96 protein-coding genes, 1 tRNA gene and 1 pseudogene (2 of these 98 running past the window's edge) are annotated in these 115,343 nt (G+C 40.1%); 55 read left to right on the forward strand and 43 right to left on the reverse strand.

All coding sequences use genetic code 11. The annotated features are described in order from the left end of the window. Positions 1-49, forward strand: partial view of a hypothetical protein gene (locus tag BVC88_RS12825; RefSeq protein ID WP_075351097.1) — the end only. Its footprint begins 341 nt before the window's first position; only the last 49 of its 390 coding nucleotides appear in the window; its start codon lies beyond the left edge, outside the window; it ends in the stop codon at positions 47-49. Here the strand turns inward: BVC88_RS12825 and BVC88_RS12830 are convergent. Genes BVC88_RS12830 through BVC88_RS12840 form a run of 3 tightly spaced genes read right to left on the reverse strand, consistent with a single transcriptional unit; the run spans position 30 to position 2,340 of the window. Next, entirely contained in the window at positions 30-962 is a 933-nt protein-coding gene (locus BVC88_RS12830) for an ROK family protein (RefSeq protein WP_075351221.1), read from the reverse strand. The genes BVC88_RS12825 and BVC88_RS12830 overlap by 20 nt on opposite strands. A 45-nt stretch (positions 963-1,007) precedes the next feature. Further along, positions 1,008-1,502 carry a YkgJ family cysteine cluster protein gene (locus BVC88_RS12835; protein WP_075351222.1) on the reverse strand — a complete coding sequence of 165 codons (495 nt, stop codon included), beginning with the start codon at positions 1,500-1,502 and terminating at the stop codon, positions 1,008-1,010. Between the two features lies 1 nt (position 1,503). Then, positions 1,504-2,340, reverse strand: coding sequence for a CvfB family protein (locus tag BVC88_RS12840; protein WP_075351098.1), 837 nt, complete (start codon positions 2,338-2,340; stop codon positions 1,504-1,506). Between the two features lie 169 nt (positions 2,341-2,509). Here BVC88_RS12840 and BVC88_RS12845 point away from each other — a divergent pair, with 169 nt between their 5' ends. Then, positions 2,510-3,400, forward strand: a complete 891-nt coding sequence (locus BVC88_RS12845; RefSeq protein ID WP_075351099.1) for a 3-hydroxyacyl-CoA dehydrogenase family protein — start codon at positions 2,510-2,512, stop codon at positions 3,398-3,400. Between the two features lie 10 nt (positions 3,401-3,410). Continuing rightward, positions 3,411-4,028 (forward strand): deoxynucleoside kinase, encoded by a 618-nt coding sequence (locus BVC88_RS12850; RefSeq protein ID WP_075351100.1) that lies wholly within the window; start codon positions 3,411-3,413, stop codon positions 4,026-4,028. An 8-nt stretch (positions 4,029-4,036) separates the two neighbouring features. Here the strand turns inward: BVC88_RS12850 and BVC88_RS12855 are convergent, their stop codons facing one another. Further along, positions 4,037-4,684, reverse strand: coding sequence for a DUF7255 family protein (locus BVC88_RS12855; protein WP_075351101.1), 648 nt, complete (start codon positions 4,682-4,684; stop codon positions 4,037-4,039). Positions 4,685-4,687: 3 nt separating this feature from the next. Continuing rightward, positions 4,688-5,146 (reverse strand): DUF2452 domain-containing protein, encoded by a 459-nt coding sequence (locus BVC88_RS12860; protein WP_075351102.1) that lies wholly within the window; start codon positions 5,144-5,146, stop codon positions 4,688-4,690. 321 nt (positions 5,147-5,467) lie between these two features. Between BVC88_RS12860 and BVC88_RS12865 the strand changes: the two genes are divergently transcribed. Genes BVC88_RS12865 through ggt form a run of 3 tightly spaced genes read left to right on the forward strand, consistent with a single transcriptional unit; the run spans position 5,468 to position 9,917 of the window. After that, positions 5,468-5,800: an Hpt domain-containing protein gene (locus tag BVC88_RS12865; RefSeq protein ID WP_075351103.1), complete on the forward strand. Its 333-nt coding sequence runs from the start codon at positions 5,468-5,470 to the stop codon at positions 5,798-5,800. Between the two features lie 27 nt (positions 5,801-5,827). Continuing rightward, entirely contained in the window at positions 5,828-8,200 is a 2,373-nt protein-coding gene (locus tag BVC88_RS12870) for a S9 family peptidase (protein WP_075351104.1), read from the forward strand. 1 nt (position 8,201) lies between these two features. Beyond that, positions 8,202-9,917 carry a gamma-glutamyltransferase gene (gene ggt / locus BVC88_RS12875; RefSeq protein ID WP_075351105.1) on the forward strand — a complete coding sequence of 572 codons (1,716 nt, stop codon included), beginning with the start codon at positions 8,202-8,204 and terminating at the stop codon, positions 9,915-9,917. A gap of 318 nt (positions 9,918-10,235) precedes the next feature. On the opposite strand, the gene BVC88_RS12880 is transcribed toward ggt, so the two are convergent. After that, positions 10,236-10,775, reverse strand: coding sequence for a fasciclin domain-containing protein (locus BVC88_RS12880; RefSeq protein WP_075351223.1), 540 nt, complete (start codon positions 10,773-10,775; stop codon positions 10,236-10,238). A gap of 228 nt (positions 10,776-11,003) precedes the next feature. Here BVC88_RS12880 and BVC88_RS12885 point away from each other — a divergent pair, with 228 nt between their 5' ends. The 12 genes from BVC88_RS12885 (at position 11,004) to BVC88_RS12940 (ending at position 26,690) form a co-directional block, all read left to right on the forward strand. Further along, entirely contained in the window at positions 11,004-12,482 is a 1,479-nt protein-coding gene (locus BVC88_RS12885; protein WP_075351106.1) for an acyl-CoA synthetase, read from the forward strand. 1 nt (position 12,483) lies between these two features. Further along, entirely contained in the window at positions 12,484-12,840 is a 357-nt protein-coding gene (gene madL, locus BVC88_RS12890) for a malonate transporter subunit MadL (RefSeq protein WP_075351107.1), read from the forward strand. A 1-nt stretch (position 12,841) separates the two neighbouring features. After that, complete coding sequence (gene madM / locus BVC88_RS12895) at positions 12,842-13,600, forward strand: malonate transporter subunit MadM (protein ID WP_075351108.1); 759 nt, start codon at positions 12,842-12,844, stop codon at positions 13,598-13,600. 123 nt (positions 13,601-13,723) lie between these two features. Further along, positions 13,724-15,112, forward strand: a complete 1,389-nt coding sequence (locus BVC88_RS12900; protein ID WP_075351109.1) for a Gfo/Idh/MocA family protein — start codon at positions 13,724-13,726, stop codon at positions 15,110-15,112. 189 nt (positions 15,113-15,301) lie between these two features. Continuing rightward, positions 15,302-17,530, forward strand: a complete 2,229-nt coding sequence (locus BVC88_RS12905; protein ID WP_083639098.1) for a heavy metal translocating P-type ATPase — start codon at positions 15,302-15,304, stop codon at positions 17,528-17,530. Positions 17,531-17,692: 162 nt separating this feature from the next. Beyond that, positions 17,693-17,902 carry a heavy-metal-associated domain-containing protein gene (locus BVC88_RS12910; protein ID WP_075351111.1) on the forward strand — a complete coding sequence of 70 codons (210 nt, stop codon included), beginning with the start codon at positions 17,693-17,695 and terminating at the stop codon, positions 17,900-17,902. A gap of 19 nt (positions 17,903-17,921) precedes the next feature. Then, a complete protein-coding gene (locus tag BVC88_RS12915) occupies positions 17,922-18,419 on the forward strand; it encodes a CHY zinc finger protein (protein ID WP_083639093.1) in 498 nt (165 codons plus the stop codon). A gap of 157 nt (positions 18,420-18,576) precedes the next feature. Next, entirely contained in the window at positions 18,577-18,993 is a 417-nt protein-coding gene (locus tag BVC88_RS12920) for an HYC_CC_PP family protein (protein ID WP_139316568.1), read from the forward strand. A gap of 93 nt (positions 18,994-19,086) precedes the next feature. Next, positions 19,087-22,893: an efflux RND transporter permease subunit gene (locus tag BVC88_RS12925; RefSeq protein WP_075351113.1), complete on the forward strand. Its 3,807-nt coding sequence runs from the start codon at positions 19,087-19,089 to the stop codon at positions 22,891-22,893. Then, positions 22,893-24,308, forward strand: coding sequence for a TolC family protein (locus tag BVC88_RS12930; RefSeq protein ID WP_075351224.1), 1,416 nt, complete (start codon positions 22,893-22,895; stop codon positions 24,306-24,308). Before BVC88_RS12925 ends, BVC88_RS12930 begins: the two co-directional genes overlap by 1 nt. 4 nt (positions 24,309-24,312) lie before the next feature. Next, positions 24,313-26,094 carry an efflux RND transporter periplasmic adaptor subunit gene (locus tag BVC88_RS12935; RefSeq protein WP_075351114.1) on the forward strand — a complete coding sequence of 594 codons (1,782 nt, stop codon included), beginning with the start codon at positions 24,313-24,315 and terminating at the stop codon, positions 26,092-26,094. A 143-nt stretch (positions 26,095-26,237) separates the two neighbouring features. Next, positions 26,238-26,690: a DUF305 domain-containing protein gene (locus BVC88_RS12940; protein ID WP_075351115.1), complete on the forward strand. Its 453-nt coding sequence runs from the start codon at positions 26,238-26,240 to the stop codon at positions 26,688-26,690. Positions 26,691-26,796: 106 nt separating this feature from the next. On the opposite strand, the gene BVC88_RS12945 is transcribed toward BVC88_RS12940, so the two are convergent. Further along, positions 26,797-27,525 carry an FkbM family methyltransferase gene (locus BVC88_RS12945; RefSeq protein ID WP_075351116.1) on the reverse strand — a complete coding sequence of 243 codons (729 nt, stop codon included), beginning with the start codon at positions 27,523-27,525 and terminating at the stop codon, positions 26,797-26,799. Between the two features lie 323 nt (positions 27,526-27,848). Between BVC88_RS12945 and BVC88_RS12950 the strand changes: the two genes are divergently transcribed. Next, positions 27,849-28,544, forward strand: a complete 696-nt coding sequence (locus tag BVC88_RS12950; RefSeq protein ID WP_075351117.1) for a PepSY domain-containing protein — start codon at positions 27,849-27,851, stop codon at positions 28,542-28,544. A gap of 149 nt (positions 28,545-28,693) precedes the next feature. Then, complete coding sequence (locus BVC88_RS12955) at positions 28,694-29,251, forward strand: DUF3347 domain-containing protein (protein ID WP_075351118.1); 558 nt, start codon at positions 28,694-28,696, stop codon at positions 29,249-29,251. A 125-nt stretch (positions 29,252-29,376) separates the two neighbouring features. Here the strand turns inward: BVC88_RS12955 and BVC88_RS12960 are convergent, their stop codons facing one another. Then, complete coding sequence (locus BVC88_RS12960; RefSeq protein WP_139316569.1) at positions 29,377-29,784, reverse strand: hypothetical protein; 408 nt, start codon at positions 29,782-29,784, stop codon at positions 29,377-29,379. Between the two features lie 455 nt (positions 29,785-30,239). On the opposite strand from BVC88_RS12960, the gene BVC88_RS12965 reads away from it, so the two are divergent. Beyond that, positions 30,240-31,412, forward strand: a complete 1,173-nt coding sequence (locus BVC88_RS12965; RefSeq protein ID WP_075351120.1) for a hydroxymethylglutaryl-CoA reductase — start codon at positions 30,240-30,242, stop codon at positions 31,410-31,412. A 1,116-nt stretch (positions 31,413-32,528) separates the two neighbouring features. Continuing rightward, complete coding sequence (tnpA, locus tag BVC88_RS12975; RefSeq protein WP_075351122.1) at positions 32,529-32,975, forward strand: IS200/IS605 family transposase; 447 nt, start codon at positions 32,529-32,531, stop codon at positions 32,973-32,975. Between the two features lie 243 nt (positions 32,976-33,218). On the opposite strand, the gene BVC88_RS12980 is transcribed toward tnpA, so the two are convergent. The 4 genes from BVC88_RS12980 to BVC88_RS12995 all read right to left on the reverse strand — a co-directional run bounded on the left by BVC88_RS12980 (position 33,219) and on the right by BVC88_RS12995 (position 37,127). Further along, positions 33,219-34,391, reverse strand: a complete 1,173-nt coding sequence (locus tag BVC88_RS12980) for an alpha/beta hydrolase-fold protein (protein WP_075351123.1) — start codon at positions 34,389-34,391, stop codon at positions 33,219-33,221. 363 nt (positions 34,392-34,754) lie between these two features. After that, positions 34,755-35,741 (reverse strand): alpha/beta hydrolase, encoded by a 987-nt coding sequence (locus tag BVC88_RS12985; RefSeq protein ID WP_075351124.1) that lies wholly within the window; start codon positions 35,739-35,741, stop codon positions 34,755-34,757. A gap of 166 nt (positions 35,742-35,907) precedes the next feature. Further along, positions 35,908-36,411: a nuclear transport factor 2 family protein gene (locus tag BVC88_RS12990; protein ID WP_075351125.1), complete on the reverse strand. Its 504-nt coding sequence runs from the start codon at positions 36,409-36,411 to the stop codon at positions 35,908-35,910. Positions 36,412-36,608: 197 nt separating this feature from the next. After that, positions 36,609-37,127, reverse strand: coding sequence for a lipocalin-like domain-containing protein (locus tag BVC88_RS12995; RefSeq protein ID WP_075351126.1), 519 nt, complete (start codon positions 37,125-37,127; stop codon positions 36,609-36,611). A 370-nt stretch (positions 37,128-37,497) separates the two neighbouring features. Here BVC88_RS12995 and BVC88_RS13000 point away from each other — a divergent pair, with 370 nt between their 5' ends. Both BVC88_RS13000 and BVC88_RS21570 read left to right on the forward strand, forming a co-directional pair. Then, positions 37,498-40,788, forward strand: a complete 3,291-nt coding sequence (locus tag BVC88_RS13000; RefSeq protein ID WP_075351127.1) for a type ISP restriction/modification enzyme — start codon at positions 37,498-37,500, stop codon at positions 40,786-40,788. Then, the gene (locus BVC88_RS21570) at positions 40,785-42,044 is read left to right on the forward strand and encodes an ApeA N-terminal domain 1-containing protein (RefSeq protein WP_075351128.1); all 1,260 of its coding nucleotides are present in this window, start codon (positions 40,785-40,787) and stop codon (positions 42,042-42,044) included. The genes BVC88_RS13000 and BVC88_RS21570 overlap by 4 nt, the downstream gene beginning before the upstream one ends. Positions 42,045-43,928: 1,884 nt before the next feature. Here BVC88_RS21570 and BVC88_RS13015 read toward each other — a convergent pair. From BVC88_RS13015 to BVC88_RS13050, 8 genes and pseudogenes are all read right to left on the reverse strand, one after another. Next, the gene (locus tag BVC88_RS13015; RefSeq protein ID WP_075351130.1) at positions 43,929-44,609 is read right to left on the reverse strand and encodes a hypothetical protein; all 681 of its coding nucleotides are present in this window, start codon (positions 44,607-44,609) and stop codon (positions 43,929-43,931) included. A gap of 77 nt (positions 44,610-44,686) precedes the next feature. Beyond that, a complete protein-coding gene (locus BVC88_RS13020) occupies positions 44,687-45,256 on the reverse strand; it encodes a Crp/Fnr family transcriptional regulator (protein WP_075351131.1) in 570 nt (189 codons plus the stop codon). A 62-nt stretch (positions 45,257-45,318) separates the two neighbouring features. After that, a complete protein-coding gene (locus BVC88_RS13025; protein ID WP_089153087.1) occupies positions 45,319-46,422 on the reverse strand; it encodes a cytochrome-c peroxidase in 1,104 nt (367 codons plus the stop codon). A 1,019-nt stretch (positions 46,423-47,441) separates the two neighbouring features. Next, the gene (locus BVC88_RS13030; RefSeq protein ID WP_075351132.1) at positions 47,442-48,617 is read right to left on the reverse strand and encodes a DmpA family aminopeptidase; all 1,176 of its coding nucleotides are present in this window, start codon (positions 48,615-48,617) and stop codon (positions 47,442-47,444) included. A gap of 85 nt (positions 48,618-48,702) precedes the next feature. Then, the gene (locus BVC88_RS21575; RefSeq protein ID WP_317044974.1) at positions 48,703-49,989 is read right to left on the reverse strand and encodes a M20/M25/M40 family metallo-hydrolase; all 1,287 of its coding nucleotides are present in this window, start codon (positions 49,987-49,989) and stop codon (positions 48,703-48,705) included. A gap of 102 nt (positions 49,990-50,091) precedes the next feature. Further along, positions 50,092-50,844 (reverse strand): annotated as a pseudogene (locus tag BVC88_RS13040) (hypothetical protein); the annotation flags it as partial. 444 nt (positions 50,845-51,288) lie between these two features. Continuing rightward, positions 51,289-53,691 carry a penicillin acylase family protein gene (locus tag BVC88_RS13045; protein WP_075351135.1) on the reverse strand — a complete coding sequence of 801 codons (2,403 nt, stop codon included), beginning with the start codon at positions 53,689-53,691 and terminating at the stop codon, positions 51,289-51,291. 370 nt (positions 53,692-54,061) lie between these two features. After that, positions 54,062-56,329 (reverse strand): TonB-dependent receptor, encoded by a 2,268-nt coding sequence (locus tag BVC88_RS13050; protein WP_075351136.1) that lies wholly within the window; start codon positions 56,327-56,329, stop codon positions 54,062-54,064. Positions 56,330-56,440: 111 nt separating this feature from the next. Here BVC88_RS13050 and BVC88_RS13055 point away from each other — a divergent pair, with 111 nt between their 5' ends. The 3 genes from BVC88_RS13055 (at position 56,441) to BVC88_RS13065 (ending at position 58,634) form a co-directional block, all read left to right on the forward strand. Further along, on the forward strand, positions 56,441-57,103 hold the full coding sequence (locus tag BVC88_RS13055) for a metal-dependent transcriptional regulator (protein WP_075351137.1): 663 nt from the start codon (positions 56,441-56,443) through the stop codon (positions 57,101-57,103). 198 nt (positions 57,104-57,301) lie between these two features. Beyond that, the gene (locus BVC88_RS13060; RefSeq protein WP_075351225.1) at positions 57,302-57,805 is read left to right on the forward strand and encodes a 3-keto-disaccharide hydrolase; all 504 of its coding nucleotides are present in this window, start codon (positions 57,302-57,304) and stop codon (positions 57,803-57,805) included. Beyond that, positions 57,795-58,634 (forward strand): tetratricopeptide repeat protein, encoded by an 840-nt coding sequence (locus BVC88_RS13065; protein WP_075351138.1) that lies wholly within the window; start codon positions 57,795-57,797, stop codon positions 58,632-58,634. Before BVC88_RS13060 ends, BVC88_RS13065 begins: the two co-directional genes overlap by 11 nt. A 43-nt stretch (positions 58,635-58,677) precedes the next feature. Here BVC88_RS13065 and BVC88_RS13070 read toward each other — a convergent pair whose 3' ends face one another. Both BVC88_RS13070 and arfB read right to left on the reverse strand, forming a co-directional pair. After that, positions 58,678-60,636, reverse strand: coding sequence for a TlpA family protein disulfide reductase (locus BVC88_RS13070; protein ID WP_075351139.1), 1,959 nt, complete (start codon positions 60,634-60,636; stop codon positions 58,678-58,680). Between the two features lie 228 nt (positions 60,637-60,864). Further along, entirely contained in the window at positions 60,865-61,296 is a 432-nt protein-coding gene (gene arfB, locus BVC88_RS13075) for an alternative ribosome rescue aminoacyl-tRNA hydrolase ArfB (RefSeq protein WP_075351140.1), read from the reverse strand. Between the two features lie 208 nt (positions 61,297-61,504). On the opposite strand from arfB, the gene BVC88_RS13080 reads away from it, so the two are divergent. Next, the gene (locus tag BVC88_RS13080) at positions 61,505-62,533 is read left to right on the forward strand and encodes a sugar phosphate isomerase/epimerase family protein (protein WP_075351141.1); all 1,029 of its coding nucleotides are present in this window, start codon (positions 61,505-61,507) and stop codon (positions 62,531-62,533) included. Positions 62,534-62,606: 73 nt separating this feature from the next. Here BVC88_RS13080 and BVC88_RS13085 read toward each other — a convergent pair whose 3' ends face one another. From BVC88_RS13085 to BVC88_RS21170, 6 genes are all read right to left on the reverse strand, one after another. Next, the gene (locus tag BVC88_RS13085) at positions 62,607-63,098 is read right to left on the reverse strand and encodes a Dps family protein (protein WP_075351142.1); all 492 of its coding nucleotides are present in this window, start codon (positions 63,096-63,098) and stop codon (positions 62,607-62,609) included. A gap of 285 nt (positions 63,099-63,383) precedes the next feature. Next, positions 63,384-64,799 (reverse strand): sigma-54-dependent transcriptional regulator, encoded by a 1,416-nt coding sequence (locus tag BVC88_RS13090; RefSeq protein ID WP_075351143.1) that lies wholly within the window; start codon positions 64,797-64,799, stop codon positions 63,384-63,386. Between the two features lie 5 nt (positions 64,800-64,804). Continuing rightward, positions 64,805-65,164: a response regulator gene (locus BVC88_RS13095; RefSeq protein WP_075351144.1), complete on the reverse strand. Its 360-nt coding sequence runs from the start codon at positions 65,162-65,164 to the stop codon at positions 64,805-64,807. Between the two features lie 85 nt (positions 65,165-65,249). Beyond that, positions 65,250-65,501 carry a hypothetical protein gene (locus tag BVC88_RS13100; RefSeq protein WP_075351145.1) on the reverse strand — a complete coding sequence of 84 codons (252 nt, stop codon included), beginning with the start codon at positions 65,499-65,501 and terminating at the stop codon, positions 65,250-65,252. Between the two features lie 14 nt (positions 65,502-65,515). Beyond that, positions 65,516-65,701, reverse strand: coding sequence for a CsbD family protein (locus BVC88_RS13105; protein ID WP_075351146.1), 186 nt, complete (start codon positions 65,699-65,701; stop codon positions 65,516-65,518). Between the two features lie 59 nt (positions 65,702-65,760). Continuing rightward, a complete protein-coding gene (locus BVC88_RS21170; RefSeq protein WP_139316570.1) occupies positions 65,761-65,913 on the reverse strand; it encodes a lmo0937 family membrane protein in 153 nt (50 codons plus the stop codon). A gap of 187 nt (positions 65,914-66,100) precedes the next feature. Here BVC88_RS21170 and BVC88_RS13110 point away from each other — a divergent pair, with 187 nt between their 5' ends. The 5 genes from BVC88_RS13110 to BVC88_RS13130 all read left to right on the forward strand — a co-directional run bounded on the left by BVC88_RS13110 (position 66,101) and on the right by BVC88_RS13130 (position 71,555). After that, positions 66,101-67,534 carry a sensor histidine kinase gene (locus BVC88_RS13110; protein ID WP_075351147.1) on the forward strand — a complete coding sequence of 478 codons (1,434 nt, stop codon included), beginning with the start codon at positions 66,101-66,103 and terminating at the stop codon, positions 67,532-67,534. A 47-nt stretch (positions 67,535-67,581) separates the two neighbouring features. Next, positions 67,582-68,022, forward strand: coding sequence for a response regulator (locus BVC88_RS13115; RefSeq protein ID WP_083639096.1), 441 nt, complete (start codon positions 67,582-67,584; stop codon positions 68,020-68,022). 3 nt (positions 68,023-68,025) lie between these two features. Then, positions 68,026-69,486 (forward strand): hybrid sensor histidine kinase/response regulator, encoded by a 1,461-nt coding sequence (locus BVC88_RS13120; protein ID WP_075351148.1) that lies wholly within the window; start codon positions 68,026-68,028, stop codon positions 69,484-69,486. Positions 69,487-69,582: 96 nt separating this feature from the next. Next, the gene (locus tag BVC88_RS13125) at positions 69,583-71,043 is read left to right on the forward strand and encodes a hypothetical protein (RefSeq protein WP_075351149.1); all 1,461 of its coding nucleotides are present in this window, start codon (positions 69,583-69,585) and stop codon (positions 71,041-71,043) included. A 2-nt stretch (positions 71,044-71,045) separates the two neighbouring features. Beyond that, positions 71,046-71,555 (forward strand): YdeI/OmpD-associated family protein, encoded by a 510-nt coding sequence (locus BVC88_RS13130; RefSeq protein ID WP_075351150.1) that lies wholly within the window; start codon positions 71,046-71,048, stop codon positions 71,553-71,555. Between the two features lie 26 nt (positions 71,556-71,581). Here BVC88_RS13130 and BVC88_RS21765 read toward each other — a convergent pair whose 3' ends face one another. Beyond that, positions 71,582-71,713, reverse strand: coding sequence for a 30S ribosomal protein THX (locus BVC88_RS21765; protein ID WP_075351151.1), 132 nt, complete (start codon positions 71,711-71,713; stop codon positions 71,582-71,584). Between the two features lie 124 nt (positions 71,714-71,837). Here BVC88_RS21765 and BVC88_RS13140 point away from each other — a divergent pair, with 124 nt between their 5' ends. From BVC88_RS13140 to BVC88_RS13155, 4 genes are all read left to right on the forward strand, one after another. Then, entirely contained in the window at positions 71,838-72,563 is a 726-nt protein-coding gene (locus tag BVC88_RS13140) for a LamB/YcsF family protein (RefSeq protein WP_075351152.1), read from the forward strand. After that, positions 72,560-73,258 (forward strand): 5-oxoprolinase subunit B family protein, encoded by a 699-nt coding sequence (locus tag BVC88_RS13145; RefSeq protein ID WP_075351153.1) that lies wholly within the window; start codon positions 72,560-72,562, stop codon positions 73,256-73,258. Before BVC88_RS13140 ends, BVC88_RS13145 begins: the two co-directional genes overlap by 4 nt. Next, the gene (locus BVC88_RS13150; RefSeq protein ID WP_075351154.1) at positions 73,251-74,129 is read left to right on the forward strand and encodes a 5-oxoprolinase subunit C family protein; all 879 of its coding nucleotides are present in this window, start codon (positions 73,251-73,253) and stop codon (positions 74,127-74,129) included. The genes BVC88_RS13145 and BVC88_RS13150 overlap by 8 nt, the downstream gene beginning before the upstream one ends. 74 nt (positions 74,130-74,203) lie before the next feature. Then, the gene (locus BVC88_RS13155; protein ID WP_075351155.1) at positions 74,204-75,715 is read left to right on the forward strand and encodes a DUF4301 family protein; all 1,512 of its coding nucleotides are present in this window, start codon (positions 74,204-74,206) and stop codon (positions 75,713-75,715) included. 63 nt (positions 75,716-75,778) lie between these two features. On the opposite strand, the gene BVC88_RS13160 is transcribed toward BVC88_RS13155, so the two are convergent. After that, on the reverse strand, positions 75,779-76,942 hold the full coding sequence (locus BVC88_RS13160; RefSeq protein ID WP_075351156.1) for a THUMP domain-containing class I SAM-dependent RNA methyltransferase: 1,164 nt from the start codon (positions 76,940-76,942) through the stop codon (positions 75,779-75,781). A gap of 278 nt (positions 76,943-77,220) precedes the next feature. On the opposite strand from BVC88_RS13160, the gene BVC88_RS13165 reads away from it, so the two are divergent. The 4 genes from BVC88_RS13165 (at position 77,221) to BVC88_RS13180 (ending at position 85,287) form a co-directional block, all read left to right on the forward strand. Then, positions 77,221-78,603 carry a 3-keto-disaccharide hydrolase gene (locus BVC88_RS13165; protein ID WP_075351157.1) on the forward strand — a complete coding sequence of 461 codons (1,383 nt, stop codon included), beginning with the start codon at positions 77,221-77,223 and terminating at the stop codon, positions 78,601-78,603. Between the two features lie 15 nt (positions 78,604-78,618). Continuing rightward, positions 78,619-79,968 (forward strand): Gfo/Idh/MocA family protein, encoded by a 1,350-nt coding sequence (locus BVC88_RS13170; RefSeq protein WP_075351158.1) that lies wholly within the window; start codon positions 78,619-78,621, stop codon positions 79,966-79,968. 615 nt (positions 79,969-80,583) lie between these two features. After that, a complete protein-coding gene (locus tag BVC88_RS13175) occupies positions 80,584-83,598 on the forward strand; it encodes a SusC/RagA family TonB-linked outer membrane protein (protein WP_075351159.1) in 3,015 nt (1,004 codons plus the stop codon). Between the two features lie 18 nt (positions 83,599-83,616). Continuing rightward, positions 83,617-85,287 carry a RagB/SusD family nutrient uptake outer membrane protein gene (locus BVC88_RS13180; RefSeq protein WP_075351160.1) on the forward strand — a complete coding sequence of 557 codons (1,671 nt, stop codon included), beginning with the start codon at positions 83,617-83,619 and terminating at the stop codon, positions 85,285-85,287. Positions 85,288-85,395: 108 nt separating this feature from the next. On the opposite strand, the gene BVC88_RS13185 is transcribed toward BVC88_RS13180, so the two are convergent. Further along, positions 85,396-86,460: a LacI family DNA-binding transcriptional regulator gene (locus BVC88_RS13185; protein WP_245803644.1), complete on the reverse strand. Its 1,065-nt coding sequence runs from the start codon at positions 86,458-86,460 to the stop codon at positions 85,396-85,398. Between the two features lie 127 nt (positions 86,461-86,587). Between BVC88_RS13185 and uxaC the strand changes: the two genes are divergently transcribed. The 3 genes from uxaC to uxuA all read left to right on the forward strand — a co-directional run bounded on the left by uxaC (position 86,588) and on the right by uxuA (position 90,106). Beyond that, positions 86,588-88,027, forward strand: a complete 1,440-nt coding sequence (gene uxaC, locus BVC88_RS13190) for a glucuronate isomerase (RefSeq protein ID WP_075351162.1) — start codon at positions 86,588-86,590, stop codon at positions 88,025-88,027. A 2-nt stretch (positions 88,028-88,029) separates the two neighbouring features. After that, the gene (locus BVC88_RS13195; RefSeq protein WP_075351163.1) at positions 88,030-88,848 is read left to right on the forward strand and encodes an SDR family oxidoreductase; all 819 of its coding nucleotides are present in this window, start codon (positions 88,030-88,032) and stop codon (positions 88,846-88,848) included. Between the two features lie 94 nt (positions 88,849-88,942). Beyond that, positions 88,943-90,106 carry a mannonate dehydratase gene (gene uxuA, locus BVC88_RS13200; RefSeq protein WP_217694760.1) on the forward strand — a complete coding sequence of 388 codons (1,164 nt, stop codon included), beginning with the start codon at positions 88,943-88,945 and terminating at the stop codon, positions 90,104-90,106. Positions 90,107-90,497: 391 nt separating this feature from the next. On the opposite strand, the gene BVC88_RS13205 is transcribed toward uxuA, so the two are convergent. Further along, entirely contained in the window at positions 90,498-91,307 is an 810-nt protein-coding gene (locus BVC88_RS13205) for an amidohydrolase family protein (protein ID WP_075351165.1), read from the reverse strand. Between the two features lie 59 nt (positions 91,308-91,366). On the opposite strand from BVC88_RS13205, the gene BVC88_RS13210 reads away from it, so the two are divergent. The 3 genes from BVC88_RS13210 to BVC88_RS13220 all read left to right on the forward strand — a co-directional run bounded on the left by BVC88_RS13210 (position 91,367) and on the right by BVC88_RS13220 (position 95,249). Beyond that, complete coding sequence (locus tag BVC88_RS13210; protein WP_317044973.1) at positions 91,367-93,244, forward strand: acyl-CoA dehydrogenase; 1,878 nt, start codon at positions 91,367-91,369, stop codon at positions 93,242-93,244. An 85-nt stretch (positions 93,245-93,329) separates the two neighbouring features. Then, entirely contained in the window at positions 93,330-94,262 is a 933-nt protein-coding gene (locus tag BVC88_RS13215; RefSeq protein WP_075351166.1) for a UDP-glucuronic acid decarboxylase family protein, read from the forward strand. Positions 94,263-94,580: 318 nt separating this feature from the next. Next, positions 94,581-95,249, forward strand: a complete 669-nt coding sequence (locus BVC88_RS13220) for a hypothetical protein (protein ID WP_075351167.1) — start codon at positions 94,581-94,583, stop codon at positions 95,247-95,249. Between the two features lie 77 nt (positions 95,250-95,326). Here the strand turns inward: BVC88_RS13220 and BVC88_RS13225 are convergent, their stop codons facing one another. Then, a complete protein-coding gene (locus BVC88_RS13225) occupies positions 95,327-97,009 on the reverse strand; it encodes an AMP-binding protein (protein WP_075351168.1) in 1,683 nt (560 codons plus the stop codon). Between the two features lie 76 nt (positions 97,010-97,085). Further along, the gene (locus BVC88_RS13230) at positions 97,086-98,243 is read right to left on the reverse strand and encodes an acyl-CoA dehydrogenase family protein (protein ID WP_075351169.1); all 1,158 of its coding nucleotides are present in this window, start codon (positions 98,241-98,243) and stop codon (positions 97,086-97,088) included. 181 nt (positions 98,244-98,424) lie between these two features. Between BVC88_RS13230 and BVC88_RS13235 the strand changes: the two genes are divergently transcribed. Further along, positions 98,425-99,390, forward strand: coding sequence for a phosphotransferase (locus BVC88_RS13235; RefSeq protein ID WP_075351170.1), 966 nt, complete (start codon positions 98,425-98,427; stop codon positions 99,388-99,390). Between the two features lie 83 nt (positions 99,391-99,473). Next, positions 99,474-100,712: an ADP-ribosylglycohydrolase family protein gene (locus BVC88_RS13240; RefSeq protein ID WP_075351171.1), complete on the forward strand. Its 1,239-nt coding sequence runs from the start codon at positions 99,474-99,476 to the stop codon at positions 100,710-100,712. Between the two features lie 52 nt (positions 100,713-100,764). Here BVC88_RS13240 and BVC88_RS13245 read toward each other — a convergent pair whose 3' ends face one another. The 5 genes from BVC88_RS13245 to BVC88_RS13265 form a co-directional block, all read right to left on the reverse strand. Continuing rightward, complete coding sequence (locus tag BVC88_RS13245; RefSeq protein WP_075351172.1) at positions 100,765-101,349, reverse strand: hypothetical protein; 585 nt, start codon at positions 101,347-101,349, stop codon at positions 100,765-100,767. Between the two features lie 398 nt (positions 101,350-101,747). Then, positions 101,748-102,260 carry an acyl-CoA thioesterase gene (locus tag BVC88_RS13250; protein ID WP_075351173.1) on the reverse strand — a complete coding sequence of 171 codons (513 nt, stop codon included), beginning with the start codon at positions 102,258-102,260 and terminating at the stop codon, positions 101,748-101,750. A gap of 11 nt (positions 102,261-102,271) precedes the next feature. Next, positions 102,272-102,898: a bifunctional nicotinamidase/pyrazinamidase gene (gene pncA / locus BVC88_RS13255; protein ID WP_075351174.1), complete on the reverse strand. Its 627-nt coding sequence runs from the start codon at positions 102,896-102,898 to the stop codon at positions 102,272-102,274. Then, positions 102,885-104,372, reverse strand: coding sequence for a nicotinate phosphoribosyltransferase (locus BVC88_RS13260; RefSeq protein WP_075351175.1), 1,488 nt, complete (start codon positions 104,370-104,372; stop codon positions 102,885-102,887). Before BVC88_RS13260 ends, pncA begins: the two co-directional genes overlap by 14 nt. Positions 104,373-104,397: 25 nt before the next feature. Beyond that, positions 104,398-105,201, reverse strand: a complete 804-nt coding sequence (locus tag BVC88_RS13265) for a DMT family transporter (RefSeq protein WP_075351228.1) — start codon at positions 105,199-105,201, stop codon at positions 104,398-104,400. A gap of 144 nt (positions 105,202-105,345) precedes the next feature. Between BVC88_RS13265 and BVC88_RS13270 the strand changes: the two genes are divergently transcribed. Then, positions 105,346-105,795, forward strand: a complete 450-nt coding sequence (locus BVC88_RS13270) for a peroxiredoxin (RefSeq protein ID WP_075351176.1) — start codon at positions 105,346-105,348, stop codon at positions 105,793-105,795. Here the strand turns inward: BVC88_RS13270 and BVC88_RS13275 are convergent. Then, positions 105,785-106,453 carry an ABC transporter ATP-binding protein gene (locus tag BVC88_RS13275; protein ID WP_075351177.1) on the reverse strand — a complete coding sequence of 223 codons (669 nt, stop codon included), beginning with the start codon at positions 106,451-106,453 and terminating at the stop codon, positions 105,785-105,787. The genes BVC88_RS13270 and BVC88_RS13275 overlap by 11 nt on opposite strands. Before the next feature lie 139 nt (positions 106,454-106,592). Between BVC88_RS13275 and sucC the strand changes: the two genes are divergently transcribed. Together sucC and BVC88_RS13285 are read left to right on the forward strand one after the other, a co-directional pair. After that, positions 106,593-107,807: an ADP-forming succinate--CoA ligase subunit beta gene (gene sucC, locus BVC88_RS13280; RefSeq protein WP_075351178.1), complete on the forward strand. Its 1,215-nt coding sequence runs from the start codon at positions 106,593-106,595 to the stop codon at positions 107,805-107,807. A 12-nt stretch (positions 107,808-107,819) separates the two neighbouring features. Further along, a tRNA-Arg gene (locus BVC88_RS13285) sits at positions 107,820-107,893 on the forward strand. A 444-nt stretch (positions 107,894-108,337) separates the two neighbouring features. Here the strand turns inward: BVC88_RS13285 and BVC88_RS13290 are convergent. Then, complete coding sequence (locus tag BVC88_RS13290) at positions 108,338-109,234, reverse strand: DUF3078 domain-containing protein (RefSeq protein WP_075351179.1); 897 nt, start codon at positions 109,232-109,234, stop codon at positions 108,338-108,340. Positions 109,235-109,278: 44 nt separating this feature from the next. Here BVC88_RS13290 and BVC88_RS13295 point away from each other — a divergent pair, with 44 nt between their 5' ends. Next, complete coding sequence (locus BVC88_RS13295) at positions 109,279-109,554, forward strand: YidH family protein (RefSeq protein ID WP_075351180.1); 276 nt, start codon at positions 109,279-109,281, stop codon at positions 109,552-109,554. A 55-nt stretch (positions 109,555-109,609) separates the two neighbouring features. On the opposite strand, the gene ppk1 is transcribed toward BVC88_RS13295, so the two are convergent. Continuing rightward, positions 109,610-111,733, reverse strand: a complete 2,124-nt coding sequence (gene ppk1 / locus BVC88_RS13300) for a polyphosphate kinase 1 (protein WP_075351181.1) — start codon at positions 111,731-111,733, stop codon at positions 109,610-109,612. A gap of 102 nt (positions 111,734-111,835) precedes the next feature. Next, positions 111,836-113,794: a DNA topoisomerase (ATP-hydrolyzing) subunit B gene (gyrB, locus tag BVC88_RS13305; protein ID WP_075351182.1), complete on the reverse strand. Its 1,959-nt coding sequence runs from the start codon at positions 113,792-113,794 to the stop codon at positions 111,836-111,838. Positions 113,795-114,141: 347 nt separating this feature from the next. On the opposite strand from gyrB, the gene BVC88_RS13310 reads away from it, so the two are divergent. Both BVC88_RS13310 and BVC88_RS13315 read left to right on the forward strand, forming a co-directional pair. Beyond that, a complete protein-coding gene (locus BVC88_RS13310) occupies positions 114,142-114,885 on the forward strand; it encodes a bacteriorhodopsin-like (RefSeq protein WP_075351183.1) in 744 nt (247 codons plus the stop codon). 37 nt (positions 114,886-114,922) lie between these two features. Then, on the forward strand, positions 114,923-115,343 hold the 5' portion of the coding sequence (locus BVC88_RS13315) for a lycopene cyclase family protein (RefSeq protein WP_075351184.1). Its footprint extends 740 nt past the window's final position; only the first 421 of its 1,161 coding nucleotides appear in the window; it begins with the start codon at positions 114,923-114,925; the stop codon falls past the right edge of the window.

Consider the following 115,343-nt stretch of genomic DNA (forward strand, 5'->3'; position numbering starts at 1 on the left):
TGCGATTAGTAAGGTTTCTGAAGTAAATATTACAACCCTGAACCCATAAAACAGAGCGCAGCAGCACCTAAAGTACCTGCATTATTTTCCAGCGTAGCTTTCTTGAGCTTCAGATCCTTCACATAATATGCGGTCAGATATTGCTTGATTGTATGCTCCATTGTTGGCATCATAAATTCTAAACCTGCAGAAATCCCACCTCCAAAATAAACTGTGTTGGTATCCAAAATCCTGATAGTTGACACGATAGCCTCTCCAAGAATTCTTCCCACTTCCTCAAAAACCATCAAGGAAACTGGGTTGCCTGCTTTTGCAGTATCAACCAATAAATGGGTGCCGGGTTCTGCTCCAATCAAAGAACCTGCCTTCTCAGGATAGGCCGCAACCATTCTTGCCATGATCGTTAATATTCCTTTTCTACCTATCAGTGTCTCCAAACCTGATGTTCCTTGAGCAAGCATATGTCCCATTTCCATGGCATTGCCTCTCGAACCTTTGAACACCTGACCATCAAGTAGCAAGGCACTTCCTATTCCAGTACCCATGGTGATGAAAATGAAATTTTCTTCTGGATTGTCTTTACCATAGTAAAACTCTCCCATTGCGGCAGCAGCGGCATCATTCTCCAGGAAAAATTCATGTTCGGGATACGCAGCTTCTAATCCGCCTTTCAGATTAAATCCATTCAAAGTTGGAATGGCAGGAATTTCCAGGGTTGTGGTTCTGTCCTTGGAAATCAAACCTGGAAGACCAATTCCTACTTTTTGTACCGTTGGATATTTTTCGAGATACTTTTTTAGACCTTTGATAAAGCAAGGGCCAAAGCCATGTTCATCGTCTCTATAGGGAGTCGTATCCTCCTTTTGAAAGTCTAAAATTTCTCCTTTTTTATCGACCAATCCGATCTTCAAATGGGTGCCTCCCACATCCACACCAAGAAAGTGCGTGTCCTGATTATGCATTGTTTTCTCCATAGGTTTGAGTTTCAAAAAAGCAAAAGATTCAGATTACTTCCTATAATTCTCCCCAATCTGCTCGAAAATTTTGAAAACTGCAGGACAAACGAGTGTATTTTTCAAAGAAAGCTCCAAAATCCCCTGCATATTCTTCCGATTAGTATGTGGATACTCTCTGCAAGCTTTGGGACGATCTTCGTAGACAAGACACTTATTGTCATCTCCTAAAAATGGACATGGGGAAAAATTCAATACATAATCTCCCTCTTCATCCCGGTGCAAATATTCGTCAATGAAATTGCTGCTCTTCATCCGAAATACTTTAGCCAATCGGTCTATATCTGTATTCAAAAAAATCGGACTGGTGGTTTTACAACAATTCGCACAATCCAAGCAATCTAACTCCGAAAAGACTTTCTCATGCAAGTTTTCAAATTGCGAGTCCAACTCTTTGGATTTTACTTTTCGAAGTCGTTGGCGCAATTTTTTGTTGGCTGGAAAAGCAGACTTACTCTCTTTAGAAAAAGCAACTAAATCAACTTCCATTTCAACTTGCAGCATTCAGTGAAATCCCATCAGGCAAAATCTGAATTTTTCGAGCTCTATACAATTGCCCAATGCATTGCTTGAAATGTTTCTTACTCATACCAAGCATCGATTGAATCTCCTCAGGAGTAGATTTATCATGCAGCGGTAAAAAACCTTTCTCTTCTAAAATGGCAAGAATATTTTCAGAACCCTCATCGTACTTCTCTCTTCCGGGAGCCAAAAGCTGAAGATCCAACTTTCCATCGTCCCGTCTCTTTTTGATGAATACAGAGCGCTTTTCTCCAATCTGAATAGGTTGAAAAACTTCATTTTTAAAAAGTAAACCTTCAAATTCATTTTCAACCAAGACTTTATAACCCAAATCAGTTTCTTCGAAAATCAACCCTGTCACCTCCATTCCCTCAGAAAATTCGATTGGCGCATCAAAGATAAAATCACGGTATTTGTTTACTCCGATCAGTCGATTCGTTCGGTGATCTACACAGATTTTTACCAGGTATTTTTCTCCGGGAATCATATTCTTACCCATTTCAGCTTTGGGCACAAGCAAATCCTTTGGCAATCCCCAGTCCATAAAAGCCCCAAAAGAGGTTACTTCTTTGGCCTCCAAAACCGCAAAATCATCTAAAAAAGCCAAAGGCATTTGAGTTACCGCCACTGGTCTGTCCTCCGAATCTGTATAAACAAAAACCTCCTTGAGATCACCCTCTTTTTCTTCGCCTGTCAGATAGCCTTTTGGAAGTAGCACTTCTTCTCCTGAACTCAAGGCAAGGTAGGCGCCGAAGTCAGTAAATCGATTAATAGATAAAGTAGAGATGATTCCAAGTTCTTTCATAGCTCAAAGGTAGCCAATAAATAATTTTATAAAGGGAAGTTTTGCGACAAACAAAGTCGGGAATGCAAGGGTTAAAAATTGGAATTGGAGCCTTTCAAGAGTAGCTTTGAGGCATAATTTAATTCGAATAAACCCAAATTTTCTAGTTTTTACTCTTAATCACCTACTTATGAAAAATATCTCAGTTATCGGTTCAGGTACGATGGGAAACGGTATCGCTCACGTTTTTGCGCAGCATGGACATCCTGTCTCTCTAATAGATATAAGTCAAGATGCACTAGACCGGGCCTTAACCACGATCGCTAAGAACATGGATCGTCAGGTAGGAAAAGGAATAATAACAGAAGAAGAAAAAAATCAGTCGCTTGCTCGAATTTCTACTTTCACGGACATCGCTGAGGGAGTAAAATCCGCAGATCTGGTAGTGGAAGCTGCTACAGAAAACATGAATATCAAGCTGGATCTTTTTCGAAAAATAGATGAGTTCAGTCCTTCCTCAGCCATCTTGGCAACGAATACTTCCTCGATTTCGATCACCAAAATCGCAGCGGTCACCAAAAGACCAAACCAAGTGATTGGCATGCACTTTATGAATCCTGTGCCAGTGATGAAGCTGGTAGAAGTTATCCGCGGTTATTCCACTTCTGATGAAGTGACAGCTGAAATAATGACGCTTTCTCAAAATCTGGGAAAAGAACCTGTTGAGGTAAATGATTATCCTGGTTTCGTAGCAAACCGAATCCTAATGCCGATGATCAATGAGGCAATTTATACGCTATTTGAAGGAGTGGCCGGAGTAAGTGAAATAGATACCGTGATGAAACTAGGAATGGCACATCCAATGGGACCACTTCAATTAGCTGATTTCATAGGATTGGATGTTTGTCTTTCAATTTTGAAAGTGCTTCACGATGGTTTTGGAAATCCAAAATATGCACCATGCCCTTTGTTAGTGAATATGGTAGAAGCTGGATTTAAAGGAGTGAAAACTGGAGAAGGATTTTATCAATACACCAAGGGCAGCAAGGACATCGTAGTAGCGCCAAGATTCACCAAATAATTACTCTTAAATGCATCTCGCAGTATCCGGAAATATAGGGAGTGGTAAAACCACGCTCACAGAAAAACTCGCAAAGCACTACGGTTGGAAAGCTGAATTTGAAGCTGTAGATAACAACCCATACCTCGCTGATTTCTATGAAGATATGCAGCGTTGGGCTTTTCATCTTCAAGTGTATTTCCTCAACTCTCGTTTCAACCAACTTAAGAAAATCCAAGAAAGTAGTGCCTCCACTATTCAGGACCGGACCATTTATGAGGACGCTTATATTTTCGCAGCGAATCTGTATAAAAGTAAGCTTTTGACTGAGCGGGATTATTGGAACTACAAGGAGTTGTTCGATAGCATGATCTCACATGTAAAGGCACCTGATCTATTGATATACCTTAAGGCCGACATCCCAAAGCTTGTTGGCCAAATCGAAAAGCGAGGAAGAAGCTATGAGACTACCATGCGAATTGATTACCTCAAGCACTTAAATGAGCACTACGAAGAATGGATTGCAAATTATAAAGAAGGTAAACTTCTAATCATCGATGTCAATCAACTTGATTTCGTCGAGCGCTCGGAGGATTTTTCTTTCATCGTAGAAAAGATCGAGCGGGAGATGTTTGGGCTTTTTGCATAAAATTTTTATCAGCTGTCTAACTTACGCATCAACCAGTTGAAAATCATCACTTGTTGTTCTTCCTTAGGATTGACCAGCAACTGATCTAACCGCTTCAGAGAACCTCCAGTCATTAAAGTTTCATAAGGATAAAGTCTAAAGATTTTATAGCCATGAATCCTTGACTGGAGGTCCATTTGGGCATCATTATAGGCCGTAAGCTTCCAGCCTGGACTTCCGTTTTGAGTAAAATCGGCAGGCTCAGAAGGTGTCCCAAAGCTACTTTTTGCAAAGGGCGAACCTTTCCAGATTCGCTCTTGCAACCCTGCCTTCAGACATTCCTTTTCGAAAGTTCTGCAAACTCGTTTAACTCCTTCTGTAAATTGGAAATTGAAATCAGAATATAAATCTGATCGTAGGCTGATTAAGCGATATCGGTTAAAATGTAATTCATCATCCCAAATGATCAAATTTCTTTTGATTTTGAAATCGAATTTTAGCTTTTGCAACAAAGGCAATTCCCCTTGTCCACCTAAATCTTCATAGATTTCTGCTAGCCAAGTTTTGCCTTTTGTATCTAAAAAAGATGGATTGACCTCCAACTCAAACTCTGGCTCATAATCAACTCCCCTTTCCCTAAGGATCAGGTCAAGCTGCCGAGTCATCAAATTATCCATGGTTTAAGTATTTTCTCTCAGGATATCCCAGGTATGATCAGCTAGTAATTTTATTTCCGCGATAAACTCTGCCCAATCTTTTTTCCTTCCCCACTCTTCTGGAGCGATCATGCTCAAAAAATCTGTTCCATCTGACTTTTGATACAAAAAATAGGTATGATTGATCAGCGGCTCGAAAGAAATAGATGCACCATAAATACGTTCAGAAACCTCCACACGAGACTGGATTTTCTTTGCCTGATCAGCTAGCAATTGCATCTGCTGATAGATTTGGGACATCTGCATATCAGTCTGACTATGCATGGCCGCCACTGCTCTACCTGTGATCTTCCCTTTGTCCTCAGGTTTGATAATCGCACTTCCCGAATGATGCGCATAAGGCAGCATACCTGGGTTATCAGTGGTTTTATCTTTCATTCGCTCCAAATCGAGCTTATCTACATCAATTTTTTTACCTGTCATGATTATTTTTCACCTTCACCTGTGCTAATTCTTTCCTTCAGATTCCCCTTGGAACCCGGAAACGTCGTCCTTTGGGAAATATCATACCCGATCCAACACATGATTAACATGAAAATCACAAAAAGGATAAGAAAAATCTTTTTATTTTTCTGCATGAAGATTTTGGTTCAATTGTAACTTTTACAAAATTACGTATTCCGGGGAAAGGATTGGATATATTGATCCGATAATGTATCCCCTAGGATAGAAAATGATACTTTTTGAAAAATGTTTTAATTTTATCCAAAAGCTACTCTCTATTTTTACCAAGTTTTAAGTTTTATGTATCAACTCATCAGTGAGCAGTCTATTTATCAATACTTTGGAGACGATGATCCAGATTTGATTAAATCCATGATCCAGATTATTTTGACTTCAAATATTCATGATCTGAAGGAACTTACTCAATTCTATGAATCAAATGATTTTGTGACAATCAAAAAGCGAATCCATAAGGCTAAACCTAGCATGAGTTACATTGGAGCGCAAAGCACAAGGAAACTAATCGAAAAGATTGAAGAAAACGTGGAAGATTCATTAGACCTCAATGCACAACTTCAATCTAACCTTTCCAAAATCGAAGAGGAACTTCATGACTTCCTCAAATCCGTTTAACTAATTTTCAAATAATCCCTTTATTCCATGCGGCAAAAACTACTATTTCTGCCAATTCTATTCCTGTGTTTCACAGCTGCTTTCGCTCAATCGCCCCTAAGTGTAGAATACATTATGCGTGACCCTGCTTGGATGGGTACTTTCCCTTCTTCGGCACGATGGAGCGAGGATTCACAGCAGATTTACTTCGAATATAATCGTGACAAAGACCCCTCTGATTCCCTTTACAAAATCGCAATTTCCAATTTACAGGTATTATCAAAAGTTCATTGGCCGGAGGAAAAAGCCCTTCGAAATACCTCGAGAAATTTCAACCAAGACAAAACACTCCGACTTATTAAAGAAGACAATCAATTACTTCTTGAGGATGTAAAAACAGGAAAAACCCAAGTGATTTTAGATTGGTTTGATAATTTTTCTAATCCAACCTTTCTCGCGAACGAAAAAAAAGTAGCCTTTAACTTTTCAAACAATATCTATGTAGTCGATATAGAAACTAAGGTGGTGCAGAAAGTCACAAATATTTCCACCAGCTCTGAGCCTTCAAAAAAATCCAGCTCTGATAGTAAATCTGAAAACATGGGTTTTGTGAAAGAAGAAAACCTGGCCTTGCTTCAAATAATCGCCCAAAGGGAAAAAAAAGCGGAAGAATCGAAAGCCTATAGAGAATCTATTGCAGAAAAAGAGGAGGAGAAATTTACGTATTACACCTCTGGAAAAAACCCTTCAAGCCTTCAACTTTCACCTGATGGAAGATTTGCAACCTTTGCTTATTACAAGACTGAAAGCAACAAGGGCACCAAAGTCCCTGATTACGTAGCTGCATCAGGATACACCGAAGACCTAAATGCAAGACCTAAAGTTGGCACCAAGCCGACCACTTCAGAAATAGGGATTTATGATTTACAGAGAGATACGGTCTATTTTATCTCAACAATCGACCTTACGGGAATCAAAGACTTGCCTGATTATATCAAAGATTATCCGGATAAAACTTGGGAAGAGAAAGATAGGGAGGTCGCATTGGCAGGTCCATTTTTTTCTCCAGATGGGAAAAATGCCATTCTCCAGGTGAAATCCTATGACAATAAAGATCGATGGATTACCAGTGTAGATATGCAGACAGGTGCGCTAAAAGTTCTTGATCGGCAACGTGATGAAGCTTGGATCGGTGGACCGGGAATAGGTTGGACTTTTTCTCCTGGTACATTCGGATGGTTATCGGACAATCGTCACATCTATTTCCAATCCGAAGAGACCGGTTACTCCCACCTTTATTTATTGGATATTACATCCGGGGAAAAGAAGGCTTTGACTAGTGGAAAGTATGAGGTTTTTGATCCATTTATTTCAAAAGATAAAAAGCATTGGTATTTGACCACTTCAGAAGTTGACCCTGGTGAAAGACATTTTTATAAAATGCCTTTAATGGGTGGAAAGATGGAAAAGCTTACCAGCATGACTGGGAATAATGAGGTCAGTCTTTCTCCAGATGAGAAAAAACTTGCAATCCTCTTCTCCTTCAGCAACCAACCAACAGAGCTTTTCCTTCAGGATAATAAAGAAGGCGCAAAGGCAGTGCAACTTACTGTCGGGCAAAGCGAAGAATTCAAGTCATACAATTGGCGGGCTCCAGAAATAATCCGTTTTGAAGCAGAAGATGGAGCAAAAGTTCCTGCAAGACTTTATGCTCCGGATCCAGCAAAGAAAAATGGGGCTGCTGTGATCTTTGTTCACGGGGCTGGCTATTTACAAAATGCTCATAAATGGTGGAGTAGCTACTTTAGAGAGTACATGTTTCACAACTTACTGACTGATCTAGGCTATACAGTTTTAGATATCGATTACCGTGCCTCAGCAGGATATGGTAGAGATTGGCGAACAGGAATCTATAGACATATGGGAGGCAAAGACTTATCAGATCAAGTTGATGGAGCCAAGTATCTGGTCGATTCTCAGGGCGTAGATGCAGATCGAATCGGAATCTATGGCGGAAGTTACGGCGGATTTATCACGCTTATGGCGCTGTTCAACCAGCCCGATGTATTCAAATCTGGAGCTGCTCTACGATCTGTAACGGATTGGGCACATTATAATCATGGCTACACTGCTAATATTTTGAACACACCAGAGGAAGATCCTATCGCTTACCGTCGCTCCTCCCCGATTTATTTTGCAGAAGGTCTAAAAGGGAATCTACTCATGGCACACGGCATGGTCGATGTCAATGTGCATTTTCAAGATGTAGTTCGACTTTCTCAGCGATTGATTGAACTTGAAAAAGATAATTGGGAGATGGCAATTTATCCCGTGGAAGATCATGGTTTTGTAGAACCTAGCTCTTGGACTGATGAATACAAGCGGATCCTAAAACTATTCAACAGCACCCTACTTGATTAAAATGAATCATAAAATCACCTACTTCAAACTACTAGGCCTTACTGCAGGCTTGGTATTTTCTCTTTTCTCCTGTACAAAAAAAGAAACTGAATCTCCCGGAAACCAAGGAGAAATTGCCGATAAAGCAATGGTCGTTTCGGCTCGGGAAGAAGCATCCAAAATCGGCCTTGAGATAATACAACGAGGCGGAAATGCTTTTGATGCGATGATGGCAACGGAAATGGCTTTAGCTGTCACCTATCCTTTTGCTGGAAATTTGGGAGGAGGAGGATTTATGGTCTATCGAATGGCAGATGGAACTGTAGGCTCAATTGATTATCGGGAAAAAGCTCCATCTGCTGCTTATCGGGATATGTATCTGGATGAAAATGGCGAAATAATCCCTGAGTTGAGTACGAAAGGTGCAATGGCATCGGGTGTGCCTGGAACAATTGCAGGGATCTTTGAAGCTCAATCTAAATTCGGCAAACTTACTCCCGCTGAAATCCTACAACCTGTCATTGATTTAGCCGAAAGAGGGTTTGTAGTATCGAGCAGACAAGCTGAGCGATTACTAAAGCTTCGGGAAACCTTTATCGAAGTAAATGGCCCTGAAACTTTTTTTGGCAAAGAAATCAAAGGCGGAGATACCTTGAAGATTCCAGTATTGGCAGCTACTCTTAGAAGAATCGCTGCAAACGGTCGGGATGAATTTTACAAAGGTGAAACTGCAAAAATCCTTGCAGCCCACATGCAATCCAAGGGTGGAATTATCACTGAATCTGATTTAGCAGATTATGAAGCGGTTTGGAGAGATCCGATTGTATTTCCATATAAGGATCTAAAAATCATTTCCATGGCACCTCCAAGTAGCGGAGGCGTGACTATCGCACAGATATTCGGCATGATTGAACCTCTTTCTATAGGTCAATATCCTTTTCATAGTCCTGAGCACATTCAATTACTTGTAGAAGCTGAACGTAGAGCTTATGCCGATCGAAATTTCTTTTTGGGAGATCCTGATTTCGTTGATATTCCTGTCGCTGAATTGACTGCAGGAGAATATCTGAAATCTCGAATGGAAAGTTTCACCATGGAAAAAGCAACCAAATCTGAAGACATCGCTGCTGGAGAAATAGCCTTTGCAGAGAGTATGGAAACAACACACTATTCGATAGTAGATGCTGAGGGCAATGCCATTTCCGTGACTACCACGCTCAATGGTGCCTATGGCAGCAAACTTTTCGTAGATGAGTTAGGCTTCTTTATGAATAATGAGATGGATGATTTCAGTTCCAAGGCTGGAGTTCCAAATATGTTTGGGCTGATTGGAGCAGAGGCAAATAGCATCGCCGCTGGAAAACGTATGCTAAGCTCAATGACTCCCACCATCGTAGAAAAAGACGGCAAACTTTGGATGGTAGTGGGAACTCCTGGAGGATCGACCATCATAACGTCTGTTGTTCAGACGATTTTGAATGTCTATGAATTCAATATGGGAATGCAAGAGGCTGTAGAGGCTCCTCGTTTTCATCATCAATGGCTTCCGGATTTGGTAAGCTTTGAGCCGAATTCTTTTGATTCGGTATTGATCTCCAATTTAAAATCGAAAGGATACCAAATCATGGAAAATAATAACCCGATTATAGGAAAAGTGGATGCTATCCTAGTTTTACCAAGTGGTAAACTCGAAGGCGGAGCAGATCCTAGAGGTGACGATAAAGCCGTTGGATATTGATTATAGAAGAAAACCCGGGCAAATCAGTCAAGGTTTTTCTTTTAAATTTTTATTCCCTTTCAAATTCTAGCCACCAATTGCCAAAGGCAATCCAAGCAGATGATACTTCTTAAATACTTCCTTAAAGACCGTTTCATCCAATTCAAAAGTCTGAAATATGGCAGAAGTGAATGTTTTAAAATCTCTATTATTTATAGGAAGTAATCAAAGCTTTTTTCAAAAGCTTATTTAAAACTATGAGTTAATTTAATTGATGCTTACTCGAAAAAAAGCAAAAAAAAACCTGCCGAAGCAGGTTTAATTTTTTCTGAGGTGAAATTATTTCGGTAATAGAACTGAATCGATTACGTGAACAACTCCATTAGTACCTGCTAGGTCTGCAGCAACCACTTTCGCTCCGTTGATCATCACTACTCCGTCTTTAATAGATACAGTTAGCGTTTGACCATTTAGCGTAGTCACTACTTGTCCGTCAGAAAGATCGCCAGACATTACGTTGCCAGCAACCACGTGGTAAGTAAGAACGCCAGTCAATTGATCTTTGCTTTCAGGCTTCAATAGTGTATCTACAGTTCCTTCAGGAAGTGCTGCAAAAGCAGCATTCGTAGGAGCAAAAACTGTAAATGGACCATCACCAGAAAGAGTTTCTACCAATCCTGCAGCCTGAACTGCTGCTACCAAAGTAGTATGATCCGGAGAACCTACCGCGATATCAACAACAGTATTTGGAACTTCCTCTACTACTGTTTCTTCAACAACTACAGTCTCTGTTTCTTCAGTTGGTTTGCTTTCGCAACTCATCACAAAACTAGTAGCTGCTGCAGCAAGTGCCAGTGATAATAATCTTAAATTTTTCATTTTTTTGGTTTCTTTTTTTTTGATGTGTAAAGATACAACAAACAGGAGGTGGATAAGTTTTTCATTTTTAAAAAAATTATTGAAACGATTTGGCATTCAAATGAGATCAAAAAGTAAGTATCCAATTATTGAGGTACTGCAGGTCGATTTCTCCTTCATCTTGAGATAAGTTTGGATACCACACTTTCTTGAGGTTTTTTTGCATTATAGCCCAGTAAAAAAAACTCAATGCTTCAAATCTTTAAAAGCGCTTCTCTTTTTCCTGAGAAAATAGCCATAATCGATTCCAAAGGTTCTTACACCTTTTCTCAACTTTTATCCAAGAGCCAAACAATAGCAAACCATCTATTGGCCGGCAAAAATGATTTGAATGAATCAAGAGTTGCATTTATGGTTTCGCCCGGATTTGAATATGTAGCCACCCAGTGGGCTATCTGGCAAGCAGGAGGTATTGCAGTTCCGCTCTGTATTTCCTATCCATTCCCATCATTAAAGTATGTCTTGGATGATACGGAAGCTGAATACGTCATTGCAGGTCCAGAATATTTGGAAGTCCTAGCTCCTATCCGCGATAGTCCTAAAATTCGATTTTTTGAATTATCAGATTTCAATTCTATTGTTGAAGATTTTTTGCATCCCAAAATAGATTCGAACCGTGGTGCGATGATTCTTTATACATCGGGTACGACTAGCCTTCCTAAAGGAGTCTTGACTACACATGCCAATATTGAATCTCAAATCAGCACTTTGGTGGAAGCTTGGAAATGGAAAGAAACCGATCATACTTTATGCCTTCTTCCTTTACACCATGTACATGGGATTATTAATGTGGTCTCATCTGCGCTTTGGTCTGGGGCATGCGTACAGTTTCAATATCCTTTTGATGCCGAGAAAGTTTTTGAAATTTTTGAGGAAGGGAAAGTAAATGTATTCATGGCTGTCCCAACGATTTATTTCAAATTGATGACAGCCTTTGAAAATTTCCCGGAAGAGCGACAAAAGAAAATCACTGGAATTTTAAAGCAATTTAGGTTGATGATTTCGGGCTCCGCCGCGCTGCCTGTGTCAGTAATGCGTCAATGGGAGAAAATTTCAAATCACTACCTTTTGGAGCGTTATGGAATGACTGAGATCGGAATGGCCATCAGCAATCCTTACGAAGGAGAGCGAAGAGCTGGCTACATTGGTCATGCCTTGCCTAAAGTTGAAATCAGATTGGTAGATGAGCATGAGGAGCTTGTACTTCCTGGCCATCCGGGTGAAATTCAAGTGAAAGGTCCTTCGGTTTTCAAGGAGTATTGGAGGAAGCCGGAAGCAACTCAAAAGAGCTTCACAAAAGATGGATGGTTCAAAACAGGTGATATTGCAGTCTTGGAGGAAGGTTATTATCGAATTCTTGGAAGAGATTCGATTGACATTATCAAGTCAGGAGGATACAAAATCTCCGCCTTAGAAATTGAAGAAGTCCTTCGTACTTATCCTTTAATAAGTGATTGCGGAGTTGTTGGAATCCCATCTGAGGAATGGGGGGAAATCGTAGTAGCAGCATTGGTCTGTGATCCAGCATTAGATTCAACTCAATTAACTATCTGGCTCAAAGAACGGATGCCTGGCTATAAAATTCCTCGAAAAATAGTGACCATTTCCGAATTACCTCGAAACGCAATGGGAAAAGTGACCAAGAATGAACTGAAAAAACTCTTTTAAAATGATTTACGGAATAGCAATTCTAGCCTTCTCTTTTCTGTTTGGGCAATGGATGGGAACTCTACTTGGCCATTGGATTGGAATTGATTCCAATGTTGGAGGAGTAGGTTTTGCCATGATTATTTTGATTCTCACCAAAGAAGGTTTTCATCGCAAAGGTTGGTTTAAAGCAGAAATGGAATATGGAGTAGATTTTTGGGGTAAGCTTTACATTCCGGTGGTCGTAGCCATGGCAGCAAGCCTTAATGTAAAAGCGGCAGTCACCAGTGGAAGTTTGGCAATTGCTGCCGGAGCTATACCGGTTATCATCTGTTTTTTCGTTTTTCCTTACCTCACCAAAAGCCTTAAAGCTTCCTGATATGTCCGAATTAATTCAGGTAATCGATTCGTATGGATTGATTGTAGCTTTTCTGGTAGTCGGAATTATTATGTTTTTCTCTGAAATCATTTCAAAGAAAATCTTCCGCTCGAAAATCCCAGGTTCTGCCATTGCGATATTTTTTGGATTGGTATTGGGGTATATCGGTGGGGTATTTGGGGGAGGAGAAAAAGGCTTATCAGATATTCCAATTTTCAAAGGGGTGGGTTTCATGGGTGGCGGAATGTTTCGTGACTTCACCATCGTTGCTACTGCGATCAGTGCAAGTTTCCTGCTAATCAAGAAATCCGGTCTGGCAGGGATGATCTCCCTCCTATTAGGTCTGATTATCTTTTTCACGGTTGGTGTGGCTTTAGGTTGGGCTTGGGGATTTAGAGATGCAGTGACACTCACCACCATAGGTGCGGGAGCTTGTACTTATATTATTGGTCCCGTTACGGGTGCTGCTATTGGAGCTAGTTCGGATATTATTGCATTAAGCATCGGAATCGGAGTGGTAAAAACTATAACCGTAACCATTCTAACTCCAATCCTAGCCAGGCGAATTGGTCTTAATTCAGAAGGAGCAGCGATGAGCTATGGAGGATTGATGGGCACTACCAGTGGTGTAGCTGCGGGGTTAGCTGCCACGGATCCTAAGTTAGTTCCCTATGGAGCAGTAACTGCAACTTTTTATTCCGGATTGGGTTGTCTGATTTGTCCTTCGGTGTTTTATTTGATATTGGAGTACTTTTTATAAACCTCTCCAAAACCCTGATTTGCAATTTTTTCAGAATGAATCTAATCCATTAATCAAGCATTAATTGCCTTTTGATTTAAAATCCCTGATCTTATAGTGCTATTAACCATTAAACCCAAAACCATGAAAAATCAACGCAGAGACTTTCTGAAAAAGGCCTCCGGAAGCCTTGCTTTAGCCTCAATTGGAGCAGGAATCAGCACACCGGCTTCTGCTAAATCCATCGAACTCCAATCTCAAATCAAGACTTCCAAAAATGATAAAATCCGGATTGGTTTAATCGGAGCAGGGATTATCGGTCATTACGATACGGATACTGCCTTATTGGTAGAAGGTGTGGAATTGGTTGCCGCATGTGACTTATATAAAGGCCGAATTGAATACGCCAAGGAAAAATGGGGCAAGGACTTATTTACCACCATGGATTACCGAGAACTTTTAGCTCGCCCAGACATCGATGCGGTCTTGATCTGTACCCCAGATCATTGGCATCAACGAATCGCGATAGATGCGATGAAAGCTGGAAAACACGTCTACTGTGAAAAACCAATGGTGCAGCGAATCGAAGATGGACAAGCGATCATTGATGCCCAGAAAGCTTCAGGTAAAGTTTTCCAAGTCGGTAGTCAACGGGCAAGTTCTGTTGCAATTTTGGAAGCAAAAAAAGTCTTGCAATCAGGCGTGATCGGAGATCTGACTTTTGTATCTGCCTATTGTGATCGAACGGATTCGAATGGCGCATGGAATTATTCCATCCCAACTGATGCAAGTCCTGAGACCGTAGATTTTGATACCTTTTTGGGATATGCTCCAAAGATTCCATTTGATGCGAAGCGCTTTTTCCGATGGAGAAATTATAAGGAATATGGCACTGGAGCAGCAGGTGATTTGATTGTTCATTTGCTCACCTCAGTGCATACGATCACTGACTCTCACGGTCCAACCAAAATATTCAGTGCTGGGGATTTGAAATATTGGAAAGATGGCCGTGATGCATACGATGTCATCAATGCCATTATGACCTATCCAAAAAATGAGCGCCATGATTCCTTCCAAGTCACTACTAGAGTCAACCTTTGTGATGGTGAAGGAAAAGGTGAATTTGGGATGAAGTTTGTCGGAACTGATGGAGTTATCACGATTGGATGGAATGACTTTACCGTCAAAACCTTAAAAAGAAACCCGATCCCTGGTTATGGTGGTTACGATTCCTTTACTAGTTTCTCCGCTCAAGAAAAAAAAGATTTTGAAAAATGGTACAAAGAGACCTACGGAGTATCAAATGGCGGAGGATATGAGCAAAATAAGCCAACCTCCTTTGAAGCCAAAAAAGACTATGATGATCGTCTGGATCATTTGATTGTTTTCTTCAATGGAATTCGAACTGGTTCACCAATCTTAGAGGATGCCTCTTTTGGACTTCGGACAGCTGCTCCTTCCCTAGCCTGCAACATGAGCATAGCACAAGAAAAACCAATCCTCTGGGATCCTGAAGGGATGAAGTTGGTTTGATCCTTTATATCTTTTAGAAATTCGGCCAATTTGATTCAATTCAGATTGGCCGAACTTTTTTTCAAGCTAAGTGGGTTTAACTATGAGCAATTCAATACAAAATGCACCACTAAATTCACTTCTAAAACAAGAGTTGTCTAAGATGAATTTCTGCTGCTTAAGATGTATTGAATGAGCTTAAATTACCTTATGGAAACTGAAACTCAGCATATCACCAAACGAACTTTTCCAGTCACGGGTATGACCTGTGCGGCTTGCGCTTCCAGTGTAGAGACTATTCTTCAGTACACCGATGGCGTAAAATCAGCGAATGTGAACTTTGCCACCAACACCGTTCAGGTAGAATATTCTGATGAAATCAATGCAGAGGAATTGAACCAAGCGCTAACAGCTATTGGCTATGGCCTAATCATTTCCGATGAAAATACTTCCAAAGTAGTAGCCGAAGCCCAAGCTGAAGAATATCAAAAAATCAAACTTCGAACCATTTGGTCAGCCATTCTAACCGTACCTGTGGTGGTGATTGGGATGCTTTTTATGGATTGGGAGCCTGGAAGGTGGATTTCTCTGGTATTGACCGTTCCAGTCCTTTTCTATTTCGGACAGCCTTTTTTTATCGGAGCTTGGAAGCAAGCTAAGTTTCGAAAAGCCAATATGGATACGCTTGTCGCACTGAGTACAGGAATTGCATTTTTGTTCAGTTTAGCGAATACCTTATTTCCTGAATTCTGGATTTCTAGAGGCGTTCAACCTCATGTGTATTATGAGGCGGCGGCGGTAATTATCACTTTTATTACCTTAGGAAAACTGCTGGAAGCTCGCGCAAAATCGAATACTACCACGGCTTTGAAAAAGTTGATGGGGCTTCAACCAAAAACCCTAAAAGCTAAAATTGACGGAGTTGAGAAGGAAATCCCGATTGAGGCAGTACAAAAAGGTTATGAAATCATTGTCCGTCCTGGGGAGAAAATCCCTGTAGATGGCAAGGTGATTTCCGGTAATTCCTTTGTTGATGAAAGCATGATTTCAGGAGAACCTCTGGCTGTGGAAAAGAAGGAAGGTGAGACCGTCTTTGCAGGCACAGTCAATCAGAAAGGGAGTTTTAGATTTATCGCAGAAAAGGTGGGCACCGAAACGCTCCTGTCTCAAATCATTTTAAGAGTACAGGAAGCTCAGGGAAGTAAAGCCCCAGTGCAGAAACTGGTGGATAAAATCGCCGGAATCTTTGTCCCTGTGGTTATTTCGATTTCCATCCTGACTTTCGCAGTATGGATGCTAGTCGGAGGAGAAGATGCATTTACTCATGCCTTGATGAATTCCATTGCAGTATTGGTAATCGCTTGTCCCTGTGCTTTGGGATTAGCTACACCAACAGCAATTATGGTTGGTGTGGGAAAAGGTGCTGAAAATAATATCCTGATTAAGGATGCCGAAAGTCTGGAATTAGCACATAAGGTCAATGCAGTTATCCTGGATAAAACAGGGACAATTACTTCTGGAAAAACCAGTGTAACCAATCTGAAATGGACAACAGAAAGTGGCGAAAAGGAATATGCTTCCATTTTATTCGCTATTGAATCAGCTTCGGAACATCCACTTGCGGAAGCTGTAGTAAAATCATTAAGTGAGAAAAACATTCATCCCGAATCGATTCAAGGTTTTCAAAGCATCACTGGAAATGGTGTAGAAGCTAAGTCGGAATCAGGTCATCATTACTATGTTGGAAATCAAAAATTACTATCCGATAAAGGAGTTGAATTAGATTCAGAATCTCTGAGCACAGCTGAAACATGGAGAAATGAAGCGAAAACAGTGGTTTTCTTTGCTGATGAATCAAAAGTACTTGCGGTAATTGCAATCGCGGATACGATCAAACCAAGTTCAAAAGCCGCTGTTACAAGCTTGAAAAAGGAAGGAATAGCAGTCTATATGCTCACCGGAGATAATGCCCAAACCGCAAAAGCTGTTGCAGATCAAGTTGGGTTGACAGATTTCAAAGCCGAGGTTTTACCTTCGGATAAATCTGAATTTATCAAGAAATTGCAAGCAGAGGGAAAGATCGTAGCAATGGTTGGGGATGGAATCAATGATTCTGAAGCCTTAGCACAAGCAGATGTAAGTATTGCCATGGGGCATGGATCTGATATTGCCATGGATGTGGCCAAGATGACGATCATCTCTTCTGATCTTCAGGTGATCCCAAAAGCATTCCATCTTTCTAAACTTACAGTAAATGGAATTCATCAGAATCTTTTCTGGGCATTTATCTATAATCTTATTGGAATTCCGATCGCTGCTGGAATCTTATATCCGATCAACGGTTTCCTGTTGGATCCCATGATTGCGGGCGGCGCAATGGCTTTAAGTTCGGTATCGGTGGTATTGAATAGTCTTCGTTTGAAGGGAAAAACCTTATAATTGAAAATTAGAAATACGCTGCGCGAAATACTTATTGAAATACACTACGCGAAATAGGGCGAAGAGGACACTTTAAGCTTAGTATTTCAATCGTATTTCTACTTAAAACCTTAAAATCAATTTTCTAATTTTAAAATCTTCTAATTTTCCAATTTCTATATCATGAAAACTCAAAAATTCAAAACCAACATCAACTGTGGAAATTGCCTAGCAAAGGTCACTCCTATTCTTAATGCCGAGCCTCGGGTAAAATCTTGGGAAGTGGATTTAAAAAGTGAGGATCGAATCCTAACCATAGAATCTGAGGACATGAGTGCGGAAGATGTTTTCAAAACGGTCATCAAAGCTGGATTTGTAGCTAAACCGGAGTAGTTTTACATAACTCTTACGTATGAAAGCGCTACTTCTTTTCTTCTTTATCCTTTTCTCGGGACAAGTTATCTCCCAGCAATTACCGCTTTTACCGGTGGTTCGATCGGAGATCAAAGGCATCAATATCTACGGAAAACCTGTTGACCAGCAAACCCGTTGTCAGCATTGGCATTCAGATTTGGATATTATCGCAATCAAATTTCATTGCTGTGATAAGTATTATCCCTGTTTCAGTTGTCATGAGGAAACAGCCGATCACACTCCTTCTGTTTGGCCGAAAGCCGAATTTGACACCAAAGCCATCCTTTGTGGAGTATGTGGTACAGAGTTGAGTATTACCGATTACCAAAACTCCAACAATACTTGCCCCAACTGTATATCTGCTTTCAATCCAGGATGTAGCAAGCATTACCATCTTTATTTTGAAACTGAAGTGCAGTTGCCAGTCAACAGTCCACAGACGATAGTCGACAGCCATTTGAAATTAGTCCAAGGGACTGAAGTTGGTGAAAATTAGAAATGATTCAAATTGAAATGTTCTCACTCGTTAAAGACATGCTTAGTAGAGTGTGGACCGTGATCTGTTGACATTTCGTCTAACATCCGACACCGGACATTTCCCACCAAACATTCCATATCCAACTCTTTCCCAATAATTCCGTAAGTTTACAGCGTTGAAAAAGATACTCTCCATAGCGTTTTCTCTTCTAATCCTCCTCAGTAATGTGGGATTGGCTAAGACCATACACCTCTGTATGGGTACTGAAATGGAGAGCGCGATTGGATTTTCAACCACTGAGATCGAATGCGAAATGGCTAAAAAGAAGCCTAACTGTCATTCGGAACAAGAATCTTCTAAGCATGAAGAAAATGATTGCTGTGATGAGGAGTTTGAGTTATTGGTTTTAGACCAAGAGCTACAGAAGGTCCAACTTGCCTCAGATTACTCCCCTGAGTTTGTGGTTTCTCTGGTTTATACCTTCTTGGGTATTTCTTTTTTCCCAATTGAAAACCATACTAATTACCAAGATTACCCTCCTCCTATTCTGAGGCAAGACCTCCAAGTACTTTACCAGTCCTTCTTAATTTAATCTTTCCGGTAGCCCAATTCATTTGAATTGGGAGAATAAGCTTTTGCCTGTCTGGGCAAAGGATTCTTTCTATTTCGTTTACCGGATCTGATTATGCTAAATAAAATCATCAAGTTTTTTCTTGAAAACAAATTAGTCACTGTACTCTTGCTCCTGCTGATCATCGCTTGGGGAGTAGTGACTGCGCCATTCAATTGGGATACTGGTTTTCTCCCAAGAGACCCTGTGCCAGTGGATGCCATTCCAGATATTGGAGAAAATCAACAAATCGTCTTTACCGAATGGATGGGAAGATCTCCGCAGGATGTGGAAGATCAAATCACTTATCCACTCACTACTTCATTGCTAGGTCTTCCAGGTGTAAAAAGTGTCAGAAGCAGTTCTGCCTTCGGCTTTTCGAGTATCTACATCATTTTCGATGAGGATACGGAATTCTACTGGAGCCGATCTCGGGTACTGGAAAAACTCAATTCTCTCCCTGCAGGATTACTACCGGAAGATGTGCAACCCAAACTTGGACCAGACGCCACGGCACTTGGTCAGGTATTTTGGTACACACTGGAAGGTCGGGATGCTGATGGAAATCCTGCCGGCGGATGGGATTTACATGAATTACGCACTATTCAAGATTATTATGTCCGCTATTCCTTGACCGCTGTCGAAGGAGTTTCCGAAGTTGCATCCGTCGGTGGTTATGTCAAAGAATACCAAGTTGACGTAGATCCTGCTGCTTTGAAAGCAAATGGGGTGACGCTGATGGATGTGATGCAGGCAGTAAGAAAAAGCAATCTGGATGTCAGCGCAAATACCATTGAAGTCAACCGAGTGGACTACTTCGTGCGAGGGCTTGGCTATGTAGAAGAACTCTCGGATCTGGACATGGCCGTGGTCAAAGTCACCGACAATGTCCCCATTCGAATCAAGGATGTCGCCAAAGTAAACATCGGTCCTCAACTCCGTAACATGGGCGGAATATTGGATAAATCCGGTGCGGAAGCTGTAGGTGGAGTAGTTATCGCCAGATATGGAGACAATCCGCTGGCGGTGATTCAAGGAGTTAAAGAAGAAATCGAGAAACTTTCGGAAGGCTTACCTTCCAAAACTTTAGCTGATGGCCGAGTATCCAAAGTAACCATTGTGCCTTTCTACGATCGATCTGGATTGATTTTCGAAACACTTGGTACCCTTTACGAGGCTATTTCCTTACAGATCCTGATTACCATTATCGTGATCGTGGTAATGGTTTCCAACCTTCGAGCCTCCTTCCTGATTTCCGCATTATTGCCTTTGGCAGTGTTGATGTGTTTCATTTTTATGAAATACTTCGGTGTTGATGCCAATATCGTTGCTCTTTCAGGTATTGCCATCGCAATTGGAACTATGGTTGATTTGGGGATAATTCTCAATGAGAACGTGCTCCGCCATTTGGGAGATGCTCCAGCAGGTCAACCAAAATTGAAAACGATTTACTTGGCTACGACTGAAGTTGCCTCGGCGATTCTTACTGCAGTGAGTACGACTATTGTCAGCTTTCTACCTGTGTTTACCCTTCAAGCCGCGGAAGGAAAGCTCTTTGGCCCATTGGCATACACAAAATCTTTCGCCTTGATTTCGGCATTGATCTTTACACTATTGATCATGCCTGCATTTTCGCATTGGGTTTTTTCAATGAAAAGTGCCAGTAAGTCTAGAAGCCTTTACCTGAATATCGCTTTGGTAGTACTTGGTCCAATCATCGCTTTTACGGTTTGGGCTTGGGCTGGCTGGGTTTTGTTTGCCTTTGGAGTTGCTAATTTGCTGATCAGCTATTATCCTGAGCGAGTTGGTATTTATCAGGATTATATCCGAGTGGGAATTACAGTAATAGCCATTTCATGGTTACTGACAATCAAATGGCTTCCGCTAGGTGTTTCCAATAGCCTTTTTTCCAACTTCTTATTTATTGGATTAATCATCGGAATGGTCTTGGGAATCTTCTCGATTTTTCTTCGCTATTATTCCCATATCCTCCTTTGGTGCTTGAACAACAAAGGGAAATTCTTGATCCTTCCAATTGTTATTTTGCTTCTTGGGGTAAATGTTTGGTTAGGATTTGACCGGGTTTTCGGGGTATTTTCAAATTCTGCTGATCGCATTGGCTGGAATCTTCGTGCTACCAGCTTTTGGTCAAGCATGAGCCACAGCTTCCCTGGTCTTGGTAAAGAGTTTATGCCTTCACTAAATGAAGGATCATTTCTCTTGATGCCGACGACAATGCCGCATTCCGGGATGGCCGAAAATAAAGAAGTCCTTCAACGACTCGATATGTTGGTCACAGCAATTCCGGAGGTTGATTTGGTCGTAGGAAAAGCCGGCCGTGCAGAAACTGCAATCGATCCAGCGCCAATTTCCATGTTTGAGAATACGATCAATTACAAATCTGAATATGCAACAGATGCTGATGGAAATCGACGTCGATACAAGGTCAATTCAGATGGTTTCTATGAATTGAAATCAGGTGAATTCTATGATCCAAGCTTGAATACTCCAAGTAAAGTCAAGTCTTCAGACTTGATTCCGGATGACAATGGGGAATATTTCCGACAGTGGCGAACTGAAATCAAGTCTCCTGACGATATCTGGGAAGAAATTATCGGAGTGATTAATATCCCTGGAGTTACTTCCTCGCCAAAGCTTCAACCGATCGAGACTCGTCTGGTGATGCTCCAAACAGGGATGCGGGCCCCGATGGGAATCAAAGTATATGGTCCTGATCTTCAGACGATCGAGGAGTTTGGAATGAAGCTGGAGGGATACCTTAAGGAAGTCCCATCCGTGAAGAAAGAAGCTGTCTTTGCGGATCGAATTGTAGGCAAACCCTACCTCGAGCTCGATATAGATCGAGAGCAAATCTCACGATACGGAATGAATGTCGTGGATGTACAGGACTTTATTGAAACGGCAATCGGAGGCATGAAACTCAGCACCACCGTCGAAGGTCGGGAGCGGTTCCCAATTCGAGTTCGCTATGCCCGTGAATTCCGGGATGATCCAGCGGCAATTGAAAGCATTCAAGTCCCAACTCCTATGGGGAATTACATTCCTTTAGGACAATTGGCAAATATCACTTATCGCCCTGGCCCGGATATGATTCGAGGCGAAAATAGCTTTCTCGTGGGTTATGTGCTTTTGGACAAAATGCCCGGTTTTGCAGAGGTAACGGTAGTCGAGGATGCGCAGCGCTACCTGAAAAGTAAAATTGATTCCGGGGAATTGGTTGTTCCAGCTGGAGTCCGATATGTTTTCTCGGGGTCTTATGAAAATCAACTCCGCGCAGAGCAGCGCTTGGCTATTGTTGTGCCACTCTGTTTGATTGCGATTTTCTTGATTCTCTACTTTCAGTTCAAATCCATTTCCACCACAGTTTTTGTGTTCTCAGGAATTGCAATGGCTTTTTCCGGAGGATTCTTGATGCTATGGTTTTATGGACAGGATTGGTTTTTGAATTTCTCTTTCTTCGGAACAGAGATGCGAGATCTCTTCCAAATGAAAACCTACAACCTCAGCGTAGCCGTTTGGGTGGGATTTATCGCTTTGTTCGGAATAGCCACAGATGACGGCGTGGTAGTCGCTTCCTATTTGAAGCAAAGTTTTGATTCCAATAGTCCCGAAACAGTGAAAGAAATCAGAGAAGCAGTTTTAGAAGCTGGCAAAAAGCGAGTTCTTCCCTGTCTGATGACTACTGCCACTACCCTGTTGGCGTTGATTCCGGTACTCTCCTCTTCCGGTCGAGGTTCGGATATTATGATTCCCATGGCGATTCCTTCTTTTGGGGGAATGACCATCGAATTGATCACTCTTTTCCTTGTCCCGGTGCTCTATAGCTGGTGGGCCGAGCGAAAATTAAAAAACAAGAACTAATGAATAAGCTAATTCTATCATTACTGCTACTGGCTGGATTTGGGTCAGTTTCGCTTGCGCAAAGTTTGGATGACTACCTGGTCAAGGCTGCAGAAAACAACCCTGGGCTAAAAGCTGCATACCAAGATTACTTGGCCGCTACTGAAAGAGGTGGTCAAGTCAGTCTTCCAGATCCGGAGCTACAGGTTGGATTCTTCTTTCGTTCCATGGAGCGATTTATGGGAAATCAGCAGGCGGATATTAGATTGATGCAGATGTTCCCTTGGTTTGGAATGCTCAAAGCACAAGAATCTGAAGCTGATCAAATGGCATTAGCTCGATACCAACTTTTCTTGGATGCCAAAAACAACCTGTTCTATCAATTTAGAACGACATGGTATGCGCTGGCAGAATTACAGCAGGAAATTCGAATCACCGAAGAAAACCTGGAAATCCTCCGCAAATACGAGCGAATGGCCTTGATTCGTTTTGAAAGCGCTTCTTCTTCGGCCTCCGGTCCGAATGCGACTCCAATGGCATCATCCTCAAACTCCAGCGTTTCCGCAGGTGCAGGAGGAATGAATTCTATGGGAAATCAATCTCAAAGCATGTCCAATTCAAGCAAAAGCTCGGGAATGTCAAGCCCTTCTGTGATGAGTGCCACTGGACCGGGAATGACGGATGTGCTTCGAATTCGACTTCAGATCAACACACTGGAAAATGATTTGCAATTGCTTGAGGCAAACAAAGTCCTGCTAGAAGTGGAGTTGAATAAATTGATGAATGGAGACCGGGATGCGGAAATCGCTAACCCTGAGCCCTTGTTGCCTTTCGAACTGAGTATCGACAAGCAACTTATCCTAGATAGTATCAGCGCCAACAATCCCATGCTTGCGATGTATGATGCAGAGCTTTTAGCACTGGAATCTCAAAAGGAAATGGCCAAACTTGACGGTAGACCAATGCTCGGTGCAGGGGTAAATTACATGCCTTTCAAACCACGAATCGAAGATGGTATGTCCATGGGAGGAAACGATATGATCATGCCCATGGTGACGATGAGTCTACCGATCTACCGAAAGAAAACCCATGCTCGAATCAAGGAAGCAGAGCTCCTTCAGGAGTCCCTTCGATTCAAAAAAGAAAACACCATGAATCAATTGGAGATTGGTTGGTCAAAAGCGATTCGGGATTTTGAAGATGCCAACCGCAAAGTCGAGCTTTTTGATGCTCAATTAGAACTGGCAAAGCAAAACTTAAGCTTGCTACTCACTGCTTATGCCACCAATGGACAATATTTTGAAGAAGTACTTCGTGCCCAGCAATTGGTGTTGGATTATGAATTTTCGAAAATCGCTGCCATCACCAAACAATATAATTCCATAGCTATGCTGGATATGCTTTCAGCTACTTCGCTTAACTCTTATTCTAATTAATCCCATGGAAACTCAAACTAGAAAGTCAATACTATTTGGCGGATTGATCCTGTTAATCGGGATCAGTATAGGCTGGCTGATCAGTCCATCCGAACCAAACGTTGCGGAGGATGGACATGATCACGGAGTAGAAGCGCTTGCAGATCAACTCTGGACTTGCTCCATGCATCCTCAGATCAAATTGAATGAACCCGGAGATTGCCCGATTTGTGGGATGGATTTGATCCCGCTGGTTTCAGGAAATAGATCTGGATCTTCAAATCCAATGGTGCATGAAATGACTGCGGAAGCCATTGCTATGGCGAATATCCAAACAAGCATCGTAGGAGGAATGAGTAGTGATGGCGAATTGCTTCTGACTGGAAAAATCGAAGCTGATGAGCGCCAAAATGCATCGGTGACAGCCAAGTTTCCAGGAAGAATTGAAAAGCTCTTCGTCAGCTTTACAGGAGAGAAAGTCAAAGCTGGGCAAAAACTGGCCACCGTCTATTCCCCTGAATTGATGACCGCACAAAAAGAACTAGCTGAAGCAGCAAAGACTAAATCGGTTTTTCCAGAATTGTATCAGGCTGCCCTTGAAAAATTGCGGCTTTGGAAATTGACCGAAGCTCAGATTTCCAGCATTGAAAATTCGGGAAACACGATCACCGCATTTGACATTTTAGCCAGTCATAGCGGAATAGTTACCCAGCGCAATATTGCTGTGGGTGATTATGTCAATACCGGAACCGTTCTTTTCAATGTGGTCGACCTAGATAAAATCTGGGTCATGCTCGATGCCTACGAATCTGATTTACCGTTGGTCGCTGTTGGAAATCCGATTTCATTTACTGCAGCTGGCATTCCCGGCCAAACTTTTACCGCAAAAGTCACTTACATCGATCCGATTATTAATCCTACAACACGTGCAGCTTCGCTCCGCGCAGAGCTGGCAAATCCGAATGGAAAGCTTTTGCCGGAAATGTTTGTTTCTGCAAAAGTGAAGACCAATTCAAAGGGGCAAAACACTGCTATTGCCATTCCACGAACTGCTTTGCTTTGGTCTGGTAAGCGTTCCATAGTTTATGTGAAAGTTCCCAATGCCGAATACCCTTCTTATGAGATGCGGGAAATTACTATTGGCTCCAAAATTGGGGAAATGTACAGCGTAGAGGCGGGTTTAGAGGCCGGTGAAGAGATTGTTACCAATGGTGTATTTGCTATTGATGCGGCTTCACAATTAGCTGGTGGATATAGCATGATGAACCGTCCGGAGAACAAAACTGTAGAAGTTTCTACTATTTTCCAGTCTCAACTCACGCAGTTAACCGAAGAATATTTCAAAGTGAAAAACAGCTTGGTCAGTGATGATGCTTTAGCCACTCAAAAAGCGGCAGCAACATTACAAAGCAATCTTTCCAAAGTGGATATGAGCTTGGTCGAAGGCCCAGGACATGACAAATGGATGGCTATCCGAAGCGAAATTCAAAAAGCAGCAGGATTGATCACAAAGGAATCTGAAATCGCAAATCAACGCCGGCATTTCTCACCACTTTCCCAAGCATTTCTGAATTTGACAGAGACCTTTGGACTGACAAAAGACAAGGTGTACAAAGAATATTGCCCGATGGCTTTTGATAATAAAGGAGCTTATTGGCTGAGTGAATCTGAAGAAATTCGTAATCCTTACTTTGGTAAATCAATGCTGGCTTGCGGAGAAGTAACTAAGACTTATCTGAAAGGTCAAACTGTGTTGGATTTTGCTGACACTAAACCTGCGATTAATTCCGGCGAACATCAACACTAAAATGGTATCGATTGTCATGTATCGATTATCCCGTTTTGCCGGAAGTTTGATTGTAAGATTAAAGATCCTGCCTCCAAACTCCGACAATAGCCTTACGGCTTCTTTCTTCGGATTTACAAAAAGGACTAAAATTAATCCAAATCATGAAAAACAAATCTTATCAAAAATTCGCATTGATGATGGCTGTTTCTTTTGTCATCATGTATGGAGTAATGTTTTTAAATGCCGACGTATTTGATCATGTCATGCTCAGTACTACCCGAACTTATATGACCATCCTGATGATCGCTCCGATGGCAGTAACAATGATGCTCTTTATGTGGGGAATGTATGAAAACAAAAAAGTGAATTACATCATCATTGCTACTGCTTTTGTGGTCTTCATAAGCACATTAACGATGCTTCGAAACCAGACATTAATAGCTGATATCCAATGGATGAAAGCAATGATTCCGCATCACTCTTCGGCTATCATGGTCAGTCAAAAGGCCCATCTGAAAGACCCTGAGGCGCAAAAGCTCGCACAAGAAATCATCGAGGCCCAAAAAAGGGAAATCGCTCAGATGAAAGCGATGATTGACAGACTGTCAGATTAATGGAAATCGTATTGAAGTAGGGAAATATCGCTTGTTTTCCCTACCTGTTAAAAATAAGTAGACCGTAATCCTAAATCCGGATGGGGACTTGCATTTGGCTGATTCATTAGGATATTCGAACAAAGTAGGCATTAAAAGTAGCGTAATACTTCAGTGAATATCCAAAAGATTGAAGGTATAGGATTACCTCATCTGACTTTAAGAATTCAGGATCCAACGAAAAAGAATGCATCTCAATGACTATGACTTTTGGTTGATATTTCTCTAAATCAATTGACTTCAAAACCTTGAAATCATAGCCTTCGACGTCAATAGAAAGCAGATGAATAGCTTGTCCTTTTGGTAGATTGCTGTCCAAAATTTCATTCAGCGTTCTGGTTTTCAGGTTTAGTTTATCGCCAAATTCCCAACGGTTAGAATTGTTAATCATGACCTCTTTACTGGCTGTACTAACCCGATTTTCCTTTGAAATATAAAAAGTCACTTCCTCCACTTCATCAGAGACGAGACTACAGATAGAAATATCTCTTGTCCTGATTTTTTTATGCTTATCGATCAATGATTTATTGCCATCAATGCAAATCCCTGAACCTCCATTTAAATAAAAAAGAAAGGTATTTGAGTCATGAATAGGGTCATTACAGCCCACATCTATGTAAAAAAGATCGTCATCATGGATGTCACGGAGAAGCATATATAAGATCATATCCTCACCGGTTTGTGAGAAAACAAACTTAGTCTTCAAGTTGAAAAGTTTTCTAAATCCTATGAGAATTAAAAACTTGAGGTAAACCCATGTTCCAGCGGACTTTAGAAGCTTATGTATTTTTATCATTGAAGTGGTTTTCTATTACTTGATCATTTAAAAATTCACCTATCTGCAAATTTTGGAGTCGTTAAAATTAGCAATCTTTTAAAATGAATCTCAAAATAGGCATTTCTAGTCCAAGGACTCCACAAACTTTAACTTCACCTTCTATTTTCTTACTTTAAAGGATTGTCCTGATTTATTAATCCTTCCTGATTTCTGAATTTAGTTTTCTGATTTAAAAGCCATTTGGTCAGTTATCCTTTGACAGGAAACTTTTGAAAATAGCATTTTAACTTTAGGCATTCTCCCCTTACTTTGTGCCCTATCTTGTACTTCAGGATCAATTCATGAGAAAAAACAATCAATACTTCGCGCGTAAAATTCATCGATTCCTGGGAGTATTCATCGGAATTCAATTCCTTCTCTGGACCATCTCAGGTTTGTATTTCAGTTGGACTAATATCGATGAGATTCACGGCGATCAGTTTCATGAGACGCATATGATGCATCAATCGGTCAGCGATCTGGTGAATCCTGCAACTTTGGATTCTACTTTGGAAATCTCGACCATGGAACTCCGATTTGTGATCCATCAGCCTTATTACTGGGTGAATGAAAAACAACTTTTCAATGCCAAAACAGGAGCGCTTCATGGAGAAATCTCAGAAACTGAAGCCAAAGAAATTGCTCAAATCTACATCAAAGGTGACTTTGGGATTCGAAAAGCGGAATACCTGACTGAAACCGGTTCTCATCATGAATACCGAGGACGTCCCCTCCCCGCTTGGGCGATTCATTTTGAGCATCCCGAGAACCTGACTGCTTATATTGACGCCAAAAGCGGAAACTTCGAACGTGTCCGTCATCGAAGCTGGCGCTGGTTTGACTTCCTCTGGATGTTTCATACCATGGACTATGCCGGCAGAGACAATTTCAACAATCTGCTGCTTCGTGTGTTTTCATTGGCGGGACTGGCTGCGGTTGGTTCTGGTTTTACCTTGTTTTTTATGACGAGGAAAAAGAGAAAGGTGTTAGTAAAATGAGAGATTAAGAGAATGGAGAATGGGGATCGGGGATTGGGGAATAGGGAATAGAGATTAAGAGAATAAGAGCCCCGATAGGTATCGGGGGTGAATAAGAGCTCCTCAATTGTGGGGAGATTGTAAACGAATAGAAAATAAACACTTATAAAATGACAAGTTTAAAAAACACCCTTTTACTGGCATGCGCTGTAAGTTTGACTTTTGCCTGCTCGGAGAAAACTTCAAACCAAGAAGAAAACACTCAAGAATTACATGAGGCTGAATCCAGCGAATCCACGGAGTCTATACCTGCTACGTCAGTTTCATTTAGCAATGAAGAGACTACTGAAATCATCAATTCCTACTTGGGCTTGAAGGATCAACTCGTAGCTACTGACGGTGAAAAAGCCAGTGTCGAAGCAAAGAAAATGCTTTCAGTTTTAGAGAAATCCTCGATCCAAACTAAGGAGACTTTGAAGGTAGCCGCAGAACAAATCGCTAATTCTACTGATCCAGAAGTACAGCGTGTAGCCTTCGACCTCCTTTCACAGCAGGTTTTGATTTTGGCAAAAAGCGAAATGCTAACAGAAGGGAAATTGTATAAGCAATACTGTCCTATGGCAAAGAATAATACCGGTGCCTTCTGGTTGAGTGCTTCCGATCAAATCCGAAACCCCTATTTCGGTGACAAAATGCTGACTTGCGGTTCTGTTGAGGAAGAGATTTGATCCTCAAGCTGATTTTAAATTACCAATTCATATAAAAGCGTAGCCCTGAATCAATTCGGGGCAACGCTTTTTATTTAGGCATGTGTTTTAAAATGTATTCTCACCAAATTGAGCTTAAATCACCCTCAATCAACAATACTTTCAATTTTCTCTAAAATAAAATTTGTTTCTGAGGAGTTCTGTTCAGTTTGAATTATTACTCCTTCTAAGGCTACACCACGGTAACTCCCATCCCCTAAATTCTTGCGATTGCTTTTATTCTCTACAATTATTTTAGCACATAGACCTTTACCCTGAATGTACATTTCATAAAACTCTTTGTCACTGATCGCCTGGGATTGATCAAACCAATACTCTAGATTATCCAATCCAATTGCATTCATCTGCCTCGCCAATTCTTCTTTATAATCTCTGGTGTCGGGAGCGAATTGGTCAAATATAGGATTCGTATTTTCGCATTGAGGCCTATCACAGGAACTTGTAAAACCAAAAATCAGAAACAGTAAAAAGAAGCCAAGAGTCTTAGTATGCATTTTTTCCTTGTTTTTGTATATCACTTATTTTCAATCCTTTTTTAAGTTAACAGAAAATTCAAACTGGGCAAAATGACCCAAAACATCCCATGACCCCGAAGGTGGTCGAACTTTCTTCTTTAGATGCTGAACCCATTCCAAATGGGGTTGAGAGTTTGGGGTTTCAAATCTTAACTAGTCCCTATCAAAGATTTGACTAAGCCGAGCAGGGGACTTTTTCAATTTATTTGAATCATTCAGCTAAATACCAAGCCCTAGAATACCTATTTGAAGTTCATATTCTTTTGATTTGAATGATAAAACAAAAGGTTTGGTTAGATAGTCTTTGATTTAGCTTTTGAAAACAAATCCAAATTTGTTGAAAAAGACAATCTTTAAACTAAAGTCTCTTAAATCATACCATTGTAATTTTCTGTAATTCAGAAGTAATGGTTTAGTAATGTTAATATTGTAAGATGAATTTTACGGACAAACCAAACAAGTACCTGGATAAGCTGAGTAAGGAAAATAAGCACCCTAAGTACATTAGCGGTCAGCAACCTATTGACCATTCACAGTCATTCAAAGGTAATATCGAAAACTTCATTGGCTTTGCGCAAGTGCCTATTGGTCTAGCTGGGCCCTTACTTTTGAATGGCACAGCAGGAATTAGTAAGCATTGGGTGCCGATGGCTACGACAGAAGGAGCTCTTGTGGCATCCTATGATAGAGGCATAAAGGCTGGCTCATTATGCGGAGGTTTTACATCCAGAACTCTTTCCAACAAGGTACAGCGAAGTCCCTATTTTGAATTTGATAGCTTGATAGATGCCTTACACTTTGCAACCTGGATAAAATCTAAAGAGTCCTTACTAAGTACTGGAGTTAGTCAAGCTAGTAATTACGCCAAGCTTTTAAACATGGAAGTCTTGCACGAGGGAAATGGGGTGCATTTAACCCTTTCCTTTGAAACTGGCGCAGCGGCAGGTCAAAACATGGTAACTATCGTTACTGATCAGGTTTTGAGACAAGTGCTAGATCAAGCACCTCTGAAACCAACTCTATTTTATATAGAGGCAAATATGTCCGGAGATAAAAAGGCAAATTTCAGATCTCTAAGTAATGTGAGAGGTAGAAAAGTGATTTCTGAAGTGGTGATTTCGAAAGAAGTTATTCAAAAGGTACTCAAGTCAACAGCTGAGAATATTTCAAAATTCTGGATGACAGGAACCTTGGCTGCCATCCAATCTGGTGCAGTCGGTAATCCTGCACACATCACAAATGCCCTTACTTCCATTTTCATCGCATGTGGTCAGGATGTGGCTTGTATTGCAGAGGCAGCTGTTGGGATTGAAAGAATGGAGGCCAAAAGTAATGGTGATTTGTATGCGTCGATGACCTTACCAGGATTGATTGTAGGTACAGTTGGAGGTGGCACGGGATTGCCTACACAAAAGGAATCTTTGGAATTAATGGATTGTAGTACACCAGAGGATGTAGGGAAGTTTGCGGAAATTTGTTGCGCAGTGACCTTGGCAGGAGAATTGTCTATAGGCGCTGCTATTGCAGAAGGCCATTTTGCAGCTGCGCATAAAGCTCATGGCAGAAAAAGAATAATGAAAAAAGACAGTTCATTGAACCTTGTTTAGGGTTAAGAATCATTTTAATCCAGGTTTTTCGATCAAAGAATAACTAGCGGGAGAAATTAAACTCGACTATCCTTCGGGATTTGTAATTCCATTTTCAAAAAGTTCAACACCCTTTGGGTGTTGATATTTCTGCTACCATTTACCTGTTCCCTAGGTTTCACCTAGGGTTATTGAAAGATTCGATCCCTTCGGGATCTCCATCAAAAAATTATCCGACTTTTTGATAAGAAAGCCTTACCACCAAGTGGCTAAACCACTCACTAACCATGGGTGGAAACCATTATGGGATATTTGAACAAGTCTTCTCCATTCTTGATTTTCCCATCCCCCGGTTTTACCGGGGGTTATTGAAAGGTTAGATCCCTACTGGATCTCGGTCCAAAAATTATCCGACTTTTTAATAAGAAAGCCTGACCACCAAGTGGCAAAACCACTCACTAACCATGGGTAAAACCTGTATGCGATATTTAGACGAGTCTTCTCTATTCTTGATTTTCCCATTTCCCAGTGTTACCGCGGTTAATTGAAAAGTTAGATCCCTACTGGATCTCGGTCCAAAAATTATCCGACTTTTTGGTAAGAAAGTAAGACCAACAAGTGGTCAAAGCGATCAATAAACATGGGTAGCAACCTGTGTGGGATATTTGGACAAATCTTCTCCATTCTTGATTTTCCCATTTCCCAGTGTTACCGGGAGCTATTGAAAGGTTCGATCCCTTCGGGATCTCCATCAAAAAATTATCCGACTTTTTGATAAGAAAGCCTTACCACCAAGTGGCAAAACCACTCACTAAATATGGGTGAAAACCTGTATGCGATATTAAGACGAGTCTTATCCATTCTTGATTTTCCCATCCCTCGGTTTTAACGGAGGTTATTGAAAGGTTCCGTCCCTTCGGGATCTCGGACCAAAAATCATATGATTTGTTAATAAGAAAGCAAGACCACCAAGTGGTCAAACCACTCAATAACCATGGGTGACAACCCATGGACAAAATGACCCAAAACATCCCACGACCCCGAAGGTGGTCGAACTTTTTCTGTAGGACCCATTGTCAATCACAACTAATTACTCTAAATTTCTACAACCCATTTTTCTACTTCAACCTAATTTTTATGAGCACCTATACACAATTGATTTACCACATCGTTTTTTCTACCAAACATCGGGAACCCACTCTTATTAAAGACCACAGACGCCGATTATTTGCCTACATCCATCAACTCCTCACTAATAAAAATTGTCACCTTTATAGGATCAACGGAGTGGAAGATCATCTCCATATTTTAACTCACATCCATCCTTCAGTTGTAATTTCTGATCTGGTAAAAGACATCAAATTAGCCACAAATGATTTGATCAAAAAGGAAGGGATTTTCCCGAATTTTAGTGGGTGGCAAGATGGTTACGGTGCATTTTCTGAATCCATCAAGGCTAAAGAAGCACTAATGAATTACATCAAAAACCAAGAGGAGCATCATACTAAGGTTTCATTTTTGGATGAATACAAAGCCTTATTAAAGGAATATGAAGTTGATTTTGATTCAAAGTATCGTTTATAAGTTCAACACCCTTTGGGTGTTGGTATTTCTGCTACCATTTACCTGTTCCCCCGGTTTCACCGGGAGCTATATGAAAGGTTAGATCTCTTCGGGATCTTCTATGCATGGCTTTCAGCCACGCACAGGAGTTAGATTCTTTGCAAAGCATAGCCCTTTATACTAGTCTGATTCTTCGATTTCCTATTTCCTGGGACTTGTACTCTTTTTATAAAATTCTCTCCCCTTTTAAGTTGTCCCTTGTATTTATTGGTTATTTCCTAAGCTTTCTATCTTCAATCTTGCATGTTCATTATTAGGATAGAGCTCAAGTGATTTTTTATAATTCTCGATCGCTTTTTTTGTATCTCCCAGAGATTCATAAGCCTCTCCCAAGCTATCATAAGCATTAAAGGAATTTGGAAAGTTTTTTGTATTCAGGATGAAAAAAGCTAATGCCTTGGACTTGTCAATCTCATTTCGACTTTGAAGCAATCCATACCCTAATCGATTTACTAGCTGCTCCGGAGGCCGAAAATCCCATGAAAGCCGCTGAGAAAGTGACTGATAATGCTGAATTAGCTCCTCAATGCTTTCCACATTCCGATTGGAAAAATCATAGCCTTCAAAAATGGTTGAAATTCCATTGTAAAAAGCTAATGGTGGAACAGAGCCATGACTTTCATTTTCAAAGTATTCCAATTTTGCAGGAAATTCTCCTTCACATTTACTGTTCAATGCCTCGTACAACCTTACATGACGATCACGATTTCGGATATTTCTTTTACCCCAATTTGCAGTGGCTATGTAAATGTATCTTTCAAATGACCGACTCGTCACAGCATCTAATTTTTGGTCCATGGTTTCTTCGTCCCAGGTGCCAAAGCTTGGGTCAACGGCAATGAATGCATTGAATAGAGTCTCTTCTTTCATATAGGCATGGGTAGCCAATAAACCACCTAATGAATGTCCAAAAAGAATTCGATAAGGTTCTGTTCTATATTTTTGATCTATTTCGGGAATAAGTTCATCATTCAAAAAGCTTAGAAAGCTTTCTCCACCACCTGAATTATTCTCCCTTACCGTTACAATTTTATCAGGTGTGAAGTCTCGTCTTCTATCTACATTTTGAATACCTACTACTATCATCTCTGGAATTTTCCAACTTCGGTATGAATCAGAACTCATGTAGTTGACCATCCCAGAAATTGCCTTGAAGTGGATATTCCCATCAAGTAAGACAAGCACAGGGTATTTCTTATAGGATGATCCTTCTTTGCTGTAAGAGTCAGGTAGGCTAATCCAATATTCTCGATCTTCATTCAAAATATTGGAGTGGAGGATATGTTTAGTGCCGATTACAATTTGTTCGACATCCTGTGATTTTACTTGATTTGCTCCAATTAGGAAGAACAGTACGATAATGATTTTTTTACTCATTCTGCTGGTTTCTATGTGATTGGCAACATTTTGCTTCGCATAGCAATTGCGCTAGTTGTGGGATAAAGCCTACTTAGGACAAAAGTCGCGGTGTTTTTAGATTACTTGAACCAACAGCTTTTTATCTAAAAATCCAAGTTGTGCAAAGGACTTTTGATTTGATCGAAGGCCATGGTTCTGATGGCTGGAAGTACACGGCGCTAAAAAATCATGAGATATGGGGAATTGTTTTAGTCTTGGGCGGGGCTAATAGATTACTTATGGAGGTGTTGTTTCGAGCCATTAAATCCCGACAATTGACGCGGATTAACCCATGCAAACTAACTACTCCCAGAGGGGGTTTGATCACGCCAAGCAGGTTTTTTATCTCCCTATTTTGTCCTCTAGTCTTTTTAAGAAAAGATTCCTGTCGGTAGCCGTGATTTCCTTGTCCAACTTCAATTTTTCTATTGAAATCTTATAAGTTTCTATGGCTTCATCTGTTCGATTAAGGTGACTTAAGGCATCAGCTTTTAATTCATAATGACGCCAAAAATCCGGGAATGATTCTATTCTACTATTTTGTTCTTCAACTACGCTCCCCCACTCCCATTCGTCAAAGCAAAAGTTTAATCCTAATCCAAATCCAACGGTGGGAGAAGAATTGTGATTGAAACCGATTAAATCATTGTAGCGGAAATTAAAATCTCTTTCATCTCTTTCAATCATGCTTTTAAATTTAAAAACACCATCTCTTAAAGAAATATCATCCCATCTTTTATCACCAATGGCTAAATAAAAATTTCCTGTAAGGTTTCCCTGCTGCTCTAATTCTTGTTCAGCGATTGTATAAATATCATTTTGATTTGGCCAATAGGAAGGACTTATCGCAACACAATTATTGAAAAGTTTATTGTTTTTTAGAAAACAATAGGTTGCGAAATATGCTCCAAAAGAGTGTCCTACAATTGTGATTTCTTCCTTTAAAATATATTTTTCTGAAATTACAGGAAGCACCTCAGTGGAGATAAAATCATAAAGTTTATTTTTCTCCTGTAACTCTTGGTCTCTGTTTTCGTGAATCACTCCCACTAAAATGCTTTGTGGTATATCATCGTACAAATACAAGTTATTTGTCGCCTGTAGAATCGTAGCTGTAATTTCCTCATCATCACCATCCACATAAAGAATACAGTTTTTGGCTTGCTTTAGTCTGTCATAATCTTTAGGAATACTTACAGTGATTTTCCTTATAGTTCCAAATATTTCTGAGTCAATGCTTAAGGTGTCTAGATCCGAGTAAAATGAATGTGACTGACAAAAACAATTTGATGTAATGAAAATAAAGAAAATGATTAGTAGTGGTTTCATTCTTAATTACTCGTTTATGATGATGATGTGTTCCTCTTAACTTGCTTCCAACTTTTAGTACCTGAAAAAAGTGTTGTGGTGACGTTTTAATATTTTTTTCGCTTAACTGTTCAGCAGGATGTAATCCAGTCCAACAGCCTACGCCTAGCGAGGGGATTTTAGTATTTTATCGCTCTCTTTCATCCATTGTCACTTTATCCCTCAGTAGCCAAGTACCATTTTCCTTGGTCATAATATAAGTTGTATTTATCCTTCTTGTTGGCGTTACCACTCCGTTGATTAGCTGTCCTTCTCGTTCATGATGCTGATGAACTACAGCGACATCAGGTCTTAGAAACTTAATTTCAGGTTCATCATATTTACTTGCTGTGGATACTGCAAATCCCGGATTGTTGTGCAGCACTTTGATAAACTTTATAATAGTGTCTTTTCCATAGAAAACACGTCCAAAGGCTTGAAGCCATCGACCGTCCTCAGCCCATATTTTTTCACGCTCTTCAAAATTCTTACTCCCGGCTTGAATTTGAATTATGTTTTTAATGGCCAAGGTATCAGCCTGGCTTACTCGAAGTTCATTTTGCGCGTCTGAGGTCGAGTCCGAACTGGACTTTTCCTTTTGACTGCAACTGTAAACAAGGATAAGCAATGCGAAAGCAATTATGTATTTCATTTAGCTGTCATTTTAAGTAGTAGGATCATTTAATAAAATCTGATTATCCGCAATGATGCCAGAGTCCTCTTTTTCTTTGCTTATCAGGCTGGAAGACCGATGACCGAAGTACAGGTAATGCTAGTGTTTACCATAAATTAAGTCGCTTTTTACCTTTTACTGCTGCAATCGCGGATATACATAGAATCAAAAATACATTATTCACTATCATACAGCCTTATCCACTTATATCGACCCTTTGGATATCTGTCCGTAACAGGGCTAAGAATCAAGGTGTCACCTGAAAAGACATACTTTCTCTTTGCAACAGTTCCCCACATATTTTGAAAGTTTGATGACTCGATATGATGCGCAATAATGTGAAGCGAGTCGATTACGTTGTAATTTCCAAAGTAGACAAAATTATCAGCTAGATGTCTTAAGTCAGTAAGGGTTAAACTGTCAAGCCCTCCTTTTCCTTCAAATTTGTAGTTCTCGTAGTCTTCAGTCACGTGATGTACGCCCATTCCACCCTTCCCATCATAAATGATAAACCCTTTTCGGTTTTTGTAATCGTCTTGCCTAGGCTCCCAATTGGCTGCTGAATCAGATTGTACTTCTACAAGATGAAGAGTCCATCTTCCTGTAAACTTTTCAAAATCGGATGTTTCATTTTCTGGATTACATGAAACAAGCAGGAATGCGATTAGGATAAAGTACAAATATTTCAATCTCATCTTTATTTCAAATTGTTGGCAACATTTTGCTTCGCAAAGCAATTGCGCTAGTTGTGGGATCGAGCCTACTTAGGACAAAAGTCGCGTTGTTTTTAGATTACTTGAACCAACAGCTTTTTATCTAAAAATCCAAGTTGTCCAAAGGACTTTTGATTTGATCGAAGCCTATGGTCCTGATGGCCGGAAGTACAAGGCGATAAAAAATCATGGGCTATGGGGAATCGTTTTGGTCTTGGGCCGGGCCAGGAGAAACTTCCCGAAGGCGAAAGTCAAAATTTTCAATTCTTACCTAACAATTTTTCTGATCGGTTCTTTCTGGAACTAATTCTTCTTATATCTTTAGGAAGTTCTTTTTTACTAACTCTTTTTCATGACTGTTTCCGAATACATCGCATCAATTAATAACCGATATCGCCTTGGGCACGCCACAGAACATACGTTCAGAGGCGATCTTCAACAACTAATCGAATCACTAATTCCAAACATCTCAGCAACCAACGAACCTAAGCGCCAAGCTTGTGGTGCGCCTGATTACATTCTGACGAATAAAAAGGAAATTCCAGTCGGCTACATCGAAGCCAAAGATATAGGTGATAATGACTTGACTGGAAGTAAAAAGAACGGAAACAAAGAACAATTCGACCGATACAAAGGCTCGCTGGATAACTTGATCTTTACCGATTACCTCGATTTTTACTATTACATAAATGGAGAATTGGCAACTTCTATTCGGATTGGGGTGGTCGATAACGGTAAAATCCTTCCGCTACCCCATAACTTCCCAGCCTTCGAGCTCCTCATCAAGGAGTTTACAACTCATATCAGCCAAAGTATCAAAAGCCCCAAAAAGCTTGCAGAAATGATGGCTGGAAAAGCCAGAATGCTTGCCAATGTGATCGAAAATTCTCTGAATTCCGATGAGATCAATCAGGAGAATTCTACCCTGAGAGAGCAGATGAATGCCTTCAAGGAAATCCTGATTCATGATATTACGCCAAAGGAATTTTCGGATGTCTATGCGCAGACCATATCCTACGGGATGTTTGCAGCAAGACTTTACGACGAAACCTTGGATTCATTTTCCAGACAGGAAGCTGCCGAACTGATCCCCAAGTCTAATCCTTTCCTACGAAAGCTTTTCCAATACATCGCCGGCTATGACTTGGACGATCGGATCAAATGGATCGTGGATGCGCTCGCGGATATCTTCCGGGCGGCTGATGTAAATGCCATCCTGAGCAACTTCGGTAAGGCTACCCAAACCGAAGATCCGATCATCCACTTTTACGAGACCTTCCTAAGTACCTATGATCCTAAGCTGCGCAAAGCCCGTGGGGTTTGGTACACGCCGCATCCTGTGGTGAATTTTATCATCCGCGCTGTAGATGATATTCTGATCGATGAGTTTGACTTGCCAATGGGGCTGGCAGACACTTCCAAAACCACCATCAAAGTGCCCATTGCTACGCATGACAAGCGATTCTCCGGAGGAATTCGGGAAGTGGATCAGGAGGTACATCGGGTGCAATTCCTTGATCCAGCTACCGGAACTGGCACCTTCGTCGCTGAGGCGATCAATCATATCTATTCCAAATTCAAAGGACAACAGGGGCTCTGGAATTCCTATGTGGAAAATCACCTGCTACCCCGCATTAACGGCTTCGAGCTCCTGATGGCATCCTATGCCATGGCACATCTGAAGCTGGACTTGCTGCTTAAGCAAACAGGCTACACGGGCACTAAAGGCCAACGCTTCCGCATCTACCTAACCAATTCACTGGAGGAATACCACAAGGATACAGGAACTCTCTTCGCCAACTGGCTGAGTGCCGAAGCCAACGAAGCCAATCAGATCAAGCGTGATGCACCAGTTATGATTGTGGCAGGAAATCCACCTTATAGTGTAAGTAGTACCAATAAAGGGGAGTGGATTCAGAATTTGATAGCGGATTATAAAAAGAATCTGAATGAGCGAAAGATTAACTTAGACGATGATTACATCAAGTTTATTCGATACGGACAGCACTTTATAGATAAAAATGGATCTGGGATTTTAGCTTATATATCAAATAATAGTTTTTTGGATGGAATAACTCATCGCCAGATGAGAAAGTCATTATTAGATACTTTTGATAAAATATATATATTAGATCTGCATGGGAATTCAAAAAAGCAAGAGGTGTCGCCGGATGGATCTAAAGATGAAAATGTTTTTGATATTATGCAGGGTGTATCAATAAATATATTTATTAAAAATTCTACAAATAAAAAAATAATAAAAACGTTCGACATTTTTGGCAGAAGAGATATAAAGTACCAGTTCCTATTGAAAAATTCTATATCTAGTATTAAATGGAAAGATATAAGTATTGATAAGCCCTATTATTTTTTCTTAAATAAGAATTTTTATGGTAAAGAAATTTATGAAAAAGGATTTTCTGTTGTAGAAGTTTTTAATATTTTCCAAAATGGTATAAAATCGGATAGAGATAAGTTGTTTTTTTCTGTTGATAAAACCGAATTGGAGGAAAGAATTAAATTGTTGTTTTCTGAAAATTTAGATAGAAATTTCAAAGAAACATATGCTGTAAAAGATTCATCGAGCTATAATTTAACTCACAGAATTAGTTCAATGAATTTTAATGATAAGAATGTGTCAAAATGTTTGTACAGACCATTTGATTCTAGGTATATGTATTATGAGTTAGGTTTAACTAGTCGCCCTGCATGGAAAGTGATGGCTCATACATTGAATAAAGATAATTTTGCATTTATTTGCCTTAGGCAGAGCCGAAATTCTGAAACAGGGACATATTTTATTGGTAGAAATCTAGTTAATAAGGATGCTATTTCCCTTTTAGATATTGCTACGATATTTCCCCTCTATCTCTACCCGGACTCCGATTCCCAACTTTCCTTAGATTCCAGCGCCAACCGAACTCCCAATCTTGATCCAAAGATCGTAGCAGAAATCGCCAAGGGTTTAGGTTTGTCTTTTTTGCCGGAGAAGGAAGAAGGCGGGGAAGTTTGCTTTGCTGAAAGCGGGGAAGTTATGCCGGAATATCGACAGAGTTTTGCACCTGTTGATTTGCTGGATTACATATATGCCATCTTGCACTCGCCAAGTTATCGGGAGACTTACAAGGAGTTTTTGAAGATAGATTTCCCTCGGGTGCCCTATCCTACCGATGTGGAAGAGTTCTGGAGACTAGTCGCGCTAGGCGGAGAACTCCGATCCCTGCACCTGATGGAAAGCCCAAGTCTAAACGAATACATTACCGAGTACCCCATCGGCGGTGAAAACGAAGTCGAGAAGCCACATTTCGTCATTGCGAGCGACGAGTCCGCGTCATCGCGAGGGAGGAACGACCGAAGCGATCTGTCTAAAGAGACTGCTTCGACCGCTGAAGCGGATCTCGCAGTGACGGGAAGAGTCTACATCAACTCCGAGCAATACTTCGACAGCGTACCCGAACTCGCCTGGAATTTCTATATCGGCGGCTACCAACCCGCCCAAAAATGGCTCAAAGACCGCAAAGGCCGAACCCTGGATTTTCAGGATATTCTGCATTATCAGAAGATCATCAAGGCATTAGTGGAGACGGATCGGGTGATGAGGGAGATAGATGGGGAGGGGTTTATGGAAGGAGGTGTGCGGTGAATGATTTGAAAGAGTTTAAAGGATTTTGGTGTTTACCTGAAAAACCTGAAACAATGATTCCAGGTATTGCCAAATTCGATCCTGAGTCTGGAGTTACCCTAGAATTAATAGGTTCTTTTCATGAAGAATTAAATTTGTTTTTTAATCATAATTTATCAAGTGCTGATTTAATCTATGGAGTGGATTCCAATCATAAAAAAATAAGTCTTGTTTATTGCGATGTTGCAAAGCATGAAAAGGTTTATAAAGCAAAATTTTCACTTATTAAATATAGAGTACGATACTTACTTGAAGGCATTCATCTTAAAGATGTTCATGCAAAAATTTTTTCAAGAGGAAATTTTAATACAGATAAACTGAATAAATGGTTTTTAAGAAACAACATTAGAAATTCATATACTTTCAATTCAGAAAATGAAATAACGGGTTTTTCCATCTCATTTGACAGTTTAAAAAACCGATTTATTTATGATTTGAAGATTGATGATTTTTGGCTGCTTGAAATTGTTAGTAAAAGTTGGCAGCAGGAAAAAGATTTTAATGGGATTAATATCAATGAAATTTATATAATAAAAATTTCATCTGTTGAGCCATCTGCTTTTTTAGATATTGTAAAAAAAAGTGAAAGATTATTATTATTTTTTGAGTTGGCTTTTACATCAAAAGTTAAGTTTATAAGCTTTTATTTATTTGATCATGAACCTGACGCAGATAATCTAGGTAATAAGTCAATTGCTCTTTATTATAAGCAAAGATTAGGACTTCGTGATAAATCGCCTTATGATAGGCCTGTTTTCAATTTTAATCATATTGAAAATAGCTTAAATAGCATTTTATGTAACTGGATGGCAATTGATTCAAAGTTGGAACCAATTTTAAATTATTTAGTTAAGAGCTTTCAAAATGACAATTATTTTGACACAAGTAATTTTATGATAATTGTCAATGCCCTAGAAGGATTCCATAGGCGTTTTAGAAATGATGGACACGTGGACTTGAAAGTTCGTTTAGATTTTTTATTCGACGAGTTTCAAAATGTGATTGATATAGGGAAAATAAAATTGGATTCCTTCCGAATAGCACGAAATAGGCATTATTATTCTCATTTTTATGAGAAGGATTTTCAGTATTTATATGATCTACAGGGGCTTGTTGATGTTACTTTTGAATTGCGTAAATTATTGTATTGCTGTATTTTAAAACAAATTGGGTTTAATGATGCCTTACTTAAAAATGTTTCAGTAGAAACCTTATAAGTAGCTACCTCACCTAGGAATAGAATGCTTGCCCCGTCTAAGTGTACAATAAGCGTTTGTCTAAGCGTAGTTTATAACTACGCTTTTTTATTTATTAGGGATTTGAAATCTCAATAAAAGACCAAGGGGTACTTCCGAAGTACCCTCCCCCACTTCAAACAAGCGTCATCCCTACTTTTATACGGGATGTCCTATCTTTTATATAGGACATCTCTTCTTTTACACGGGCGATCGCATGTTTTTATAAGGAGGTCGCGTGTTTTACTAGGGGTATTGAAGCATTAGACCATAAAAAGGCCGAGGATTGCTCCTCGGCCAGTCGTGTTAAGTTTAATCAAACAAAATAAGCTGAAAAAGGGTAATTTATTCAACTTACAGACGGGTTATTCCCGCTTGCATCTTTGCTCAAAGCGCTCTTTGAGATCTTCCTAGATTGATTTTTAAAAATCTGGTTGAAATATTAAAAACCTTAGGTAATTAAATGAAATTAGTTTGAAATCACAATAGCCTTTAGGTGATTTGTTTAAAAAATTATTGGACTGGGGGTTAGGGAAATGAGATTAGGGATTGGGGATTAGGGATTAGAGATTAAGAGAATGAGAGAATGAGAGAAAAAGAGAAAAGGGCCCCGATAGCTCGGGGGGATTAGAGCTCCGATAGATTGGAGGAGATTAATAAGCTATGTTTTCTATGTGACTATGTGGTTTAAAATCTTTATGGCTTTGCTGTTAAAAAAATATTTCCAGCCTCCCGCACCTACCCCTTTTTCCAGATTGCTACCCTGCGCGGGAGGGAAAATGTGGGGATTCCTTTACCATGGGCTGCGCCCATGGCTACCGAGCTTTAGCACCTACGGCGCTGTTGCTAGGTCGCAATTTGAGTAATCTTTCGATTTTAAGGCTTTTCAGACTTCTCAATTTAGCCTTCTGATTTCAAAAGCTATGTTTTCTATCTTTTCTATGTGGTTTAAAACCTTTGCGGCTTAGCGGTTATAAAAATATTTCCAGCCTCCCGCACCTACCCCTTTTTCCAGATTGCTACCCTGCGCGGGAGGGAAAATGTGGGGATTCCTTTACCATGGGCTGCGCCCATGGCTACCGAGCTTTAGCACCTACGGCGCTGTTGCTAGGTCGCAATTTGAGTAATCTTTCGATTTTAAGGCTTTTCAGACTTCTCAATTTAGCCTTCTGATTTCAAAAACTATGTTTTCTATCTTTTCTATGCGGTTTAAAAACCTTTGCGCCTTTGCGGTTAAAAAAATATTTCCAGCCTCCCGCACCTACCCCTTTTTCCAGATTGATATCCTGCGCGGGAGGGAATGGTGTGGGATTTCCTTTACCATGGCCCCGATAGCTATCGAGGGCACACATGGCTACAAACAAATCGCTCCTCTGGAGCTTTTACGGTCCAAATAACCAATGATTTGAAACGAACAATTAATCTGTAAGCGCGGTGGGTCGACGTAGCAGCGGGCCGGCGATGGGCGGTGCGGTGGAAGCTTTGCTACGTCTTGGCCTTTTGGTCCTTTTGGGCTAAGCCAAAAGGACGAGAAAGGAAAAGATTCATCACCATCCTCCCTCACATTCATGCCTTTTCCAAATCAAAATCCTGCGCTAGAAGGAACGGTATTGGCTTTCATTTACCATGTGTTGAACCCATGGCTACCGAGCTTTAGCACCTACTGCGCTGTTGCTAGGTCGCAATTTGAGTAATCTTTCAATTTTAAGGCTTTTCAGACTTCTCACTTTAGCCTTCTGATTTAAAAAACTATGTTTTCTATCTTTTCTATGCGGTTTAAAACCTTTGCGGCCAGGATTTTGACCTTCATATTCTTGGCGGTTAAAACGAATTTGTGGTTTTTGCCCCCCCTCAAAAAGAGCGCTCTTATTGGAAAGCCCAACCTACAAAGAGCCCATAATTTGGCTTATATATTTTTCCAGGTCCATATTGATCGAGATTGGCACCAAGACCAAAGCTGAGTGCATTGATTTTTAATCCTGTCCTTAGCTGCAAATAACTTCGGGCATGGGAGTTTTCCTGGGTATTGTGGATGTATAAGAATTGTAACCTAGTGTATAAACTGGTTTTGGGACTGAGTTGAGGTTTGAATTCATAGATTCCAAAGAACTCCGTATTACCTGAATTCAACAATAAAGAAGCAATGGTCACTGAGAGCCATTTTCTACTGGAATAAACATGCTGTGCTCCGAGAAGAGGTGAAAATCCGACTTTGTTGTTTGTAGTCCCACCTCCTACGATACTAAAGCCTTTATAGATCTCGTAGTTAATGACCACAGGAATAGCCATATCCAAATCCTCTCGCTCATTGTCATAGCTAGCCGATAAAGTAGCAACTGTGAGAAAGCCAAATCTGCTTTCGGGTGAAAACTTTTTCTTTGTGACCAATTGGAAAAACATCCGGTTATTACCTGCCATAAATTCTGCTGGTGTAGGCACTTTAGGCGGACCTTCCTGTGCTAGGGATGTCTTTACTCCCCCTAATAAAATCAGCACAAACAATGTATAGAATAAATAAGAGTTGGCTTTTCGGGTGATACTTTGCATCTGTTTATTTTTTTTAATGATGCAAAGTTGGGAAATGGAAAACCGAAAAGTGTTGCGCTATAGCAACGTTTTGAGGACTAAAGGTTGGTTTTAAGGCGACTTAGGGTGTATGGGGTAATTCCTAAATAGCTTGCAATAATTTTATTGGAAAGTCTACCAAAAATATTCGGATGCTTTTCGATTAGAAATTTCAAGCGCTGCAAGCTATCAGAACCTTGAAAGTCATAGATCCGCTTTTGGGTAGTGATGTAGGCGGATTCCAGGATTTTGCGGTAAACAAGATTTACGGCAGGTTCATTTTCCACCAACAAAAAAAAGTCATCCTTATTAATCTCCAACAATGTGGATTTTTCCAAGCATTGAATGTATTCCGTGGCGGGCTGTCCTGTAATCAGACTTGTAAAGGAAGTTCCGAATTTCCCCTCTAAAGCGATATATCTAGTGTTTTCTAAACCTTCCGGGTTTATAGAGTACAAACGGAGACATCCAGAAACCACAAAATAATTGGACTTACAGACCTCTCCTTCTCGAAGCAAGAATTCATTTTTTTTGAATGTTTTCTCCTTAAAGTATGCTGCCAGTTCCTCTAGTTTTTGCTCAGTGATTTGCGTCCTTTTCTGAAAGTATGATTTTAAAGTCTCATGCATAGTCTTTAATACAGGTTTCTGTGAAGATACACTAATCGACCATTTAAGGGCAAACCAAAAGCCTACTTAAAAGGGTCACTGAATTTAGGGTCGTTGGTCAGCGTATTGTCGGTGAGCGTCTTTAGAAAATTGACTATATCGATCTTTTGCTGTTCGCTCAAGTTCAGCTGTTGGGGATTTCCATTCAGATCCTTTAGGGAACTGTTTAGATTCGGATGATTTTTGACACCATTGTTATAATGCTCAATGACTTCCTCCAGCGTCGCAAATCTACCATCATGCATGTAGGGCGCTGTCAATTGAATGTTTTTAAGCGAAGGCACTTTGAAGGTTCCTGAGAATTGAGGGTTGGGAATAGCCTCAAATACCCCGAGGTCTGTTGTTGACACCAAGTCCAAGCCATTGTTTGTCGTGCCGGCATCGGGATTGATAAATGCTTCCGTAGAGTGGCAGCCCACACAGCTCAAACCTCCGAGTGCCTTGGGCATAAAGAACAACCGCTTCCCATTGTTTTCACTCACTGTGAAATTCGGAAAGTCGGCCGTAGGGATATTTACTGATGCCCGTCCAACATCATACTTGCTTGAAACGCTGACTATACTCCTGATAAATTGCGCCAAGGCTTTTGAAATTTTATCTGATGTCACCTCCGTCGACCCAAAAGCATTTTTAAAAAGCGCTGCATAGAAGGATTGATTTTGAACCGTAGTTACCACTTGGCTTAATGTCATCCCCATTTCGACGGGGTCTTGGAATGGCTCCAGAACTTGCTCTTCCAAAGTAGCGGCTCTTTCATCCCAAAAAAATCGACCTCTATCATACCATCTGGCATTAATAAGGCTCATCGAATGTCTTCGGGTAGTTGCTCCGTCAAAGCCTAGGCTTAGTTTTTTAGGATCTGAAAATCCATTTGCCTGGATATGACAGGAGGCGCAGGAAATCGTACCATTTGCGCTAAGGCTTTTATCATAAAATAATACTCTACCCAAGGTAGCCCCATCGTTGGTTGTGGGATTGGTAGACGGTGTGTTGTCATTGTCTATCGCGGCATTCTGTCCGGGACCAATCAGGGCATTTGTTGAGAGATGTCTGGGGATATCGATCGCAGTATAGTCAAAAGGGATGTCAGGAAGGTTAATCGCGCTTTCGGTGGATATGGGTTCCATCTCATCCTTTATTACAAGAGATTAGTCCGAAAAAAATCAGGGACATCAATAGCCCATTCGTCTTCAAGTTCATCTGTTTTGGGTTTTTGAGTAAGACTTGAACCAATTGTGAAGGTTTAATGGAGAGTTAAGAATTTAAGGATTTATAAAGAGACTATTGGGGACGCAATCTTCGCTAATGGCTACAAACAAATCGCTCCTCTGGAGCTTTTACGGTCCAAATAACCAATGATTTGAAACGAACAATTAATCTGTAAGCGCGGTGGGTCGACGTAGCAGCGGGCCGGCGATGGGCGGTGCGGTGGAAGCTTTGCTACGTCTTGGCCTATTGGTCCTTTTGGACTAAGCCAAAAGGACGAGAAAGAAAAAGATTCATCACCATCCTCCCTCACATTCATGCCTTTTCCAAATCAAAATGCTGCGCAAGAAGGAACGGTATTGGCTTTCATTTACCATGTGTTGGACCCATGGCTACCGAGCTCTAGAACCTACGGCGCTGTTGCTAGGTCGCAATTTGAGTAATCTTTCAATTTTAAGGCTTTTCAGACTTCTCACTTTAGCCTTCTGATTTCAAAAGCTATGTTTTCTATCTTTCTATGCGGTTAAAAAACCTTTGCGGCTTTGCGATTATAAAAATATTTCCAACCTCCCGCACCTACCCCTTTTTCCAGATTGATATCCTGCGCGGGAGCGGATTGATGCAACTCCGATTACCCCGGGTTAACCCAGATAACTATCGGGGCCGGGGCTACAAATAAATCGCTCCTCTGGAGCTATTGCTAGACTTCATTGATTCATCTTTCAATTTTAAGGCTTTTCAGACTTCTCACTTTAGCCTTCTGATTTCAAAAGCTATGTTTTCTATCTTTTCTATGCGGTTTAAAACCTTTGCAGCCTGCTAATCCACATTTGCAATGTCCAATTACTATCATCGGATTTTCAATCCTTAGAAAGAATCGTCGCCATCCCTTCTTTAGGAGATAGTATTAATCAGGCGAGGAATACTAGTACCCTAGTTTTTATTTCTCAATCCGATTATATTTTTCAAGCACCTGAACCAATAAATCATGTGGGATCGCATAGGATTTATTGCCATTGATTCCCTCCATGGTTTCGGCTGCAATCAGCGCATTAATTATCGACTCTTCCACAGCCTGGACGGTCGCCTCAAATAGCGGACTGATTATATCATTCGCTAGAAAGCTTACTTTTTCGACATGCTCTCTGCTGAATGCATCTGGATTAGCCGTAGAAAAAGCAATGAAAATATCTCCTGAACCATTACTGCCAAAGCCTCCGGTATTTCCAATCCCAAGCGAAACCCGTTGAGCGATTCGCTTGAGTTGTGTCGGAAGTAATGGCGCATCGGTTGCCACGACGACAATGATCGAACCATCGCCTTCTTTTCGATAGGTTTGGGGAGGAAGCTTCAATTCGTTATTAAGAGTATTTGCAAGCTCCAAGCCTACCGGGACACCAGCGATTTTCAGAGAGTTTCTTGTTCCAAAATTTGCCTGAACCAAAACGCCAAGCGTATAGGTCGAATCCCCGATTTGAATCACTCGAGAGGAAGTGCCCGTACCTCCTTTGAATCCCAGACACATCATTCCAGTTCCTCCGCCTACATTTCCTTCTGCGATTTGACCTCCTTTGGCATCTTCGATTGCCTCAAGGACATGCTTTTCCTGGACGTGAAAACCGTAAATATCATTCAAAAATCCATCATAGGTTTCTGCCACCACCGGATACGTATACCACCATTCTTCGCCTTTATACCAGTTGGTATTTACAAACCATTTCAAAACTGCCTGACGCACTTCGCCCACACTGTTCGTATTGGTGATCATGATGGGAGTTTCCAGAAAACCTGATTCTGTGAGCCAGGTCGTTCCGGTCATTTCCCCATTGCCATTGAGGCTATACCAATTGGCAAATACGGGACTGAATTGTTTGGCTTTTCCTCTTGGGAAAATCGCAGTAACTCCTGTTCGGACAGGACCTTCACCCACGACGTTTTTCCCGGAACCCGAAATAATCGTGCTGTATCCTACTTCAATCCCTGCCACATCAGTGATGGCATTATGCAAACCGGGAGTTCCCGAAAACGGAACACCCAGATCTCTTGCACGTGGTTTCTGCGCAAAGGAAAGTGAAATTGAAAGTAAAAAGATCAGGCTTGTCAAAGTATGTTTCATAGTCTGTAGAAAAGTAGTTCGATATAATTTAGAGAAAATTAAGGATCGGAAAAAAGCTTCAGCTCAACCGATTTGGTAAGGCCTTTTATTCATTCGAAGGATTCAATAGTATGGAATTAATTAGCATCACCAAGTTGCTCAGATCCCGGTAATCCATGATCTCTACCGGAGAATGAGAATATCTACCAGGCCAAGACAGCGGAATAGAGGGGATTCCGTAACCGAGAAATGGCTGCCCATCGGTACCCCCGGCAGTCATGCCGTATTGAACTTTTACCTTATTTTGGGCCGCCAGATTTTGTACTGCTTTCAAATTTTCTCTGCTAATGAAATTGATACTTTCCAGTACCCTGATTACCGCGCCATTCCCCAGAGGACAATTTGCAAAGGTCTCATCTGTGAAAGGATCATCCGAGGAGACGTAGGTGTCAATCGGGTAAACAGTTTTTAGATCCTGTAGATTTTTTGCAGCAAAGGAAGCCCCGACTAATCCAGTTTCCTCAGCAGTCGACCAGACGAAAGTGACTCGTTGTTTTAATTCAGCAGGATTTAGATTCGTCAAACTCATCAGTAAAGCAGCACAACCTACCCGGTCATCGAAACCACGAGCAGCTGCTCTATTTTCACTCATTCGGATCATTTCTTTAGGCATGGTTACCGTTGTTTTCCCAATCTGGATTCCAGTAGCTAAAGCTTCACTTTTTGAATTAAAGCCTGCAAATACGGTTAATTCTGAAGGGATTGTTCGTTTAGTAGCTGTCTCAAAATCTGCTCTAGGCTCGAATACTGCCTGGATTGGATTTTCAGAAACATGGATCAGGGCAGGCTGTGCTTCCCAAATCCAAGGAAGCATCCCTCCCCTATTTTTCACGATTAGCGTACCATCCTCATTTATAGCGTCAACCACATATCCTGTCTCATCCATATGAGCAACGAAAGCAATGTGATCCTCACCTTGGCCAAAGTTTAGTATAATATTTCCTTCAGAATCAACTTCAGGCTTTGCCCAGGCAGGCAACTTGGAAAGGATATGTTTTCTTACCCGCTCTTCATCATAGCTTACCCCATATTGGCTGATGAGTTCGGAAACCATCTGATACTCCGCATTGAAAGAAGAATAGGAAGGTTTGGCTGTAGTGGATTTCACCTTTGGCAGCAGCGCAAGTTCTTTTTTTGAACCCATCACCTGCATCCAATAATCCATCAAATTTTCCACATCCGAAATGGCGATTAGCTCCACCGGGGTATTCGTGTAGCGGCTTGGCAATCCAATTTCATAAACAGGTTGACTGGAAAAATCAATGGTAGAAGATGGATTTCTAAATGAACTGGCAGGCTTTGTAATTAAAAGGTTTTTGTTGTTTTCTACCATCAAGCCATTCGCCAATAAGCTTTCTTGGTCAATGTTTTCAGCATCCAAAAAGCGATTAAACCGATGAATTTCCGCAAAAGGACCTTGTGTATTGAGTATCGCCTCTATTCCTTTTCCATTGATCAGTTCAAGCGTAGTCCAGGCAATTACCAAAGTTCCATCAAGTTCCTTTTCCTCGATACTTTTAGCTACCGCAGCCAGTGCTATTGCAGCGGCTTTCGCATTTATCGAAGGAGCAGCGATATATTGATTACCGATTATTGAGGTCTTCTTATTTAGAGTCAGCGGGTCTAAGAGTTGAATATTCCGTTGAGCTATTTCTGACGCAGAAGATGCTCCCAAATCAATAAAGACCTAATGCCAGCTGAACGGATTCTTTTCACTTTCCCGTGTTGCTCTCAGCCCCTCATAGTGCGAAGATCGAACGGTTGAAACACCCTTCACAGATCCTGTAGCAGTGTTGATTTGGACTTCATGCCCTTGTAGAAATTGATGATACAGATTCCCAATATGTCCAAAACCTAATGGATTCACCTTCAAATAACCATCATTTTGAATCTGACTAATCACATATCCTGGTTCGTCCAATGGAACTGTGATCAATCGTTTTGGCTGGCCAGAACCTAGGACCAGGATCAGATTCCCCAGTTTATCTTGCTTCAATTCACCACTTGGAAACAAGGATTGTATATAGGCAGCGGCCTGTTCTTCCCTACCGGTAACCGATGAGATTTTGGAAAAATCATATAGCTGATCTATCAGGTTAGCATTAGGTTCAGCCTTTTGTGCCAGCACCAGCTGAATATTTAAAATGAATGCGGTAACAAGACAAGCAATGTATTTAGATCGATTCATGGGTTTGGTTTTTAAAAGCAGCTGTTATTTCTTTTATTCTAAAAGTCTCTGAAAATAGGTCGGTTACAGCTTCCCTGCAAGAAGTTTTGGTGATTGAGTGAAAAAAGTCGCAAGGATTGTGTCTCCATAAACCTGAAATCCCTGGGAAAACTCTGTGGCCTCTGCGACTTCCGTACAGTTGTTGGAAGCGATATAAATAAACCTGTTTCCAGCCTCCACATTCCCCTTTAGAAAATAGAAATTGATGTTTGTTTTTTACCTTAGTGAAGAAACAAAAAGAGGAATAGAGCTATCGCAATTACGGCACTGGTCCTAAGTCAGCATTGAAGTAACTTTTCAATCGGCCACGGCGGACAAGTATTTCAAATCTTTCAATCTTGTAATTCTCTTCAAAAAGAAAACCTTACTCCAAAAAACTACTTCTCCCCTGATTTGAAACAAAGCCTATTTTTTAGGACTCAATAGCATCCTATCCACTGCAACAGAATCAATCTTATCACGAGAATAATACACAGGGAAGTATTGATCTTTTGCCCAAGGTTCGAATAAGTTGCTGTAAAAAGGGCTTTCAGGATTTCCCGACTGCCCAGGTCCATTCGTGCCAACAGCAGCATCCCAATCTCCTGTATTCACGATCATCCGAAAAGAGGCGCCTGAGCTTTGTCTATTATTCCCACCCGTTGAACCTGGGGTATATGAATTGCCCCCTCGAGGCAAGGGACCAAGGTTCAGTTTTGCTTTGAGCTCATCGTTTACCAATTCTCCTAAAGCATGAGCCATATAGGTGTGCTTGAATTTCTCCTGACCGTATTGCCATTTATTCATGTCCTCACCAAGCGTTTCTTCTAGGTAGGCTATACCATTTACAAATGCATCAGCAAGAAATTGATCTCTCCCTTGATTAGGATTTAGCCCAAATCTGCTATCAGGAGCAGAAATCCAGTCTATTATCTTCTGCATTTGAATGCTTTTGATTATGCCTTTTCCAGACTCAGGAATAAATCTAGATGCCGCTAGACTTCTGATCTCATTTTCCCAGGCCACATAAATAGCAGCTTCAATGGAATTTGGATCTAAAGTAAAATCCCAAGCTCGAAGCTTGTCCTTTGCTTCAGCAGATTTGCCCGTAAGAGGTAGCTCTACTAGAAAAGGAACCAACCTTCTGGCGGGAATGGATTGGTAATCAACCTGCAAGGCTTTCATACTCTCCATGGTTAATTTCTTCCCAGCGTCAAGCACTTCTTCAATTCGTTCTCCCCGGAAGGGGTCTGCCCAAGAAAACCCAATCGCATCCCAATGCTCATAATCCGGGGGCGTCACATTCTGATTAGCCGTGGCGAAGTAACCTTTTGATGGGTTTAAAATATTGGGTTTTTGAATAATAGGTAAATAGCCGTCCCATTCATATCTGCCATCACCCGGCACAGGAACAAGACCGCTAAAGTTTTTGCGAATGGGAGCTATACCAACTGACTGCCAGCCAATATTTCCTTTTTTGTCTGCCCAAATCATATTTTCACCTGGAATATGACTGTAGGTACAGGCCTCACGGAACTCCTCCCAGGTTTTTGCCTGATCCATCCGTAATGAGGCTAAATAAGGCGAACCGCCTGGTTCGAGCCATGCACAGCGAACGGCATAAGCCTTATTGTTTACAGAATCTATATAAGTGACCGGGCCATGACGAGTGTATGAAAGATCTACGTTTACATCAGCTTGACCTTTTACTTTGATCGTCTCTGTGATGACATTCATGTCTTCCCAACTTCCATTATACAGGTACTGGTTTTTATTCTCTGGATTTAATTCATACACATACAAATCTTCCCCATCAGTACTGAAGATGGTAAGCCCCCATGCACCATATTCATTGTGACCGATAGATATTCCTGGGATTTCTGGTTCACCTCCACCGATTACGTTCCATCCTGGGGCCACTAAATGGACCATATACCGAAGTGAGGGAATGGCGATGGTTCTGTGCGGATCATTGGCCATATACGTGTTGCCATCGTCCATGAGTGCTCCACTCACCACCCAGTTATTACTACCGATAGAAAAAGCTGCATCATTCTCTTCAAACACTGTTGCGATCGGATTTTCACTCTTTGAATTTCTATATTCTGGAAGAACATCACTTTTCTTGAACTGAACTGGCTTACGATAGGCTTTATATAATTCTAAAATATTATCGAAAAGCAGCTCTTGATCGATGATTGGGTCAATGTTGAGATCCGGATCTTTAGGATGAAACCAATTTAAATCTTTGACTTTTTCAACGCCTAATTTTGCCACAGCTTGTGCTATCTCTAATTCATCTTCGATGTTACCCAAAAGACCTTGATGCCTTGAAATGACTACATCTGATGTCCATTTTTCAGGAACGATATTGAGGATTTTAAATTCGATTGGAAGCTGATCCGGAGTAGCCAAGATCTCTTCTATATAGGCATTCACTCCTTGGGTATAGGCATTGATGATTTCTTCACCGTCTTTATGATAGTGATTCATTTCTTCTGTTAAATCCCCTCGGTATTTAAAGAGTCTTGTGCCGATGTCTCGTTTCAATTCACTTTCCCCTAGAATTTCCGCTACTGTTCCGGTTGATTGACGTCTCCAGATTTCAAATTGAAATAGCCGGTCTTTTGCCGCGGCATATCCCTGTGCAAAAAATAAATCATGCTGATTATTTGCATAGATATGATTGATACCCCATTCATCTCTAATAATTTCGACAGGTTCTTGCAAACCTTCAATAAGTAGTTTGTTTTCATTATTGGACTCACAACCTAGAATACTGATTCCTAGCAAAACAGTGAGCAATACTCTTGAGAGTTTTAATGTCATAAATTCCAGATTTATTTATTCTTCTGTGACTTGAGTTGATGATAGATCATGAGGCTTCATTCCTTAAGATCAAGAAAAGTCTCAATCAATTTATGAAATTATATGAGATGTGTCTTTAGCATTGAGTCGAATCATAACCATAGGATTTTCAATCCTGAATTAAAATCCGTTTCCAGCCTCCCGCACTTTCATGCTTTTTCAAATTGAAATCCTGCGCGGAAGGGAAAAATATGTGATTCGTGTTTGCCATGGGTTGCACCCAAGGTCCAACCAAGGCAGACAGGAATAAATGGCGTTATGCCTTCGGCGATGATCCTAGACTAGAATTGAAGTAATTTTAAAATCTTTCAATTTTTAAATCTGATCAGTGCTATTGAACCCTAAACCTCAACCCTAAGAAACCTCTTCTCCCTTGATTTGGAGCGAAAACATAGGTTGGATCGAAAGTCAATGCGTTAGGATTTTCTGGCGTAGGAATCACCGTACCATCTGCGGCAAAAGCTACTCCCCGATCGAAAGGATCAAATGCTCTTGCGATTGAATTTGCCGGAGGCGTAAAATTCAACAGGTTTTTCACTCCTCCGTAGATTTCCCATTTTTCCCCAAAAGACTTAGTCAGTTGGATATTCTGAATGCTAAACCAAGGAGAATAAGCGTCTCGGTCATCAAGCTCGCCAAGCAGCGGTAATCTCATCGGGCTATAGACATTTCCGGTGTAATCGATTTTTAATCCTGATTTGAAAAATTCATAACCGATAGACCAAACTCCTGAAAAACGCTCCGTGAGCAATTGCCTGGTTCGGATCCCATCTTCCTCCAAACTCACATCCATTAGCGTTGCTCCACCCGTCAGGGTCAAGCCATTTGCCCAAGCAAAATCCAAATTCATGGAAACTCCCTGAGAAATAGCTGAGCCATCTAAGTTTCCATAAATGATTTGATTCGGATTAGTTTCGTAATCTGGGACGATTCGGTTGGTGAAATAGGTATAAAAAGCAGAACCGTCGATTCCGATAAATGTACCGCCATTGGTGTAGATCTTCTTCACCAAATTCACATTGGTATTCCAACTGGTTTCAGGCCGAAGTTCCTCCGTAAAAACCACCTCCCGCGCTCCTGTAAAAGCTGCATGATCCTCTGTAAAAACATTGGCTACACGAAAACCATTTCCGGCAGAAAGTCGGAGAATCGTCGTATTATCATTCCAAGACTTCTTGTAATTGATTCTTGGTGAAAAAACTGAACCATGAACTGAATTGAAATCCAACCTACCTCCAAGCAACAAACTTTGAGTTGGAGTGATTTTCAATTCATCCTGCACAAAAATCCCCGGAAGATGAATAACTGAAGGCTTATTTTGGTCGCCCAAGTCAGATGAAGTTGCAGGAGTATTGTCATCATAATGCGTAAATCGGTAGGCAGTCCCCAATAGGAAATTATTTTTTCCCAAGGTTTTATTCCAAGTCAATTGCCCAAAAGCAATGTATTGATCAGCGATGTAAATGGTATTTCCATATACTGAATTCTGCGAATGTCCATTGGCCGAAAATTGAAAATTCAGATTTTCAGAACTGGGCAACTGCCATATCCCGAAAGTTTCCCATCGACTGGTATAGATACTTTCCCCATAAACCTGATCTCCTCCCCGATTTGCAGTCGTCCAGTTCATCTGCCCGCCCCAACGATCCTCATATACATAGCGAGCTGCCACATTGAAAACACGATTATTTGGTCGGTCAACTTGAATTTTTTGGAAGATGGAAATCCGCTTGGAAAGTGTCAAATCAGTCATTCCATCTCCATTATTGTCTATTGGGTTATCATAATAAAAACCTGAAATCCCTGTAAGTGAATGCACTTTTGATCCCAAACTTGATCGAATCCCAAGGTCCAGATTCACTTCTCCCCAGCCTGTTGCAAATCCATCTACTGAAAAAAGCGGCGCATTCAGCGGGTTTTTGGTGATCACATTGATCAAGCCACCTACTGCCTCCGAACCGTAAAGCGTAGACGCGGGGCCTTTCACTACTTCGATCCGGTCGATTAAAGCTTGGGGAATCCCTGTCAATCCATACACAGTTGCCAGTCCGCTGACAATCGGCATCCCATCAATCAGTACCATGGTATAAGGTCCTTCCAAACCGTTGATATGAATATCTCCGGTATTGCAAATATTACAATTTACCTGTGGCCGAACGCCATTGACGTTTTGAAGCGATTCAAAAATAGAGGGCGTAGGATTCGCCTTAAAAAAATTACCAGAGTAGACTTCCACGGGAACCGGACTATCGAGTTTGGATACTTCCTGCATCGTGCCGCTGACCACCACTTCGTCCAAGCCACCATCAAGTTCGGTAAGTTGAAAGATTAATGGAGCTGCTAGCGGAAGCGTAATTTGAATCTGTGAAGTCTGAAAACCGACTCTGGAAGCCTGAACGGTATACTTACCAGTTTCCGAAACTTTAATGGAGAAGTTTCCCAAGCTATCTGTCACAGCTCCGGTATTTAGTTCTTTGATCCAGACATTAGCAAACTCCACTCCTTCTTCTCCGGAAATAACCTTTCCCTGAAGCGTCTGGGCTTGAGCAAACGCAGTACTGAGAAACAGAACGGAATATAAAAGTAAATATCGAGACATAAGAGTATCCAAATTTTTTATTTAGATACGACAAAAGTAAAAAGTTAGACTATTCTAACAAAATAGATTTTACTTTTATTTTTACATATTTGATTTTCAAAACAAGATTGCATGGCTTCTCAAACCGAAGAAAATTACCTCAAAGCACTTTTTAACCTCGCCAACTCAGCCGGAGAAGTGAATATTTCCGAATTGGCTGCGCAACTTCAAGTCAGTATGCCCACTGTCAATAGTATGGTAAAAACCCTGCAAAAAAACGGCTGGGTGATTTATCAAAAATACAAACCTGTTCAATTGACTCCAGAAGGACAAAAGACCGCTGCTTTGGTCATTCGTCAACATCGGTTGACGGAAATGTTTTTGGTCAATAAGATGGGTTTTGGATGGGAAGAGGTACATGCTATTGCCGAGCAGGTGGAGCATATTCATGCACCGAAATTTTTTGAGCGAATGGATGAGCTTTTAGGTTTTCCAACCATTGACCCCCATGGATCTCCTATTCCTGATAAAATGGGCAGAATCAAAGAAACCCATTACGTGAATTTGGCAGATTGCGAAGCTGGACAAACAGTAGTTTTGGCTGCTCTAACCAATAGCTCCACGGAGTTTTTAGAATTTCTAAACAGCAGAAACTTGAGCCTTGGAACTCAAATCAGCATTCACTCCAAAGAGGCCTACGACCAAAGTATGGTCGTGAGTTATTTGAAAAACGAACGAGAAACCTTAAGCGAAAAAGTCTGCGAAAAGCTGTTGGTAAGAATTATAGGTGAATAATTTTAAACAGAGAATATTCTGGTTTCTTGAAATTCAGAGAACTATATTTTGACAAATTTCTCATTCTAGCTTAAAACTATCCTCCTAATCATGTTTCGGAAAAACCTCAATCAGCAAAATTATTTTAAGCCTTTTTCAAGGTATTTGGCCATAGCCTTGATTTTTTTCTGCTTTTCATCTTGTGACCAAAAGGAGAAAATGTTGAACGAAAACTTTGACGGCTGGCAAATTTTTGGAGGAGCTGAATGGAAATTTAATGAAGGTGAATTGATAGGCACTGTAAAAGACAGTGTCGGATTTGTAATGACTGAAAATAAGTACACTGATTTTATCCTCGAACTCGAATTTAAACCAGATAGTACGATCAATTCAGGCATTTATATTCGTTGTCAAAACAAGGAGATCAGCTTTACAGATTGCTACGAAATCAATATCTGGGATCTACATCCAAATCAGGACTTTCGGACTGGGGCGATTGTAAATAGAGCTACTCCGCTCAACTATGTGGAGACAATTGGAGAATGGAATACCTATAAAATCCAAATAAAGGGAGATCATCTTCAAGCTTGGATCAATGATATCCCAACCGCAGACCTAAAAGACAGCAGCCTTGCTGAGGGTTATATCGCCCTTCAAGCAATGGGAACTGGGGAAGTTCGCTTTCGAAACGTGAAATTTCAATCTCTTTCGGGTGACAATTAAAATTATAGACGTGAAATTGACCTTCTTATTTTTTCTAATTCTCCCTTTTCTCTGTTTAGCTCAAACTCCCAATTTTGACTATGGAACTAAGTCGGATCAGGCCCGTGAGGCTTACCTCCGAGGCTGGGAAGAAATTTTGGATTTGGGTGAATGGACTAAAGCTGAGGAATCTTATCGAGAAGCAGCGAGGCTTGATCCTGAGTTTCTATTGGCTTGGGCACAGGTGGGAAGAATCAGTAATGATCCTGCAGAGCGAGCTTCCATTTATAACAAACTCAAAAGTATTCAGGCTGATTCTTCCTGGGAATCCAAACTTTTGGAAGTATATCTGGGAAGCTTGGAATTGATCGACTCAAAGGACCGTGGAATAGCAATCAACCCTGAACAAGTGACTCATTTCTATGAAGCTTCCTTCAAAAATTTTGGGGATTTTTTAGACCTATATCCGAGAGAAATCTATGTCCGAGCCGAATACATTGAAGTAATTCATAGTATCCATGGAGCTGCCGCTGCCTTGGACAGCATTCAATCGGATGAGAATCTTGGAATAGAAAGCAACCCATTTTTAATCAGCTACAAATCTCAATTATGGGCCGAATTAAAAGATTTCGACAAAGCAGAAGAAGCTTTGGAAGAGCTCAAAAAGAGACTTTCAAGTAATGGATTTCCTTCCATCGCATTTACTGAGGCGATATTAAACTTTGAAATGGGAGAATGGAAAAAAGCTGAATTCTTGGTGAACCAAACACTTTCATTGGATTCGAAACATACCCTCGCTAAAAGGTTAAAAAAGCAAATTGAGGATCGATTGAAAAATCAAAAAGACTAGATTCTACCTAGCCTTTTTGATCTATTTTAAATTTGATTTTCAATTACTCAGGATCGATCCCTTGCTTCGAAAATGATTTCAATTGCTTCACCAATGCATCTCCTGAACTTGGTCTGTTAATTCCCTCCCGCACCAGTTTACCCTCTTTGGTGATAAGCAGGTAAGTCGGGAAACCGGCTATTTCAACTTCTTTGTCAAAGATTTGATATTGCTTGGCATTCAAGAAGTAATTATCCCCGGTCAACTCAAACTTTTTAACCATGGTGGTAAAGGCTTCCTCCGAGGATTGGGCACAGAGATACACAAACACCACATCTTCTAAATCTTGGCTTTTGAGTTCCTTCAAATAGCTGAATTCAGAAATACAAGGTCCACACCAAGTAGCCCACACATCCACATAGACGACTTTTCCTTTGTGCTTTTCTTTGATTTGAAATAAGATGTTTTCAGTTGATTCGGAGATTTCCACACCGGTAACAAACTTCTTATTCTTCAAAATTTCGAAGTCAGCCACATCTTCCAAAATCCCTTTTTTTATTGCAGGATTGAGGTCCAAATGATCTAAATCAGCGAGAATATTCTCGGGAACATCCAAGCCACTACTTAGAAAATTTTGGTCTATAAAAACAGCTACAACACTTGAACCCAAGAATGGATTATAAGTACCCAGCTTCTTTTTTAGAATCTCCCAGTTCGCTTCCTGATAAAGAGGCATCAACACCTCACTGTATTGCTTAAAAAGGGCTGTAATTTCAGGATTCATTTGCATGGCATCATTGGGAACGTTCCGATCCACTTGACTTGCCTTCCAATCCTCGATTTTGCTCATCGTGGAATCGGGAAAGTTTTCTGACTTTAAGAATTCATAAACCTTATCGATATAACTATCCATTAGTTCCTTTCGATTCCCTTGCGCTGAGGACATGGCTATTTCACGAACAAAACCTGGATATTCTGTAGCCATCATTTCTTCTACCTCATTATTGACTAGACTCAAGGCTTTGGATCTATATTCTTCCGAGACTTTTGCCAATTCTATCGGGCCTCCTCCAGGTTTCATTCCACTAAGCCAGATGTACCGCATCATGTCATCAGCAGCATTGATTCGGGTATTTCTAAAGCTAAAATCTTTGATTATCGGACTCACTTCCACAGAATCAAAGTAATTGGAATAAAATTGTTGATGTCGCTCCATCAACTTGAGTCTATAAGCTTGGTAAGCATCCGCATCAAGTGACTTGACCATGCTGTCATTTTCGAAATAGGCTCTGATTTTCATGAACTCGGGGTTCAGTAGTCGGTGCTCCTCATTTTCTAAGGCTAAGTCCCCCATAAAATCCAACTGCTTCACTTGATACCAAGATTCATAGCCGTTTACTGAAAATGATGCTTCATCGATTATCAGGCCTTGTTTTGCGCCTGGCTTAGAAATCATTGTAGTGAAAGCTTCGCCTGCTCTTATCATGATACTTTGCGGAACCTCCAAAGGAAAAATGATTTTGAAGCGTCCCTTTTCATCTACATCTGCCACAAACTTCTTTTGATCATCTGCAAAAGCGTCATTGTAGATAACTGAAAATGTCTTTGGCATTTCACCTTTTGGAATGATGACACCTTGCAACATGACCTGATCCATTCTCAGAAAATCACCCGCAATCGATGCGGTAGAGCGTGGTTTATTGGACGTGCTAACCTTCTTCTCTAACTGCACCTGATTCGACAAACCATCAAATTCCAGTAAAATATTAGCGCCTTTTTGCTGAAAGGTAATTTCTGTTTTTCCGTCAGCTTTGCTAAGCTGTAATGCATTTGAATCTACTTCTGTGATCTCCCAGATTTCACCTTGAAACAAGGCAAAATCATCCTGGACAGCTAGAATCAATTCATTACTTCCGTCGGCGGCATACCATCTTCTTTGGAGTTCACTTTTGATCAATTCCTGCGAAAATGAGGCTAACGGAAGCAAAAGGAAGATTGCGAGTATTTTTATCGTTCTAATCATAAACTAAAAGATTTAAAAATTTGAACTAATAAATCAAATAATATTTAAGAAGTCAAAAGTAAGGGTTAGAAAAAATCGGATTTAGTTAAAAATTAACAAGCTTTTAGAAAAGAAGCTGAAAACAAATCCAAAACGGTCAACTCTATTTAAGACGATTCAAACTGCTCTCTGAAAACTGCTAACTACCTACTGCCCTCTGAGAACTGCTCACTGTGAACTGAATACTGCCTACTCTCGCTTCCAGCTTCGGTTGGCTTTCTTCTCCGCATTGACTTTCTTGGATTTTAATCGCTTTTCGATAGCACCTTTCCCAGGCTTAGTCGCTTTTCGTACTTTCTTTTGTTCGAAAGCCTTGCGGAGCAACTCATTAAACTTTTTGATTGTGATCTCCTTATTCAAAAGTTGAGAGCGCTTTTCCTGAGCCGTTATCTGCAAAATCCCAGCCTCCGTAATCTTATTTTTCAGCTTGTTAAAAAGGATGCTTTTCTCCTCCTCAGTGAGATTTGGAGATGCAGCAATATCAAAGTTGAGCTGCACTTTAGTCTCTACTTTATTGACATTTTGCCCACCTGGACCTCCACTTCGAGAAGTCTGAAATTGAAATTCAGATAGGAAAACTCCTTCCAAAATCCTTTTTTTAATAGAACTGGAAGTGCTCATGATAAAAGCGGATAAGATGAGAAAGCGAATAAAATCATTGAAATGCTACCTTTGATTTAAGGGGGGATTTACCCGAAAGTTAATAAATGCAGCTGAATAGCTCAGCTGTCCTTCGGAATTGACCCTTTATCTAATTTTAAAAGCGGTTTCTCTGAAATATGTTAAATTGTACTATTCAAAACTCGACACTAACAAACCCTAATAACCTATGAAAACCAGAAGAGATTTTCTCATCAAATCAGCAATGAGCGCAGCAGCCTTAGTCACCGCTCCTACTTGGCTCCAAGGAGCACCTTCAATTATCCGGAATTTCAACAAACCGAATTCTCTAATCAACGGAGTTCAGATCGGTTGCATCACCTATAGCTTTAGAACTATGCCGGACCAAAGTGCAGAAGCCACGCTTCGATATGTAAAAGACAGTGGATTAAGCGCGATCGAACTTATGGGTGATCCTGCGGAATCATTTGCTGGTATGCCTGTCTCCCCGATCAATCGGATGCGGATGTTTCAGCTTGGTGGAAAAGCACGTCGCGGGGAAGAACTGACTGCAGATGAAACGAAAGAACTTGATGAACTTCGTGCCCAAGGCGATGCTTACCAGAAAGAAGTAGCCGCTTGGAGAGCTACGGCTGACATGAAGAAGTTTGAGCAATTTCGAAAAATGTACAAAGATGCTGGAGTAAGTATCTATGCATTTAAGCCCAGTGCTTTTGGAAAGAATAATACCGATGCTGAGATCGCCTATGGAATGAAAGCAGCAAAAGCACTCGGCGCTTCACATATCACTTTAGAGCACCCTTCTGATGATGCGCATACGCTCAAGCTTGGAAAAATGGGAGAGCAATATGGAATGGCAGTAGGCTACCATGGTCATGAGCAAGAGACCTTTACTTTTTGGGATACTGCTCTTACCCAAAGCCCAAAAAACGGACTGAATTTAGATGCAGGTCACTACATCGCAGCGGGACAAACAGATCTTATCCCATTAATAGAAAAACAGCATAGCAGAATCCTGAGCATGCACACCAAAGACCGAACTACTCCGGCAAACGGCAAAGGCAATGTGGTCTGGGGAACTGGTGATACACCAATCGGGGAAATGCTTCAAATGATGAAAAAGAACAAGTATAAATTCCCAGCGACCATAGAATTGGAATATCAAGTTCCTGAAGGTTCTGATGCTGTAAAAGAAGTACAGAAATGCGTTGAATTCTGCCAGAAGGCCTTAGCGTAAATCATAGCTGGATATAAACCAAAAAAAACCGAAGCATTCGCTTCGGTTTTTTTTGTAAACTGTATTCTGAAACTTATTTCGAGAACATGGTGAACATCCACATTCGCTTCTCCAAATCACCCAGAAACTGAGTCAATAAATCAGCAGTGGCAATGTCTCCGGCTTCATCAGCCATTTTTGCTACGGCTCGATGTGAATGTGCCAAAATTCCCAGTCCATTAATCACATGCTTTACGCATTCCTCACCATTACTTACATCCGTAATTTCCTTATGAATGGTTTGCTTCAGGTAATCTGAATAGGAATGTAAAGGCACAAAACCTATTGTTACGATTCGCTCGGCAAGCTCATCGATATTTTCATACAGTTTGGAGTATAATTCCTCAAACCTCACATGTAGATCAAAGAAATTCTCACCTTTTACATTCCAGTGAAATCCTCGAACATTTTGATAGAAGATGTGATAGTCTGATAAAAGATCGTTCAATTTATCGGAGATATGAGTCATCTCCTTGGTATCAAGTTTTAAATGATTGGATAAAGTTGCTTTGCTTATAGTTTCCATAGTATTTATCGTTTATTAGTTAATTTCTATGCTTTTATAAGTCCAATCGCCATGCCTTGAAAGGTCTTCCAAAGAAGATTTTACAATTAAGAGGATATAAATCAGAATATTTGGGACTTGCTAAATACTGTAAAATCAGATCGGGGTTTGAAAATCTAACCTTATAGTGGAAGAAAATGAGACGTGAAAAAAATTCCCCAATCCGTTGAAATTAATCACAAAAAAACTCCCGGATTAAGGGAGCTTTTTCTAGTTTTTTATTCAGATTAAAATTTTTGGCTAAAATTAAATCTCATACTGCTTCATTTTATTGAATAGCGTTTTGCGATCTATTCCCAATTTTTTGGCAGCTTGAGTTCGATTGTATTTGACCTCTTCGAGCACTTTTCTCAGTACTTCTGCCTCTGCTTCGGCAGCAGCATCTTTCAGATTTAAGGAGCTTTTTTTAGGCGTTTTTTCCTCAGAATTATCCTGAGAATCAGAAAAGTTAAACTTCCTTGCGTAGACTAATTCGGGCGGTAAAGCAGAAAGAGTCATTCGATTCCCATCTGTCAATAAAGTGGCGCGTCTAATTACATTTCGCATTTCACGAAGGTTTCCAGGCCAATGGTACTCCATAAATACATCCATCACTTCCTGCTCAAATCCAAATACTTTTTTCCCTAACTCCTCATTGGAGAGTTCTAGAAAATGCGCCGCAAATGCCTCAATATCACCGATACGTTCTCGAAGCGGAGGCACAGTAATACTGAATTCATTGAATCTGAAATATAGATCTTCCCGAAACTTACCTTCTTGAACAGACTTTCTCAAATCTTCATTTGATGCTACTAAAATTCGCACATCGATTGGTTGATCCTTCGTGCCTCCTATTTTTCGAAGCTTTCGCTCCTGCACGAGGCGGAGTAGTCCCACTTGAATTTCATAGGAAAGGTTTGAGATTTCATCCAGAAATATTGTCCCTCCATTTGCGAGTTCAAATTGACCTGGCTTATCTGAGGTGGCACCTGTAAAGGATCCTTTCTCATGCCCCCAAAGCTCACTACCTGCCAATTCTTTGGTCAACGCCCCACAATCAATCGCAACGAATGGCTTTCCGGCCCGCTCACTTTGATCATGAATCGTTCTTGCAATATTTTCTTTACCCGCACCACTCTCTCCGTAGATGATCACAGACAACTGAGTCGGCGCTACCAAGTCAACTTCTTTGTAAAGTCTCTTGGATACTTTTCCAGAACCCTTGAGATAAGATGGATTTCCTGATTTTTGATTTTTTGGGGAAGTTTTTGACGCTGATTGATTGGCAGAATTACCCTCCTGCCTCTCAGCAGTCTTTGCCAGAGCCCGTTCGATCAGATTTAATATTTCATCTGGAAAAAGTGGTTTGGTGACGTAGTCAAATGCTCCGTTTTTGATTACTTCCACTGCTATCTTGACATCAGCATATCCTGTGATAATGGCTACTTGAGTATCAGGTGAGATCTCTCTTACTTTACGGAGAACATCTCTCCCGTCCATGTCTCGAAGTTTAAAATCGCAAAATATCAAATCATAAAAATTAGATTTGATGAGATCCAACCCATCCTTTCCGGAAATGGTGGTCCTGACTTCGTATCCTTTTTTTGTCAAAAACCGCTCTAAAAGCTGGCAAATGTCAATATTGTCGTCGATTACTAGAATCTTTGCTTTAATAGAATGCATTTTTGTCAAATCTGATTTTGAACTAATTCATTTAATTTAGAAATACTGAAGGGCTTACTTAAAAAATCAAAAGCGCCGTTTTTCATTGCTTCTTTTCGAACTTCCTGATTATCGAAAGCACTCATCATGATGATTTTTTTTTCATACCCATTTTTAAATGATTTCAATTCTTTCAAACCATTACCATCAGGTAAGTTTACATCTAAAAAAATCATACCCGGAGCTTTTTGTCTGAAGAGATGAATGCCTTCCTGCAAAGTCCCTGCAGAAAGAACTGTAAACCCTTTCCGAGTCAAAAACCTCGCTAAAAGCGTTCGGATTTCCACCTCATCATCAACTACCAGGATCAAATTTTCTTTGGTCACATCTATTTCCGTTTACTTCTTCCAATTAGTTTAAAAGTATAAAAAAGAGTTGAAGTCAGAGGACTTCAACTCTTACAAGACTGGTTTAGGTAGCATTTTTCACTGACTCAACAGCCTTTTTAGCTACATCTTTAGAAGCTTTCAACTGTTCCTGACTTACTTTCAAAGCCTTATTCCCAAGATCTCCTGCAGTCTTTTTAAGATCTGCTATCACGCTGTTTAATTTTTTCTGTTGTGGAGCAAATTGTTCTTTATTTCGATAGAAATATGCTCCGACCAATACTCCTGCAAGCAATCCACTCATCCAGAGTGTCAAGTTTATGTTTTCCTTTTTCATGGTAGTTTTAGTTTTTAAAGTTTGGTAATTTCTTCTTGAATTTCAGACTTCGTCTTTCCGACTTTTTTCTGGATCAGCCCCCAAATTTCATCTTCTTGACCTTCAGTAAATGTCAGATCGTCATCAGTCAATTCGCTATATTTTTGCTTTAATTTTCCTTTGAGTACATTCCAGTTACCTTTCAATTCAGTGTTGTTCATGATGTAGTTGGTTTAAGTTAAAATAATAAAATTTATTTAGTTTAATAGGGCAATTCGCATTAGATACTTCGCCCGGAAATCAATCTGAATAATACAGCAATCACTGCTATGACCAAAAGAACGTGTATTAGACCTGATGCACTGTAAGCAAATACTCCGATAAGCCATCCTATAACGAGGATAATTGCGATGTAATACAATAATGAATTCATAGTGCTTTATTTAGGTGGATTGATTGATTATGATATTTATGGTTCAAGGCTTGTGCCGTTAAGGTCAAAGGGAATAAAAAGCAAGTCTAAAACCCCTAAAATGGGTTTTTAAGCTATTTATCGCAGAACCAAAACCTAAAATCCAGTCAGAAATTGAGTAAAAAATTCCCCAATTGGGGTAATAATTATGAAAATAGAGAAAGCTCCCAAATTAGAAAAAGTAAAAACCTATTCGATTATTACACTTGTTTTGGTAATACTTGGCAGCGCCATTTCCTTTTGGGTTGCAAATAGAATAGATTATTACACCGCAGAATTGGTTCACACTGAGGAAGTTTTACAAAGCACAGATAAATTATATGCGACAATACTTGAGCGAGAAACCAGCATCAGAGGCTATTTATTAACTGGAAATGAAGATTTTTTAGCAAACTATGAAAACTCAATCACCAATGGTAGGGAGGTTTTCAATCACATCCTCAACTTAACGGAGGATAATCCGGTCCAACAAAATTACCTGCAGGAGCTAAATATATTCATGAAACAGAGACTGGATGTTTTTGAACGATCTAAAGAATATTACAAAATAAATAAGACTCTAGATGGTTTTTTAAACAACAGTAAAGTCGAAGATGCGGTAAATGGACACATCTCAATAAAAAACCTTATTAATCAAATCAATGCTGAGGAAGAACGCATATTGATCCAACGAAATGAAATATTGATTAATAATGTCAACGCCCTACCTTTCATAGTAGGCTTGATTTCATTCTTCTCCATACTAATGGGAGCCCTCACCCTATTCTCCATATTTCATTATAACAGGGCTTCAAAAATCAACGATCAAAAAATCAAAAATTATCAGGAGACACTCAAAGAAAAAATCGAATTACTTAATGAGTCAAATAACGAATTGAAGCAATTTGCTTACATCGCCTCTCATGATCTTCAGGAGCCACTTCGGAAAATAACCTCATTCTCTGATCTACTCAAGGAGCAGTTTGATGAAAAACTGGAAGGAGAAGGAAAGCACTATATGGAGCGAATAACTGCCTCAGCAAACCGTATGCGACAATTGATCACTGACCTTTTGGAATACAGCAGAGCTGGCCGTGATTCAATGGAATCGATCAAAATGATCAATTTAGAAGACATTCTAGATTCAGTTTTAGATGATCTGGAAATATCAATTACGGAGAAAGACGCAAAAATTAAATATGAAAATCTACCTACAATTGAAGGGAAAGAAACTGAATTGAGACAGGTTTTTCAAAATTTGATTTCCAACTCCTTGAAGTTTTCCCAGGCAGGAATAGCTCCTGAAATCACTATAACGGCTAGTAATGCGCCTATAGAATTAATTTCGAAATATGCTCAACTAGATCAATCTATTAATTATTATTTGATCAAGGTTGCCGATAATGGTATCGGCTTTGATCAAGACTATGCGGATACTATTTTCACTATCTTCCAGAGACTTCATGGAAAAAGTGAATTTGAAGGAACAGGAATTGGACTCTCTATAACACGGAAAATCATTGAGAAAAACAATGGACTTATCCTTGCCGAGGGTAAACCAGAAATCGGAGCAACTTTCATAATAATCCTTCCTAAACCCTAGAATAGGAAAACCAACTAAGACAAATATAATTTTTCAAAATCCATCTAATGAAAACTAAAAAATCAATTCGTATTCTTGTTGCAGAGGATGATGATGACGACAAATTACTGATCATTAAAGCTTTTCAAAAAACACTTTCTATTGAAAACATCACCTGTGTGAGTGATGGAGAGGAATTGATCAATTATCTCCATAAGACAAGTAATTCCGAGAACTCCCAATTTCCGATCCCTGATATAATTTTATTGGATCTCAACATGCCAAGAAAGGATGGGAAAACTACGCTTCAGGAAATCAAAAATCACGAAGAATTCCGGAAAATCCCGGTTATAATTTTCACTACGTCCAACCTCAAAGAAGATGTTCAAATGACCTACAAAATGGGGACAAATAGCTTTATCACCAAGCCGGGTAATTTCAAGGATTTGGTAAAAATCACTCAGGAGATCAATAATTATTGGTCCAATACGGTAGTTCTCCCAGATTAAAACATGAATAAAAAACAAATTAGAATTCTATATGTAGACGATGACCCAGATGATTTTTTTCTGGTTGAGGCATTTTTGAAAAAAATCGATGACCCTGTTTACACCATCGTGCATGCTTTTTCATTTGAAGAAGCCCAAAGGAGAATCTTAGAAAGATTTGATATTTTTCTGGTGGATTATCGTCTGGGAAAAACCACCGGACTGGAATTAATCAAAGAAATCAGATCACGTCAGGCCCACGCTGCTGTTATTCTCTTGACGGGAATGGCAGTAGGAAATTTAGATCGGGAAGCACTACAACTGGGGGCTTCGGATTACTTGGTCAAGGGCCAGTTTGATGCGGCCACACTTGATAGGACACTTCGCTTCGCATATCGCGACAGTCAGATTAAAGAAAATCTTGATTTGGTAGGAGAAAAGTTCAGATCAATATTTGAACGGGCTTCGGATCCCTTCTTATTGATTGATGGCGATAGCCTGATCCTGGAAGTAAACCCAAGCTCCATTGCTAAATTCGAATTTGAGGAAAAGGTTTTGACACAATCCAAATTACCTTTTTTCACTGAACTGATAGAAGAGCAATTTCTAAAGGATCAATTGATTGAAAAACTTCAAAATAAATTTGAAATCATTGATTTTGAAGCAACTCTGATCAACAAATCCAGAAATACTTTCAGAGGACTAGTGAACATTGCAAAGCAAAATGCCAATACTTTCCAAGTACTTATCAAAGATCTATCAGCAATAAAAGCCAAAGAAGAGGAGGAACACAATCTTAAAAAATTCTCTTCAACTGGAAGAATTGCAAGACTTCTGGCTCATGAGGTAAAAAATCCCTTAACCACTATAGTGCTTTCTGCCGATCAACTTCAGATGGAACTCCCGGAAGAGGTCTTAAAAGAAAGTGGAGATCTTATAGAAGTGATCCAGCGAAACTGTCAGCGGATCAATCAACTTGTTACCCAACTTTTAGATAGTACTCGATTTTCCGAATTGGACATTTCTTCACAGTCTATTAATTCGCTCTTAGATGAAGCTTTGGATACCGTGAAGGATCGTATCGAAATGAAAAAGATTAAAATCATCAAAGATTACGATCCTGCTGTTTGTAACATTGAAGTAGATCCCGAAAAAGTGAAAATTGCATTAATCAATCTTATTGTCAATGCAGTCGAAGCTACTGATAGAAATGATGGGAAAATGAAACTTTCCACCGCTGTAAAAGGCAAATTATGTAGGATTGAAATTGAAGACAATGGAACAGGAATCAGTAAGGAGAATCTTGAGCGACTATTCGAGCCATTCTTTACAAGCAAAAGTACCGGAACAGGACTAGGGCTGACTAATACTCAAAACATCATTTTTAGCCACGGAGGATCAATTCGGGTGAAAAGTGAAGTGGGACGTGGAACAACATTTATTATTAATTTTAAACTAAATCAAACTCCTGAAGAGCCTAGATGATTCGTACTTGTTTTCTCCAGATTAGCTTTAAACCTAGTCTAATCTAATTCTGGAATGGTTTTTTTGGGTAATTTAAAGACTTGATAAACCTATCCTATGAAAAAATTTACCTTACTCTCTCTATCAGTTCTTTTCTTCCAAATTATAAGTTTTGGTCAGTCTGTCCCCATTCAACTTTTAAAAGAAAATCCCCATTATTTCGAATTCAAAGGAAAACCAATAGCATTAATTACCTCTGCTGAACACTATGGAGCTGTGTTAAACGGGGATTTTGACTACAAAACCTATCTCGAAACTCTTCATCGGGAGGGAATGAATTATACAAGAATCTTTATGGGGAGCTATTTTGAAATCCCCTCCACAAGCTTCGGTATCAAATTCAATACGTTGGCTCCAGCAGTTGGTAAAGCGATAACGCCTTGGAAAAGCTTAGAAGTAAATGGGCAAATCAAATACGACTGGAACAGCTATAACCCAGCCTATTTCAAACGTCTATCAGACTTCATGAGTCTTGCCGCTAGTTTTGATATCATCGTAGAAGTCACGCTATTCTCCTCAATCTATACCGATGAGCATTGGGAGATGAATCCTCAAAACCCTAAAAACCGAATAGGATCAGAAGGAGAGCTCGACCGTAAATTAGCTCATACCAAAGAAAACGGGCAACTGCTGGGTCTTCAAAAAGCATATGTCAGAAAACTCGTTAATGAGCTAAATGATTTCGATAATTTCTTCTTTGAAATTCAAAATGAACCTTGGTCTGATCGTGGTCAACCTATTCTTAACATTGCCAACAAGTACCAAATCGATGGCCCAAACTGGATGGAAAAAGTAGACTATGCAGATCAACTTTCCCTGGACTGGCATGAGGAAATTGCAACTACAATTGTAACAGAAGAAAAAGATCTACCAAAAAAACATCTGATCGCCCAGAATTACAGCAATTTCAAAGCGCCTCTCTATGAAGTTTCTGAGCATATTTCGATTGTAAATTTTCATTATAATTGGCCAGAATCAGCGGATTGGAATCTTCACCTCAATCGTGTTGTCGGCTTCGACGAATCAGGATTTGCAGGAACTGAAGATCTGGTCTATCGAAGACAGGCTTGGGCATTTATGTTAGCTGGCGGTGGTCTTTACAATAATCTTGATTATTCCTTTTTTGCAGGAAAGGAAAATGGAACCGGGATCAATGAAGCTCCCGGAGGAGGAAGCACTTCTTTTCGAAGTCAATTAAAAATCCTGTCCGAACTTATCCATTCACTGAATTTGAAAAAAGTATCTCCTGCTAAAAATCTCATTCATGGTTCACCCGGGATTCTTTCATTTGCGCTTCAAGATGGATCTGGAGGTTACTTGATTTATCTGGTAGAAGCAGGAAAAGCTAATTCACGAATCAAAATGACTATCGAACCTGGTTCCTATTCTATTCAATTGATTAGTCCTATCACAGGCGAAATCAAAGACCTTGGCGTTCAGCAAATCAGCGTCCCGGATTTTATCCTAGCCGTAAATCTGATCGAAGGAGAACAAGCCATCCGGATGATAAAACACTAGTTATGAAGGAGTTTAAAGGAACCTTAAGCAAGTTTGACTTTAACCATTGGCAGTACCACATCCCGATCAGTGATGAAGTTGCGGAAGCTTTTATGGATGGCCAAAACCGACGTGTCTTAATCTGGATCATGGAAGAAGGTCCATTTCATATGGCACTTTTCAAGGCAAAAACATGCTGGTATATTCTGATTAATCAGCAGCATAGATTCCGATTCAATCTTGAACTTGGAGATGAAGTAATCCTTAAAATTGAGCGTGATTATAGTGAATTTGGTCACGAAGTACCCGAAGAATTTCAAGTGATGCTAGATCAGGATGAGGATGCAAATGCCATCTTTCGAGCACTTACACCTGGAAAGCAAAGAAGCCTAGTCTACTTAGTAACTAAAGTCAAAAACCCGGAAAGTCGGATGAAAAAATCTCTGGCAATAATGCACCACTTGCGCTTGAGCAAGGGAAATATAGATGGCAAGCAGCTGAATGAATTGATTAAATACTATAACAATCTCTAAAAAAAGGAGCCTGAAGGCTCCTAATGTTAATTTGTCTTTTCTTTGATTTCCAGTTTCATTTTTCGAGCTTTTTTATTCGCTTCTTTTTTTGGTCGGGAAGACCCAAAAGTACCTCGGCTAATTTTCCCTTTTTTTGATTTCATATCTCCTTTTCCCATGATTTTTTTGAGTTTAGATTGATGAAATGAAAATAAAAATTCTGCAAAAAAAAGTCAATAGCTTACGAGGCAACAACATTTGGTAATTAATCCTAAAATAAATTCTGTAATTTTCTTTTCAGTTATGGCTAACTACAAAACCCCAAAAATCAATTGCGACCTTGGCGAAGGAATTCCAAGAGAGGAAGAAATATTTCCACTGATAGACTGTGCTAGCATTGCTTGTGGAGGTCATTGTGGAGATGAAAACAGTATATTGTCTAGCCTAAAATTGGCAAAGGAAAACAAAGTTAAAGCTGGAGCACATCCCTCCTATCCTGATCCGGCTAATTTTGGAAGAAAATCCATGAATCTGGAGTTTTCAATTTTGGCAGCTTCGATACAGAAGCAACTTGATCTTTTTACGCTTATAGCTCGAGATCAAGAGGTAAGCATTGACCATATCAAATTTCACGGCGCACTCTACAACGATGCGATGTCCAATGCTTTGTTAGCTCAAGAACTATGTCAATGGCTTTCAAATCATCATAAAGGCACTCCAATCTTCGTTTCCCCAGGTTCTCAAATGCTATTTTGGGCGGAGCAATTTGGACTAAAGACTCGATTGGAAGTTTTTGGAGATCGAGCTTATCAAGACAATTACCAACTGCTGCCTAGATCTGAATCCAACTCCCTTTTCACTACGCTGAAAGAGGTAGAAACGCATCTCGATTCGATCATTTATACCCAGCAAATTCTTACCCATTCTGGTAAAAAACTACCTGCTCAGGCTGAGACGCTTTGCTTCCATGGGGACAATCCCGGCTTGATGAATTTCCTTCCAATTCTTCGAAAAAAGTATTGGAAATGAAGCCAAAACTTCGACAAATCAGCCCGATTTTGATGGAATTGTATTGGGATGAAAAACCCAATGATGTACTCTTAAATCATCTCCTAAGTTGGGATAACGCTATTTCTTCTCAATTCGGGAACGAAGTCATCGAAGTCAGAAAAGGTTTTCAAACGCTTTCTTGTCTATTGAAAAATAACTTGAAAGAATCCGATCTTACCGCTTGGCAGAACTTTGTTGAAGCCAATATTGAACTATCCCCTTTACCAACCAAACTTTGGGAAATCCCGGTTTGCTATGATCCTGAACTGGGTAAAGACTTAATTTCACTTTCCAAATCCTTATCACTTGACATCGAAAAAATAATCACTTTACATACCGAACAAACCTATAGAATTCATTTTTTTGGCTTTTTACCCGGCTTTATGTATCTGAATGGCTTGGATCCAGCCTTACATTTTCCAAGAAAAAGTATTCCTGATCGAAAGATCGAACACGGATCTGTTGCTATTGGAGGCGCTCAAACCGGAATCTACCCGACCGAAAGTCCCGGTGGCTGGCATGTGATTGGCAAAACCCCAATTAGACTTTTTGACCAAAATTTAAACCCACCGGTTTTTGCAAAGCCAGGTGAACAAATTCAATTTATTCCAATCAGTCGAGAAGAATTTGAGCAGTTATCCTTTGATCCCAAACCAATAAAAAGTAATGATTAAGGACGTGGGGTTTTTAGAGATTTTAAAAACAAATCCTGGTACTAGTGTCCAAGATCATGGTAGAATCGGACTAGGTAAATGGGGAATCCCCATCTCAGGAGTGATGGACCGCCGTTCTTACAGTTGGATCAATCATCTTCTCAAGAACGATTCATCTGCAGCAGTTATAGAAATTCTCCAGCCTGGGTTCAGGTGTCGCTTTGACAGCTACACCACTATTGGGGTCGCTGGAGCAAATGCTGAGATCCGGAAAAACGGTGATTTAATTCCTTCCGCCATCATTCGGATCCAGCCGGATGATGAATTGGAAATTGGTAAATTCCTAACAGGAAGCATTGTCTATTTAGGTATCGCTCATGGCTTTCAGACTGAAAGGGTTTTAACTTCCAGAAGTCTTTATTCCGGAATCACCTTATCTAAGATGCTAGCAAAAGGAGATAAAATCCCTTTTTTCACAAATCAATCTTTTGGGAAGTCAACTTTCTCTTCTGCGAAAAAAAATATGATATGGTTTGAAAATGAGGTATTGGAGGTTTATCCAGGACCTGACTTTGAGGAGCTTTCGACAGAAACCCAAAACCAATTATTAGATACCAAGTTCACGATTTCGACCTTAGCCAATCGAATGGCTTTTCAATTGGAAGAACTTCTGCCCAACAACATCTCCGAACGATTGACTGCTCCAGTCTACCCGGGAACAATCCAACTAACCTCTGGCGGTAAAATGATAATTCTAATGCGAGATGCACAGGTTACGGGTGGCTATCCGAGAATTTTACAAGTTGCAGAAGATGCTTTGTCAATAGTTGCTCAGAAAAAGGTCGGACAGAAAATCCAATTTCAATTAAAAAACTTACCTAAAATAGAATAAAAAAAGTCGAATTGCCTTGAGTAAAGTGCACTTGACTGCTATCTTACAGTTTAACTTTTCGAAACCCAAAGACCATGAATACAAGTCTAAAAGAACAAATAATCAAGCAGGGAATGAACCCTGAGATCGCTGCAGAGCAGATCAATAATTTCAAAAACGGATTTCCTTTTTTAAATATTACCGGCCCTGCAACTCCCGGAAATGGAATCAAAGTTTTAGAATCCAGTGACTTGGATAAATATATATCCACTTATCCTAAGCAAGCAGCCGGCATTGAGGTTGTGAAATTTGTCCCAGCAAGTGGTGCTGCATCACGTATGTTTAAGGACTTATTTTCCTTTCTTGAAGGTGATGGGGATTTGAGCAAAAGTTCTTTTGTTCAGAAATTCATGAACAACATTGAGAAATTTGCTTTCTATGATGATTTAGATGAAGTTCTGAAAAGTCGGGGAAGTAGCATTTCACATGCGCTGGACACCAAAGATTACAAAGGGATTTTAGCAGCGCTATTATTGGATGATGGCTTGGGCTATGGCAATCTACCAAAGGGACTTTTACGATTCCATTCTTATCCTGATAAGCGTAGAACTCCAGCACATGAGCACTTGATCGAAGGAGTTCAGTATGCATTAGGTAAAGGAAATAAAGTGAAAATTCATTTCACTGTCTCACCTGAACACCTCCCCAAATTCAAAGCTGAAATTGACGGTATTTTACCGGCCCTTTCCAAAGACACTGGAGTAGCCTTTGATATTAGCTATTCCACTCAGAAAAAAACTACCGATACAATCGCGGTAGATTCTTCAAATGAGCCATTCTTGGAAGAAGATGGAAGCGTTCTATTTCGACCAGCTGGTCATGGAGCTTTGCTGGATAATTTAAATGATATTTCAGCCGACCTGATCTTTATCAAGAACATCGATAATGTAGTACCGGATAGATTAAAAGAGGAAACCAAAAACTACAAGATGGCAATTGGTGGCCTTTTGCTGGAAATCCAATCCAAAGTCTTTGAAGCAGTGAAAACCTTGGAAAATTCTTATTCCAAAGATTCAGTGAACTTAGCAAAAGCAGTATTTACAAATGAATTGGGAGCCAAATTGCCGGAAAACTTCGATTCGAATTCTATCGAATACCAAGGAGCTTATCTAAAGTCAAAATTAAATAGGCCAATCAGAGTCTGTGGTATGGTAAAAAATACCGGTGAACCAGGCGGAGGGCCATTTTGGATCAAAGAATCTGACGGATCCCAATCCCTTCAAATCCTTGAAACTGCCCAAATTGACTTAACAGATCCGCAATCGCTCGCACATTTAAATGCAGCGACTCACTTCAACCCTGTGGATTTGGTTTGCGGTACTAGAAACTATAAAGGAGAATCATTTGATCTGATGGAATACCGGGATATGAATACGGGATTTATCACGGAAAAATCGAAAAATGGCCGTGAATTGAAAGCTTTGGAGCTTCCCGGGCTTTGGAATGGCACGATGTCCGGATGGAATACGCTATTCGTAGAGGTGCCGTTGATCACTTTCAATCCAGTAAAAACGGTGAATGATCTTCTTCGGGACGAACACCAATAAAAGATATTAGATTTAAGATGTTGGATATAAGATTTACCTAAATCCAACATCTTAAATCACATGTCATACATCCTTTTTTCCTTCATACATATCGTATCGTAACAATCGGCAATCAATAGTCCCATTCCAAAACTCAATTCTTCGGCTGGCTTTCAATCCGATTTTTTTGGCTAACTCCATATTTCCTGTAAAAATATATCCACGATAGCCTGGGCATTTCTGCTTCATGAAATCTCCCATACGCTTATAGGTAAGCTCCAACTCTTCATTTTCTCCCAATCGCTCACCATATTCAGGATTGAACATGATCACTCCTCTTGGACCTTCGGGGATTTCTGTCTCTTCGAAATCGCAAACCTGAAAATCAATCATGTGATCAACTCCTGCCGTGATGGCATTTTCTTTTGCAAAAGCAATTGCCTGAAGGGAAATATCGGAAGCTATAATTATCAACTCGGGGATTTCCCGAATCTTATCTTCCAGCTTTTTCTTTTTTGCCAAAAAAGCCTGTTCATCGTATCCGATTACATGCTGAAAGGAATAATGATCCCGATAAAGTCCCGGATAGCGATTCGTAGCCATCAAAGCAGCTTCAATTGCTAAGGTACCAGAACCACACATGGGATTGATAAAAGGCACTCTCGTATTCCACTCCGTGGCATAGATCGTAGCTGCCGCCAAAGCCTCCATCATGGGAGCTTTACCCGGGATTTTTCGATAGCCATGTTTAGCGAGTGTCTCACCGGAAGTATTGATGTAAACCGATGCCTGCGTCTCTTTCCAATAAACTTGAATAACCAATCCATTGAAGTCCGAACCTGAATCAGGTCTCCGCCCTTTCAAATCCCGAAATCGATCTACAATGGCATCTTTGACTTTAACATTGACGATCAGTGGAGTGGTAATGCTTTCATTTTCTGCTACAGAACTCACCGAAAAATAACCATCCACATCCATATACTCTTCCCAAGGAATAGCTTTGAATCGGCGATAAATATCATCAGCATTTTGAAGGTAAAAAGACTTAATCTCATAAAGCACTTGTGAGGCTGTTCTTAAATGAAGGTTTAAATCCATACACTCCTCCATCGATGCCTTCAACTCTATTCCCGTACGACTGACAGCCTCCGGGACAAAACCAAGTTCGCGAACTTCCTTTTCTAGGTAAGAAACAGACCGGTCTTTGCAGGTGATAAAGACCTTTCCTTTGAGATTAAAATCAAGCATGTGCAAAAGTAATAAAGATCAAGGGATTCTTTTCCGCTCTTCACCAATGCTTCGTAATTCATCAATTTTTCAAAAGAATACTCGCAAACGATTGCGTAACTTAAAGGAATTCCCTTTGGTGTAATGACCCTAAATCTTGAATTTTAGGATGAACAATAACATCATATTTCTATGAGATCGAGCAGGAATAAAAAGTCAAACACTGTGATGATTAATTGTGCTGCGAGATTCCTCCCGATAACTTTCAGGATGTCCTTTAAAAAACAAATTATATACATATGAAACACACCCGAAACATGCTCTCGGTTTTAATCACAACTTTGGCTCTAGTAAGCTGTGCCGGTGAACAAAAAGCCGATGATGGTTGGACAGACCTATTCAATGGACAAGATCTTACGGGTTGGAAGACTGTAGCCGGTACTGCCACATTTGAAGTAGTTGACGGAACTATCGTAGGGTCAGCTGTTGCAGGATCTCCAAATACATTCCTGATCACGGAGAAAACTTATGGAGATTTTATTCTAGAGCTTGATCTCAAGATCGAACACTCTTCCAGTAATTCAGGAGTAATGGCCAGAGGGCAATTTGATCCAGCTGCTAGGGACGGAAAAGGTCTTGTCTTTGGCTATCAAATAGAAGCAGATCCTTCCGAAAGAGCTTGGTCAGGTGGACTATATGATGAAGCAAGAAGAGGCTGGTTATATCCTCTTGACCTGAACCCAGAGGCAAAATCTGCTTTCAAGATGGGGGAATTCAACCATTACAGAATTGAAGCAATCGGCAATGAAATCAAAACTTGGATAAACGGTCAGGAAGTAGCCTATGTTGTCGATGACATGGACAAAACCGGCTTTGTGGGGTTACAGGTACATAGTATCCGTGAGCCGGAGGATGCAGGAAGAAAGACTTCATTTAAAAATGTGAAGATTCAGACTGAGAACCTTGAACCTAAACCATTTAACAAAGATGTTTTCGTGGTTAACAATAGCCTAAACTCATTGACTGATTATGAAAAAGCAAACGGATGGAGGTTACTTTTCAACGGACAAAACAGCGATGGATGGAGAGGTGCTTATAAAGAGACTTTCCCTGATTTTGGATGGAGTATCAATGATGGCATTTTGACGATTGCAAAGTCAAATGGAGGCGAATCCACTAATGCAGGAGACATCGTAACAGAAGAGATGTTCAGCTCTTTTGACTTGGCTTTTGATTTTAAACTTACCGAAGGAGCTAACAGCGGTCTGAAATACTTTGTGACCTTGACCGAAGGAAACAAGGGCTCAGCAATCGGTCTGGAATATCAAATCCTGGATGATGAAAAACACCCTGATGCCAAGATGGGAATTGAAGGAAACAGAACGCTTGCTTCTCTTTATGATCTAATTAAGGCAGATAAGCAGCCAAGATTCATCAAACCGATAGGCGAATGGAATAAAGGAAGAGTTGTGGTCTATCCGGACAATAAAGTGGAGCATTATCTAAATGGTGTCAAAGTAGTCGAATATCAGCGTGGCTCTCAGGAATTCCGTGACTTGGTGGCCATCAGTAAATATAAAATTTGGGAAAATTTTGGTGAAGCAGCTGAAGGCCATATCTTACTTCAAGATCATGGAGACGAAGTAAGCTTTAAGAACATCAAAATTAAGACCTTAAATTAAAACCCAGAATTTATCATGAGCAATAACCCCAGAAGACAATTCATTAAAAAATCTGCCGCTGCGACCCTTGGACTCTCAGCATTAGGTTCGATGGCCTTTTCAGCAAAATCCTACGGAAATATTATTGGAGCAAATGATCGAATCAATGTTGCGATAGCCGGATTAGGAAGAAGATTAGGTGCCTATTATGAGCCGATTGGCATGAAATCCAGCAATGTCAATCTCCTGTATCTCTGTGATGCCATGGAGTCTCAAATGCCAAAAGCTGCAAAGAATTTTGCGAAACATATCGATTATGCTCCAAAGCTTGAGCAGAATGTCATGAAAGTGATGGATGACAAGGATGTCGATACGATGATCATCGCTACTCCTGATCACTGGCATGCTCCCGGAACTTGGCTTGCGCTGGAGCGTGGAAAGCATGTGTATGTAGAAAAGCCCTGCTCCCACAATCCCAGAGAAGGAGAATTGTTGATCGCGTTGCAAAAGAAATACGGGAAAGTTGTCCAGATGGGAAACCAACAGCGGTCTGCACCGGAAAGTCGGGAAATAATCGCAGCCATTCACGCGGGCGTGATCGGAACAGCCTATAAGGCCACTGCATTCTACAGTAATGGCCGTGGTGAGGTTCCATTGCCAAAAGCGGCTCCAGCTCCTCAAGGTTTGGATTGGGAATTATTTCAAGGCCCTGCTCCTCGAAGAGCCTATACCCATGACACTTGGGATTACAACTGGCATTGGTATGGTTGGGAATACGGCACTGCTGAGACAGGTAATAATGCTACACATGAGCTTGATGTAGCTAGATGGGCACTCCAAGTAGACTATCCAAGCATGGTGGAAGTAGAGGCTGCAAAGCGGCATTTCCCTCAGGATGGCTGGACCATGTACGATACGATGGAGGCTCAATTCAAATTCCAAAATGGCTCTGTAATCGAATGGGATGGGAAAAGCAGAAACGCATACAATACCTATGGAGCGGATCGAGGCACTATAATTTATGGTACAGACGGGACAGTTTTTGTGAATCGTGGTGGCTACAAGCAATATGACCGAGGTGGAAAATTGGTCAAGGAAAATATGGGCGGAGGTAATGAAGGAGGAACTCAACTTGGTGGTGGAGGAGATATGAGCACACTACATGTGGTCAATTTCTTTAATGCTGTTCGAGGAACTGAAAAGCAAAATTCAAACATCGAGGAAGGAGCAGTCTCCACCCTACTCTGTCATTTGGCCAACATTTCTTACAGAACAGGGGAAACTTTGGTTTGTGATCCAAAGAATGGACATATCCAAAACTCCGAAAAAGGAAAAGCACTTTGGACCCGTGAATATGAAAAAGGCTGGGAGCCCCCGAAAGTATAAGAATTCAAAAACTGCCGCTTTAGATCGAATTCTAAAGCGGTATTTTTTTCTTAGAATTTTCAGTTTTCCCAAAATAAATAAACACCCTTCTTTTAACTTAAGATCTTATATTTTTTATGTCTATATATTCCCCCAGTTAGGGATAAGAGCTACGGTGAATTTAGAAATGCATAGAACAATCAGGGTATTTAGAATGCATTTTTCAAGAAAAACACAGAAAATTACCTTACCGATATAATAAGAGATATTTATATTTTCTATAATAATAATTTATATAGCAAGAGTTGACTTTTTGAAAACTTAAGAATTCCCTAAATAGCTTTTACTTGAAGCACATACTATCCTCGCTGAACCTAAAAAAAATTGTCTTTTAGCATAATTGTGATAAAATTACCAAATTTTATTTCGACTCACCCTAATCAAGACAAGTTTACGAGTGGTAATTATTTTAATTCGCAATCGATTCCGTAAGTCATGACCGGAATATCTTGAGATTGAATTTATGATAAGGTAACTTGATAGAATCAAGTAGTAGAAGTAATACTTACAATTAAAAAAGTATAATCTAAAGCTCCTTGAGAAATCTATTTCTTTTATCAATAAACCTAATCTATTATGCGTCTAAAAATTTACACACACCTTTTGGTGGTGGTCTTTCTGATGCTCTGTGCCACAAGCGCCTGGGCTCAGAATGTTCAGGTACGAGGAGTCGTATCTGATGAAACAGGTGCTCCCCTTCCAGGAGTAACTATCCTGGTGAAAGGGACTACCACTGGAACAACTACTGACATTGATGGTCAGTATGCTATTAGTTCACCATCTAATGGGGTTTTAGTCTTCTCCTTTATTGGATATACTCCTGTAGAGCGGTCAGTTGGTAACCAATCAGAAATCAATATTAGCCTTGAGCCTGATTTATCTGAGCTGGATGAAGTTATCGTCGTTGGTTACGGAACTGCCAAGAAGAGTCAACTCACAGGTGCGATTTCTTCAGTTGGAAACAAAGAAATTCAAGAATTGCCAATTACGGATGCCAGACAAGCTTTACAAGGTAGAGCCGCTGGTGTCGATGTGACTCAGGCAGGATCAAAACCAGGTGCAGCGCCTCAGGTGCGAATCAGAGGTAGAAGATCATTCAACGCATCAAATGAACCTCTTTATGTAGTTGATGGTATCCCGCTTGTAGGAGGTCTAGATGACATCAACCCTCAAGACATTCTTTCCATGGAGGTCCTTAAAGATGCCTCTGCAACAGCTATTTATGGTTCAAGAGGTGCAAACGGTGTAGTACTTATTACTACAAAAAGAGGAAGCGTGGGTAAGACTACAGTTTCCGTCGACTCCTATTATGGTATTAATGAAGAACTAGGACAAATCGAAGTTTTCGATGGACCAGGATTTGCAGAATATAAAAGAGAATCACGAAGAGCTACAGGCGCTTATCCAGATGGCCCAGCTACAGCTGCGGCTGATGCTGCTTTGTTTGAGCCGGTAGAACTTGAAGGTATAGCACAAGGCAGATCTACTGATTATGTGGGAGGATTACTCCGAACCGGCGCTATCCAAAGTCATCAGGTAAGTGTCAGCGGCGGAAGCGATAAGACTACTTTCTTCATCTCAGGAAACTATTTTAAAGACAAAGGAGTGGTAATCAATCAGGATTTTACCAGATACACTTTCAGAATTAACCTGGATCATCAGATCAATAAGAAAGTGAAAATCGGTACTTCTTCCCTAGTTTCTTACAGTGAGCGAAATGGAGAAAACTTTAATCCACTCGGAGGTGCTTTGCAGGAAAACCCATTAGGAAAGCCATTTGACGATGAAGGGAATTTAATTTTCTTGCCTACTTCCGATGGTCTTCGTACCAACCCATTCGCAGAAATCGTACCGGGTGCTCAGCAAGATTTAACCAAGCGCTATAGAATCTTTACCAGCTTCTATGCCAATTGGGAGATAGCTAAAGGATTGAGCTACAGAATGGTATTTGGCCCAGACTTCAACATCGCCCGAAATGGCAGGTTCACAGGTTCACAAACCAATGCCCGAAGAGGTGGTGATGCTACTGGTAGTGTAAGTGAGGATTTCCGATTCAACTACACTTTGGAAAACATCTTGACTTATAATAAGACTATCAATGATCATACAATTAATCTGACTGCGCTACAATCCATTCAGCGTGATAATCTGGAAGAAACTAATCTGAATGTGCAAGGTATCCCTGCACCATCACAGCTATTCAATAGATTGGGTGATGCATCTCAGATTACTGGAGCCAACACCAATTTGGTACAATGGTCTTTGATGTCATTTATGGGTAGAGCGAATTATTCTTACAAAAATAAATACCTAATAACTGCTACAGTTAGAGCAGATGGGAGCTCAAGATTTGGTCAAAACAATAAATATGGTGTTTTCCCATCAGTTGCATTAGGTTGGAATATTACCGATGAGGATTTCTTGAAGAATTCCAGCAAAGTAGATCTGTTGAAGCTAAGAGTTTCTTACGGAGAGATCGGAAACCAGGCAATCAATCCATACCAAACTCAAGCCCTATTAGGTCGGACTACCTATGCATTTGACAATACCGGTGCTTTCGGTTATCGCCCAAACACAATCGGAAATCCTGATTTAAGATGGGAGACTTCTGCTACATTCAACACGGGGGTGGATTTCTCCTTCTGGCAAGGACGAGTGTTGGGTTCATTAGAGTATTACATTACCAATACTTCTGATCTTTTGGCTCCTCAACCGCTTCCAAATTCGACTGGTTTCGGAGGATTCACTACTAACATTGGAGAAACACAAAATAGAGGTATAGAACTTACCCTTTCCACTCTAAACATTGAAAAAGGGAGTTTTGTATGGTCTACTGACTTCATCTTCACCAGAAACAGAGAGGAAATTATTTCCCTTCCGAATGGTGATGATATCTCTGCCGGTAGATTTATTGGAAGACCACTTACAGTATTCTATGATTTGAATAAAATTGGAATCTGGCAGACTTCTGAAACAGATTTAGCAACTTCTTTTGGAGATAAGCCAGGTGAAATCAAAGTAGAAGACTTTAACAACGATGGCCGAATCAATGCAGATGACCGACAGTTCTTGGGATCCGCAGTTCCGGATTTCTCGTTGGGTTTGACTAACAGATTTTCTTATAAAGGTTTTGACATGTCATTCTTCATCTTCGGAAGATTCGGTTCTATGATCCGATCAGCATTCCATGACAACTTCAACAGCTTATTTGGGCGATACAATAACCTTGCTGTGGATTATTGGACTCCTACCAACCCAACTAACTCGTATCCAAGACCAAATCAAAATCAGGAGCGACCAAAATACAACAGCTCCATGTCTTATTTTGACGGTACTTTCATCAAAGTTCGTAACATCAACTTTGGATATACTTTCAATGAAGCTGCTGCTAAGAAAATCGGTATGACTAGCTTAAGAGTTTATTCAAGTATTCAGAATCCATTCATCTTTTCAAATTACAGATCAGAACATAAAGGAATCGATCCTGAAGTATTTATCGACGGTGAGCAAGGCGTAGAAGGTGGTGTAGTGAACTCAAACGTATCTCCTCCTGTAACAGCTTTTACATTTGGTATCAATGCAAAATTCTAATCAGCAAAACGAAAAGTCATGAAAAACATAAAATTAAACTTCAAAAACTGGGCTAAATCAACAGCACTGATTCTTGGACTTTCGGTAGCTGTTTCCTGTGATGGTTATCTCGACGAAGAGGTAATTTCCCAGATTGGAAATGATTACCTGAACACTGCAAAGGGTCTGGATGATGGTATAAATGCCGCATACTCCTCTATGCGTACTTGGTATGGTACAGAGCGGGGAAATAACTTCACCATCTTTGGTACCGACACTTACACGAATGGAGCCGATGGTTCCTGGAAATTTATGAATCAATATACCAACCAATTTGATTCACAAAATGGACATGTACGTGAATTATGGGACGAATTATACAGAGGAATCAATACCTGTAATGCGGTTCTGGATCGATCTACAGAAATAACTGGTGTTCCTGCTGCTACTTTGGCACAGCGTAGAGCCGAAGCAAAATTCATCAGAGCTCATCATTACTTCTTGCTGGTACAGCTTTTCGGACCTGTCGATTTACAATTGTCTGAAAATGTGGTTCCAAACAGAGCTGTCTCTCGTGCGCCAATTTCAGAGGTCTATGATGCAATAATCACTGATCTTCAAGAGGCTATTCCTGATCTGGAGGCTAAAGCAAAATCTACCAACTTTGGCAGAGCAACACGGCCAGCAGCAGAACATTTACTTGGTAAAGTATTCTTAACTAGAGCAAGCACACCTGCGGGAAGTGCTGCAGATTATGCGAGTGCAGAACCATTATTTAAAAATGTAATCGAAAAATATGGAATCAAACTTCTTCCTGATTTTGCAGACGTATATCTCCCCGGAAATGAAATCAATGATGAAGTGATCTGGTCAGTTCAATATACTAGGTCTCCTTTGACCAATGGTGGAGGAAACAATTCACACGTTTTCTTCCTGATGGAGTACGATACTCAACCAGGTATGCAGCGGGACACTCAAAATGGACGACCATTCAAGCGTTATAGACCAACCAATTATACCCTAAATGTAATCTTTGGAGAGCGGGTAAATGATAGCCGATACAAAAAGACATTTGTAGATGCATTCCAATCCAATAGACCCGGAAATTATAATGCAACATTTGATGATTCGAAAACTGCAATTTCATTTGCCGCAGGAGATACCACTATGTATTTACCTGGATTCAACATGTCTAAGGAGGAGCGTGCAAAGCGACCTTATCAGGTTTTGATCCCGGCTGCATATACAGAGAAACTCTTTCCTTCTATGAGAAAGCAAATGGATCCAGGAAGAGTTGACCGTACTCAGTTTGAAGGTGGTCGAGATTACATAGCAATGCGATTGGCAGAGACTTATCTGAATCTTGCAGAAGCGCAGTTCCGTCAAGGCAAAATTGCCGAGGCGACAGCTACAATCAATGTGATCCGAAGAAGAGCTGCTTTCCCAGGCAAAGAGGCTGAAATGGAAATCACTCCTGATCAGATGACTTTTGAGTTTTTGACTGAAGAACGCGAGCGGGAATTAATCGGAGAGCAACACAGATGGTTGGATTTGAAGCGATGGGGAATCCTAGTGGAGCGTGTAAAGGCCTATAACCCACAAGGCGCACCAAATATTCAAGATTTCCATGTTTTGAGACCAATTCCTCAAAATCAAATTGACAGAGCTGAAGGCGGTGCATCAGCCTTTCCTCAAAACCCTGGCTATTAATCAACACAAATAGATTTGGCTAATAAACTAAAAAGCTGCTCTAAATTAGAGCAGCTTTTTTTGCTTTGAATAGTGAATAGTATTGACTCTAACGAGTTAAGAACTTTTTTACTCTGCTACAGTAGAAGATCGAATGGTAATCTTTGAAGGAATAGTGATCACCTGATTAATCAAATCATAGTGTTTTGGCTTCGTTAATTTCCCAATTAGCAATTTTGCACACTCCTGGCCTATAGTCAAGGCAGGTTGGGTGATGGTGGTCAAAGAAGGATTCAGCAATCCAGCAATTGCAGTATTTGAAAAACTAATAATCTTCAAATCTTCAGGGATGCGGATTTTAGTCCGCTTAACAGCTTGGTAAGTAGCAAATGCCAACTTCTCAACAGAAGCCATAATTCCATCGGGTCGATTCTCCGACCAAAGCATATCTGTGATTAGTTTAATATTTTCCTCTTCAGCCATACAGCAGTTTAGACTTAAGGTTGGTTCTGCAGAAAGACCTGCTTCATTTATAGCATCGACGTAGCCTCGATAACGCTCCTTAGTGATAGAAAGCTCTTTGCTGATCATTAGAAAAGCAATTTTCTTACAGCCTTGTTGTATCAAATGCTTCGTGCCATCATAGGCACTTTCATAATCATTAGTGATGAATTTTGTTGTCGGAATTTCTGAACAGATTCGGTCAAAAAACAATAAAGGAAGACCCCGATCATATAATTTTTGAAGATGCGAAATATCACTAGTCTGGCTTGAAACAGACATCACCACGGCATCAGCTCTACCATTCAAAAGCAGGTTTACAATTTTCTTTTCCCGATCCACATCTTCATGAGTATTATAGACCAGCAAATGGTATCCTTGTTCCTGAGCGATATCCTCAATTCCATCCATCACCTGAGCAAAAAAGTTGTTGATTCGCTCTGGAATGATAACCGCAATCGTTTTGCTTTTATTCTCACGAAGGCTTCTCGCAAATTGATTCGGGTGATAATTCAGCTTCTCTGCCATCCGGATGACCTTTTTCTTGGTCTCTTCGCTGATTTCGTAGCTATCATTCAATGCTCTGGATACTGTAGAAGGAGCTAATTTCAACTCCAGAGCAAGTTCTTTAAGGCTAATTCCTGCTGCCATAATGTCTAGGTATTTTTTGGGTACTTCCAAAATACTAATCATTTACCTCATTCCGATTTTTTTGACCTCATTATTTCGCAATCGTTTCCGTATTTTAATCCTAATTTAGCCCCAAATCGAGGTAAATTTAACTTCGAACTTATTGACTTATATCTATCACTTGAGCTCTATGTCATTAGCCCCTGTTAGCACCAGCTTTCTTACAGAAGATTTTCTTTTACATAATGAATACGCAAAAATTCTTTATCACAATTATGCTAAGAATCTCCCAATCATTGACTACCACAATCACCTCCCTCCTTCCGAAATCAACCAAAACAAAAAATTCGAAAACCTTTCAAAAGTTTGGCTAGCAGGTGATCATTATAAATGGCGTGCAATGCGGACTTTAGGGATCTCTGAAAAGTATATTACTGGAAATGCCTCCGATGAGGAGAAATTTCAAAAATGGGGAATGACTGTTCCCTACACCATGAGAAATCCTTTGTATCACTGGACTCACATGGAACTGAAACGTTATTTTGATATAGAGGAGCAACTCCATGAGGGAAATGCAAAAGAGATCTATTCATTCTGCAATCAAAAACTAAATCAAGATCAATTCTCAACTACAGGCTTGCTATCCCAAATGAATGTGGAGGTTGTTTGCTCCACGGATGACCCTGCTGATTCCCTCTTGGATCACACCGGGTTTCATTTGAAAAATCAAAAACTTGGAATGTATCCTGCCTTCCGGCCAGACAAGTCTTTTGCAGTAGAAAATCCAAAAACTTATCGTGAATACCTTGAAAAATTAGAGCAAGCGTCAAAGGTAAAAATCCACTCTTTTGATTCCCTACTTGATGCTTTACAGAATAGAGTGGACTTTTTTCATAAGCGTGCATGCAGACTTTCAGATCATGGATTAGAGCAATTGTACCATTTTGAGGGCAATGAATATTCCATTGACACCCTTTTCAATCACTTAATGCAAGGGAAAGCGCTTATTCCTGATGAAGTTCACTTTTTCAAATACAAAACCTTGATAGCCCTTTCCAAAATGTACCATGCCAAAGGCTGGGTACAGCAGTTTCATCTTGGTGCGCTACGCAATACTAATTCCAGATCACTTCAATCACTGGGACCAGATACAGGATTTGATTCAATCGGGGATTTTGACCAGGCAAAAGCTTTGGCAGGATTTCTCAACGAACTTGACACTAATGACCAATTGACCAAAACCGTATTGTACAACCTAAACCCACGAGATAACGAGGTTTTTGCAACTATGATCGGCAACTTTAATGATGGTTCCTCAAAAGGAAAAATACAATTTGGTTCGGGATGGTGGTATATGGATCAGAAAGACGGAATGGAAAAACAGCTTAATACGCTCTCGAATATGGGCTTAGTAAGTTGTTTTATCGGAATGTTGACAGATTCCAGAAGCTTCCTTTCCTTTCCGAGACACGAATATTTCCGCAGAATTCTCTGTAACATCTTCGGAACAGATGTCGCTAATGGGGAACTCCCTTGGGACGAAAAATGGCTTGGCAAATTGATTTCAGATATTTGCTATTTCAATGCAAAGAACTATTTTGACTTCAAATCAGAAAACTTTCAGATTTAACTATGTCTAATTCGCTTTTCTCCCTAAAGGGAAAAAAAATCGTTTTTACCGGAGCTGCAGGGGTTTTGGGTAGTTCCATGTGCCTTTATTTAGCAGTAAATGGAGCTAAGGTAATCCTAGTTGGAAGAACTGGAGAAAAAGTCAATAACCTCAGAGATGAAATCATCCAGGCGGGCGGGAAGGCCTCGGCATATGCTGTGGATGTCACCGACGAAACAAAACTGGAAGAACTCAAGGATAAAATTGAAGCCGAAGAAGGCACAATCGACATCCTGATTAACGGTGCCGGAGGAAATATGCCTGGAGCAGTGATTCGTCCCGATCAGACTTTCTTGGATCTTGATTCAAATGCTCTTCGAAAAGTGATTGACTTGAATTACCTGGGGACAGTTCTACCCATCAAAGCCTTACTGCCTTTGATGCTTCCAAATAGAAGAGGAAATATCATTAATATATCTTCAATGGCAGCCTCAAGACCTATGACTAGAGTAATGGGCTATGCTTCCTCGAAAGCTGCAATTGATAATTTAACCAAATTTCTGGCGGTTGAATTTGCGGGAAAACATGGCCCTGAATTTAGAGTAAATGCTATTGCACCTGGTTTTTTCCTTACCGAGCAAAATCGAACCCTATTAACTGAGCCTGATGGCGGTTTGACTCAACGGGGATATCAAATCATTTCTCACACTCCTATGAATCGTTTTGGGAACCCGGAAGATTTATTAGGTGCTTTGCATTGGCTTTGCTCCGATGCCTCCATATTTGTGACGGGAACCGTAATTGCGGTGGATGGTGGGTTTAGTGCATATTCTGGAGTTTAATTACGCTTATTCTACAACTGAACAACGCTATCCCTGATACAATACCTTCACTATTTTCTCAACCTTTAATAACCTTTCAAGTACCATGATAAAAATGCAAGAAACGATGCGATGGTATGGTCCAAACGACCCTGTCAGCCTTCGCGACATTTTACAAGCCGGTGCATCAGGAATTGTGACAGCGCTACATCATATCCCGAATGGGGAAGTTTGGACTCGAGAAGAAATCAAAAAGCGGAAAGATATGATTGAGGCCGCTGGGTTGCTTTGGTCTGTGGTGGAGTCAGTTCCTGTCCATGAGGAAATCAAAACCCGATCAGGTGCCTACCTTCAAAAAATAAAAAACTATCAGGAAACCATACGAAATCTAGCTGCTGAGGGGATTTTTACAGTTTGTTATAATTTCATGCCTATCCTTGATTGGACAAGAACAGATTTGGAATATGAACTCGCTAATGGTGTCAAAGCTTTGCTTTTTGAGAAAAAAGCAGTGCAAGCTTTCGATCATTTTATCCTAAAACGACCTGAAGCAAAAGCCGAATTGTCGGAATCAGAATATCAGGAATTGAAAGCCTATTTTGAGTCTTTGACACCTGAAAAACATCAGATGATCATAGATAATATCCTCAAAGGACTTCCAGGGTCAGAGATTGGATACACTATGGAGGAATTCAAGTCAATGCTGGCAACATATGATGGGATTGATGCACCGAAGCTTGCGGATAATTTGAGACAATTTCTAGATGCGATCGTACCAGTTGCTGAGTCTGTAGGCGTGTCTGTCGCGATCCACCCAGATGATCCACCTTTTCCATTGTTTGGACTACCCCGAATCATGAGTACTGCTGCAGATGCCAGACGAATCCTAAGGGATCAGCCTAGTCCATCTAATGGATTAACTTTTTGTACAGGTTCGTTCGGGGTAAGAGCCGATAATGATCTCCCTGCTATGGTCGCTGAATTTGGAGAGCATATCCACTTTATACACCTTAGAAGTACTAAACGGGATGCAGAAGGCAATTTCTTTGAAGACAATCATCTTGAGGGCGATGTGCCAATGGTAGCTGTAATCGATGAAATCCTCAAAGTGCAGGAGCGTCGGGGTAAAAGCTTACCGATGCGACCAGATCACGGGCATCTTATGCTAGATGATTTGAAAAAGAAAACAAACCCGGGATATTCAGCAATTGGCCGACTAAAGGGTTTAGCAGAAATCAGAGGAGTTCAGGCTGGTTTACTTTATTCTAAAAATAAATGACAGAGAAGGCGGAAATGCTTTCCGGAAAATTTTATCCGGCAGGAAAACCGTCATAGGTAAGGAAATACTGCCGACCAGAGAGTTAATTAAAACCCTTTATAATTCTAATCTTCAGGATCAGAATTATAAAGGGTTTTTTATTTCGAAAGCTTTTTGGCTCCTCTGGTAGAAAAATTGCATTTGAGGATCTTCAGTGATTTACCCGGGAGTGACTATTGGTGGCAGAGTGGTAATCGGTGCAGGCTCAGTTGTAACAAAAAGTTTTCCCTCCGATGTAGTAGTTGGGGGAAATCCTGCACGGGTAGTCAGAAAGATTGAAGAATAAAAACTTGACTTTCTTTTATTCAAAGAAAGTCAAGTTTTTGAATAGGCACTTAGAAACCTATTTACCTCACAGCTTTGAGACGTCAATTTTGAATAACTCAGCGGCATTTTTCCAAAGGATCAGTTCCTTTTTATCCTCCGGTAAATCCAGATTTTTCATGAAATTCAAATAAGATTTCATCGAGGAAATAGGCCAATCAGTTCCGTACAATAGATATTTAGGATTACCAGCATAAGTAATCATTTGCTCCAATTCATTTTTCATAAATCTTTCGAATTTTTCTGAAAAATCTCCTAATACCAAACCTGAAAAATCAGCATGCACGTTTTTGTTTTTGTATGTGACTTCCATGCAGTCTTTGATCCAAGGATTTCCCACATGACAGATCACAATCTTTAATTCAGGAAAATCAACAGCTAAATCATCAAGGTGAATCGGGTGTGAATATTTAACTCTACCTGTAGGAGCATAGGTATCACCCGAGTGAAACATAACCGGAACATCATATTCAACAGCCATATCATATATTACTTTCATCCGGGTATCATTTGGATAAAACGGTTCGTATCCAGGATAGAATTTCAATCCTTTGATCAATCCAGCTTCCAGGTATTCAGAAATTTCGCGTAAGTCTCGGTGATTATAATTCAAGTAGCTGATCCCTGCCACCACACCAAGGTTATTGCGGTTAGCGATTGCCTCCACCACTTTTTGAGTGCTGGGTCGATTTTCATTGACTTTATAAGAGGTAAGTACAAGTGCATAATTCACCTGATTACTATCCATGGTTTCGGTCAATCGATCTAAACAATCCTTCAAAGAAACTACTCGATCTTCATGATAATTATTAATGTGTGTGTGAACGTCTATAATCATATTTAATTTTTATGGTTAATCCAGAAGATACAAATAATTAATATTCTATGAATTAAATCTTGTTTTTAAAGAGTCAATCAATTGCATTTTACCTTCAAGAAGCTTCCTTTAATCCAAAAAATCCGATATTTGATTTAACCCAAACTCAAAATATGCCTCAGTTTTATTCTCGAAAGGATCTCCATTTTCAGCTTTTTGAAAATCTTGATTCGCTCCAATTAACCGAACTCCCATACTTTGCAGACCATTCCAAAGAAACCTTCCAGATGGTTTTGGATGCTGCACATCAAATCGCGACTAAGAATCTATATCCATTGCTCACCGAAATGGACCGAAATGAACCTGTTTTGGAAAATGGAAAGATAAAGATTCATCCGGGAATGCAGGGAATTGTGAAACAATTTGGGGCTGATGGCTGGATTAATGCCACTTTTTCCTACGAAGAAGGTGGGCAGCAATTGCCCTGGACGATTCATATTGCAGCTGGGTTTATTCTCCAAGCAGCTAATTATTCGGCCAGTGTTTTTCCATTTTTGACCACTGGTGCAGCCAATCTAATCCGGACATTTGGCAATCAGGATTTGGTAAAGAAATTTACTCCAAACATGTATTCAGGCCTTTGGCAAGGAACAATGGCCTTGACAGAACCCGATGCTGGCAGCTCACTTTCGGACCTTTCCTCCATTGCTTATCCAACTGACCAACCTGGAACCTATAAAATCAAAGGCCAGAAAATCTATATTTCCTGCGGAGATCACGATGCCGTGGATAATGTAATCCATTTGATGCTGGCAAGAATAGAAGGAGCTCCAGCAGGAACAAAAGGAATCTCACTATTTGTGGTTCCACAAAAGAAACTTGAATCTGGGCAGTCAAATGATGTGCTGACTGAAGGCGTTTACCATAAGATGGGATATAAAGGTGCTCCAATAGCCCACTTGATGTTTGGATCGGATGACAATTGCGAAGGGTATCTTCTAGGGGAAGCCAATCATGGCTTGAAATACATGTTTCAAATGATGAATGAAGCTAGACTCGGAGTAGGAATGAATGCAGTAGCCATTGCGACAGCAGCTTTTCAAGCTTCCTTAGCTTATGCCAAAGAACGCCCTCAGGGAAGAAAAATAAATGAAAAAGATCTCAGTAAACCACAGATCCCAATCATTTCCCATGCAGACGTCAAGCGCATGCTTTTATTTCAAAAAAGTATCTCAGAAGGTTCCTTAGCCTTACTTTTATATTGCGCTATGCTTTCAGATCAAATCAGTCAAGAATCTGAACCCGAAAAGAAACAAAAATTAGAAGTATTACTGGATCTGTTGACTCCGATCGCAAAAAGCTTTCCTTCGGAAATGGGCTTACAAAGTACCTCGGCAGCTGTTCAAGTGTTGGGGGGAGCAGGTTATACGACCGATTTTCCGGTAGAGCAATATTATCGGGAAGCACGGATTCATCCTATCCATGAAGGTACTACCGGGATCCATGGATTGGACCTTTTGGGCAGAAAAGTCTTGATTCATGAGGGACTTGGATGGAAAATCCTCAATCAGGAAATCCTAAAAAGTATCACTCTGGCAAAACTTACTGTAGGTTGCGAAGCCTTAGCCCCTATTCTGGAGAGTTATTTATCAGTTTCAAATGAAGTAGCCTCCACCCTTATGCAAAAATCAAAAGAGGGACCAGAAATTTTCTTGGCCGATGCGACACTATTCCTAGAACTCTGTGGATTCTTAACTGTAGGTTGGATGTGGCTTAATCAAGCTCGAACGGCACGCGAAAAATTAGCACGTCCAGGGATTGATCAAAATTTTTACCAAGGAAAAATAGAAACTGCGAACTACTTTATGGAATATGAGCTGGTGAAAATCAAGTCACTTGCTGAACGATTAAATTCAACGAATTACCCAACCTTGAAAATGGAAGAAGATTGGTTTTAAACCATCGAAAGATTCGGATGATCCTGCTTATTTGAAACAATTCCTTATTTTTGGCGACGCGTATTTTTAACACACTGATTAAAACATGAAACGAATATTAGTAAGCGGTGGAGGAGGATTCCTAGGAAGTCATCTTTGCGACCGTCTTTTACAAGAAGGAAATGAAGTCTTATGCGTAGATAACTTTTTTACGGGTAATCGAAGAAACATACATCATTTACTCGACAACAGGAATTTCGAATTGCTTCGGCACGATGTCACTCATCCACTTTATGTAGAAGTTGATGAAATATACAATCTTGCTTGCCCTGCTTCTCCAGTTCACTATCAGTTTGATCCAGTTCAGACCACTAAGACATCTGTAATTGGGGCAATGAATATGCTTGGACTTGCAAAACGATTGAAAATTAAAATCTTACAAGCCAGTACTTCCGAAATTTATGGCGACCCTGAAGTACATCCACAACCGGAATCCTACAAAGGAAGTGTGAATACACTCGGCATCCGTGCTTGCTATGATGAAGGAAAGCGATGCGCAGAAACTCTGTTCTTTGACTATTACCGACAGCATCAAGTTGCGATCAAGGTGATGCGGATTTTCAACACCTACGGGCCAAGAATGCATCCAAACGACGGACGAGTGGTGAGTAATTTCATAGTACAAGCCTTAAAGGGTCAAGATATCACGATCTACGGAGATGGTAAGCAAACCCGTTCCTTCTGTTATGTAGATGATAATATTGAAGGAATGTACCGCTTGATGAATAGCCGTGATGGCTTTACTGGTCCAGTAAACATTGGTAATCCAGGTGAATTTACCATGCTTGAACTAGCTGAGTTGGTAATTGAGCTAACCAATAGTAAGAGTAAATTGATTTTCCTTCCCCTCCCACAGGATGATCCTATGCAGCGAAGACCATTGATTGATCTTGCTAAAAAGGAATTGGACTGGGAACCAAAAATTGCACTTCGGGAAGGACTTGAAAAAACGATAGCGTATTTCGAGACTGTGATATAAATGTCTAATGCTGGCTGTCCGATGTTAGATGTCCAATATCTAATAGTTGCACTTATTTAGCAATTACATTATCATTAAGAAAAATAGGGTTCAAGGTCCTTCGGATTTGAACCCTATTTTTTATATATCTCATTTTGGTTAAAGTATTCAGATCTGGACCTTTTTATAGATCTCTATTATAGGAAAAATGAGAAAAGACAATCTCCAGTAGGAATTCCAAATGCCTGATTTAGAGTTTTTTATATTCAAAAAAAACTAAAAACAACAAGGAATTAATTTTGAAACTAATTAACTTAGAGACGCAGAAACTAAACCGCTATGAAAAAATCCCTTTTAGTATTGATTCTCTTTCTTCTGATGAGTCAAGCCTTTGCTCAAAAAAAAGCAACTCGAATAATTTTCAATGGCGGTATTCAAAATACAGGAATGTATGAAGAGACTTTTCAATCATTCCAATGTTTTGAGGGCTGTTTTCCAACATCCCAAACTCCAGCAACATCTTATGACTTTAATATTCTCTACCAAGTCCAATCAAAAACCTCCAATCTAAGCTTTGTTTATGGCTTGGGAATAAACCAAAAATCTTATACTGAGAAGGGATTAAGTTCTATTGGCTCGGGCCCAATCGACAATCCCTATTTTCTAAGAATAGATAAAACTTATCTGGGCGCATTCTTTGGAATCAATTATGACCTCCCAATTGGCAGTAAAACCAAGTTAATAGCTGGATCTCTATTGAATCCAGAATTTTTAGTAAGTGATGAAAATGAGATATATAATCCATTGGCTGCAAGTATCCGGATGACTTTTGGTTTGGAGTATCAGGCCTTTGATAATTTTGCTTTACAACTTACCCCCTATTTCCAGACAGCGATCATGAATTATGCTAAATCCCCATTGATGCTTGGTGGAGAAAAAACCCAAACCTATTATCCTTATTCTTTTGGAATAAATTTGGGAATAGTTCTGAATAAAAAGTCAAAATAAATGGTCTGATTTACGAATGAAGTTTAGGTACAAAAAAGGCCCAAATCGTAAGATTTGGGCCTTTTTTTGATTCCGGATCAAGCTCCTATTTTTTCAATATGTGCTTCTTTGATTTTTCTTCTCAGGATTTTACCCACATTTGATTTTGGTAATTCGTCAGTAAAGTAGACCTCTTTTGGACATTTATAATTGGTCAAAAACTCATGACAGTGATCAATTACAGCCTTATCCGTGAGTGACTTGTCTTTGGGCACTACATAGGCCACCACTTTTTCTGTGGATTTGGGATCCGGCATACCAATGACTCCAACCTCCAAAACTCCCGGACAAGAAGCAATTGCATCCTCCACCTCATTTGGGTAAACATTGAATCCGGAAACGAGGATCATTTCTTTTTTTCGATCTACGATTTTGGTAAATCCATCATTGTCCATAATCCCAATGTCTCCTGATTTAAACCATTCCCCCATCATCACTTCTGCGGTATCTTTAGGTCGGTTCCAATATCCTTTCATGACCTGCGGACCTTTGATACAGATTTCCCCTCGTTCTCCATTCGGAAGAGTAATTCCCATATCATCTACAATGATAATTTCAGTATTTGGGAGGGGTAATCCAATGGTTCCTATTCGCTCTGTTCCATCAGTGGGATTACATGTAGCCACAGGAGAAGTTTCGGTAAGTCCGTAACCTTCAGCCAATGGAGTTCCAGTTACCTTTTTCCATTTATCCGCTGTTGCTTTTTGAACAGCCATTCCCCCTCCTACTGCAACCTTCAATCCAGAGAAATCCAACTTATGGAAAGCTTCCTGGTTCAGAAGACCATTAAATAATGTATTTACCCCTGTGAACACTGTAAATCTATGTTTTGAAAGCTCTTTTATAAAGGCAGGCATATCGCGAGGATTTGTGATCAGCAGGTTATGAGCTCCGATTTTCAACATTGCTAAACAGTTTACCGTCAATGCGAAAATATGGTAAAGTGGAAGCGCTGTAACCACGATCTCTTCCCGTTCTTTTAAGCTTGGCTTCATCCAAGCAGAGATCTGCTGCATATTTGCCACAATATTTCCATGCGTCAACTCGGCTCCTTTTGAAACACCCGTTGTACCACCTGTATATTGCAAAAATGCTGTATCTGCCAATGTTAGATTTTCTGCCTTAAAAGCATTTTTAGCACCTTCTTTTAAAACAGTTTTGAAAGAAACAGCTCCTGGAATGGAAAAACTAGGAACCATTTTTTTGATATGTTTTACTACCAGATTTACGATGGTTCCTTTTAACCCGCCAAGCATGTCCCCTAATTCTGTCACGATCACATGCTTTGCTTTTATTTCAGGAAGAATCTTCTCCAGATTACTGGCAAAATTGGCAACAATCACCACTACTTCAGCACCTGAATCATTGAATTGATGCTTCATTTCCGAAGGAGTATAGAGTGGATTGGTATTGACTACCACCATTCCTGCTCTTAGAGCTCCAAACATCGCTACCGGATATTGTAGAATATTGGGCATCTGAATAGCTACTCTCGTACCTTTTTTCAGCTTGAGCACTTGGGTTAAATAAGCTGCAAAACTCCCGCTTAGTTGATTCAACTCATTAAAAGAGATTGTTTTGCCCATACATTCATAGGCAACTGCAGGTCCATATTTTTTTACACTCTCATCAAAAAGTTCTGAGATACTCGAATATTCGGTAAGGTTTACAGTTTTGTCAACTGTGGCTGGATAATGCTTTAGCCAGGGAAAATCTGCCATCGAATTGGTTTTTTTGGGTATAAACTATTTTTCCTGAATTACTATAAAATCTTGGTTTTGATCAAACAATCTTGAATTATTTCAAGATTTTTCTTGCAATCAGTTCCTTCATGATTTCATTAGTACCGGCATAGATTCGCTGCACTCGAGCGTCTGCATAAGCTCTTGCTACTCCATACTCCCACATGTAGCCATAGCCTCCATGAAGCTGCACGCATTCATCGGCTACTTTACACTGAAGTTCGGTCATATTGTATTTTGCGGCGGAAGCCATTGCAGGATCGAGCAGCTTGTCATTGTGAAGAATAACCAACTGGTCACAATAAATTCTCCCTTGCTCCAATGCTGCTGTCATCTCAGCCAGTTTAAACCGGGTATTTTGAAAATCGGAGATTGATTTATTAAATGCTTTTCGTTGTTTCACATACTCTACCGTAGCCTGAAGCATGTATTCTCCCAATGCGATAGCAGCAAGTGATACAACCAAGCGTTCTTGAGCCAACTCATGCATCAAATACTTGAAGCCATCTCCTTCTTTTCCCAAAAGGTTTTCTTTTGGAACTTTCACATCTTCAAAAAATAACTCGCAGGTATCTTGAGCATGTAACCCAACCTTCTCAAAAGGGACTCCCTTGGTATAACCCTCCATTGAATTATCCAGAACTATTAGGCTTATTCCTTTCGCTCCTTTACTAGGATCAGTTTTCACTGCTACCACCACCACATCGGACAGGTAGCCATTTGTGATAAAAGTCTTTGAACCATTTACCAAATAGTAGTCTCCATGATCTATTGCCGTAGAACGCATCCCCTGAAGATCTGAACCTGCTCCCGGTTCGGTCATAGCAATTGCACCGATGTATTCTCCGGAAACCATCTTAGGAATGTATTTTTTCTTGGTTTCTTCATTTCCATAATGCAAAATATAGGGCATTACAATATCGCTATGCAATGGATAACCAATTGCCGGCCCTGAACATCCGCTTAATCCAAGCTCTTCGATCAAAATGGCATTATATCGAAAATCCTGAATATTCATCCCTCCCAATTCTTCGGGGGCCTGTATTCCAAGAAATCCATTTTCACCTAATTTCAGCCAACTTTCTCTGGAAACCATCTTCTGTTTCTCCCATTCTGAATTATACGGGGTAATCTCACGTGCTATAAATTCTTTCACAGATTGTCTAAAAAGTTCGTGCTCTTCGTTGAAAAGTAATCTAGGTAGTCCAAACATGATTTTATAATTGGGTTTAATTTCAGCTCAAAAATAGGAATTTTTAATGGCTCTTATTTTCCGTTTGTCCTCTTAAAGACCTTTTCAAAACAATATCTATCAGTAAAACACAAGAGACTATTGATAAAAAAACTAATGAGTAGATTCGCTGTTAAAATTAAATCCGAAACTAGAACCAACCATGTTAGATATTCAGGAGCATAACTCTATAGAAATACTGAAGAAACTACCCTACTGGAAAACCAATGAAAGTATCATTTCTGCACTACCTGCGGGAGAAAGTAATATGAATTTAGTACTTCGGGTAAAGACAAATTTGCGGTCATTTATCTTAAAGCAATCCAAAAATTATGTTCGAAAATTCCCACAGATACCTGCCCCAATTACACGGATTGAGGTCGAACATGCATTTTATGAATTAGTACAAAACGAAAAAGCTCTCTCAGATTTTTCTCCAAAAGTGATTCATTTTGACCCTGAAAATTACATTTTACTTACAGAGGATTTGGGGGAAGGAAGTGATTTTCTGGAATTATATTCAGGAAAAAAGCAGCTCTCTCTGGATCAAATTAGGCAATTAGCAAATTACTTAAATACACTTCATGAAATCCAAACAGACTCATTTCCATCAAATCTGGAAATGAAAAAGTTAAACCATGAACATATTTTCAACTTCCCATTTGAAGAAAACAATGGTTTTGATTTGAATTCTATTCAGGCCGGTTTACAGGAAATCAGTTTGCCCTTTAAAAGAAACCAATCGCTCAAAGATGCTTTGAAAAAATTGGGTACACGCTATTTGGCAACGGGGAAAACACTTATTCATGGCGATTTTTATCCTGCCTCCTGGCTGGAAATAAATGGTAAACTGAAAATTATAGATCCCGAATTCGGTTTTAAAGGGGATGCTGAGTTTGACTTGGGGGTTCTTTTTGCACATTTACAATTGAGTAAACAACCCCAAAATCTCAAGGAAGAATTTCTGAACATTTACAAAAAAGACTTCGAACAAAAACTAGTGGATCAATACGAAAGCGTTGAAATCATGCGCAGGCTAATTGGAATCGCACAACTTCCAGTTGACCTTACGATTGATGCCAAGAAAAAACTTCTTGAGGACGCCACGAACCTACTGACGCACTCATGAAATGCCCATGAGAAAAGTTCTCACTCAGGGGAATGATTATCCAGGGTATTCCATATGACCGCTAAAAATCAAAATATAAACATATGAAAAAGCTGATCTACTCTTTTCTTTTCTTCGGCTTTCTTTTTTCCTGCGGTAAAAAGCAGGAAGAAAAAATCGAGCCTTATGACAAACTGGAAATTAGCGGCTTAAGTGAGTCAGAACTCCAAGATAAAATTCTAGGCATGCTTGTTGGCTCCGCAATCGGAGATGCTATGGGGGCTCCAACAGAAATGTGGTCCAGAGAAAACATCAACGAAGCTTATGGATTTGTGACAAGATTGGATACCATGATTCGTGAAACTTCTCCCGAGGGGATTTGGATTGCAGATCTTCCTGCGGGCGGAACTACGGATGATACAAGATGGAAAGTCCTGACCGGTCGCTACCTGATGACCCAACAAAATCAGTCACTTTCTGCCAGTGATTTCGCAACTCAAATTCTTAGCAAATACCAAGATTACACTGAAGAATTTAATGCAATCAAAGACACTCTTCCCGAATCTTTTGAAGAGGTTAATCTTAAACTTGGATGGCTTCAAGAGTGGGCTAAAGTCAGTGAACCATTTATAGCAAATAATCTGGTTGATTATTCGGATGCTCTGGGAAAATTCTATGGAGGAGAGATGGTTTGTGCAGGCTTATTATACGCTCCTGCATTGGGAATTTACTTTCCTGGAGATCCGAAAAAAGCCTACCGTGAAGCTTATGCGCTTTCGATTTATGACTTGGGCTACGCCAAGGATTTGACCTCTATAGCTGCGGGAATGACTGCCGCAGGAATGAAAAAAGCAGCTACAAGAGATTCTCTTTTAGCTGCACTTCAGGTAGATCCTGAAAATTATTTTGAAAGCCGATTAGTGGGAAGGACTGCAAACTCCATCTTAACCAACGCACTGAATATCAGTAGTGAATCACACCAGTTAGACAGCCTTAGTGTCGGTTTGGATCCGGCGAGTCCTGCACTTCAAGCAGCATTTTCAGCTTTAGACCAGCGGCTGCAGGACATGCCTTTTCACGCAGGGGAAATTTGGCTTCAGTCCCTCACCGCCATGATTTATGCAGATTTTGACTTTATGGGAAGTTTGGTTTTCCTAGTGAATTACGGTAGGGATAATGATACCACGGCGGCAGTGGTAGGCGGTATTCTTGGAGCTTATTATGGTTTTGAACAACTCCCTCAACTGGAGCGGGAACAAGTCCTGAAAGTTAACAAAGAGCTTTTAGGAATTGATTTGGAACAAATCGCAAAAGAGTTGACTTCTCACATGCTTAAAAAATAAAAGAACCCTGAATCTCTTGATTCAGGGTTCTGGTTTTTAGGTTTGAGAGCAATTAGAAATGTAAGATTCTAGTTCTTCCCAAGGAATCTTTCACCTCGAAATAAACTTCTTCCGGAGAAACACCTTTTAATTTGTAGTCTTTTCTAAAACCTTCTGGCTGGTTAACAGTCTCCTGGAAAAGAATCTTGTTTCCATTTTCCATCCGGATCTTTACTTCCACACCAGGATTTTCAAGTCCGATAACGGCGAGATTAATCGTCTCATCATCAATCTGATGACCATATGCCATTAAAGGATAATCGACTGCTGCCTTTTCTTTTTCAAAAGTTTCGACTGTATAGACGACTTCCTCATCCTCGGTAGAAATCATGACCTGATACTCTCCACAAGGCAAATGGTCCAAGTTATAAGGAACCATCAAATCATTGTTGACTTTTACTTTCCTTTGATGAAGGATTTTGCCATTCTCATCCATAATGGCGATTTTAGCTTTTCCTACCCCATCTTTAAGAAGTACATTGATGTGCTTGAATTTTGCATTGACATTTGACATTGCTGCCAAGTCTTCGTTTTCATTTGCAGCAAAACTAGATGTAGCTAAAAGTCCTGCTAGAGCGAAAGTGAATAAAGTTTTCATAATAATGTTGGTTTAGATAATGAGTTGGTTTAGTACGTTATGCCATTACTCCTTGCGAAGCCCGTACCACCTATGCCATGACCCTGCATTGGAGTCCATTTTCAGGGACTGCTTTTTTTGAAAAATTAACTTTCAGGCAAAATTAAATTTGGCAATAAGTCTGATTTCTTTACAAAAATTGTCTTGAAAGGGTACAATTTCTCGTTCGCTTGTCACGATGCCGAACAGTTTTTGATGATTTTGCCAAAAAACCAGGTTGCATCATATTGCGCGCGTTAGTAAAAATTAATCTTGAAAAAATTTTCAACACCTTGGATTCAAATATTTTATAAAAAAAAACCTGTACGGTTATGTACAGGTCTTGTCCGCTGGGACACATATTTTTGATATAAATCAAATCAACTCTTGAGTTCTGTAGCCAGCCATTTAACACGATCTTTGATATTCATCGTTGAAACATCCAAGTTTCCTGAGGTAGCTTTTAGAAAATCCTGAACTGCTCCGGTATGATCTGTGGATTTCCCCTCTCCCAAAGTGACATATCGCATCGTTGACCAAAGGAGTGTTTTCAATTGAGTTTTAGAATCATCGGTCATATAATATTCCACCACCATAGTATTATGATTATGCCATATTACCCGGCTCATGATCCTGACCCACTCGCCTACCATAGCAGGCCGAACGTAGCTGATGTTATGGTTATATACCACCCAAGCTGCTTTATAAGTACGAATTAGATCTATGATTTCCAATCCATAAAGCTTTGGCACTTGATCTTCTCGGGCATTGAAGAAATAATCAAAGTACTTGGCATTATTCAAATGCCGAAGCGGGTCACAATCCTGAAAGCGAATCACGACTCTACTTTCAGTTTCTTTTGGATAATGTTTCTCAGGGTTGTACTCAAACATATTCTTTTGCTTTATAAATCATCACTTGTTATCAACTTTACTCCTGCTGCTTCAAGTTCTGCCAAGGCATCTTTGCCATCCTCTGGATTTAAATTCACCGCCCGAGTAGCATCAGTAAACAGAAAAGTATCAAACTCAAGTTCATTCGCATCTAGGGCAGTGAACTTGACACAGTAATCCAAAGCCAACCCACAGATAAAAACTCGGTCGATTTGATTCTTTTTAAGGTAAGTGGATAGACCAGTATCGCCTCTTTTGGCATTATCAAAAAAACCTGAGTAGGAATCCACTTCCCGGTTCATTCCTTTTTGAAAAACCTTTCTCCAGGTCTTCTTAATCAGATCTTTTGAAAATTCAGCTCCTTCTGTTCCCTGCACACAGTGAACTGGCCAAAGGACTTGACTTAATCCATTCAAATCGATTAGTTCACCGATTTGTCGACCTGGATTATTAGCAGCAAAACTTTTATGATCCGCAGGATGAAAATCCTGAGTAACTACTATAAAATCGAACTTATCTTGAATAGCATTGATCACGGGGATGATCTCATCACCTTTTGGAACCGCCAAGGCTCCCCCCGGAAGAAAATCATTCTGAACATCTACGATGATCAGCGCATCCTTTTCAGTCAGTTTCATGATCTAGTTTTTTAGCTTTTAAAACCAATTCCATTCGCAATTGATGTAGATTTTCTTCCAACCCTACTGGGTACAAATGTGGATTTACCAATCGCTTGTGTGTTTTATCCAAAGATTCCAACTGGGATTTTGCTCGGCTTCTGATTTGATCCATGGTGGGAGAATCATAGACTATTTTCCCTTTTCTGAATATCTCTTTGAGGAGAATTTCCTCCTGATAGAAATAAGGCATCAGTCGTTTCCGTCTAGTAGGATCGATAGGATCAATGATGATTACACCTTTGGGGTCTATAGGCTTGTCTTCCAGATAAATCATATCTGCTACAGCTTTTTCTTTGGAATAGTATCGTTTCACATTATGGAAACCCGGAATATTTATTTTCAAGGATTGCTGAGAAAGCTTAATTTTTGGCTCCCATTCCCCATCCTCATTTCGAATTGCTGACAATTTGTAAACTGCACCTAGAGCTGGTTGATCAAAAGCTGTCACCAATTTAGTTCCTACACCCCAGACATTTATTGATGCTTCCTGAGTTTTCAGGGAGGTGATAATGTGCTCATCCAGATCATTTGACGCTACTATCTTCGCATCTTTAAATCCCTCTTCATCGAGCATTTCTCTTGCCTTATTACTGAAATAGGCCAGATCGCCTGAATCGATTCGGATTCCAACCATTTCCTTCCCTTTGCTTCTCAATGCCTTCCCCACTTTAATAGCATTCTTTACCCCATTGAGCGTATCATAGGTATCTACCAAAAAGATACAATTGTCAGGGAATGCATCTGCATAAGCTTCAAAAGCTTCCAATTCCGTTTCGAATGACATAATCCAGCTATGCGCATGAGTACCTGATACTGGGATTCCAAAAAGTTTCCCAGCCATCACATTACTAGTGGAAGCACAACCTCCTATATAAGATGCACGGGAAGCAGCCAGTGCACCGTCTATTCCCTGTGCTCTTCTCAATCCAAATTCCAAGACAGGCTCGCCTTTGGCTGCCAAATTAATTCGGGCAGCTTTGGTGGCTATTAAAGTCTGGAAATTCAGAATATTCAATAAAGCTGTTTCCAAAAGCTGACATTGAATTAGCGGCCCTTTTACTCTTACAAGTGGTGAATTTGGAAAAACCACTGTTCCTTCTTCCACAGCATCGATATCACAGGAAAATTTCATTTTGGAGAGGTAATCCAAAAATGCCTTTTCAAAAACAGGAGATCCCTCCTTGGATTTCATATCCGCCAGATAAGAAATATCAGCCTTTTCAAATTTAAAATTTTTGCAATAGTCTATGACATAGTCCAATCCCGCAGCCAGCGTGAAACCTCCTTGAAAGGGATGCTTCCTGAAAAAAAGATTAAAAACTGCTTCTTGCTCAGCTTTCCCCGATTTCCAATAGGCATAAGCCATCGTGATCTGATAAAAATCAGTAAGTAATGCGAGTGAAGATTGATATAAGTCTTTGGTGATTTTCATGGACAAAGGGTTATTCTTAAGTCTCTTACTTTTCTCTTAAATTCAATAAAATTCCGAGCAAAACCAATCCCATACCCACGTAAGACATTACACCGAAAGTTTCTCCAAAGAAAAGGAATCCAAAAAATAAGGCGTAAAGAATACCGATATAGCTTAAACTGGAAACTTTAGAAACGTTTGCATTTTGATAAGCAATGGTCATAAAGTATTGTGCTGCCTGGGTGCATATCCCTATCCAAAGCAAAATCAACCAATCCCAACCAATTGGCTGAACCCAGGTAAAATAGCTGACAAGTGATGCTACCGGCAAGGTGACTAGCGGAAAATAGAAAATAATGACAAGCGGGTGTTCTGTATTTTTCAATTTTCGGATGACATTATACGCAAGACCAGAAAATAAAGCGGAAATTATTCCTATACTGACATACAGAAGGTTAACCCGAGCATCAAATCCCTGAAGCACGATAACTCCGGCAAATGAGATCCCAAAAAATAGAAACTGAATAGGTCTTACCCGCTCCTTGACTAGAAATATCCCAAGAATTGTGGTGAAAATCGGAGATAAATACTGAATCGTAACGGCCGAAGCCAGTGGGATTTTTTGTAAAGTATAAAAGAATGAAATCAGTCCAACTGAGCCAACTATACCTCTTATGATCAGTAGCTTTCTATTATTACCGAAAACTGGCACACCTATTTTCTTCAGCACCAAAAAGCTAAAAACTAAACTAAAAATAGAACGGAAAAGGATAATTTCTATGGCAGGAATATGAGGAATGAATTTCACCGAGACGTTCATCAACGCAAAAAATACCCCTGCCAAAAGCATGGACTGCACACTGGTAATTTTCAAAATCGGTGGTTTTAAATTCCTTATTCTCCAAAGGTAAAAAGGATTTATAAAGTTCAACCTTTCTAATTGATTCGCATTTTCAAAAAAACCTTTCAAGATTTGTAAAGTTAAACTCTCACTATGGCATTATCTATCGGCAAATTGGCCCCAACATTTTCTTTAGCCTCCACAAGCGGCAGTACATTATCCTCTTCGAAAGACTTACAGGGAAAAAGCTTTATTCTTTATTTTTATCCCAAGGATTTCACCCCGGGATGCACAGCAGAAGCTTGCGAGTTCCGCGATCAATTCGAAGCATTTCGAGAGTTGGAAATTCCGGTATTTGGGATTAGCAGAGATTCTATCGAAAGTCATCTCAAGTTCAAAGCAGCCCACAAACTTCCATTTGAATTACTTTCTGATCCAGACGGAAAAGTATGTAAAGCTTATGACGCTTTGATCCCATTGATCAAAATGCCCAAAAGAGTTACCTATTTGATTGACGAATCAGGAAAAATAGCAGGTGTGTTTTCCGAAATGTTTGAGTCCAAAGGCCACATAAATGCCATGCTTAAAAAGCTTAAGAAATAAGATCCGAAGCCTCAATCAATCCATCTTTCATAGTCACTTTTCGATCTGCCATATTCGCTAGCTCCTCGTTGTGTGTGACGATTACGAATGCCTGACCAAGTTCTTTGCGAAGGGTGAAAAACAATTCATGAAGACCACGGGCGTTTTTAGTATCTAAATTTCCTGAGGGTTCATCTGCGAAAACCACAGCTGGATTATTGATAAGAGCTCTTGCCACAGCCACTCGCTGCTGCTCTCCCCCACTTAAAGTATTTGGCTTTGAATCCAACCGATGTGAAATTCCCAATAATTCGGCAAGCTCAGCAGCTTTCTTTGCCAGCTGATTTGAATTGGTATTTCTGATAAAACCTGGAATCTGAATATTTTCTAAGGCCGTAAACTCCGGCAAAAGATTATGGAATTGAAAAATAAATCCTATTTGTTCATTTCTGAATTTTGCCAGCTCTTCTCCTTTCAATCGGATCAAATCCAAACCATTCATTTCAATCTGCCCACGATCAGGCTTATCTAAAGTTCCTAAAATCTGAAGCAAGGTGGATTTTCCTGCTCCTGAAGAACCTACAATAGAAACGATTTCAGATTTAGAAATCTCCAGATTTACTCCTTTAAGTACTTGAAGGTTTCCATAAGATTTATGGATTCCGTTGGCTTTCAGCATACTAAGTTTTTTTTATGTCTCAAAAATAGAATAAATCCCTCAAATTCAGGAATCAAAGCCTTTTTTCCCGAAAAAAGGAATAATTCAGGTTTGATTTATCAACACTTTGAACGTAACTTCGTGCAAAAATTCAGACAGGATGAATATTCACGAATATCAGGCTAAAGAAGTACTAAAAGGTTACGGTGTACGAATTCAGGAAGGCATAGTAGCTGACAGCCCTGAAGCGGCACATGAAGCAGCAGTAAAACTCAATGAGAAAACAGGCACTTCATGGTTTGTAATCAAAGCACAAATTCACGCAGGTGGTCGTGGTAAAGGTAAAGTACAAGAAACCGGATCAAACGGTGTGGTACTAGCCAAAAAACTGGAAGACGTAGCCGAGAAAGCCAAGAATATCCTTGGTGGGACTTTGGTGACACACCAGACAGGTCCTGAAGGTAAAAAAGTCAATAAAGTTTTGATCGCTGAGGATGTGTATTATCCTGGAGCTTCAGAACCAAAAGAATATTACGTATCGATCCTACTCGATAGAGCTAGTGGTAGCAATGTGATCATGGCTTCTACTGAGGGAGGAATGGATATCGAAGAAGTTGCAGAAAACCATCCTGAAAAGATTATCAAAGAATGGATCGATCCTAAGGTAGGCTTACAAGGTTTCCAAATCCGAAAGGTTGCTTTCAAACTTGGTCTTAGCGGAAATGCATTTAAAGAAATGGTGAAGTTTATCGCTGCTCTTTATAAAGCTTATGAGGCTACAGACTCATCTCAGTTTGAGATCAATCCTGTTTTAAAAACTTCTGATGATAAAATCCTTGCAGTAGATGCGAAGGTTAACTTAGACGATAATGCACTTTATCGTCATCCAAACTTGGCTGAGTTGAGAGACGTAGCTGAAGAAGATCCTTTGGAAGTAGAAGCCGGTAAATCAGGTCTTAACTATGTGAAGCTTGACGGAAACGTAGGTTGTATGGTTAATGGTGCTGGTCTTGCAATGGCAACCATGGACATGATCAAATTAGTAGGTGGTGAGCCTGCTAACTTCCTGGATGTAGGAGGAGGAGCAAATGCTACTACTGTTGAAGCTGGATTTAGAATCATTCTTCAGGATCCAAACGTAAAAGCAATTTTGATCAATGTATTTGGAGGAATTGTAAGATGTGATCGTATCGCTAGTGGTGTGGTTGAAGCTTACAAATCAATCGGTGATATCAGAGTTCCTATCATCGTACGTTTGCAAGGAACTAACGCTGAAGAAGGCGCAAAGATTATTGACGAATCAGGTCTAAAAGTAGCTTCGGCTATCACTTTGAAAGAAGCTGCTGATAAAGTACAGGCAGTCCTTCAGGGTTAAAATAAAAAGTACGCACTCGTAGTTCAACTGGATAGAATATCAGATTTCGGCTCTGAGGGTTGAGGGTTCGAATCCTTCCGAGTGCACGAAGCTCAGACGAAAGTCTGGGCTTTTTTTTTGTTTTTTTATTTGAAAAGAGGAACTCTATAAGCACTTATAACACTTTCCAAAAATCTAACTGAAGCTTTTACATTATCCCCTACTGGCTGGAATCAGAATCGCTGTCCTCATGAAAAACTCGAAGACGCTAAAGATTCCCCCTTCCAAAAAATCTAGTCTTTACCTCTTTATTGTTGGCTGTACCGAAAAAGTGTTCTGGATATTTAAAAGCTTTTAAATCTAGACTATACAATTGTTTTGTAGGAAAATAAAAAAAATTGGATTTTTTGGAGAGGGTAAAATAAAAAAGCAGGAGAAAATCTCCTGCCCTTTATTTGAAAACTAAACCAACTATTATTTAACTACCACAATGAATTCAAAAATAATACATTTATATTCAAATCAAAACACCAAATAAAAATTTGTTTGATTTATTCTTTCACAGGGAAATTACCTCGTTTAAATGCAATTCCCAATGCTAAACCTTGGCTAAATTGGATTTTACTGTCCTGATCAAAATCATATATTGTCAGGGAAGTCAAACTCACATTAATTAGGTTCGAAACTTTGGCAGTAAGTCCTACATCAAGTCTATGATCTATTGTTTTGAATGCTAGAGTTTCATAATTCGCAAACATTTGATATCTCATCTTCAAGGATAGATTCTCAGACAACTTCTTATTCCAATCTGCCAAGAGGCTAAATGCCAACCATTCTGTTCGAACTGTTTCTCCTATCTCCACACCATAATTATCAGGTACATTCAAATACAATTCAGTATCTGAAACAAAAGTCCATCGAGGGGAAAAAGGAGAAATACGAAGACTGAACTCATCATTTGGCTTATATTCCAGACCTATTGAGGTAGTCAGGTAGGCGGGATTTGCAAATTTGGAAATCAAAGTACGTTCAGTATCTGTGAAATTATAACCTGGAGCAAACTGGGAAAGAAAATTCATCCCTAAGAAGTAATTCCACTTGTCGTTTATCTTATAACCGACTTTGGTATCCATAAAAAGGACGTCATTGGATTTTCTTCCATCTTCGCCTTTATTTTTGACCACACCATAGATAAAATCAAATTGATTGTCCCATGACCATTTTTCCTTTGCATAGTTAGCTCTACCATTAAGATAAACGCTAAAGGCTACTGAGTTTACGCCCCCGCCTTTCCAGTTATCACTAAATGATGCTTGATTAATATTTAATCCTCCTGCAATTTCCTTAAGCCAATAGCTTGTATCCGCTTTTGTCAATGCGTCTTGATCCTGAGCAATCACTTGACCCACTAAAAAAAGTAGAAGGGAAAACGTGTAAAATCTTTTCATAATAAGTAGTTTAAATTCAATTATAAATAGAACAAGGCACAAATATGGAAAATGACTTTGAAAATGAATTAATTATTCGTGATTATTTGGCAAGACAGCGTACTACTTTGGCAAATGAACGAACTCTGCTTTCTTTCATTCGCACCTCACTTTACTTCTTGGTGAGTGGGACTGCCCTATTCGAAGTTGAAAAACTTGCTCATGTCAGTAATCTCGGATACGTAGCTTTTGTATTGAGTTTTTGCTCTTTAATTATTGGTGTAATCAATTATTTCAAAGTAAAAAAAAGACTCAAAATTGGGAATTATAAACCAATGTGATCTGGATATAAACTTTCTGGCAACAAAAAAGCTCCATACTTGGAGCTTTTTTGTTCTAGTTTACTAATCGAACCTTGGAAACTTCTTCAGGATCCAATTCAAAAAACTCTTTATGAATATTAAACTCACTTTCACCCTCAGCAGGTTTCTTAGGCAGATAAGAACCATCTTCCTGCATCACATAAGAGTTTACATTGTCTCGAAGGTTATATGAAATAATATTCATCAACTGCTTCTCCAGCAAAGGGGCTTCTATTTTAAATAATGACTCCAGTCGTTTATCAAAGCTTCTCACCATCATATCAGCACTACCTGCATAAGTCCTGGTTGCACCATTATTATGAAAATGATATATTCTGGAATGCTCCAAAAAGTCCCCTACAATAGAAATTACCTCTATATTTTCACTTAGCCCAGGTCGCTGAGGACGAAGACAACAAATTCCTCGGATAATCAATTTAATAGTAACCCCAGATTGAGAAGCTCTATATAATGCATAGATAGATTCGGAATCTTCCAATGAATTAACTTTAATGAAAATACCACTTGGAAGTCCATTTCTGGCATTTTCAGCTTCCTTCTCGATATACTCTATCAATTGGTTTCGCATATCGCGAGGAGCAGTAATCAAGTTTTGATACTGACTCGGCATGGAATGTCCCGTAATTACATTGAAAAATTCAGAGACATCATTTGCTATGACCTCATTGGTAGTCATCAATCCAATATCGGTATAGAGTCTCGCTGTATCCTCATTGTAATTACCAGATCCCAAATGTACAAATCGCGTAATTTCAGACCCATCTCGCTTCACTATCAGCAAAAGCTTGGTGTGAGTCTTAAGGTTTGAAATCCCATAAATCACAAAACAACCTGCCTTTTGAAGTTTCTTCGCCTCACGAATATTATTTTCCTCATCAAATCGAGCCTTGACTTCAAAAAGAACTGAAACATGTTTCCCATTTTCAGCAGCTCTCAAAAGTGATTTTGTGATTCTACTGTCTTTTGCAAGGCGATAGATAGTCATTTTGATCGCCATCACATCCGGATCATCAGCAGCCGAATCAATAAGATCTAAAATCGGGTCAATATTATTATAGGGTTGGTGAAGGAGTATATCCTTTTCTTTCAATGCTTCAAAAATCTCAACTGTACCCTCGTCTTGATAAGATAGAGGTTTTACCGATGGATGAACCTGTGGCAATCTCTCCTTAAATCTTTTATTACCAACAACCTGCCAAAGTCCAGTAAAATCAAGCATACTGGATCTTTTTACTAGAAAAACAGAGTCCATTTTAAGATTCCATCGCTCTAAAAGGGAATTAAGCATCCATTTGCTGTAGCCTTCTTCAATTTCGATTCGTACTACCCGACCTGTTTTACGCTCCATCAATTTCCGCTTCACTTCTTCCAGGAAGTTTGCGTCCATATCTTCACTTTCTTCAAGCGTGAAATCTCCATTTCTAGTGATCCTGAAAAGGCTGATTCCAGCAATCTCCACATTTCTGAAAAGGGAGATAATATTTTCCCGGATAACTTCTTCTATGGGAATTAGGAAAAGCGAATTCTCCCGCTCAATTTCAAAAAAGCGAGGAATGTTTGCCGGGATCTGGACAAAACTAAGCTTCCGCATATCCTTTCGATCTCCAGGGCTGGTAGTCACCACTCCGAATACCAGAAGTTTATTCATCAGTATTGGGAAAGTTCTGTAGCCATCATAAACCATCGGCGTAAGCATAGGGTAGATGACTTTCTGAAAATATTGATGTACTTTTTCTTTTTCTGCCTCGCTCAACTTGGAAATATTTCCAAGAGTGATGTGTTCACTTTGCATTTCGGGCAGGATTACCTGTGTGAAATGTTCGTGTTGATCCTGATGAAAAATTTGACACTCACTCATCAGTTTGGCCTTGAAGGGCTCCTCCCGTAATCCTGAGTAATCGACTCTTTCTTTCTCGTAGTCCAGATAGTTGTACAATGAACCAACTCGGATCATGAAGAACTCATCCAGATTGGAAGCAGTGATCGCAAGGAATTTCAATTTTTCAAAAATCGATCTATGAGATTTCTTAGACTGATCAAGAACTCTGTCGTTGAAAGTCAACCAACTCAAGTCCCGACTGACTAAGTCACTTTTTTGAATAATAGAATCGTATTTATCGGCAACTGCTAATTTCATAGCTCAAAATTTTATAACAGGAACAAGATATAAGTTGATCGGTTTCGAATTGTATTCTAAATATTTTAAATTAAAAAAAGGGCTAAAAAAGCCCCTTTTTAATTAGGTATCGATTTTAGCGTACTTCGCATTTTTTTCAATGAATTCACGCCTAGGTGCAACTTCATCTCCCATCAACACACTAAACAAGTGATCTGCTTCTGCAGCTGAATCAATGGTAACCTGCTTGATCGTACGAACATTTGGATCCATGGTAGTCGTCCAAAGCTGCTCAGGGTTCATTTCTCCAAGTCCTTTGTATCGCTGAATTCCTACGCTGTCTTCTCTTCCGTCTTTTGCCATCTCTGCAGTAAGGATTTTCCTTTCCTCCTCAGTCCAACAATAACGCTCGTCTTTTCCTCGCTTCAAAAGATATAAAGGAGGCAAAGCAATGTATACGTATCCATTTTCAATCAATGACTTCATATATCTAAAGAACAAAGTCAAAATCAGAGTTCGAATATGGGAACCGTCAATGTCCGCATCAGTCATGATAATAATCTTGTGATATCTCAAGCCTGCCAGATCAAGTTCTTTATCATCATTGGCAGTTCCAAATTTCACACCTAAAGCGGTTAGAATATTTTTGATTTCCTCATTGTCATAAATTTTATGCTCGTGCGCTTTTTCCACATTCAGAATTTTTCCTTTCAAAGGAAGAATTGCTTGGAAATCCCGATCTCTTCCCTGCTTGGCAGATCCTCCTGCCGAGTCCCCTTCCACTAGATAAAGTTCACATACTGTGGGATCGCTGTTTGCACAATCTGCAAGTTTACCCGGCAATCCGCCGCCGCCAAGTATATTTTTACGCTGTACCATCTCTCGGGCTTTGCGCGCTGCATGGCGAGCCTGAGCTGCAAGAATAACCTTTCCTACGATAGTTTTTGCTTCACGAGGATGCTCTTCCAACCATGACTGTAAGGTCTCAGATACTGCAGAATCAACCGCACCAACCACATCAGAGTTACCTAATTTACCTTTAGTCTGACCTTCAAATTGTGGCTCTTGTACTTTTACCGAAATAACCGCCGTTAGACCTTCTCTAAAATCATCTCCAGACACTTCGATTTTAAGCTTATCGAGCATTCCCGATTTATCTGCATAGGATTTCAATGTTCGTGTCAAGGCTCTTCTGAAACCGGTCACGTGCGTACCGCCTTCATAGGTATTGATCGTATTCACATAGGAAACCACGTTCTCCGAATAGGAATTATTGTAGCTCATGGCTACTTGCACAGGCACATTACCCTCGTTTGATTCAATATAAATCGGCGCTTCGATGATCTTCTCTCTGCTGACATCAAGATATTCGACAAATTCAACCAGACCTCCTTCAGAGTAAAACTCATCTGATTTGAAGGAACCGTCATCTTCTTGCTCTCGGAGATCTGTTAAAGTGATACGGATTCCCGCATTCAAAAAAGACATTTCCCGAAGACGATTGGCGATGGTTTCGTATTTGTATTCAGTTATAGCAAAAATTGATGCATCTGGCTTAAACTGAATAGTTGTTCCTCGCTTGTCGGTCGTTCCAATCTGTCTTGCTGGATACTGTGGCACTCCGATTTTAAATTCCTGCTCAGTGATTACACCATTTCTGTAAACCGTAGCCTTCAAATCAGTAGAAAGCGCATTTACGCAGGAAACTCCTACACCATGCAAACCTCCGGAAACTTTGTAAGTATCCTTGTCAAATTTACCGCCGGCATGGAGTACAGTAAGCACTACTTCTAAAGCAGACTTTTTCTCCTTTTCGTGCATGTCAGTAGGGATTCCCCTACCGTTGTCCTCCACGGTAATGGAATTATCCTCGTTGACAGTCACTCGGATCGTATCACAATGCCCTGCGAGCGCCTCATCTATGGAATTATCTACTACTTCCCATATCAGGTGATGAAGTCCTTTGATTCCGATATCACCGATATACATGGCGGGTCTCTTTCGAACCGCTTCCAGACCTTCTAATACCTGAATATTACTGGCACCGTATTCTGCTGGATTCTTAGCTTTTTCTTCACTCATATTTTTTTGGAGAAAACCCTCAAAATGGGCTCAAAAAGGTGTTTTTTATATTTTTCAATAGGATGCAAGATAGGGAAAAAAAGTGACTCAATCGACACTAATCATATCCTTTTGTGAGGAAACTTTATGGATATCCTACATAATCTGAAAACAGAATAAAATTCTAAATTTTGATTTTTTCTCGATTTTTTTTCATACGGTTCATCATTCAATTCTAACCATATGTTTCTCATAAATGACGACTTATCACTTTTTGTTAAATCTTTGATAAAAAATATTAAACAAATATTATTCTGAATTACTTATAATTTTCAAAATAACCAAAACACTTAACCCGTTCAAATCTTATGAATTACACCTTATCGGCAGATCTAATTGGTTTAGATCGAATCATCAACTCAGACCCAGTAGCAATTACCTTCTTTATTGGCTACATGGCAATGCTCGCTTCATCAGTTTTCTTTTTCGTAGAAAGAGGCTCTGTTGACGGAAAATGGAAGCTCTCGCTTCTAGTATCAGGTCTCATTACAGGTATTGCCGCTGTGCATTACTACTACATGAGGGATTTCTATTTACAAACAGGTACCAGTCCAACAGCTTTCAGATATGTGGATTGGACTTTGACAGTACCATTGATGTGTGTTGAGTTTTATTTATTGACCAAGCCATTTGGTGCGAAAGGTGGAACTCTTTTCAAATTGATCGTTGCTTCTTTGGTAATGTTGGTCACAGGTTATATCGGTGAGACTTCAGGTATCGATAGCAATATCATGTGGGGAGTAATCTCAACTCTAGGTTATTTATATATCGTTTATGAAGTTTTTGCTGGTGACATTGCAAAGCTTGCTAAGGATTCAAATAGCCCTGCTCTTGGTAGTGCAATGTTCCTTTTGAAGATTTTCATCACACTAGGTTGGTCTATCTATCCAATCGGTTACATGGTGCTTCCAGGCAATTTATTGTCAGGAGCGTTTGAAGTAAGTTCTATCGACTTGTTCTACAACATCGCCGATGCGATCAACAAAATTGGATTTGGACTAGTAATCTATTCAGTAGCAATCGCTGAATCTAACAAGACTTCAAAAGCCTAATTTTAAAAACGAGCCATTTTTCCCTACCAAGGGAGAGATGGCTCTTTTCTCTTCTATGGAAAGATACGACTACATATTCGCAGGTGCAGGTTGTGCCTCCTTGAGCTTGGCCTACCATCTCATGCGTAGCTCGTTGAAGCATAAAAAAATATTACTGATTGACCCCAATATTTATCAAATACCAGATAAAACCTGGTGCTATTGGGCAAAAACTCCCTTGGAAATCCACCCAACAAACGCCATTCATTCTTGGGATAATCTAAATTTAAAATTCGGGACAAAATCCCAAGTCAATCCTCTTGGTGACTTGAAATATTATCACCTCAACTCAAAGGATTTTTACCAATCTATTCATCAGGAGTTTAAACTTCTTGAAAATATAGTTTATAAAGAATCTACTGTAACCTCCACTCAAGAAGTGGATTCAGGAGTAATTGTAACCACGACTGATGGAGAAA

Source organism: Algoriphagus marinus (assembly GCF_001936475.1).
In the GTDB taxonomy this organism is placed as follows: Bacteria; Bacteroidota; Bacteroidia; order Cytophagales; family Cyclobacteriaceae; genus Algoriphagus; species Algoriphagus marinus.

Coding starts and splice junctions, on each gene's coding strand:
- BVC88_RS12830 (WP_075351221.1), bottom strand. CDS start 962: ATGCATAATCAGGACACGCACTTTCTTGGTGTGGATGTGGGAGGCACC.
- BVC88_RS12835 (WP_075351222.1), bottom strand. CDS start 1,502: ATGGAAGTTGATTTAGTTGCTTTTTCTAAAGAGAGTAAGTCTGCTTTT.
- BVC88_RS12840 (WP_075351098.1), bottom strand. CDS start 2,340: ATGAAAGAACTTGGAATCATCTCTACTTTATCTATTAATCGATTTACT.
- BVC88_RS12845 (WP_075351099.1), top strand. CDS start 2,510: ATGAAAAATATCTCAGTTATCGGTTCAGGTACGATGGGAAACGGTATC.
- BVC88_RS12850 (WP_075351100.1), top strand. CDS start 3,411: ATGCATCTCGCAGTATCCGGAAATATAGGGAGTGGTAAAACCACGCTC.
- BVC88_RS12855 (WP_075351101.1), bottom strand. CDS start 4,684: ATGGATAATTTGATGACTCGGCAGCTTGACCTGATCCTTAGGGAAAGG.
- BVC88_RS12860 (WP_075351102.1), bottom strand. CDS start 5,146: ATGACAGGTAAAAAAATTGATGTAGATAAGCTCGATTTGGAGCGAATG.
- BVC88_RS12865 (WP_075351103.1), top strand. CDS start 5,468: ATGTATCAACTCATCAGTGAGCAGTCTATTTATCAATACTTTGGAGAC.
- BVC88_RS12870 (WP_075351104.1), top strand. CDS start 5,828: ATGCGGCAAAAACTACTATTTCTGCCAATTCTATTCCTGTGTTTCACA.
- ggt (WP_075351105.1), top strand. CDS start 8,202: ATGAATCATAAAATCACCTACTTCAAACTACTAGGCCTTACTGCAGGC.
- BVC88_RS12880 (WP_075351223.1), bottom strand. CDS start 10,775: ATGAAAAATTTAAGATTATTATCACTGGCACTTGCTGCAGCAGCTACT.
- BVC88_RS12885 (WP_075351106.1), top strand. CDS start 11,004: ATGCTTCAAATCTTTAAAAGCGCTTCTCTTTTTCCTGAGAAAATAGCC.
- madL (WP_075351107.1), top strand. CDS start 12,484: ATGATTTACGGAATAGCAATTCTAGCCTTCTCTTTTCTGTTTGGGCAA.
- madM (WP_075351108.1), top strand. CDS start 12,842: ATGTCCGAATTAATTCAGGTAATCGATTCGTATGGATTGATTGTAGCT.
- BVC88_RS12900 (WP_075351109.1), top strand. CDS start 13,724: ATGAAAAATCAACGCAGAGACTTTCTGAAAAAGGCCTCCGGAAGCCTT.
- BVC88_RS12905 (WP_083639098.1), top strand. CDS start 15,302: ATGGAAACTGAAACTCAGCATATCACCAAACGAACTTTTCCAGTCACG.
- BVC88_RS12910 (WP_075351111.1), top strand. CDS start 17,693: ATGAAAACTCAAAAATTCAAAACCAACATCAACTGTGGAAATTGCCTA.
- BVC88_RS12915 (WP_083639093.1), top strand. CDS start 17,922: ATGAAAGCGCTACTTCTTTTCTTCTTTATCCTTTTCTCGGGACAAGTT.
- BVC88_RS12925 (WP_075351113.1), top strand. CDS start 19,087: ATGCTAAATAAAATCATCAAGTTTTTTCTTGAAAACAAATTAGTCACT.
- BVC88_RS12930 (WP_075351224.1), top strand. CDS start 22,893: ATGAATAAGCTAATTCTATCATTACTGCTACTGGCTGGATTTGGGTCA.
- BVC88_RS12935 (WP_075351114.1), top strand. CDS start 24,313: ATGGAAACTCAAACTAGAAAGTCAATACTATTTGGCGGATTGATCCTG.
- BVC88_RS12940 (WP_075351115.1), top strand. CDS start 26,238: ATGAAAAACAAATCTTATCAAAAATTCGCATTGATGATGGCTGTTTCT.
- BVC88_RS12945 (WP_075351116.1), bottom strand. CDS start 27,525: ATGATAAAAATACATAAGCTTCTAAAGTCCGCTGGAACATGGGTTTAC.
- BVC88_RS12950 (WP_075351117.1), top strand. CDS start 27,849: ATGAGAAAAAACAATCAATACTTCGCGCGTAAAATTCATCGATTCCTG.
- BVC88_RS12955 (WP_075351118.1), top strand. CDS start 28,694: ATGACAAGTTTAAAAAACACCCTTTTACTGGCATGCGCTGTAAGTTTG.
- BVC88_RS12960 (WP_139316569.1), bottom strand. CDS start 29,784: ATGCATACTAAGACTCTTGGCTTCTTTTTACTGTTTCTGATTTTTGGT.
- BVC88_RS12965 (WP_075351120.1), top strand. CDS start 30,240: ATGAATTTTACGGACAAACCAAACAAGTACCTGGATAAGCTGAGTAAG.
- tnpA (WP_075351122.1), top strand. CDS start 32,529: ATGAGCACCTATACACAATTGATTTACCACATCGTTTTTTCTACCAAA.
- BVC88_RS12980 (WP_075351123.1), bottom strand. CDS start 34,391: ATGAGTAAAAAAATCATTATCGTACTGTTCTTCCTAATTGGAGCAAAT.
- BVC88_RS12985 (WP_075351124.1), bottom strand. CDS start 35,741: ATGAAACCACTACTAATCATTTTCTTTATTTTCATTACATCAAATTGT.
- BVC88_RS12990 (WP_075351125.1), bottom strand. CDS start 36,411: ATGAAATACATAATTGCTTTCGCATTGCTTATCCTTGTTTACAGTTGC.
- BVC88_RS12995 (WP_075351126.1), bottom strand. CDS start 37,127: ATGAGATTGAAATATTTGTACTTTATCCTAATCGCATTCCTGCTTGTT.
- BVC88_RS13000 (WP_075351127.1), top strand. CDS start 37,498: ATGACTGTTTCCGAATACATCGCATCAATTAATAACCGATATCGCCTT.
- BVC88_RS13015 (WP_075351130.1), bottom strand. CDS start 44,609: ATGCAAAGTATCACCCGAAAAGCCAACTCTTATTTATTCTATACATTG.
- BVC88_RS13020 (WP_075351131.1), bottom strand. CDS start 45,256: ATGCATGAGACTTTAAAATCATACTTTCAGAAAAGGACGCAAATCACT.
- BVC88_RS13025 (WP_089153087.1), bottom strand. CDS start 46,422: ATGGAACCCATATCCACCGAAAGCGCGATTAACCTTCCTGACATCCCT.
- BVC88_RS13030 (WP_075351132.1), bottom strand. CDS start 48,617: ATGAAACATACTTTGACAAGCCTGATCTTTTTACTTTCAATTTCACTT.
- BVC88_RS21575 (WP_317044974.1), bottom strand. CDS start 49,989: ATGGTAGAAAACAACAAAAACCTTTTAATTACAAAGCCTGCCAGTTCA.
- BVC88_RS13045 (WP_075351135.1), bottom strand. CDS start 53,691: ATGACATTAAAACTCTCAAGAGTATTGCTCACTGTTTTGCTAGGAATC.
- BVC88_RS13050 (WP_075351136.1), bottom strand. CDS start 56,329: ATGTCTCGATATTTACTTTTATATTCCGTTCTGTTTCTCAGTACTGCG.
- BVC88_RS13055 (WP_075351137.1), top strand. CDS start 56,441: ATGGCTTCTCAAACCGAAGAAAATTACCTCAAAGCACTTTTTAACCTC.
- BVC88_RS13060 (WP_075351225.1), top strand. CDS start 57,302: ATGTTGAACGAAAACTTTGACGGCTGGCAAATTTTTGGAGGAGCTGAA.
- BVC88_RS13070 (WP_075351139.1), bottom strand. CDS start 60,636: ATGATTAGAACGATAAAAATACTCGCAATCTTCCTTTTGCTTCCGTTA.
- arfB (WP_075351140.1), bottom strand. CDS start 61,296: ATGAGCACTTCCAGTTCTATTAAAAAAAGGATTTTGGAAGGAGTTTTC.
- BVC88_RS13080 (WP_075351141.1), top strand. CDS start 61,505: ATGAAAACCAGAAGAGATTTTCTCATCAAATCAGCAATGAGCGCAGCA.
- BVC88_RS13085 (WP_075351142.1), bottom strand. CDS start 63,098: ATGGAAACTATAAGCAAAGCAACTTTATCCAATCATTTAAAACTTGAT.
- BVC88_RS13090 (WP_075351143.1), bottom strand. CDS start 64,799: ATGCATTCTATTAAAGCAAAGATTCTAGTAATCGACGACAATATTGAC.
- BVC88_RS13100 (WP_075351145.1), bottom strand. CDS start 65,501: ATGAAAAAGGAAAACATAAACTTGACACTCTGGATGAGTGGATTGCTT.
- BVC88_RS13105 (WP_075351146.1), bottom strand. CDS start 65,701: ATGAACAACACTGAATTGAAAGGTAACTGGAATGTACTCAAAGGAAAA.
- BVC88_RS21170 (WP_139316570.1), bottom strand. CDS start 65,913: ATGAATTCATTATTGTATTACATCGCAATTATCCTCGTTATAGGATGG.
- BVC88_RS13110 (WP_075351147.1), top strand. CDS start 66,101: ATGAAAATAGAGAAAGCTCCCAAATTAGAAAAAGTAAAAACCTATTCG.
- BVC88_RS13115 (WP_083639096.1), top strand. CDS start 67,582: ATGAAAACTAAAAAATCAATTCGTATTCTTGTTGCAGAGGATGATGAT.
- BVC88_RS13120 (WP_075351148.1), top strand. CDS start 68,026: ATGAATAAAAAACAAATTAGAATTCTATATGTAGACGATGACCCAGAT.
- BVC88_RS13125 (WP_075351149.1), top strand. CDS start 69,583: ATGAAAAAATTTACCTTACTCTCTCTATCAGTTCTTTTCTTCCAAATT.
- BVC88_RS13130 (WP_075351150.1), top strand. CDS start 71,046: ATGAAGGAGTTTAAAGGAACCTTAAGCAAGTTTGACTTTAACCATTGG.
- BVC88_RS21765 (WP_075351151.1), bottom strand. CDS start 71,713: ATGGGAAAAGGAGATATGAAATCAAAAAAAGGGAAAATTAGCCGAGGT.
- BVC88_RS13140 (WP_075351152.1), top strand. CDS start 71,838: ATGGCTAACTACAAAACCCCAAAAATCAATTGCGACCTTGGCGAAGGA.
- BVC88_RS13145 (WP_075351153.1), top strand. CDS start 72,560: ATGAAGCCAAAACTTCGACAAATCAGCCCGATTTTGATGGAATTGTAT.
- BVC88_RS13150 (WP_075351154.1), top strand. CDS start 73,251: ATGATTAAGGACGTGGGGTTTTTAGAGATTTTAAAAACAAATCCTGGT.
- BVC88_RS13155 (WP_075351155.1), top strand. CDS start 74,204: ATGAATACAAGTCTAAAAGAACAAATAATCAAGCAGGGAATGAACCCT.
- BVC88_RS13160 (WP_075351156.1), bottom strand. CDS start 76,942: ATGCTTGATTTTAATCTCAAAGGAAAGGTCTTTATCACCTGCAAAGAC.
- BVC88_RS13165 (WP_075351157.1), top strand. CDS start 77,221: ATGAAACACACCCGAAACATGCTCTCGGTTTTAATCACAACTTTGGCT.
- BVC88_RS13170 (WP_075351158.1), top strand. CDS start 78,619: ATGAGCAATAACCCCAGAAGACAATTCATTAAAAAATCTGCCGCTGCG.
- BVC88_RS13175 (WP_075351159.1), top strand. CDS start 80,584: ATGCGTCTAAAAATTTACACACACCTTTTGGTGGTGGTCTTTCTGATG.
- BVC88_RS13180 (WP_075351160.1), top strand. CDS start 83,617: ATGAAAAACATAAAATTAAACTTCAAAAACTGGGCTAAATCAACAGCA.
- BVC88_RS13185 (WP_245803644.1), bottom strand. CDS start 86,460: ATGATTAGTATTTTGGAAGTACCCAAAAAATACCTAGACATTATGGCA.
- uxaC (WP_075351162.1), top strand. CDS start 86,588: ATGTCATTAGCCCCTGTTAGCACCAGCTTTCTTACAGAAGATTTTCTT.
- BVC88_RS13195 (WP_075351163.1), top strand. CDS start 88,030: ATGTCTAATTCGCTTTTCTCCCTAAAGGGAAAAAAAATCGTTTTTACC.
- uxuA (WP_217694760.1), top strand. CDS start 88,943: ATGCAAGAAACGATGCGATGGTATGGTCCAAACGACCCTGTCAGCCTT.
- BVC88_RS13205 (WP_075351165.1), bottom strand. CDS start 91,307: ATGATTATAGACGTTCACACACACATTAATAATTATCATGAAGATCGA.
- BVC88_RS13215 (WP_075351166.1), top strand. CDS start 93,330: ATGAAACGAATATTAGTAAGCGGTGGAGGAGGATTCCTAGGAAGTCAT.
- BVC88_RS13220 (WP_075351167.1), top strand. CDS start 94,581: ATGAAAAAATCCCTTTTAGTATTGATTCTCTTTCTTCTGATGAGTCAA.
- BVC88_RS13225 (WP_075351168.1), bottom strand. CDS start 97,009: ATGGCAGATTTTCCCTGGCTAAAGCATTATCCAGCCACAGTTGACAAA.
- BVC88_RS13230 (WP_075351169.1), bottom strand. CDS start 98,243: ATGTTTGGACTACCTAGATTACTTTTCAACGAAGAGCACGAACTTTTT.
- BVC88_RS13235 (WP_075351170.1), top strand. CDS start 98,425: ATGTTAGATATTCAGGAGCATAACTCTATAGAAATACTGAAGAAACTA.
- BVC88_RS13240 (WP_075351171.1), top strand. CDS start 99,474: ATGAAAAAGCTGATCTACTCTTTTCTTTTCTTCGGCTTTCTTTTTTCC.
- BVC88_RS13245 (WP_075351172.1), bottom strand. CDS start 101,349: ATGAAAACTTTATTCACTTTCGCTCTAGCAGGACTTTTAGCTACATCT.
- BVC88_RS13250 (WP_075351173.1), bottom strand. CDS start 102,260: ATGTTTGAGTACAACCCTGAGAAACATTATCCAAAAGAAACTGAAAGT.
- pncA (WP_075351174.1), bottom strand. CDS start 102,898: ATGAAACTGACTGAAAAGGATGCGCTGATCATCGTAGATGTTCAGAAT.
- BVC88_RS13260 (WP_075351175.1), bottom strand. CDS start 104,372: ATGAAAATCACCAAAGACTTATATCAATCTTCACTCGCATTACTTACT.
- BVC88_RS13265 (WP_075351228.1), bottom strand. CDS start 105,201: ATGCTTTTGGCAGGGGTATTTTTTGCGTTGATGAACGTCTCGGTGAAA.
- BVC88_RS13270 (WP_075351176.1), top strand. CDS start 105,346: ATGGCATTATCTATCGGCAAATTGGCCCCAACATTTTCTTTAGCCTCC.
- BVC88_RS13275 (WP_075351177.1), bottom strand. CDS start 106,453: ATGCTGAAAGCCAACGGAATCCATAAATCTTATGGAAACCTTCAAGTA.
- sucC (WP_075351178.1), top strand. CDS start 106,593: ATGAATATTCACGAATATCAGGCTAAAGAAGTACTAAAAGGTTACGGT.
- BVC88_RS13290 (WP_075351179.1), bottom strand. CDS start 109,234: ATGAAAAGATTTTACACGTTTTCCCTTCTACTTTTTTTAGTGGGTCAA.
- BVC88_RS13295 (WP_075351180.1), top strand. CDS start 109,279: ATGGAAAATGACTTTGAAAATGAATTAATTATTCGTGATTATTTGGCA.
- ppk1 (WP_075351181.1), bottom strand. CDS start 111,733: ATGAAATTAGCAGTTGCCGATAAATACGATTCTATTATTCAAAAAAGT.
- gyrB (WP_075351182.1), bottom strand. CDS start 113,794: ATGAGTGAAGAAAAAGCTAAGAATCCAGCAGAATACGGTGCCAGTAAT.
- BVC88_RS13310 (WP_075351183.1), top strand. CDS start 114,142: ATGAATTACACCTTATCGGCAGATCTAATTGGTTTAGATCGAATCATC.